Source organism: Sphingobium sp. AP50 (assembly GCF_900109095.1).
In the GTDB taxonomy this organism is placed as follows: domain Bacteria; phylum Pseudomonadota; class Alphaproteobacteria; order Sphingomonadales; family Sphingomonadaceae; genus Sphingobium.
Genome location: NZ_FNYZ01000010.1, coordinates 55,318 through 170,660, shown reverse-complemented (window position 1 = coordinate 170,660; position 115,343 = coordinate 55,318). Strand labels below are relative to the sequence as shown.

General features: G+C 62.2%; 95 protein-coding genes, 3 tRNA genes, 1 other RNA gene and 5 pseudogenes (1 of these 104 running past the window's edge). 51 read left to right on the top strand and 53 right to left on the bottom strand.

What is annotated here, in order from left to right:
• Positions 1 to 434: 434 nt before the first annotated feature.
• The 6 genes from BMY84_RS16980 to BMY84_RS16955 form a co-directional block, all read right to left on the bottom strand.
• Complete coding sequence (locus BMY84_RS16980; protein ID WP_218146977.1) at positions 435 to 1,238, bottom strand: SDR family NAD(P)-dependent oxidoreductase; 804 nt, start codon at positions 1,236 to 1,238, stop codon at positions 435 to 437.
• A gap of 108 nt (positions 1,239 to 1,346) precedes the next feature.
• Complete coding sequence (locus BMY84_RS16975; RefSeq protein WP_093085405.1) at positions 1,347 to 2,408, bottom strand: acyl-CoA dehydrogenase family protein; 1,062 nt, start codon at positions 2,406 to 2,408, stop codon at positions 1,347 to 1,349.
• Positions 2,409 to 2,480: 72 nt separating this feature from the next.
• The gene (locus BMY84_RS16970; protein ID WP_093085403.1) at positions 2,481 to 3,698 is read right to left on the bottom strand and encodes an acyl-CoA dehydrogenase family protein; all 1,218 of its coding nucleotides are present in this window, start codon (positions 3,696 to 3,698) and stop codon (positions 2,481 to 2,483) included.
• Between the two features lie 114 nt (positions 3,699 to 3,812).
• Complete coding sequence (locus BMY84_RS16965) at positions 3,813 to 4,637, bottom strand: TonB-dependent receptor domain-containing protein (RefSeq protein ID WP_177204058.1); 825 nt, start codon at positions 4,635 to 4,637, stop codon at positions 3,813 to 3,815.
• Positions 4,603 to 6,006, bottom strand: coding sequence for a TonB-dependent receptor (locus tag BMY84_RS16960; RefSeq protein WP_177204057.1), 1,404 nt, complete (start codon positions 6,004 to 6,006; stop codon positions 4,603 to 4,605). The genes BMY84_RS16965 and BMY84_RS16960 overlap by 35 nt, the downstream gene beginning before the upstream one ends.
• A 242-nt stretch (positions 6,007 to 6,248) precedes the next feature.
• Positions 6,249 to 7,856 (bottom strand): spinster family MFS transporter, encoded by a 1,608-nt coding sequence (locus BMY84_RS16955; RefSeq protein WP_177204056.1) that lies wholly within the window; start codon positions 7,854 to 7,856, stop codon positions 6,249 to 6,251.
• A gap of 231 nt (positions 7,857 to 8,087) precedes the next feature.
• On the opposite strand from BMY84_RS16955, the gene BMY84_RS16950 reads away from it, so the two are divergent.
• The 7 genes from BMY84_RS16950 (at position 8,088) to BMY84_RS16920 (ending at position 15,770) form a co-directional block, all read left to right on the top strand.
• Positions 8,088 to 8,894: an SDR family NAD(P)-dependent oxidoreductase gene (locus BMY84_RS16950; protein WP_093085399.1), complete on the top strand. Its 807-nt coding sequence runs from the start codon at positions 8,088 to 8,090 to the stop codon at positions 8,892 to 8,894.
• Positions 8,895 to 9,007: 113 nt separating this feature from the next.
• Positions 9,008 to 9,955: an NAD(P)-dependent alcohol dehydrogenase gene (locus BMY84_RS16945; protein ID WP_256215296.1), complete on the top strand. Its 948-nt coding sequence runs from the start codon at positions 9,008 to 9,010 to the stop codon at positions 9,953 to 9,955.
• A 245-nt stretch (positions 9,956 to 10,200) separates the two neighbouring features.
• The gene (locus BMY84_RS16940; protein ID WP_093085463.1) at positions 10,201 to 11,697 is read left to right on the top strand and encodes a flavin-containing monooxygenase; all 1,497 of its coding nucleotides are present in this window, start codon (positions 10,201 to 10,203) and stop codon (positions 11,695 to 11,697) included.
• Between the two features lie 66 nt (positions 11,698 to 11,763).
• Positions 11,764 to 13,194, top strand: coding sequence for an aldehyde dehydrogenase family protein (locus BMY84_RS16935; RefSeq protein ID WP_093085396.1), 1,431 nt, complete (start codon positions 11,764 to 11,766; stop codon positions 13,192 to 13,194).
• 76 nt (positions 13,195 to 13,270) lie between these two features.
• Positions 13,271 to 14,473, top strand: coding sequence for a 3-oxoadipyl-CoA thiolase (pcaF, locus tag BMY84_RS16930; protein WP_093085394.1), 1,203 nt, complete (start codon positions 13,271 to 13,273; stop codon positions 14,471 to 14,473).
• Positions 14,474 to 14,512: 39 nt separating this feature from the next.
• A complete protein-coding gene (locus BMY84_RS16925; protein WP_093085393.1) occupies positions 14,513 to 14,803 on the top strand; it encodes a putative quinol monooxygenase in 291 nt (96 codons plus the stop codon).
• A gap of 121 nt (positions 14,804 to 14,924) precedes the next feature.
• Positions 14,925 to 15,770 (top strand): enoyl-CoA hydratase/isomerase family protein, encoded by an 846-nt coding sequence (locus tag BMY84_RS16920; RefSeq protein WP_093085391.1) that lies wholly within the window; start codon positions 14,925 to 14,927, stop codon positions 15,768 to 15,770.
• Between the two features lie 176 nt (positions 15,771 to 15,946).
• Here the strand turns inward: BMY84_RS16920 and BMY84_RS16915 are convergent, their stop codons facing one another.
• From BMY84_RS16915 to BMY84_RS16895, 5 genes are all read right to left on the bottom strand, one after another.
• Positions 15,947 to 17,086 carry an NADH oxidase gene (locus BMY84_RS16915; protein ID WP_093085390.1) on the bottom strand — a complete coding sequence of 380 codons (1,140 nt, stop codon included), beginning with the start codon at positions 17,084 to 17,086 and terminating at the stop codon, positions 15,947 to 15,949.
• Positions 17,087 to 17,125: 39 nt separating this feature from the next.
• Entirely contained in the window at positions 17,126 to 17,914 is a 789-nt protein-coding gene (locus BMY84_RS16910) for an SDR family NAD(P)-dependent oxidoreductase (protein ID WP_093085388.1), read from the bottom strand.
• A 29-nt stretch (positions 17,915 to 17,943) separates the two neighbouring features.
• Positions 17,944 to 19,578: an MFS transporter gene (locus BMY84_RS16905; protein WP_093085387.1), complete on the bottom strand. Its 1,635-nt coding sequence runs from the start codon at positions 19,576 to 19,578 to the stop codon at positions 17,944 to 17,946.
• Positions 19,579 to 19,757: 179 nt separating this feature from the next.
• Complete coding sequence (locus tag BMY84_RS16900) at positions 19,758 to 20,996, bottom strand: acetyl-CoA C-acetyltransferase (RefSeq protein WP_093085385.1); 1,239 nt, start codon at positions 20,994 to 20,996, stop codon at positions 19,758 to 19,760.
• Positions 20,997 to 21,260: 264 nt separating this feature from the next.
• Positions 21,261 to 21,752 (bottom strand): SRPBCC family protein, encoded by a 492-nt coding sequence (locus BMY84_RS16895; RefSeq protein WP_093085383.1) that lies wholly within the window; start codon positions 21,750 to 21,752, stop codon positions 21,261 to 21,263.
• Between the two features lie 205 nt (positions 21,753 to 21,957).
• On the opposite strand from BMY84_RS16895, the gene BMY84_RS16890 reads away from it, so the two are divergent.
• Positions 21,958 to 22,335, top strand: a complete 378-nt coding sequence (locus BMY84_RS16890; RefSeq protein ID WP_093085382.1) for a VOC family protein — start codon at positions 21,958 to 21,960, stop codon at positions 22,333 to 22,335.
• An 87-nt stretch (positions 22,336 to 22,422) separates the two neighbouring features.
• Here the strand turns inward: BMY84_RS16890 and BMY84_RS16885 are convergent, their stop codons facing one another.
• Positions 22,423 to 22,833, bottom strand: a complete 411-nt coding sequence (locus tag BMY84_RS16885; protein ID WP_093085380.1) for a RidA family protein — start codon at positions 22,831 to 22,833, stop codon at positions 22,423 to 22,425.
• 126 nt (positions 22,834 to 22,959) lie between these two features.
• Complete coding sequence (locus BMY84_RS16880) at positions 22,960 to 24,252, bottom strand: tyrosine-type recombinase/integrase (RefSeq protein WP_093085379.1); 1,293 nt, start codon at positions 24,250 to 24,252, stop codon at positions 22,960 to 22,962.
• Positions 24,253 to 24,955: 703 nt separating this feature from the next.
• On the opposite strand from BMY84_RS16880, the gene BMY84_RS29230 reads away from it, so the two are divergent.
• Together BMY84_RS29230 and BMY84_RS16875 are read left to right on the top strand one after the other, a co-directional pair.
• Positions 24,956 to 25,318, top strand: a complete 363-nt coding sequence (locus BMY84_RS29230; RefSeq protein ID WP_143075076.1) for a hypothetical protein — start codon at positions 24,956 to 24,958, stop codon at positions 25,316 to 25,318.
• Positions 25,319 to 25,447: 129 nt separating this feature from the next.
• A pseudogene (locus BMY84_RS16875) lies at positions 25,448 to 26,272 on the top strand (IS3 family transposase); the annotation flags it as partial.
• Positions 26,273 to 26,306: 34 nt separating this feature from the next.
• Here BMY84_RS16875 and BMY84_RS16870 read toward each other — a convergent pair.
• A pseudogene (locus tag BMY84_RS16870) lies at positions 26,307 to 26,540 on the bottom strand (transposase); the annotation flags it as partial.
• Between the two features lie 73 nt (positions 26,541 to 26,613).
• Here BMY84_RS16870 and BMY84_RS16865 point away from each other — a divergent pair.
• The gene (locus tag BMY84_RS16865; RefSeq protein WP_093085376.1) at positions 26,614 to 27,477 is read left to right on the top strand and encodes a transposase; all 864 of its coding nucleotides are present in this window, start codon (positions 26,614 to 26,616) and stop codon (positions 27,475 to 27,477) included.
• A gap of 250 nt (positions 27,478 to 27,727) precedes the next feature.
• Here the strand turns inward: BMY84_RS16865 and BMY84_RS16855 are convergent, their stop codons facing one another.
• Both BMY84_RS16855 and thyA read right to left on the bottom strand, forming a co-directional pair.
• A complete protein-coding gene (locus tag BMY84_RS16855; protein ID WP_093085373.1) occupies positions 27,728 to 28,669 on the bottom strand; it encodes a thymidylate synthase in 942 nt (313 codons plus the stop codon).
• Positions 28,670 to 29,283: 614 nt separating this feature from the next.
• A pseudogene (gene thyA, locus BMY84_RS16850) lies at positions 29,284 to 29,940 on the bottom strand (thymidylate synthase); the annotation flags it as partial.
• A gap of 173 nt (positions 29,941 to 30,113) precedes the next feature.
• On the opposite strand from thyA, the gene BMY84_RS16845 reads away from it, so the two are divergent.
• The 11 genes from BMY84_RS16845 to BMY84_RS16795 all read left to right on the top strand — a co-directional run bounded on the left by BMY84_RS16845 (position 30,114) and on the right by BMY84_RS16795 (position 45,165).
• Positions 30,114 to 30,413, top strand: coding sequence for a JAB domain-containing protein (locus BMY84_RS16845; RefSeq protein WP_093085371.1), 300 nt, complete (start codon positions 30,114 to 30,116; stop codon positions 30,411 to 30,413).
• Positions 30,414 to 30,518: 105 nt separating this feature from the next.
• Positions 30,519 to 30,595 (top strand) — tRNA-Pro (locus tag BMY84_RS16840).
• 273 nt (positions 30,596 to 30,868) lie between these two features.
• The gene (locus BMY84_RS16835; RefSeq protein WP_093085370.1) at positions 30,869 to 32,503 is read left to right on the top strand and encodes a TldD/PmbA family protein; all 1,635 of its coding nucleotides are present in this window, start codon (positions 30,869 to 30,871) and stop codon (positions 32,501 to 32,503) included.
• A 93-nt stretch (positions 32,504 to 32,596) separates the two neighbouring features.
• Positions 32,597 to 33,931 carry a TldD/PmbA family protein gene (locus tag BMY84_RS16830; protein WP_093085368.1) on the top strand — a complete coding sequence of 445 codons (1,335 nt, stop codon included), beginning with the start codon at positions 32,597 to 32,599 and terminating at the stop codon, positions 33,929 to 33,931.
• A gap of 16 nt (positions 33,932 to 33,947) precedes the next feature.
• Positions 33,948 to 34,643, top strand: a complete 696-nt coding sequence (locus BMY84_RS16825; protein WP_093085367.1) for a DUF4159 domain-containing protein — start codon at positions 33,948 to 33,950, stop codon at positions 34,641 to 34,643.
• Between the two features lie 50 nt (positions 34,644 to 34,693).
• Positions 34,694 to 35,683 (top strand): AAA family ATPase, encoded by a 990-nt coding sequence (locus tag BMY84_RS16820; protein WP_093085365.1) that lies wholly within the window; start codon positions 34,694 to 34,696, stop codon positions 35,681 to 35,683.
• A gap of 11 nt (positions 35,684 to 35,694) precedes the next feature.
• Complete coding sequence (locus BMY84_RS16815; RefSeq protein ID WP_093085364.1) at positions 35,695 to 36,588, top strand: DUF58 domain-containing protein; 894 nt, start codon at positions 35,695 to 35,697, stop codon at positions 36,586 to 36,588.
• A complete protein-coding gene (locus tag BMY84_RS16810; RefSeq protein WP_093085362.1) occupies positions 36,585 to 37,727 on the top strand; it encodes a BatA domain-containing protein in 1,143 nt (380 codons plus the stop codon). The genes BMY84_RS16815 and BMY84_RS16810 overlap by 4 nt, the downstream gene beginning before the upstream one ends.
• On the top strand, positions 37,724 to 39,835 hold the full coding sequence (locus BMY84_RS16805) for a DUF4175 domain-containing protein (RefSeq protein ID WP_093085361.1): 2,112 nt from the start codon (positions 37,724 to 37,726) through the stop codon (positions 39,833 to 39,835). Before BMY84_RS16810 ends, BMY84_RS16805 begins: the two co-directional genes overlap by 4 nt.
• Positions 39,832 to 41,643 (top strand): hypothetical protein, encoded by a 1,812-nt coding sequence (locus BMY84_RS16800; RefSeq protein WP_093085359.1) that lies wholly within the window; start codon positions 39,832 to 39,834, stop codon positions 41,641 to 41,643. The genes BMY84_RS16805 and BMY84_RS16800 overlap by 4 nt, the downstream gene beginning before the upstream one ends.
• Positions 41,644 to 41,685: 42 nt before the next feature.
• Positions 41,686 to 45,165: a DUF3857 domain-containing protein gene (locus tag BMY84_RS16795; RefSeq protein WP_093085357.1), complete on the top strand. Its 3,480-nt coding sequence runs from the start codon at positions 41,686 to 41,688 to the stop codon at positions 45,163 to 45,165.
• 25 nt (positions 45,166 to 45,190) lie between these two features.
• Here BMY84_RS16795 and BMY84_RS16790 read toward each other — a convergent pair whose 3' ends face one another.
• A complete protein-coding gene (locus BMY84_RS16790) occupies positions 45,191 to 45,643 on the bottom strand; it encodes a hypothetical protein (RefSeq protein WP_093085356.1) in 453 nt (150 codons plus the stop codon).
• Between the two features lie 129 nt (positions 45,644 to 45,772).
• Here BMY84_RS16790 and BMY84_RS16785 point away from each other — a divergent pair, with 129 nt between their 5' ends.
• The 3 genes from BMY84_RS16785 to vapC all read left to right on the top strand — a co-directional run bounded on the left by BMY84_RS16785 (position 45,773) and on the right by vapC (position 47,456).
• Positions 45,773 to 46,444: a spermidine synthase gene (locus tag BMY84_RS16785; RefSeq protein WP_093085354.1), complete on the top strand. Its 672-nt coding sequence runs from the start codon at positions 45,773 to 45,775 to the stop codon at positions 46,442 to 46,444.
• A 386-nt stretch (positions 46,445 to 46,830) separates the two neighbouring features.
• On the top strand, positions 46,831 to 47,046 hold the full coding sequence (gene vapB, locus BMY84_RS16780; protein ID WP_371262428.1) for a type II toxin-antitoxin system VapB family antitoxin: 216 nt from the start codon (positions 46,831 to 46,833) through the stop codon (positions 47,044 to 47,046).
• Between the two features lie 11 nt (positions 47,047 to 47,057).
• Complete coding sequence (gene vapC, locus BMY84_RS16775; protein ID WP_305825970.1) at positions 47,058 to 47,456, top strand: type II toxin-antitoxin system tRNA(fMet)-specific endonuclease VapC; 399 nt, start codon at positions 47,058 to 47,060, stop codon at positions 47,454 to 47,456.
• A 229-nt stretch (positions 47,457 to 47,685) separates the two neighbouring features.
• Here the strand turns inward: vapC and BMY84_RS30840 are convergent, their stop codons facing one another.
• From BMY84_RS30840 to BMY84_RS16750, 5 genes are all read right to left on the bottom strand, one after another.
• Positions 47,686 to 48,051, bottom strand: coding sequence for an SMI1/KNR4 family protein (locus BMY84_RS30840; RefSeq protein WP_093085350.1), 366 nt, complete (start codon positions 48,049 to 48,051; stop codon positions 47,686 to 47,688).
• Between the two features lie 86 nt (positions 48,052 to 48,137).
• Entirely contained in the window at positions 48,138 to 51,323 is a 3,186-nt protein-coding gene (locus BMY84_RS16765) for an error-prone DNA polymerase (protein ID WP_093085348.1), read from the bottom strand.
• Entirely contained in the window at positions 51,320 to 52,783 is a 1,464-nt protein-coding gene (locus BMY84_RS16760) for a Y-family DNA polymerase (RefSeq protein WP_371262426.1), read from the bottom strand. Before BMY84_RS16760 ends, BMY84_RS16765 begins: the two co-directional genes overlap by 4 nt.
• Complete coding sequence (locus BMY84_RS16755) at positions 52,761 to 53,498, bottom strand: ImuA family protein (protein WP_093085345.1); 738 nt, start codon at positions 53,496 to 53,498, stop codon at positions 52,761 to 52,763. The genes BMY84_RS16760 and BMY84_RS16755 overlap by 23 nt, the downstream gene beginning before the upstream one ends.
• A gap of 266 nt (positions 53,499 to 53,764) precedes the next feature.
• On the bottom strand, positions 53,765 to 55,876 hold the full coding sequence (locus tag BMY84_RS16750; protein ID WP_093085461.1) for a malate synthase G: 2,112 nt from the start codon (positions 55,874 to 55,876) through the stop codon (positions 53,765 to 53,767).
• 96 nt (positions 55,877 to 55,972) lie between these two features.
• Here BMY84_RS16750 and BMY84_RS16745 point away from each other — a divergent pair, with 96 nt between their 5' ends.
• From BMY84_RS16745 to BMY84_RS16735, 3 genes are read left to right on the top strand one after another with little or no spacing between them, the layout of a single operon-like run.
• Positions 55,973 to 56,890: a LysR family transcriptional regulator gene (locus tag BMY84_RS16745; protein ID WP_093085344.1), complete on the top strand. Its 918-nt coding sequence runs from the start codon at positions 55,973 to 55,975 to the stop codon at positions 56,888 to 56,890.
• A gap of 27 nt (positions 56,891 to 56,917) precedes the next feature.
• Positions 56,918 to 59,185, top strand: a complete 2,268-nt coding sequence (locus BMY84_RS16740; RefSeq protein ID WP_093085342.1) for an NADP-dependent malic enzyme — start codon at positions 56,918 to 56,920, stop codon at positions 59,183 to 59,185.
• A 40-nt stretch (positions 59,186 to 59,225) separates the two neighbouring features.
• Positions 59,226 to 59,927: a L,D-transpeptidase family protein gene (locus BMY84_RS16735; protein WP_093085341.1), complete on the top strand. Its 702-nt coding sequence runs from the start codon at positions 59,226 to 59,228 to the stop codon at positions 59,925 to 59,927.
• A 6-nt stretch (positions 59,928 to 59,933) separates the two neighbouring features.
• Here the strand turns inward: BMY84_RS16735 and BMY84_RS16730 are convergent, their stop codons facing one another.
• Positions 59,934 to 60,821 carry an EamA family transporter gene (locus tag BMY84_RS16730; protein WP_093085460.1) on the bottom strand — a complete coding sequence of 296 codons (888 nt, stop codon included), beginning with the start codon at positions 60,819 to 60,821 and terminating at the stop codon, positions 59,934 to 59,936.
• A gap of 173 nt (positions 60,822 to 60,994) precedes the next feature.
• On the opposite strand from BMY84_RS16730, the gene BMY84_RS16725 reads away from it, so the two are divergent.
• The 3 genes and pseudogenes from BMY84_RS16725 (at position 60,995) to BMY84_RS16715 (ending at position 64,098) form a co-directional block, all read left to right on the top strand.
• Complete coding sequence (locus BMY84_RS16725; RefSeq protein WP_093085339.1) at positions 60,995 to 62,191, top strand: MFS transporter; 1,197 nt, start codon at positions 60,995 to 60,997, stop codon at positions 62,189 to 62,191.
• A 40-nt stretch (positions 62,192 to 62,231) separates the two neighbouring features.
• Positions 62,232 to 63,375, top strand: a pseudogene (locus BMY84_RS16720) (aspartyl/asparaginyl beta-hydroxylase domain-containing protein).
• Positions 63,376 to 63,471: 96 nt separating this feature from the next.
• The gene (locus BMY84_RS16715; RefSeq protein WP_093085338.1) at positions 63,472 to 64,098 is read left to right on the top strand and encodes a YitT family protein; all 627 of its coding nucleotides are present in this window, start codon (positions 63,472 to 63,474) and stop codon (positions 64,096 to 64,098) included.
• Here the strand turns inward: BMY84_RS16715 and BMY84_RS16710 are convergent.
• From BMY84_RS16710 to BMY84_RS16645, 14 genes are all read right to left on the bottom strand, one after another.
• Entirely contained in the window at positions 64,092 to 64,622 is a 531-nt protein-coding gene (locus BMY84_RS16710) for a hypothetical protein (RefSeq protein ID WP_093085336.1), read from the bottom strand. The genes BMY84_RS16715 and BMY84_RS16710 overlap by 7 nt on opposite strands.
• Positions 64,609 to 64,980: a phosphoribosyl-AMP cyclohydrolase gene (gene hisI / locus BMY84_RS16705; protein ID WP_093085458.1), complete on the bottom strand. Its 372-nt coding sequence runs from the start codon at positions 64,978 to 64,980 to the stop codon at positions 64,609 to 64,611. The genes BMY84_RS16710 and hisI overlap by 14 nt, the downstream gene beginning before the upstream one ends.
• 122 nt (positions 64,981 to 65,102) lie before the next feature.
• A tRNA-His gene (locus tag BMY84_RS16700) sits at positions 65,103 to 65,179 on the bottom strand.
• 74 nt (positions 65,180 to 65,253) lie between these two features.
• The gene (locus BMY84_RS16695) at positions 65,254 to 65,862 is read right to left on the bottom strand and encodes a nucleotidyltransferase family protein (RefSeq protein ID WP_093085335.1); all 609 of its coding nucleotides are present in this window, start codon (positions 65,860 to 65,862) and stop codon (positions 65,254 to 65,256) included.
• The gene (locus BMY84_RS16690; RefSeq protein WP_371262427.1) at positions 65,859 to 66,392 is read right to left on the bottom strand and encodes a septal ring lytic transglycosylase RlpA family protein; all 534 of its coding nucleotides are present in this window, start codon (positions 66,390 to 66,392) and stop codon (positions 65,859 to 65,861) included. Before BMY84_RS16690 ends, BMY84_RS16695 begins: the two co-directional genes overlap by 4 nt.
• A gap of 273 nt (positions 66,393 to 66,665) precedes the next feature.
• Positions 66,666 to 66,938, bottom strand: a complete 273-nt coding sequence (locus BMY84_RS16685) for an HU family DNA-binding protein (RefSeq protein WP_093015310.1) — start codon at positions 66,936 to 66,938, stop codon at positions 66,666 to 66,668.
• Positions 66,939 to 67,118: 180 nt separating this feature from the next.
• Positions 67,119 to 69,515: an endopeptidase La gene (gene lon, locus BMY84_RS16680; RefSeq protein WP_093085334.1), complete on the bottom strand. Its 2,397-nt coding sequence runs from the start codon at positions 69,513 to 69,515 to the stop codon at positions 67,119 to 67,121.
• A 114-nt stretch (positions 69,516 to 69,629) separates the two neighbouring features.
• Positions 69,630 to 69,953 carry a YbaB/EbfC family nucleoid-associated protein gene (locus tag BMY84_RS16675; RefSeq protein ID WP_093085332.1) on the bottom strand — a complete coding sequence of 108 codons (324 nt, stop codon included), beginning with the start codon at positions 69,951 to 69,953 and terminating at the stop codon, positions 69,630 to 69,632.
• A 3-nt stretch (positions 69,954 to 69,956) separates the two neighbouring features.
• On the bottom strand, positions 69,957 to 71,558 hold the full coding sequence (locus BMY84_RS16670) for a DNA polymerase III subunit gamma/tau (RefSeq protein WP_093085331.1): 1,602 nt from the start codon (positions 71,556 to 71,558) through the stop codon (positions 69,957 to 69,959).
• A 51-nt stretch (positions 71,559 to 71,609) separates the two neighbouring features.
• Positions 71,610 to 71,707: signal recognition particle sRNA small type (gene ffs / locus BMY84_RS16665), an RNA gene on the bottom strand.
• 86 nt (positions 71,708 to 71,793) lie between these two features.
• On the bottom strand, positions 71,794 to 72,759 hold the full coding sequence (gene blaSGM, locus BMY84_RS16660) for an SGM family class A beta-lactamase (RefSeq protein WP_093085330.1): 966 nt from the start codon (positions 72,757 to 72,759) through the stop codon (positions 71,794 to 71,796).
• An 8-nt stretch (positions 72,760 to 72,767) separates the two neighbouring features.
• Positions 72,768 to 73,103: a 2Fe-2S iron-sulfur cluster-binding protein gene (locus BMY84_RS16655; RefSeq protein ID WP_093085454.1), complete on the bottom strand. Its 336-nt coding sequence runs from the start codon at positions 73,101 to 73,103 to the stop codon at positions 72,768 to 72,770.
• 20 nt (positions 73,104 to 73,123) lie between these two features.
• A complete protein-coding gene (locus BMY84_RS16650; protein ID WP_093085455.1) occupies positions 73,124 to 74,212 on the bottom strand; it encodes a cysteine desulfurase family protein in 1,089 nt (362 codons plus the stop codon).
• Positions 74,209 to 75,249 (bottom strand): cysteine desulfurase family protein, encoded by a 1,041-nt coding sequence (locus BMY84_RS16645; protein ID WP_093085329.1) that lies wholly within the window; start codon positions 75,247 to 75,249, stop codon positions 74,209 to 74,211. The genes BMY84_RS16650 and BMY84_RS16645 overlap by 4 nt, the downstream gene beginning before the upstream one ends.
• A 142-nt stretch (positions 75,250 to 75,391) precedes the next feature.
• On the opposite strand from BMY84_RS16645, the gene BMY84_RS16640 reads away from it, so the two are divergent.
• Positions 75,392 to 76,048 carry an alpha/beta hydrolase gene (locus BMY84_RS16640; protein ID WP_093015291.1) on the top strand — a complete coding sequence of 219 codons (657 nt, stop codon included), beginning with the start codon at positions 75,392 to 75,394 and terminating at the stop codon, positions 76,046 to 76,048.
• Between the two features lie 334 nt (positions 76,049 to 76,382).
• Here the strand turns inward: BMY84_RS16640 and BMY84_RS16635 are convergent, their stop codons facing one another.
• From BMY84_RS16635 to BMY84_RS16620, 4 genes are all read right to left on the bottom strand, one after another.
• Positions 76,383 to 77,762: a sensor histidine kinase gene (locus BMY84_RS16635; protein ID WP_093085328.1), complete on the bottom strand. Its 1,380-nt coding sequence runs from the start codon at positions 77,760 to 77,762 to the stop codon at positions 76,383 to 76,385.
• Positions 77,759 to 78,844: a hypothetical protein gene (locus BMY84_RS16630; protein ID WP_093085452.1), complete on the bottom strand. Its 1,086-nt coding sequence runs from the start codon at positions 78,842 to 78,844 to the stop codon at positions 77,759 to 77,761. Before BMY84_RS16630 ends, BMY84_RS16635 begins: the two co-directional genes overlap by 4 nt.
• A gap of 89 nt (positions 78,845 to 78,933) precedes the next feature.
• Positions 78,934 to 80,100, bottom strand: a complete 1,167-nt coding sequence (locus tag BMY84_RS16625) for a hypothetical protein (RefSeq protein WP_093085327.1) — start codon at positions 80,098 to 80,100, stop codon at positions 78,934 to 78,936.
• A gap of 105 nt (positions 80,101 to 80,205) precedes the next feature.
• A complete protein-coding gene (locus tag BMY84_RS16620; RefSeq protein ID WP_093085325.1) occupies positions 80,206 to 80,508 on the bottom strand; it encodes an Hpt domain-containing protein in 303 nt (100 codons plus the stop codon).
• 80 nt (positions 80,509 to 80,588) lie between these two features.
• Here BMY84_RS16620 and BMY84_RS16615 point away from each other — a divergent pair, with 80 nt between their 5' ends.
• Complete coding sequence (locus BMY84_RS16615) at positions 80,589 to 83,267, top strand: hypothetical protein (protein WP_093085324.1); 2,679 nt, start codon at positions 80,589 to 80,591, stop codon at positions 83,265 to 83,267.
• Between the two features lie 95 nt (positions 83,268 to 83,362).
• Entirely contained in the window at positions 83,363 to 84,043 is a 681-nt protein-coding gene (lexA, locus tag BMY84_RS16610; protein ID WP_093015273.1) for a transcriptional repressor LexA, read from the top strand.
• Here the strand turns inward: lexA and BMY84_RS16605 are convergent.
• Positions 84,034 to 86,124, bottom strand: coding sequence for a ComEC/Rec2 family competence protein (locus tag BMY84_RS16605; protein WP_256215292.1), 2,091 nt, complete (start codon positions 86,122 to 86,124; stop codon positions 84,034 to 84,036). The genes lexA and BMY84_RS16605 overlap by 10 nt on opposite strands.
• Before the next feature lie 109 nt (positions 86,125 to 86,233).
• Between BMY84_RS16605 and gltX the strand changes: the two genes are divergently transcribed.
• The 5 genes from gltX (at position 86,234) to BMY84_RS16580 (ending at position 91,118) form a co-directional block, all read left to right on the top strand.
• Positions 86,234 to 87,655 carry a glutamate--tRNA ligase gene (gene gltX, locus BMY84_RS16600; protein ID WP_093085321.1) on the top strand — a complete coding sequence of 474 codons (1,422 nt, stop codon included), beginning with the start codon at positions 86,234 to 86,236 and terminating at the stop codon, positions 87,653 to 87,655.
• Positions 87,656 to 87,675: 20 nt separating this feature from the next.
• Positions 87,676 to 88,962 carry a citrate synthase gene (locus BMY84_RS16595; RefSeq protein ID WP_093085451.1) on the top strand — a complete coding sequence of 429 codons (1,287 nt, stop codon included), beginning with the start codon at positions 87,676 to 87,678 and terminating at the stop codon, positions 88,960 to 88,962.
• 145 nt (positions 88,963 to 89,107) lie between these two features.
• Positions 89,108 to 90,229 carry an HPP family protein gene (locus BMY84_RS16590; RefSeq protein ID WP_093085319.1) on the top strand — a complete coding sequence of 374 codons (1,122 nt, stop codon included), beginning with the start codon at positions 89,108 to 89,110 and terminating at the stop codon, positions 90,227 to 90,229.
• 56 nt (positions 90,230 to 90,285) lie between these two features.
• Positions 90,286 to 90,597: a helix-turn-helix domain-containing protein gene (locus tag BMY84_RS16585; protein ID WP_093085318.1), complete on the top strand. Its 312-nt coding sequence runs from the start codon at positions 90,286 to 90,288 to the stop codon at positions 90,595 to 90,597.
• The gene (locus BMY84_RS16580) at positions 90,594 to 91,118 is read left to right on the top strand and encodes a hypothetical protein (RefSeq protein ID WP_093085316.1); all 525 of its coding nucleotides are present in this window, start codon (positions 90,594 to 90,596) and stop codon (positions 91,116 to 91,118) included. The genes BMY84_RS16585 and BMY84_RS16580 overlap by 4 nt, the downstream gene beginning before the upstream one ends.
• Here BMY84_RS16580 and BMY84_RS16575 read toward each other — a convergent pair.
• Positions 91,072 to 91,263 carry a hypothetical protein gene (locus BMY84_RS16575; protein ID WP_093085449.1) on the bottom strand — a complete coding sequence of 64 codons (192 nt, stop codon included), beginning with the start codon at positions 91,261 to 91,263 and terminating at the stop codon, positions 91,072 to 91,074. The two genes, BMY84_RS16580 and BMY84_RS16575, sit on opposite strands and share 47 nt — an antisense overlap.
• A 103-nt stretch (positions 91,264 to 91,366) precedes the next feature.
• Between BMY84_RS16575 and rpiB the strand changes: the two genes are divergently transcribed.
• The 4 genes from rpiB to BMY84_RS16555 all read left to right on the top strand — a co-directional run bounded on the left by rpiB (position 91,367) and on the right by BMY84_RS16555 (position 94,911).
• Complete coding sequence (gene rpiB / locus BMY84_RS16570) at positions 91,367 to 91,804, top strand: ribose 5-phosphate isomerase B (RefSeq protein ID WP_093085315.1); 438 nt, start codon at positions 91,367 to 91,369, stop codon at positions 91,802 to 91,804.
• 24 nt (positions 91,805 to 91,828) lie between these two features.
• Positions 91,829 to 93,130, top strand: coding sequence for a serine hydroxymethyltransferase (gene glyA, locus BMY84_RS16565; protein WP_093085313.1), 1,302 nt, complete (start codon positions 91,829 to 91,831; stop codon positions 93,128 to 93,130).
• 144 nt (positions 93,131 to 93,274) lie between these two features.
• A complete protein-coding gene (nrdR, locus tag BMY84_RS16560) occupies positions 93,275 to 93,736 on the top strand; it encodes a transcriptional regulator NrdR (RefSeq protein WP_093015249.1) in 462 nt (153 codons plus the stop codon).
• A 116-nt stretch (positions 93,737 to 93,852) separates the two neighbouring features.
• Positions 93,853 to 94,911 (top strand): TrmH family RNA methyltransferase, encoded by a 1,059-nt coding sequence (locus BMY84_RS16555; protein WP_093085312.1) that lies wholly within the window; start codon positions 93,853 to 93,855, stop codon positions 94,909 to 94,911.
• Between the two features lie 86 nt (positions 94,912 to 94,997).
• Here the strand turns inward: BMY84_RS16555 and BMY84_RS30480 are convergent.
• Positions 94,998 to 95,394: pseudogene (locus tag BMY84_RS30480) on the bottom strand (IS481 family transposase); the annotation flags it as partial.
• A 1,420-nt stretch (positions 95,395 to 96,814) separates the two neighbouring features.
• Between BMY84_RS30480 and BMY84_RS16540 the strand changes: the two are divergent.
• From BMY84_RS16540 to BMY84_RS16520, 5 genes are all read left to right on the top strand, one after another.
• Positions 96,815 to 97,945, top strand: a complete 1,131-nt coding sequence (locus BMY84_RS16540) for a 2OG-Fe(II) oxygenase family protein (RefSeq protein ID WP_093085307.1) — start codon at positions 96,815 to 96,817, stop codon at positions 97,943 to 97,945.
• A 93-nt stretch (positions 97,946 to 98,038) separates the two neighbouring features.
• A complete protein-coding gene (dapB, locus tag BMY84_RS16535; RefSeq protein ID WP_093085306.1) occupies positions 98,039 to 98,803 on the top strand; it encodes a 4-hydroxy-tetrahydrodipicolinate reductase in 765 nt (254 codons plus the stop codon).
• Between the two features lies 1 nt (position 98,804).
• Positions 98,805 to 99,461, top strand: coding sequence for an endonuclease III (nth, locus tag BMY84_RS16530; protein WP_093085304.1), 657 nt, complete (start codon positions 98,805 to 98,807; stop codon positions 99,459 to 99,461).
• A gap of 101 nt (positions 99,462 to 99,562) precedes the next feature.
• Positions 99,563 to 99,970, top strand: coding sequence for a hypothetical protein (locus tag BMY84_RS16525; protein ID WP_093085303.1), 408 nt, complete (start codon positions 99,563 to 99,565; stop codon positions 99,968 to 99,970).
• 74 nt (positions 99,971 to 100,044) lie between these two features.
• A tRNA-Arg gene (locus BMY84_RS16520) sits at positions 100,045 to 100,121 on the top strand.
• A gap of 57 nt (positions 100,122 to 100,178) precedes the next feature.
• On the opposite strand, the gene BMY84_RS16515 is transcribed toward BMY84_RS16520, so the two are convergent.
• The 4 genes from BMY84_RS16515 to BMY84_RS16500 form a co-directional block, all read right to left on the bottom strand.
• Complete coding sequence (locus BMY84_RS16515) at positions 100,179 to 100,673, bottom strand: methylated-DNA--[protein]-cysteine S-methyltransferase (RefSeq protein ID WP_093085301.1); 495 nt, start codon at positions 100,671 to 100,673, stop codon at positions 100,179 to 100,181.
• Between the two features lie 89 nt (positions 100,674 to 100,762).
• Complete coding sequence (locus tag BMY84_RS16510) at positions 100,763 to 102,175, bottom strand: efflux transporter outer membrane subunit (protein WP_093085447.1); 1,413 nt, start codon at positions 102,173 to 102,175, stop codon at positions 100,763 to 100,765.
• A 5-nt stretch (positions 102,176 to 102,180) separates the two neighbouring features.
• The gene (locus BMY84_RS16505) at positions 102,181 to 105,354 is read right to left on the bottom strand and encodes an efflux RND transporter permease subunit (protein WP_093085300.1); all 3,174 of its coding nucleotides are present in this window, start codon (positions 105,352 to 105,354) and stop codon (positions 102,181 to 102,183) included.
• 3 nt (positions 105,355 to 105,357) lie between these two features.
• Positions 105,358 to 106,518: an efflux RND transporter periplasmic adaptor subunit gene (locus BMY84_RS16500; RefSeq protein ID WP_093085298.1), complete on the bottom strand. Its 1,161-nt coding sequence runs from the start codon at positions 106,516 to 106,518 to the stop codon at positions 105,358 to 105,360.
• 119 nt (positions 106,519 to 106,637) lie between these two features.
• On the opposite strand from BMY84_RS16500, the gene BMY84_RS16495 reads away from it, so the two are divergent.
• Positions 106,638 to 107,225 (top strand): TetR/AcrR family transcriptional regulator, encoded by a 588-nt coding sequence (locus tag BMY84_RS16495; protein ID WP_093020064.1) that lies wholly within the window; start codon positions 106,638 to 106,640, stop codon positions 107,223 to 107,225.
• A gap of 7 nt (positions 107,226 to 107,232) precedes the next feature.
• On the opposite strand, the gene BMY84_RS16490 is transcribed toward BMY84_RS16495, so the two are convergent.
• Both BMY84_RS16490 and BMY84_RS16485 read right to left on the bottom strand, forming a co-directional pair.
• Complete coding sequence (locus BMY84_RS16490) at positions 107,233 to 108,351, bottom strand: glycosyltransferase family 4 protein (protein ID WP_093085297.1); 1,119 nt, start codon at positions 108,349 to 108,351, stop codon at positions 107,233 to 107,235.
• Between the two features lie 21 nt (positions 108,352 to 108,372).
• The gene (locus BMY84_RS16485) at positions 108,373 to 109,476 is read right to left on the bottom strand and encodes a glycosyltransferase family 4 protein (RefSeq protein WP_218146975.1); all 1,104 of its coding nucleotides are present in this window, start codon (positions 109,474 to 109,476) and stop codon (positions 108,373 to 108,375) included.
• 245 nt (positions 109,477 to 109,721) lie between these two features.
• Between BMY84_RS16485 and BMY84_RS29805 the strand changes: the two genes are divergently transcribed.
• Positions 109,722 to 109,880, top strand: coding sequence for a hypothetical protein (locus tag BMY84_RS29805; protein WP_177204052.1), 159 nt, complete (start codon positions 109,722 to 109,724; stop codon positions 109,878 to 109,880).
• 57 nt (positions 109,881 to 109,937) lie between these two features.
• Here the strand turns inward: BMY84_RS29805 and BMY84_RS16480 are convergent, their stop codons facing one another.
• The 3 genes from BMY84_RS16480 to BMY84_RS16470 all read right to left on the bottom strand — a co-directional run bounded on the left by BMY84_RS16480 (position 109,938) and on the right by BMY84_RS16470 (position 115,071).
• Positions 109,938 to 112,826, bottom strand: coding sequence for a M16 family metallopeptidase (locus BMY84_RS16480; protein ID WP_093085295.1), 2,889 nt, complete (start codon positions 112,824 to 112,826; stop codon positions 109,938 to 109,940).
• Between the two features lie 101 nt (positions 112,827 to 112,927).
• Positions 112,928 to 114,313 carry a DEAD/DEAH box helicase gene (locus BMY84_RS16475; protein WP_093085294.1) on the bottom strand — a complete coding sequence of 462 codons (1,386 nt, stop codon included), beginning with the start codon at positions 114,311 to 114,313 and terminating at the stop codon, positions 112,928 to 112,930.
• A 287-nt stretch (positions 114,314 to 114,600) separates the two neighbouring features.
• On the bottom strand, positions 114,601 to 115,071 hold the full coding sequence (locus BMY84_RS16470; protein WP_093085292.1) for a pyridoxamine 5'-phosphate oxidase family protein: 471 nt from the start codon (positions 115,069 to 115,071) through the stop codon (positions 114,601 to 114,603).
• Positions 115,072 to 115,168: 97 nt separating this feature from the next.
• On the opposite strand from BMY84_RS16470, the gene BMY84_RS16465 reads away from it, so the two are divergent.
• Positions 115,169 to 115,343, top strand: partial view of a NifU family protein gene (locus BMY84_RS16465; protein WP_093085444.1) — the beginning only. The gene runs 401 nt beyond the window's last position; 175 of the gene's 576 nt are visible here — the first part of the coding sequence; the start codon lies at positions 115,169 to 115,171; the stop codon falls past the right edge of the window.

The window sequence follows — 115,343 nt, the reverse complement described above, 5'->3', positions numbered from 1 at the left end:
GGTCTGCTTCATGCGACTGGCCGCAGATGGCAGGTATCGCCTCTTTGGTCCTCATGCGCGCACCCAACGAGTCGCTCGGGTCTTTTACGCCCGCGGCAGCGAACCGACTTGCCATAGCGTGGGACTTCGATCGGGCTGCACAGCTATAACGGGTTTTGAATGTTTGCTAATCAGCCTACCCTACCGTTTCTGCCCCGTGCGACTGCGCAGACGGCGCCACAGGCGTCCACCACAACCAGAGGCACAGAGGCCCCACATTCTAGAGCGGTGATATTGCGTGCGGGATTCTGGCACCCGTCCCTGCTCGTGCGACAGATTCTGAATTATTTCTCATTGCGCACGAAATCTGATCTCATCCAGACCATATCCACGGCCCGGAGTAGCCGACTGCACCTTCGCAAGGACAATGTGAGCCTGCACTTCACGCGTCGAGTTCACGAAAAATTGTCGGACGCCAACGAGTTCTGCAATTTGCCGCGCAGGAACAGCAGCCCCCCCGCAGTGCTGCCTCCATCGATTGCTATTTCCGCCCCTGTGATGAAACTTGATTCATCGCTTGCCAGAAAAAGAACGAGTTTGGCGCAGTCGAGCGGCGTTCCGGATCGCTGCAACGGGATGCTGCGGCGAACGGCTTCAGTGAACCCTGATCTCTCGCCGTCGCGGAAGAAGCTTGTATCATCGATCTGCCCGGGATGTATCGAATTCACGCGCACATTCCATTCCGCAAATTCAGCTGAGGCGGTCTTGGTGAGACCGCGCAGCCCCCATTTACTTGCTGTGTAGGCGGCGTCGTAATGGGCTCCCAGTCCAGCGGTCGAAGACACATTGACAATCGATCCGCCGCCCGAATCGCGGATCAAAGGAGCCGCATGTTTCATGCCAAGCATGGCCCCGGTCAGATTGACCGCCAAAGTCGTGTCCCAGCGTGACACTTCCGAGCGAGCGATATTCTGACGGCTGAGCGTTCCAGCGTTGTTGACGAGCACATGCAGCCCGCCAAAGCGCGTACGGGCCAAAGCAATCACGCTTTCCCAATCTGGCTCATGAGAGACATTCTGCTCGGCAATGGCGACGCGCTCAGGGTGTCGTAGCGCCTTTGCAAGTTCCTCCAGTGCTGCGAGCCGCAGGTCGGTAAGGATCAAAGAAGCGCCTTCCGCTAGGAAGGCGTGCGCTTCGGCGATGCCTTGCCCACCCGACGCTCCTGTGATGAGAATGATCTTTCCGGCTAGGCGGCCCATAATAGTCTCCAAGCAATGTGTTTTGAAAGTCAGCCGCACGGAGACGGTAGGTCGACCTGACGCCGGCGGTTCTTCATTAAATTATACGATTGCGACTCACCTTACGGATCAATATCCGTTGAGCCGTCCAAATCGATCCCGATGGTAGCTGGCGTTGCCCCACATCGCTTCCAGGACCGCCGCGCGCTTCAGATAGAGTCCCACATCATATTCATCCGTCATTCCCACACCACCGAACAGTTGCAGCATTTCGCGTGTCACGCGCTTAAGCGTCTCTCCGGCGAGCGCCTTGGCGAGGCTCGTCGCAAGATCAAGGCCCGACCGCTCTTCATCGATGGCCTGAAGGGCGTCCTCCACAGCTGATCGGGTCAATTCAAGTTCGGTAAACATCTGCGCCATGCGGTGCTGTAACGCTTGGAAGCTGGAGAGAAGCTTGCCGAATTGCACGCGCTGCTTCAGATAGGCGAGGGTCTGCCCAAAAGCGCTCTCCGCCATTCCAAGCATTTCAGCTGCGGTCACGGCGGCAGAATAGTTCACCACCGTTGCGGTGAGTAGAGGGCCGCCGAGCAGCACTGCGGGCGCCTCCTCGAACCGCACCTGGACATGATCGCGTGAGTCGACGATCTCGCGGGCAGAACTGATAACCCCTTTCGCCTTTTCGACGAGGTACAGGCCATCTTCAGCCGAGACGATGAAGATGTCCGCTGCGCTCCCATCCGCTACAAAAGCTTTCACGCCTGTCAACTTGCCGTCGTGCACCGTCGTGCGAAAGCGCATGTTGTGTGTTGGGCCTTCGTCGATCGCCAAGGCAGCGATCGCTTCCGCGCCAGCCAGTCGTGGCAACCATGTCCTTTTCGCTTCCTCCGATTGCCCAAGCCTTATGGCGCTCCCTGCGACAGATGATGATCCGAGGGGGACCGCCACGAGGTTACGCCCCAATTGCTCAGTGACAATCCCTAGGGACGTATAACCAAAGTCTGTACCGCCAAACTCTTCGCCGATGACGATTCCAGTCCAGCCCATTTCCCCCATTGCGTGCCACTTCGCAAAGTCGAGCCCACCTGCCCGATGGTCGCGAAGGCTTCGAAAGGCTGAGACAGGACTCTCATTGTCCACCCACTCGCGCGCCATTTCGCGCAGCATCATCTGCTCTTCGCTTAGCACCGCCATTCGATCATTCCTCATATGAACACTTTGTTGGCGACAATGCCTGATATCCCGCAGAACGCTCTGCGGTCGGCATCACTGGTGATCCAACATTCCAAGAATTCGTTTTGCGATGACGTTATTTTGGACTTCAGTCGATCCGCCATAAATCGACACTGCTTTGCCTTTCAGCCAATGGTACGTCTGCTCCAGTTCCTCTTTCGAGAAGCCCGGACCAGCCACTCCAAGGCCGTTAAGGCCCATGATCTCGATATTCAGCTCTGCCCTTTCGAGTGTGATGCGCGCGCCAACATTTTTCGTGATGCTGCTCGCGGCGGAAGGACCAGCATTGACGTTCGCATTCAGCTTAATCCGCTCTAACGTGAGCGCAAATGCCGCCCGATCCATCTCGTGGCGAATAATCCGGCTTCGCAAATCGCTGTCGACAATGCGACCATCGGCGTCAACACCGAGATATCGTTTTGCGATCTCGGGCACGCTATCTCCGGCGTTGAGGTGGACCGTGGGACCGCTGTCGCCCGATATTGAACTGCGTTCATGCTGGAGAAGCCGAGTGCCGATTTCCCATCCCTGTCCCTCGATACCCACGAGATTGACTTTGGGAACGACCACGTCGGTGAAAAAGGTCTCGCAAAACGGCGAAATGCCGGAGATCAGCCTTATGGGTCTGGTTTCGATGCCCGGGGTAGTCATGTCGATGAGCAGAAAACTGATGCCGCCATGCTTTTGCGATCGATCGGTGCGCACCAACGCAAAACACCAATGTGCCCACTGCCCTGCGCTCGTCCACGTCTTCTGGCCGTTAACCAGATAATGATCGCCCCTGTCTTCGGCAAAGGTTTGCAAGCTTGCAAGGTCCGAACCAGCGGATGGCTCAGAGTAACCTTGGCACCATCGCACCTCACCGCGAACAATGCCCGGAATGTGCTGGTGCTTCTGAGCCTCGCTACCATATTGCAAAACTGTCGGTCCAAGCATGAGCACGCCCATGCCCCCAATCGGGTTCCACGCTCCAATGCGCCGCATCTCTTCACGCAGGACTTCCGCATCTTCGCTCGTGAGCCCCCCGCCGCCATACTCGCTGGGCCAAGTAGGTGTTCCCCACCCTTTAGATCCCATGGCCTCGCGCCAGCGCGTCTGAACGGGCGTCTCTTCCTCCGAGCCGTCGACTGCGGCAAGAAGATGCTCCTGGCCTTTCAGTTCTGCCGGAAAATTCTCGAACAGCCACCCGCGCACATACTCGCGAAAGCCATCGGATCCCACTGTGCCGCTCGTCTGCTCAATCGTTGCCACAGTTCACCTCATTTCTTTCACAGCGATGTCGACTGGACAACCACCCTGATCAAGCAGGAGAGGCGCGCTCCAGTCGCCTCCCCTAGCTCCAATGCACCGCGTTAGCGGCGAACGTCAGAACGCCAGAGACAGTCCCACCCCAAACTGGCGCGGTGGCGCGTAGCTGAAGGCCCGCATCGCTCCCAGGATCCCGGCATAGCCCGTGGAGCCCGCAATCACCGTCTTGTTAGTGACATTCCGCACAAACCCGTACAGGCGCCATGGCCCTTTGGCCTCAGGTTTAAGGGAAGCGAAAAGGTCGAGCGTTCCAATGGGCTTCTGCGAGTTCGCTATCGTATTGAACTCATCAAAGTAGACACGGTCACGCCACAGATATTGCGCGCTCAGCTCAGGCACAACGCCGCCAATCGCAGGACCTGTATAGGTCGCGCCAGCACTGATGCTCCACTTTGGCACGTTGGGCAGTTGATTGCCACGAAGGTCGGTTGGAACGCCCGAAAAGTCTGCTGTCGTCGGCGTATTGATGAACTCGCGAAATTTCGGGTCGAGATATCCAGCGTTAAAGGTCAATCGCAGCGGCTCCGCCGGACGCGCCTCGATCTCGATCTCGGCGCCATTAATCCTCGCCTTAGGAGCATTAGCCAGAGCAACGCTAACGCCCACAAGCTGAGATATTTGCAGATCCGTATAGTCGCTGCTGAACGCCGCCACATTCACGCGCAATTTGCGATCAAAGAACCATGCTTTTGCTCCAACTTCAGCAGTCGCAACCTTCTCTTTGCTAACGGGCGTCAACTGGCCTGAACCGAGATTGATAGCGCCGTCCTTCGCGGCGGTACCGTATTTAGCATAGATGAAAAGATCAGAGCTTAACTGGCCCTCGATACCGACGCGGTATGGGAGACTATTGGTCTTCGAACGAAGCGGGAAATTTGTCACATTGACACCAAAGGGAGGCACAATCGTGAATGCCCAACGAGTCCTTGACCGTCTTGCCGTACCGCAGCTGACCCGTCAGCGCCCACACGTCCGTCAGTGCGAAGCGCACGTCTCCATATGCTGCCACCGCTTCGGTCTTAAGCCTACCGCCAGTTAAGCTGGCCAAGAAAAGGCCTGGTATCGTAGTATCCGAATTGACGTCAACTGACTGATCCTGATCGACATAGATATATGTTGCGCCAAGAAGCCAGCGCAGCCGGCCGGCGTCAGAAGAAGCCAGATGTACATCCGCGAAGTAATCATCGCTCCGTGTTACACGAGAGAAGGTACAGCTCGTAGCGCGTGTGCCGTCACAATCATTCGTATAGCGCTGGGCGCTTCGGCGGTAATTGCCGGTGACTTCCAGCTTGTTTTCCCCGATCGGAACGTTGAGCGTGGCGTTCGCAACATAAACGCTGATGTCATTCTCGCCGATGTTCGCATAGGTTGAACGCGGGTCGCTCGACGGCCTCTCACCATAAAGCAGGAAGGCTGGGTAAAGGTCGCTGTAGATGGTTGGCTTCACACCGAGTGCGGCGCCATTGTCATGCTCGTCCGCATAGCTGAACAGCAACCGAAGAGAGCCGCCACCGGTAAAATTGGTCAGCGTCTGCACGCGAACGGCATGCGAGGTCAGATCGTCAAGATCGCCTGGCGCTCCCGCTTGGTCAGCAATAAGGTTTTTTGTATAACCATCGGAATGGCGAAGTTGATAGGAAATACGAAAGTCGGTATTTGCAAAGCCTAGGGGGCCGGAAAGGTAACCTTCGCTCTCCCTGCGATCATAGTTACCAAGAACAGCATCGAACCTCCCCTCAAAAGTATCGGTCGGTTTTGCCGATATGATGTTGATGGCACCGCCGACCGCGTTACGCCCATAAAGGCCGCCTTGCGGCCCGCGGAGCACCTCGACACGCTCGACATCGTACATCGAAGTATTGGACGTGCTGATATCGGAAACATAGGCGCCGTCCTGATAGGTGGCGACTCCGGGATCACCGCCCGCGAGGATAAATGTATTACCCACGCCGCGCACATATATTTGTGACGTATTGCTGGTTGAGTTGAAGTTCACGTTCGGGATCGATCTCTGCAGATCGTCCAAGCGCTGCTGGCCGCGCTCTCGCTGGATTTCCCCGCTCAGAACCGAGATGGCCTCCGCTGTCCGCTGGATGTTCGTCGATCTGCGTGTAGCCGTTACAACGATGTCCGGAACCCCCGCAGATTCGTCGCGTCCTTGCGCTCCAGTCTGCGCGCCGGCGCATGTTGAACCAAGCACCCCAGCGGCTACGGTTGCGAATAAAATCCAGCGATTGTTAATCTTGCTCATTACCGCCTCCCCTAAGTGGCTAAAGCCACGTTTGTTGACATTCATTGCTATGCAACCGCCATGCCAACAAAGCCTTGACCAGACCCAGCGGGTCTAAAGAGCTGCAAATAGGCACGTTCCTGTTCTTACGTCGGTGCGAGCCACGGTCGATGAGTGCTCTCGCGATACATGCCGTTCGTACGGAGGACATCAACATAGCATGTTGACCGCCCTGCAGACACATCATGACGCGGAGCGCGTGCTCAGCTCAGCGGCTCCCCTAGCGCCTTGGCCCTGTCTAACAGACCCGCTTCATCCTTCGCGACATGCCGTAATGCGGTAAGAACCACAAGAATTCCCACTATGGTAATTGCAAGGCCGGTTAGCATCGCGCGCCGAAGCGCCTCGCCACTTTCGATTCCCGACGCGCTCAAAGCGTCGCTGATATGGCCGATAAGATACGGTCCGAGGGCAACACCGATCATTGTATTGACCATGTAGGCGAAAGCCGAAACCGTCGCACGTCCGCGAGGAAGCATCAGGTCATTCACCATTGATATCCAAGGCCCGTAAGCCACGCTGGCGAAAAAGTGCGAGACGAACATCGTTGCATAGGCGAATGGCAGCGAGTTGCTATTGAGACTAAGGAATGCCGCCACCAGCGAGATCGCCATTCCGCCCAGCCATGTGACAAGCTTGCCCTGGGGGAAGTGCTGGCGCAGTTGATCTGCAACGATCCCACCGGCCAAGACGCCTGTGATTCCGAGGCCTGCATAAGCCCCGCCCATAACCGCTCCCGCCTGCCCAGCATCAACAGCATAGAAGCGTTGCAGAAAAGGAACGAACCAGAACATGAGTGCCGGAAGCATGAACACAGTAGCGCTACCGCCCAGGATCAAACGGATTAGGGAGGGAGTGCGGAAAATCAGACCAAAGACGACCGGATCGCGCATCGCCAGAGTCTGTGCCCAGGAGAAGACAGCATACACGCCAATGCCCATCGCCGCCCATTGAAGCAAATCATGGCTAACCAGTGCAAGAAGCGCCGCGCAGGAAGCGATGACCAACCCAGCGAGTGCGTTGAGTAGCACCGCCTTGCGACCGCCCTGTCGCCCGAGCATGGGCCAGTTGGCCAAGGGCGTCATACCAAGCAACATCGCACCGACTTCCCGGAATGGATGTGGGTTATCTTCAACGACGATGCCATCACGACCGCCGCGCACCGGTTCCCGCAAAGAGGATACGAGAAAGGCCAGAACAAAGCCTGGGAGGCCGACGGCTATGAATGCGACTTGCCAGCCCTTCAGACCCAAAGGCGCGAGCGCAGGTTCAGGGTAGAGATCGGCCCATCCCTTGAGAATGGCACCACCTAGAAACAGGCCTAGACCGGCGCCGATGGAAATGCCGCTCGAATAGATACCCAGAACCGTGGTCCTCACGCGGGGCGAGAAATAGTCGTATAGGAGCGAGAACGCTGCCGGAGATGCGCTTGCCTCCCCTACACCAACGCCGAAGCGGCATGCGGCCAGTGGCAAAAATCCGCGCGCGAGTCCTGATGCTGCCGTCATAATGGACCAGAAGCTCAATCCCAGAGTAATCAGCTTCTTGCGGTTCCAGCTATCTGCCAAGCGTCCGAACGCGATGCCGAATGTCGCGTAGAACATCGCAAAGGCTGTTCCATAAAGGAAACCGAGTTGCGCATCCGATATGCCCAGGTCGGCCTTGATGTCCTCCGCCAAAATGGCGAGGATCTGTCGATCGATGAAATTGAAGACGTAGACCAGGAGCAGGATAGCCAGGACATAATAGGCATACCATCCGTCGCGTTCAGCAGGCGCCGTCGGCTGCCTCACAATCTTGCGATCACTCACAGTCCAGCTCGCACAGGCTTCTGGAATGCTTGGTAGTGCTTTGGCATATCATCATTGGCGTTTCTTTCCCGATTCCTCTCCGGTGACCTTCTCGCGATCAACGCGCCAGATCATCCTGCTCCTCTGAGATTATGAGGAGCACGGATCTCGTAGCAAGCGTCATGCCAGAACGACCAAGACTGGCATCGTTGTTGCATCATGATCACGCACTAACCGGCGGAACCGCTGGCGATGAAGCAGGAGCAGGATTTGGAACACGAAAGACGGCTGTCCGGGAAAGTCGCCATCGTAACCGGGGGGGCATCAGGGATCGGTGCAGAGACCGCACGTCTATTTGCGCGGCATGGCGCTGCTGTTGTGCTTTGCGATCGGCAAGACAAGATGGGTCGTGAGGTCGCGGCTTCGATCATGGATAGCGGTGGCATCGCCGAATATCGAAGCCTGGAGGTGACACGAGAAGACGCGTGGACGGCGCTCGTTCAGGATGTCGAACAAGCCCATGATCGATTGGACATATTGTGCAATATAGCTGGCATCGCGCGCGGGATTGACCCGACAACCGGTGAAATGACGGCCATGAATTTGCCTGAGTTGCCGCTCGACGCCTGGACGCAGGTTATGCGAGTCAATGTCGATGGCGTATTTTTGGGTACGAGGAGCGTGCATGGGGCGATGGTCAGATCCGGTGGCGGCTCAATCATAAACATGTCCTCTATATGTGGGATCGTAGGCTCTTTCGGTAATCCGGCATACAACGCCTCCAAAGGCGCCGTCCGCCTGTTTTCTAAGGCAGCGGCTCTGCAATTTGCTGGTGATCGCATTCGGGTAAATTCAGTGCATCCAGGCTTCGTGGATACGCCGTTGGCCAAGACAGGTCATAATGGAGAGGTAGGCAAAAAGCGAATGGAGGCAACGCCGCTGCGCAGGTTCGGACACCCGTCGGACATAGCATATGGATGTCTCTATCTTGCGTCTGACGAAGCGAGCTGGGTAACCGGCAGCGAGCTCGTCATCGATGGAGGCATGACCGCCGCCTGAGCATTACCCGAGTAGAAGAGAAAGCATGGCATATGAGAGCAGTCCGTTTTGTCAAATCTGGTTGCCCCCCCGAGGTCATTGACGTCGCTAAACCGAGCCCGCGCCCAGGTGAAGTGCTGATCAAGATCGGGGGCGCGGGCGTTTGCCATTCCGATATTCATATTCTGGACAGTGGGCCTCTCAGCCTGCCTGCTTTTACCTTGGGGCACGAAAACGCCGGCTGGATCGCCGAATTGGGCGACGGGGTAAGCGGTTGGAAGGAAGGCGATCCGGTAGCTGTGTACGGACCTTGGGGCTGCGGAGGCTGTCATGCCTGTCAGAGCTCGGCGGAGAACCATTGCGCGCACCATGCGAGCCTGCCTAGTTTTGGCGGAGGACTTGGCTCTGACGGCGGCATGGCGGACTATATGATCGTCCCATCGCCCCGGCTGCTCGTTCCTCTCGGTGACCTTGATCCAGTCACGGCTGCCCCGTTGAGCGATGCCGCTTTGACGCCCTATCACGCGATAAAGAGAGCGCTGCCGTACCTGACCCCTGATGCGACAGCTGTGGTCATTGGCTTGGGGGGACTAGGCCATATGGCAGTGCAGATTCTTTCCGCGCTCTGCCCTGCTCAGGTGATCGCTTGCGATATTGCGGACGACAAGCTGAAAAATGCGAGAGGTAATGGTGCCGCCTACGCTGTCAACACGCGCGACTCCGAAGCAGCAAGAGCACATATTCGCGAAATCGTCGGAGGTCGTGGCGTGAACGTGGCGTTCGACTTCGTGGGGGTTCAGGCAACGATCGATCTCTGCACGCGCATCGTGGGTCGCGGCGGGCTGATCAGCATGGTCGGACAAGGTGGCGGAACCATAGCCCTGCCCGTCACCAAACCCTACGGCTACAGCATTGACCTGCCCTATTGGGGATCTCGTACCGAACTGATGGAAGTCATCGCTCTCGCACAAGCCGGCCACATCAAGGCTGAAGTAGAAGCTTTTCCCCTCGCGAGCGCCCTCGATGTATATCAACGTTTGCGCGAAGGACGCATTCATGGACGTGCGGTCCTCATCCCGTGAATGCCGCATCTGCCGTTGCCAAAGACAGTCGCATCCCAAGAGTGGCCGTCTGACATACAAGATTGAATCATTCACTCGGAAGCAATCCGGCTGAATCCCGCAGATCCGGATTTGTCTCTAATCCAGGCAGACTGGCATGTCGCTTGCTAAGGCAAGAAGGAGCATTTTCGAGATGACACAGGGGCTGCCTGAAAGCGCCCGGTCAAAAAGGTGGGAATGGAATGGAGAGCAGATTGGACGAGAGCATGACCGAGCATGTGGAGGTGCTCATCATCGGAGCTGGGATTTCCGGCATCGGGTCTGCCTACCATCTTCAAGCGCAGGCGGCTGGAAAGACCTACGCGATCCTGGAAGCCAAGGACAGCTTTGGAGGAACCTGGGAAACGCATAAATATCCGGGTGTCCGATCGGATTCGGACCTGCACACCTTTGGTTACGAGTTCAAACCATGGCTGGGTAGCCCAATCGCGTCAGGCCAAGCTATTCTTAATTATCTTGGCGAAGTGATCGAAGAAAATGGGATTGCCGAGCATATCCGGTTTGGCCACAGCGTGTCTGAATGCAGCTGGGATAGCGCAGACAATCTCTGGACGGTCAAGGCGATCCGCAAGGCCGATGGCGCAAGCATGACCTACACTTGCAACTTCCTTTGGATGTGCCAAGGCTACTACGATCACGAAAAGCCCTATCTACCGGATTGGCCAGGAACAGAGAACTTCAAGGGGCTTCTCGTTCACGCTCAAAAATGGGACCGCTCGATTGACTATGAGGGCAAAAAAGTTCTCGTCATCGGGTCAGGAGCGACAGCTGCCACGGTCATTCCCGAGTTCGCGAAGACAGCAGCGCATGTTACAATGCTACAGCGTTCGCCAACTTACTTCTTTTGCGGTGAGAATAGAAACGAACTTGCCGAACGTCTGCGTGAAATCGGTATCGATGCGCCGACGATCCATCGCATCGTGCGTGCACAAATCCTCCATGACCAAAATGTGATGACAAGCCGGTGCCAGACCGAGCCCGATATCGTCTTTGAAGAGCTTAAAGAGCGTGTCCGAACCTTCACGGGAAAGCAGGACTTCGAATTCGAGCCGCATTTTACGCCGCGGTATCGTGTATGGCAGCAGCGTCTCGCCTTTTGTCCCGATGGTGACATCTTCAAGGCCGCGGTCGCCGGTCAGCTGACCGTTGTCACTGATGAGATAGAGACCTTTACGGAAAGCGGCGTTCGCACCAAGGCGGGCGAACTGATCGAGGCAGATATCATAGTCGCAGCCACTGGCTTTAACCTCCTCATGATGGGCGGGATCCGGTTCACTGTCGATAAGCAAGCGGTCAACTGGAACGATACGGTAACCTATCGCGGCATGATGTTTACCGGAGTGCCCAATCTCGTGTGGGTAATGGGCTATTTCAGGGCAAGTTGGACTTTACGTGTCGATATGCTTGGTGACTTCGTATGCAAGCTACTGAACCATATGGATAGGATCGGGGCTCGACGGGTTGATGTGGTGCTCCGTGAGCAAGATCGAGACATGCCCCTGTTGCCTTGGATCGATCCGGACAATTTCAGCCCAAACTATCTCGTCCGGGGGCTCGGTCAGATGCCGCGCAGCGGCGACAAGCCGGAATGGCGGCACAACCAAGATTATTGGGTCGAGCGCGACGAAATCCCTCACATTGATTTAACCGGATCGGAGTTCGTCTACACAAGAAGCAGTCGAGCAGACCCTGAAAGCCGATGAACCTCGACGACTTACAGTCGATATATCGGCCGCAGCACAACATTGCCGGCCTTCTGGAGAAATACGATGCGGCACTATCGCAAATTTTATATCGGCGGATGCTGGGTAGAGCCTCAGTCCACCAATACTCTCGAAGTAATTAATCCCGCGACTGAAGTGAGTGCCGGGGTGATTAGTCTGGGTAACCAAGCCGACGTAGATGCAGCAGTCGCTGCCGCCCGCGCCGCGTTCCCCGCCTTTTCCTCAACAACGCGCAGGGAAAGGCTTGATCTCCTCAAAGCGATTGCTTCGGAATATCAGCGTCGGATCGGGGATGTGGCAGCAGCAATATCAGATGAATTGGGCGCTCCGGCGTGGCTCGCGAAGGGACCTCAGGCCGGGCTCGGGGCTGGACATATCGCGACAGGGATCAATATACTCGAGCACTTTGCCTTCGAAGAGCAGAAAGGGACCACCCTGATCGCCAAAGAACCGATTGGTGTGTGCGCTCTGATTACCCCTTGGAACTGGCCTATTAACCAGATTGCCTGCAAGGTAGTCCCGGCGCTGGCGGTTGGTTGCACCATGGTGCTCAAGCCCTCCGAAATTGCTCCGTTCTCAGCGCAAATCTGGACCGAGATTTTGGACGTAGCCGGAGTACCAGCAGGTGTCTTCAACCTCGTCAATGGCGACGGACCGACTGTTGGCGCAGCATTGTCACGTCATTCCGACGTCGACCTCATCAGCTTCACCGGTTCTACACGAGCAGGCATTGAAGTCGCGCGGGAGGCGGCAGCCACCGTAAAACGTGTCCATCAGGAACTCGGCGGGAAATCCCCCAACATCATCCTTCCCGACGCCAACCTCGAAGAGGCTGTTACCCGAGGTGTAAGGGCCGTCATGACCAACTCCGGTCAGACATGCACCGCTCCCACTCGGATGCTCGTCCCCGCCGTTCTGAACGACCGGGTCAAGGAAATCGCCAAGACTGCGGCTGAGGCGATATCGGTCGGTCCTCCTGATAATGACGTAACAATGGGCCCGGTGATCTCGCACGCCCAATGGTCCAAGATCCAGTCTCTCATAAAAACCGGGATCGACGAAGGAGCCACTCTTCTGTCAGGCGGTAGTGGGCGACCTGATAATTTTGAGACGGGCTATTATGTGAAGCCCACAGTCTTTGCGGACGTGCGGCCTGGCATGACGATCGCCCGCGAGGAGATTTTCGGACCAGTGCTGGCGATCATCCCCTACGAGGACGAAGCTGACGCTGTTCGGATCGCAAACGACACCCCCTACGGTCTGGCAGGCTATGTTCAGAGTGGGAGCATCGACAATGCGCGTCGCGTCATGCGGCAGATCCGAGCCGGCCAAATTCATATCAACGGATCGCCGCCCGACCTTTACGCTCCTTTTGGCGGCTATAAAATGTCTGGCAATGGTCGAGAATGGGGAGAGCTCGCATTTCACGAGTTCCTAGAGACCAAAGCAGTCATAGGCTTCGAACCCACGCCATAGGACGTGAGGCGCGCAACCGCGTAAGGACTCGGGGCGCGGTAATCAGCAACAGATTAGCTCGGCAAGGAAATTTGCTTTGATCAATGCATTTATCTGCGAGGGTCTTCGGACTCCCATCGGCCGATTTGGGGGAGTCTTGGCTCCCGTAAGAACTGACGACCTCGCGGCAGTGCCTATCAAGGCCTTGCTCGAGAAAAATCCGGAACTAGATCCCGACGCTATAGATGAGGTGGTCTTGGGATGTGCTAACCAGGCCGGAGAAGACAACCGCAATGTGGCGCGTATGGCTGCACTTCTGGCGGGGCTACCTACATCGGTCCCAGGATCTACCGTCAATCGGCTGTGCGCGAGTGGTGCCGACGCTGTCGGGTATGCGGCCCGTGCAATTATGTCCGGTCAGATTGACCTCGCGGTCGCCGGCGGTGTAGAATCCATGTCACGAGCGCCGTTCGTCATGGGAAAGGCAGAAACTGCCTGGTCTCGAGCGGCGAACATTGAGGATACTACGATCGGATGGCGTCTCATCAATCCAGCGATGAGGAAGGCTTATGGCGTCGACTCCATGCCGGAAACTGCTGAGAATGTTGCAGTTATGCATGGCGTCAGTCGCGATGAACAAGATGCGTTCGCCCTCAGGAGCCAGGAGCTCGCTGCCAAGGCACAACGGCAGGGCTATTTCTCGGGAGAGATAACGCCGGTAACGATCATCGGAAAGAGAGCCGAAACCGTAATCTGGGATGACGAACATCCAAGGGCTAACACCACACTTGCATCCCTCGCAGGCTTGCGCCCTGTGGTTCGGGAGGGGGGTACGGTAACCGCTGGGAATGCGTCTGGGGTGAACGATGGGTCAGCAGCGATGTTTATCGCATCTGAAAACGCCGTGAAACGGCACGGATTGACAGCGAAGGCCCGGTTCCTTGGTATGGCAACCGCTGGCGTTCAACCTAGAGTAATGGGCATCGGACCCGCGCCCGCAAGCGAGAAGCTGATGCAACGCCTGAATCTGAATATCGACGATTTCGATTTGATAGAGTTCAATGAGGCGTTCGCATCGCAGGTCATCGCGTCAGCACGAATGTTGGGCGTCGATCCGTTCAGCGAGAGGGTCAACCCTCATGGTGGCGCCATCGCGCTTGGGCATCCGCTTGGCATGTCAGGGGCACGGCTGGTCCTGACCGCTGCACGCACACTGGAGGAAACTGGCGGGACTCGCGCTCTGATCGCCATGTGCGTAGGCGTTGGCCAAGGCGTTGCCATTGCCATCGAGCGGGTCTGAAAAAAACGCGCAACTGACTTAAGAGAAGAAGTGGCTCACATGGCTGTCAAGATTGTTGCGATCCTCAACGCGAAGCCCGGAAGGGCTTCCGCGCTCTTAAGCCTGCTGGAGCCTTTGTTGGCTGCGAGCCGGGCTGAACCGGGCAATGTTCGTTGGGATGTCTGGCAAGACCAAGCTGATCCAAATCGATTCCTGCTCGACGAACTCTACGAAGACGATGCGGCGGTGGCAGCACATCGCGCTTCACCTCACTTTCTCGAATATCTTTCCAACATCAACGAGGTGGCGGACCGCACTGCGATGGTGCTGAGCCCTATCGCGACAGGCTGAGGCCGATGTTTCATACTCCAACGCCAAGCCGAGCCGGGCCTAGGGCGGTATGGGAAGCACTTACGGCGCAGGAGGGTCGAGATGACGCCTGCCGCTATTGGAAAGCGGAAGGCGCGCATTTATGACTTACAGAAGCTATGACTTCCTAGCCGTGGAACAAGTGGGGCGCGTGGTAATCGCGACCGTGAACAATCCACCGTTCAATCTCGTTACAGCCGCGCTGATGGAAGCCCTTATAGGACTCAGTGAAGAGCTGACGAGTGATCCCGAAGCATTGGTCTTCGTTCTCAAAAGCGCAAACCCAGACTTTTTTTTAGCTCATTTCGACATCGAGCGCATCCTCGAGCTGCCGAGCGACGGAGCAGCCAAGCGCCCCCAAGCAGGAGAGAGCGCCTACCATGCGATGTGCGAGCGCTTCCGGTCGATGAACAAGATCACCATCGCGCAAATCGAGGGCCGGGTTGGCGGCGTGGGCAGCGAGCTCGTCATGAACTTCGACATGCGCTTTGGCGTAATCGGCAAAACGCTGGTCAATCAGATGGAAGTCCCTCTTGGCATCCTTCCGGGGGGTACCGGGACGCAACGGATGCAGCACCTCATGGGAAGGGCTCGCACGCTTGAGGTCATTCTCGGCGGTAGGGACCTCGACGCTGAAACAGCCGAGCGTTGGGGCTATCTGAACCGCGCACTGGCGCCCGGTGAGATTGAGACATATGTCGCGATGCTTGCCCAGCGCATTGCATCTTTCCCGATCAACGCGGTCCGTTATGCCAAAGCTGCCGTCGATGCAGCTCGGCTCGGGGAGCAAGAGGGGCTTCTTGAAGAAGTGCTCCTTTTTCGGCAGTTGCTGCGAACACAGGAGGCCCGGGAAAACATGACTCGCTTCTTGAAAATTGGAGGACAGACGATGGCCGGCGAACTCGAGATCGATCGGATCAACGCCGAGCTCAACCGCGCTGTGAGGTAGAGGCTCAAGGACCCGCCGGCGGCGGCAGGGGCATTATTCCCCGGAAACATGGGTAGAGTCGATCCGGCATGCGACTCTGCCCACCTTTTCGTTCTTCAATATTTTAGAAAAGCCAGACTGCCGGAATGGCCGTCTGCCTGCAGGTTATAATGCCATCATGCCACTGGCTTTGCGCGTCAATCCTGGGGCGTTACGAGAAACTTCTCTCCGGTCGCCTTGCGGCTATAGGCGCGAATGATATCCGGGTTGAGTACATCGCGCAGCCCGAGGCGCGCGGTATAATGGCTGGCAAATGTTGTCGTGAGTTCGTTACGCACCCTTTCCAGCATGCGGGCTTCGCCGTCTTTTCCGAACCGCTGAAGCCTGTGAGTAAGGAGCCACCCCCCGATCGACCATGCAAAGCCTACCCAGCGATCCAGAACCGTTGGAGAGGGGTTGAGGAGGCCATATATATAGAGTTGTTTGAAAACCTCACTTCCATAGCGATTGTAGGTGCTCACATCTCGGGTTGCCGCTGCCTCCATGGCGGCTAGCACCTGGCTGGCCTGAGAACCGCCGCCGATAGGATCGAATGCCAGGGTGATCCCCGTCTCATAAAGAGCCTCGCGCAATTCGCTTTCATAATCCGGCGATAAGCTGTCAAGCACGTAACGCGCACCTTGATCGAGCAGAAGCCTGGCCTGCTCGGTTGACCGGACCACATTGATAAGGGGGATATCGTCCGCGATACAAAGTCTGTTGAGCATCTGGCCTAGGTTCGATGCTGCCGCAAGGTGAACAAGCCCACTGAAACCCTCGGTTCGCATTGTCTCGACAAATCCTAGGGCCGTAAGCGGGTTGATGAACATCGCGGCGCCGGAGCTAACGTCCAGATCATCGGGCAGCGCAACGCAGTCGAACATCCGCAGCTTACGGTATTGCGCGTACATCCCTCCACCTCGCATGCTAACCCGACGACCTAAGAAGTGGCGGGCATTGCGACCCGCCGCCACGACCAGACCGGCGCCTTCGGCACCGGGCGTAATCCCGATTCCTATCCTCGCGCTGAGCGCGCCCATCGATTCCGGTGAAACCTTGGCGAGAACGATAGGGCGGTCTTGGGACCCGGTTAAGTTCAGCGTGTCCAGATCCGCTGGAGCGGTAGCTGCTCCGAGCATGACGGCTAGATCGGAGGGGTTGATCGGACTAGCCTCGACCCGAACAATGACTTCGTCAGGTGCCGGGTCCGACACCGTGAGCTCGACCAGCTCGAGACGGAGTGTGCCAGATACATCAATGGTGGATTGGAGCTGAAATCCGTCAAATGTATCTGTCATGCTACCTCATCTTTCGTTCATCGTATGCGGGCTAAGGCGTCAGGCCTTAGCGGATGTGCCGCCATCAACCGCGAGGATGGCCCCATTTATGTAAGAGGCTGCTGATGATGCCAAAAAGACAGCCGCGCTCGCGATCTCTTCAGGCTGTGCAGCGCGTCCTAAGGGGCAATATGCAAAGCGGCTCTCCCCGCCGGTCGGAAACTGCTTATTCAGCACCGTTTCGACCATTTCAGTCTCGATAAGGCCAGGAGCCACACAGTTGGTGCGCAGACCGTTTGGACCGTACGTGACGGCGAGGGATTGCACCAGATTGTTGACCGCCGCTTTGGCAGCGCTGTAGGCGTGAGCGTTGGTGTGGCCGCCAAGACTTAATATACTGGAGATGAAGACAATATTGGCCCCCCTTTCCCGCCGTAGCAGCCTTGGAACAAGCGAGCGCGTAATCGCGGCGGGGCCGTTGAGATTTATTTCGATAACCTCCCGCCAAAGTTCGGCCGAGTGCGCCGTCAAAGCGGTCATGCTGCCCGGTCTGACCTGTTCGTAGGAATAGCCGACCGCCGCATTATTTATTAGCAAGTCGACGCCGCCGGCGCGGTCGCATGTTTGACCAACATGTTCGGCCACTGCTGGGTCAGTGATATCTCCCACGATGGTGTACATCTGCCGTCCAAATTGATGGACAACCGAGGAAATCTCGTCAAGTTTCCGCCCGGTACGGCCCACACCGACGATGGTGGCACCGCGCGCGGCAAGCTGACGGCATAGTGCAGCGCCAAGGCCGCCACCTGCCCCGGTTACAACGGCGATCCTCCCTTCGAAGTCCAGCATTTCTTTTCTCCTCTGGTCCAATCGCCCTGCTATGGGGTGCCTGATATCGTCTGCGGGAAGAGAATTTCCGCCTGAACCAGGTCTTCGGGTTGGCGATTATGCGGATCAACCTGAATGCGACGGTAGATTTTCGGAGGCCCGGAAGCCAAGTGTAGTCCCGCAATCGCGGCGATATTGGAAGCGTCAGCTTGCGTCCGCCTTTGATTGTGCCGAATATATTCAAGCCACGTCGCGACCTGATATCGTTCAATCCAAAGGTCTGGCTGGGTGATGTCTCTGAGCAGCGTCCAATTGCGAGCGCCGTCCCTGCGACGGATACGACGCCGCTCCTGCATTAGCGTTGTGAAAGCATTAGCGTCGGCGGGATTGATTTCGTAGTGGATCGTAACCACGATCGGACCGCTGTTTGCTTCGATCAAAGGGCCCGCGTCGGGCTCTTGCCACTTTCTCAACGGGTCAAGGTCGACGCCGTCTGCGTCGAAGAGCGGGTCTAACAGACCAGCGGCACCGCCGATCAACAACAATATGGCTGCTGCGATCACCGCATTGCTGACGTCCGTGAAGGAAGCCATCAAACCGAAGAGGCTGCTGCCGACTGCAATGCCCCCAAACGCTGCCATCTGATAAAGCGAGAGCGCCCGTGCAAGCACCCATCGCGGGGTTGCCAGCTGCATCGTGACATTGAGCGTGGAGAGAGCCAGCACCCAACCTCCTCCAGCCATAATCAGAGCGACCGAGGTCAGGATAGAATTGGTCGAGACAGCGATGAGAAATAATCCCAATGAACCAAGTCCCGCAGCTAAAGATATGATACGATTGGTCGAGTGTCGACAACGCAGAGGTGCACTGATTAGCGCCCCCGCGACAGCTCCGGCGCCGAAAGCTCCAAGAAGAAGACCGTATGTTGTTGCCGCGCCATTTAGCCCTTCTCTTACGATCACGGGCAGGAGCGACGGGATTGAACTCACGCAGACCGAGATCAACATAGCTCGTGCGATTATCTTGAGCAGATTAGGCGACATGAGCACATAGCGAACCCCACTTGCTATGGCGCTTGCTATCCGCTCGGGCGGTAGAGTTGCGGGCTCCGGCTTTGGCCGCCAGCGCAAAAGCGTGACGATGAGCAGCGGATAGCTTGCGCAATTTAGAAGAAACGCAGTCGTGGCTCCAGCGGTGGCAACGATCGCGCCCCCCAAAGCGGGCCCGGCACTCCGGGCGGCGTTGAATGCAGCGCTGTTCAGCGCTACCGCATTGGGAAGCAAAGCCTTCGGGACGATGCTGCTGACAGAGGCCTGCCAGGCGGGTGCGTTGAACGCATTGCCGCAGCCGATGAGGAAAGTGAATGCCAAAACGACATAGGGCGACGCGGCGGTGAAATACGTTAGTGCCGCCAAGCCGATCGAGACGAGCATCATAAAGGCCTGCGACCAAAGCATCAGACGCCGCCGATCCCAACTGTCGGCGGTTGCTCCAGCCAATAACGCAAACAGCATTATCGGCATCGTAGTCGACGTCTGCACAAGCGCAACCATCGATGGCGAAGACGTTAACTCCAGCATTAACCAGGATGCGCCGACCGACTGAACCATATAGCCAACGCCGGTAACAAGATTAGCCAACCAAAGGACCCGAAAAGTCGGCAAGCCAAGCGGAGACCGAGGCATGTCCGATTGTTCGACCTCTCTCCTTATATCGTCGACCACGGCAGCCGGACTTTGTCGCCCGGATCGACCGTGCGAAATGCTGGAAGAAAGCCCTGCAATCTGCTCATTTTATGTTAATCCCCTTTCGAGACAATGTCGCGGCGACGTGACACCCCGATCGGTCACGTCGCCTTCTCGCCTCAGACTCGTTCGATGATGATGGCCGGTCCCATTCCTCCAGCCGCGCACATCGTTACAAGACCCCGACGGAGATCGCGTCGCTCAAGCTCATCAAGCATAGTACCGATCAAAATGGCACCGGTGGCACCGATCGGATGGCCAAGAGCCATTGCGCCACCGTTAACGTTAACTTTGTCACGATCAAGTTTGAGATCCCGGATGAACTTTTCGGCGACTGCCGCGAAAGCTTCATTGATTTCAAACAGATCGATGTCATCGATAGACAGCCCCGCTTTTGCCAGGACCTTTCGCGCCGCAGGAACCGGTGCATTGAGCATCAAGGTGGGGCAATCCCCAATATTAGCGGTCGCGACGACCCGAGCGCGCGGTTTCAAGCCGTTCTTCTCGGCATAACTCTTTGACGCGAGAAGGACGGCCGCGGCGCCATCAACGACGCCGGACGAGTTGCCGGCATGATGGACATGTTTGATCCTCAAATCAGGATACACCTGACGGATCAGGCCTCCATAAGTCAGCCCTTCCTCATTGAGCGGCGCATCTGCCACGGCCTCGAACGCTGGCTTCAGGCCTGCTAGAGCCTCAAGCGTTGTTTGCGGTCGCGGATATTCCTCTCGATCAAGCGCGAGCGATCCGTCATCCTTATAAACTGGGACTAGGCTCTTTGCGAACCGGCCCTCATTGATGGCCACAGCAGCGCGCTGCTGACTGGTAAAGGCGAGTTCGTCGCAGGCCTCGCGGCTGATACCTTCCAATGTCGCGATGGCATCCGCACACAGGCCTTGATGCGATTGCGGGTGAAGGGCGCGCAAATGAAGGTTCTCCCGATCCATCATCGTCGGCTTGTTGGGATCGCGCGTCGAAGGGGTGAATGACATCATCTCCGTCCCACCGGCAATGACAAGATCCTCCATGCCGGCCTTGACCTGCGCGGCCGCCAGGCTGACGGCGGTGATGCCCGAGCCGCAATAACGATCGAGCGTGACGCCACTGGCCCTTACATCAAAGCCCGCGTCCAAAGCCGCCATGCGGCCCAGATCGCCCCCTTGCTTACCCACTTGGGTCGACGTCCCCCAGATAATGTCGTCCACCTCTGCGGTGTTCAAATCATTGCGCCGGGCAATTGCCTGCAATACGGCTGCCGCGAGACGCTGCGGATGGATATCGGCCAATGCGCCCTTTCCAACCTTGCCAACGCCGCGTGGCGTCCTGCAGGCATCGATGATATATGCTTCGCTCATTTAGATGTGACCTTCCCAGCAGGATTGGGGCGCTTGCGCGCCAGACTGAGTGAGGCTTCGCAACTCCTATGCCAGATACACGTCTACCCGGCCGACTAGCGCAATAGACGGATTACTGCGGGACGAAATGCATCCGTAACGGCGAGACTGGCTCTATCGACGACAATATGTGTACACCGAACATCCATTCTGAAGATTCGGCGTACTACACCGGGGCAGTCGGCTACCCTCAAACCTTGTGACGAGCGAGCTTCGCTCGCGCCTTCAGGCGCAATTCCGTTGCACCGCTTTCATCATAGCCTTGAGCGAGCCTTGGAGAAAAGCCGAGATGTCTCTGGAAAGAGTGCCAACATCGACACCAGCTTCCGGCAAGAACTCTACCGTGATCACGATTGCGGCTCGTTCGGCATCTGCTGCTTCCACTGCAACTGTCGCCTCATAATGAGCGGTTCCGGACCGGTTCACTGAATAGGTGTAAAAATAATCACCACGATGAACAAGACGTTCTTCATGTATCGCTCCTGCCCGAAGCGTGATGATGCGATATTTGCCATCCACCCGATCTTCGACCCTCTCCTCTACAACCTGCGTGGCCCAATTTGACAAGCGACCAAAGTCTCCGATAACTCTCCAGACCGCATCTACTGAAAATTCCATTTGTTGTGTAAATTGGATTTTCATCATTTTGATGTCTCGCATTTCATCGTTGATCAGAATACGGTGATCCGATAAATTCACGCCGTGATCAATGCTCATATAGATAGTTTCACTTTACCGGTCGCCAACTTCTTTAAATAATACTTTATACAAACCAATGATCATTTCATAAAAACTGAATGTCCATTGCAGAACCATCTGTGCGGGAACCTATTTCTAAAACAGGATTTTATTCCGGCAATGGAACTCCTTGGAGGGTCCCACGGTCGTAGAAAGCCCAACCATGGTGACAGGGACCCTCTCGATGATACATCATGTTTCCGTAGGAACGAACGATCTCGAACGTGCTCGGCGCTTTTATAATTCAGTTCTGGAGGGTGTAGGACTGGCATTTATGTCGGAGGACGAAGAAGGCATCGGTTGGGGGAGTGGGCAGATGAGCTTCAGCGTGCAAATACCAGTCAATGGTGAGCCAGCTACTGTGGGAAATGGCAGCCATATCTGCTTTGCGGTGGAGAGCCGCGTAGCTGTCGACCGATTCTATGATATGGCGCTTCAGCATGGTGGAAGTGCCGACGGAGCACCTGGCATTCGGGCGAAATACGATGCCAACTATTATGGCGCGTTCGTTCGCGATCCAGACGGCAACAAGATCGAGGCAGTGACATATTCTGCGGAATGAACTACCGATTGGCGAGGGCTGGCCCGGGCTTTTTTTACAAGCCGCCCGACCATTTCCCCTGCCTCGCGAGTAATTTTTGTCTTTCTGTTAGCGAGTTGCATGTGTCGGCTGTTTAATCGCGACGCATTTTACTTCCGCAAGTAAGCCGGGTATTGCGAGCTCAACCACGCCAACGCAGGTCCAAGCACAAGTGCCACGAGGGAAGTGGCGATCCTTAACCTGACGAAACAAGGGCATATGTGTCTGTAAGCCGACATGAAATGTCGTCATTTCCACGACATCGTCGAATGAGCAGCCCCCTTCCGCTAGCACGGTACGCAGGTTCTCCCAACATCTCTCGAATTGCTGTTCCGGATCCGCAATAACAGCGAGTTCATCATCGCGCCCTACCTGCCCTGCGCAGAATAGGAAATCACCAGCTTGGACGGCTGGCAGGTAACCCGCCCGTTCGACAATTTCTTGCATAACCGGTGGCACGATTGCGATCTTGCTGGTCATAAATTTCCTGAATTATACTGGGATTCCCCGAAATTGTCTTGCTGCGGTATGATACCGTTTTGCCTTTGAGTTGGCGATTGGCAACCATTTCAGTCCAGCACAGATTTAAATGTCGTTATCAATGGATCAAACAGGTCCAGATAATAGGGGAACGACCGCGCGGACAGCAAGATCATCCAGACCATCTACGATCCATCGCGAATAGTGTCGCTCGATCATCACCACGGATGTATCGTGCAGCGCTGCAACGAGCCGGATGGGGAGACCGAGTCGCAAACCGCGAACGATGGAACTGTGCCTAAGAGCATAAGGGATTGTCGCAGCTGGCAAGCCCGCCTTCTTCATCGCATCCTGCCAGTGCCGGCTCAGCTCCGAAGAAGTCTTCCATGCGCCGCGCTCATAGCGCTCCCACCTGACTGCCGTAATCTGCCGAACGTGCCAACGTTCTAATAGCGGCTCATTATATGACCTATCTGCGACGGCGGGACGCAGTAGGTCCACGATATCGGGGCCTACGGCAACCCGGATGTGTTGATTGTCCTTCTTCTTACCCTTGAAGGATTGCGGAATCATGAGCCGTCCACATTCCAGCAATGCGTCGCCTACGGTCATCCGTCGCAGCTGCGCGAATCGGGCGCCTGTCGCAGCCAGGACCGCAACCATTCGACCAAAATCCTGGTCCACCTCGAGCGCAGCCGCAACGATCTTGCGAATTTCGGCATCAGCCAGAATCTGATTCTCACGGCTCTTCGATTCAAGCACTGCAGGTGCATCGAGAGCAAGCCCGTATTTGATGGTTATAGGAAGGTCTGCAGGCAGCGCCTGCCGGTGCTCAGCCCATGCAGCGTTGAGGGCCGCCTTCACTTCGTTGAGCAGCCGTTGCGTACTGGTATATTTCTGTTTGGAAAGGCGCTTTTGCCACGCACGAAGGTCGGCCTCCGTTATGTCCCGTAGCGCCAGGCCAGACAATCGCTTGTCGGAAAGAACATGTCGTTGCAGCTTGTAATGGGCGTCAGACCGGACCGCCCTTCCCGCCTGAGCAGCCTTGCGCGCATCGCGCCGTTCGATATAGGCAGCGATGGCTGTCGCCACGGTGATGTTGGGGTCAAGCGCGCTTGGCAAGCCTTTCGTTTGCACCTCCATCCACTGCAATGCCTTCGCGAAAGCCTGCTTCCAGGTGAGGATATTAGTGTCGTTAGCGTCTAGGATATCGTCCGCCTCGCCCAGCGCAGCGGTCACATAGGCATTGGGTTTGTCAGTCCGCCGCAGTCGCACGACCCAGGAGGCTTTGCGCGCCCCCTTGTAATAGCCAAGATGGAACCCTTCGGAAATCAGCCGCCAATAAGGCACGGATTTTACCGACAGCCGTACGCGGACCGTGCGATCCTGGAGACGAACATCCGCAACGGCCCTCGACATGATGATATGATCCAGCCTCGACTTCTTATCTTTTTCATCTACCAGAATTCTGTCGGACCAGCAAGGACGGATACCTCTTAACTACTTGTTTTTATTGGTTTCCAAGGACGTCCACAGCCGTCTTTTCGCCGCCCTCTCACGGCTGAAACACGGGTAAGATTTGCGCGGCATCATCATTCTCGTAGCCTGCAACTCAGTTACTCGGGCCGACAATGCCTTGCCAATATATGACTGTTGACCGGGTGGAATTGCCGAAATGGCGGCCAAAGTTAACGAGGTGATAGTCGCACCCAATCAACCGTAGGTATTAGCAAGCGAAAATTGTGGGTCAGCGCGGCGCAGGCTCCCTGATCCATCTCAGTGACGGTTGCATGGAGAGAGATCTCGAAGCCTGCGTTTCGCCCGATTGCTAATATTGAACCTACAGGTAGATTTTCTAAAAGATCCTTGATTAAAATCCAATAATGTCCCAAGAAATACCAGATCGAACTCTGGAAATAACAATCAAACTTATTGTTTGAATGTTGTTTGCCTAGAAACGATTTTTCACTTTTTTTTATTTTTCAACTGGATGCGGCGTAAGTACGAACCCTGTCTCCCCGACCAACTTCCTGTAAGTTATTGATTTTACGCCTCAACCCTCGCGGGGTGGGATGATTGTAAGCACGGTTGTACCCCTCGCTGTACCCCTTGAGGCGGCGGAATGGGATTTCCGAAGGTGGCGCTGCGTGGCGGCACCTATTACTGGCGAAAAAAGATCACGGTTGCAGGCACATGCCTAACGCTGTCGTTACCGTTGCGTACCGGAAATTTTAATTCCGCCTGCTCTATTGCTCTCCGCTTGGGAACGGCAGTCGAGACATTACGCATGGCATATGGTCAGTCGTCGGGTATGGGGCCCGACAGGCTCAAGCGCGTCTTCAGCGACGCGATGCGCTGGCAATTGCAGCGGATATTTGAAGATCAAGCCGGAAGCCGTGCGCCCGCTGGCGAGCACGCCACCACAAACTCCATCCATGCTGAGGCGTGGAGCTTCCTCGCTCAAAACGGGCCAGACGCCAAATAGTCGCTCTGAATAGCCCCTAGATTTCTGGACGCCTTGGGTCCTAATTTTGAGGACAGGAGGCGACAATGGGGAATGCCAATTTCAGCGATGAGTTCAAGGCTCTCCTGAGCTTGTCGAAGGGCGGATGCGGTGGCTCAGATTACGGAGCGAGGTTATCGCGTAGCGGAGGTTTCCGAGCGGCTCGGGGGCAGCCAGCACTCGCTATATTCGTGGAAGAAGCAGTTTGGAAAAGTGGCGTCGGGCGATGTGCCGGAGCCTGGCGATCCAGCCCAGCGGTTTCTATGCCTGGCAGAAGAACCCGTTGAGCCATCGTGCACAGGAAGATGCCCGGCAGACTGAGTTGATCCGGCAGGCCTGGAAGAACAGTGGTAAGGTCTATGGCTATCGCAAGCTGCACGATGATCTGCTCGATCAGGGCGAGACCTGTTGTCCCAACCGCGTCGCCCGCCTGACCAGCCTGGCGGGCATCAAGGCGCAGGTCGGTTATAAGCGGCGTCCGGGCAGTTCAGGAGGAAGGCCTTCGGCCGTTGCTGCCAACACCCTGGATCGCCAGTTCGACGTGGTGCAGGCCGATCACGCTTGGGTGACGGACATCACCTATATCCGCACGATGGAAGGCTTCGCCTATCTGGCGGTCGTGCTCGACCTGTATTCCCGTCGTGTGGTGGGTTGGTCGATGCAAAGCCGTCAGACAACCGATGTGGTTTTGCAGGCCCTGCACATGGCGGTGTGGCGGCACAAGCCGAAGAACCGCGTGCTCATCCATTCGGACCAGGGCTTTCAGTTCACCAGTATCGACTGGGCTGCCTTATCAGGGCTCACAATCTGGAACACTCCATGAGCCGCCGGGGAAACTGCCACGATAATGCTGTCGCTGAGAGTTTCTTCTCATCGCTCAAGCGTGAGCGCATCCGGCGACGCACCTACAAAACGCGCGAAGAGGCCCGGCAGGACTGATCTGTCCCCACCGAGTGGACCGATTGGAGTGTTAGTGCATTAATCTCATCGCCGCGATATCCGAGCGGAGGTGGAGCGAAGCGGAACCGGAGGCCGGATATGGCGGTGTCGCCGTTTCCGGGGCCGGTGGTCGATAGCCCAAGCTGCTATGGGGCCGGACGCTGTTGTAATGCCGCGGCCATGCCTCGATCAGCACCCTGGCCTCGGTGAGGCTGTAGAAGATCTCGCCGTTGAGCAGTTCGTCGCGAAGCGACCCGTTGAAGCTGGACGCCTCGAAAAACGCTGGCCTTTGAGGGGTAGATTTGATTCACTTCGCCGAGGCTGTGGCGGAGGCAGGAATGGCAGGACAGCCGGGTTTCTTTGATCTTTCGGACCGATATGAGGCGCTGAGCGCGGCAGGCGATCCGCTAGAGCGGTTGTCGGCGGTGGTGGACTTCGAGCTATTCCGGGCACTGCTGGTGGCCGCGCTGCGACGTGGTCCTCGTAACAAGGGCAGACGACCGCCGTTCGATCCGGTGCTGATGTTCAAAATCCTGGTTCTACAGGCGTTGTATTCGCTGTCCGACGAGGCGACCGAGTTCCAGATCAAGGACCGGCTATCGTTCCAGCCTTTCCTGGGCGTGGGGCTGGAAGGCACCGTGCCGGATGTCACCACGGTCTGGCTGTTCCGCGAACGGCTTGTGAAGGCCAAGGCGATCGACCGGTTGTTCGCGCGCTTCGATGCCGCGCTCAAGGACCGGGGATATCTGGCCATTCCGATGTTCGGCTACAACAACCATATCGGAATTGACCAGACCCATGGACTGATCCGCACCTGGGATGCGAGCGCCGCCAAGGCCCATGATGGCGCGCGACTGCCCGATCTGATCAGCAAGGAGAACACCGCCTCGGGCGTTTGGGCCGATACCGCCTATCGATCGAAGAAGAACGAAGCATTCCTCGCCAGGGGCATGTTCACCAGCAATATCCACCAGAAGCGGTTGCCCAGGCGGGCGCTGCCCGAACGGATAGCGAGAGCCAATGCAAGGCGCCCAAAGGTCCGCGCTGCGGTCGAGCATGTCTTTGCCGGGCAAAAGCATCGCATGGGCCTCGTCGTCCGTACCATCGGCATCGCCCGCGCCAGGATCAAGATCGGCATGGCCAACCTGATCTATAATTTCCAGCGCCTCGTATGGCTTGAAAGCCGCGCTGCGCCTGCATGACACGAAAACCGGACCCAGTGATCGGCTCCGTCCAGAAAATCAGCGGATCGGTGCATCGGAATCGGCACGACCCGCCCGCTGGCGCCTCCTCCTGCGTCCATCAGGACATAATCCGACGGTTCTTCGAGGTGTCCAGCTTGGCATCGTCAGAAGACATAAGGCTCCCTGCCCTGAAGTTGCGTGGGCAACAGGCTGATAAATGCTCCGAGAGGATCACCCCGCAGGAGAAGGGTCCCGCGCTAGGAGAGGTTTAAACGGCGACGTCGGCCTTTATGGCCGGATGCGGATCGTAGCCCTCTACCTCGAAATCATCGATCGTATATCCGTCTATACTATCTGGTCGCCGAGAAAGGCGCATCTTCGGGAAAGGCCTGGGCTCACGGGTGAGTTGCTCTCGCGCCTGATCGAGATGATTGAAATAGAGATGCGCATCACCCGCCATCCAAACGAATTCGCCCGGCCGAAGGTCTGCCTGCTGGGCGAGCATGAGTTGAAGTGCAGTTGCGCCCACCCAGTTGAAGGGCAAACCTAACAAGGCGTCGACCGAGCGCTGAAACATCAGGCAATTCAAGCGCCCGTCAGAGGTGACGTGATACTGATAAACCATATGGCACGGGGGAAGTGCCATTTCACCGAGTTCGGCCACATTCCATGCGTGGAATAACATCCGACGGCTCGACGGGTTCGTTTTGAGCGTTTCGACCAACGTAGCAATCTGGTCATGCTCTTGCCCATCAGGACCAGCCCAACGCCTCCACTGCTTCCCGTAAACGGGCCCCAACTCGCCCCAGCGTGCAGCAAAATCATCATCCTCGACGATACGGCGCTCAAACGCTTCCTGATCGATGTTCTCGCCGGTTTCACGGCGGTAAGTGGCAAGCGGCCAATCACTCCAGATCCGCACGTTGTCACGCAGCAGATCCTGGATATTCGTACCCCCCTTCAGGAACCAGAGCATCTCTTTCGTCGAGGTCTTCCAGTAAACCCGCTTTGTTGTGATGATCGGCGCAGTTCCATCAGACAGGTCAAATCGAGCCATCGCCCCAAAGACGGAGCGCGTTCCCACTCCAGTCCGGTCGATACGTTCATCCCCGTTGTCCAGGATGTGCCGCATCAGGTCCAGATATTGGCCCTCCGGATGTCCGCTCTGACCTACCACCTCAATACCTCCGCTACCATAATGCGCATACATAAGGCTGCCCTCACGCAAACACGATATCAATGATCAATTCCAACCCAACGTCCGATTGCCTACGGTTAACCAAGGGAGGATGAGAAAAATAACCCAAACCTCGGCAATACAAACCTCATCCAATCAGACGTAATTTCCAAACCTTTCCCAATATAATGCGCAATAACATCGAATTTATTTCGATTATTATTTATATATCATTCCATTTACTCGACACATGATACTATGTTGATTGAATATTTTCAATGATAGAGAGCAATTTTGCTGAGGAGGCCACATCTGCTAGTGTTTGGCCCACCGAATGAGCTTATTGCTCTCGTGCAGAGCGCATGCATCGCCCCCACTTTTGTCGGCATCGCCGAATCATCGCAGGATGGTGATTGTCGCGCTCAATTGGACGTCACACGAGCAGACGGATTCGGGCACGTTTCGAATGGATACGTCCGATTGTTCGACGTCCAGGCTGCATAGTCCGAGACTTCGCTCGCCTCCCGGCATTCACTCACCGGGTGAAGCGCTTCCCTATGAGGCCATTGGCGCCAGCTAAAACCGGAACCAGTAATTCCGGCCATATCGGCCACTCACTCACCGCTTCAATGCACTACACCGGAAAAGTAGCTAAAGCCCAGACCCAGATCGCAACTGCGCTGGAACAACAGGCCGTTGAGCTTCCCGTTCGACACCTGAAACTGATAGGTCATGTGGCAGGGCGGCAGCGCCATTTGCGGCACTTCCGCGACATTCCAGCCCGTGAACAGCAGGCGGCGCGACCCCGGCGTGGTGCGAATCGCCTCGACCAGTTCGGCGATCTGGTTGCGGCCCTTTTCCGCCTTGCGATACAGGCCATCGCCGACTGGTTCATAGAGCGGCCAGTTCACCCATTGCGCGCCATAGACCGGACCCAGATTGCCCCAGCGCGCCGCGAAATCATCGTCGGCCACGATCCGCATCTCGAACGTGTCGCGATCCAGATCCTCCCCGGTCGCCCGGCGATAAGCGTCGAGCGGCCAGTCGGTCCAGATATGCACGCCCTGCCGCACCAGTTCGCGGATATTGGTGTCGCCGGTCAGGAACCACAGCATCTCGCGCGCCGCGACCTTCCAATAGACGCGCTTGGTCGTGAGCAGCGGCACTGCATCATCGGCCAGCGAAAAGCGCATGGTCGCACCCAATATGGAGCGGGTGCCAACGCCGGTACGGTCGACCCGCTCGTCGCCATGGCGCCAGATATGCCGCATCAGATCGAGATACTGGTCTTCATAATGGGGCATGATGTCGGTCAAGGCGCGATCCTGCGGTCGTGAGTCTGGTTACTCCGGCTGTAGCCCAGCGCGGCGGACACGCCAATCTTGGCGTCATTTCGGACCGATCCCTTCCGCCTTTGCGCCATAATGGCGCCTTCTGTCCCTCGCCGCCGGCCTGCCCGCTCCGCAAGATTTCTCCCATGAACAGGGACTTCAGGCTGATGCTGGCGATACTCGATGCGGACTGGCGCCCTTGCGGGCTGCTGCCCTTTCATCAGGAATGGGGCATAGTGATGCGGCATCTGCTGGAATCGGAACGCAACTGGATCGCGCTGCTGCAACGGCGCCGGCCGACCGCCTGCCCTTTGCCCGATTCCCGCGACATCGCCCTGACCCGCACCCTTGCCCGCAGCCTGCGGCCGCTCGACCTGCGACTGGCAGACCATGTGATCGAGGCCGGAAATGCGCGCTTCAGCTTCCGCACGGCAGGGCTTTTGTAATGACTGCAAAAAAATCGTCATTGCCCGCTTGCCAGCCCGGAAAGCCCCCTCTATAGGCCCACTCCTGCCTTACGGGGCCGCCCACAAAGCGGCTTCGGCATCGGTCGGGGAATAGCTCAGCCTGGTAGAGCACTGTCTTCGGGAGGCAGGGGCCGGAGGTTCGAATCCTCTTTCCCCGACCAACTTTCTTCACAGGAAGAAGCGAATTATCAGCGGGATGGCATAGCCATCGCCGCCGATTTTTTGCGTCTGCTCTCCGTCGAGCCGACGCAGTTTTTCGACAGATGACATTTGTCGAAAGTATACGGTCACTTCTTGTGCATCCGTAAAAGATGTTTGACCCCGCCTGTCCGGGTCGCAATGATCCCCGCCATCACACCGGTCCGGCCGCTGCGCCGTCACCCAATCACAATCCGACCCGCGCCATGCGGGCATAGTCAGGCAGGAGACTTACCTTGCATAGACGCGATTTTCTGGCCTTTGGGGCCATGGGCGTGGGTGGCTTCGTCCTCCCCTCCATGTTCGGCAGGGTCATCGCCGCCGAGGAACTGAACAGCGCCATCGACGTGGCGGTGAAGAAGAGCCTGGCCGACACCGCGATGAACGCCGCCAAGAGCGCGGGCGCATCCTATTGCGACGTGCGCGTCGGCCGCTACCTGCGCCAGTTCGTCATCACCCGCGAACGCAATGTCGAAAATATCGTCAACACCGAATCGAGCGGCGTCGGCATCCGCGTGATCGCCAATGGCGCCTGGGGCTTTGCCGCCACCAATGAAATGACTGCCGACGCCGTGGCCAAGGCCGCGCAGCAGGCCGTCGCCATCGCCAAGGCCAACGCCCCGACCCAGAGCGCACCGGTCCAGCTGGCCCCGACCAAGGGCGTGGGCGAAGTCAGCTGGAAGACGCCGATCGTCAAGAACGCCATGGACGTGCCGATCAAGGACAAGGTCGCGCTGCTGATGGACGTCAACGCCGCCGCCATGGATGCGGGCGCGGACTTCATCAATTCCATCCTGTTCCTGGTCAACGAGCAGAAATATTTCGCCAGCACCGACGGCAGCTATATCGATCAGGACGTGCACCGCATCTGGGCGCCGACCACGATCACGGCGGTCGACAAGACCAGCGGCAAGTTCCGCACCCGCGAGGGCCTGTCGGCACCGATGGGTCTGGGCTACGAATATCTGGACGGCGCCGCGTCAGGCAAGACCGTGCTGCCCAATGGCGTGGTCGTCTATGGCAACAGCTATGACATGAAGGAAGATGCGATCGCCGCCGCCAAACAGGCGCGCGCCAAGCTGAAGGCGCCTTCGGTCAAGCCGGGCAAATATGATCTGGTGCTCGACCCGTCGCACACTTGGCTCACCATCCATGAATCGGTCGGCCATCCGCTCGAACTGGACCGCGTGCTGGGCTATGAGGCGAACTATGCCGGCACCAGCTTCGCCACGATGGACAAGCTGGAAAGCCATTTCCAATATGGCAGCCCCAATGTGAACATCGTCGCCGACAAGACGCAGGTCGGCAGCCTGGGCGCGGTCGCCTATGACGATGAAGGCGTGAAGACCAAGAAGTGGGATCTGATCCGCGACGGCAAGCTGGTCGGCTATCAGGCGATCCGCGATCAGGCCCATATCGAGGGCAAGAAGGAATCGGACGGCTGTGCCTATTCCGACAGCTGGTCCAATGTGCAGTTCCAGCGCATGGCCAACGTCAGCCTTGAGCCGGGCAAGGCGAAGAAGAGCGTCGCGGAGATGATCGCGGGTGTCGAGGACGGCATCTACATCATCGGCGACGGCAGCTTCTCGATCGACCAGCAGCGCTACAACGCCCAGTTCGGCGGCCAGCTCTTCTACGAAATCAAGCAGGGCAAGATCACCCAGCAAATCGAGGATGTCGCCTACCAGATCCGCACCCCGGAATTCTGGAACGCCTGCACCGGCGTCTGCGACAGCAGCGATTATCGTCTGGGCGGCTCCTTCTTCGACGGCAAGGGCCAGCCGGCCCAGGTCTCCGCCGTGTCGCACGGGTCTTCGACCGCGCGCTTCAACGGCATCAACGTCATCAACACCGCGCGTTCGCTCGGCTGACGCTGCAATTTTGATTGGAGCCTGATTCACGCTCCCAGTGGAAACGCAAAGCGCTTCCACCGGAAACGATCAGACTCCTAGGGAGACAAGATAATGAGCATCCTCACCGAAGCGCAGTCCAAGGCGATCCTGACCAAGGTCGTCGCGCTCTCCAAGGCGGACGAATGCACCGCCCAACTCACCGGCAAGATTCAGGGCAATGTCCGTTTCGCCCGCAACGACGTGTCGACCGCCGGCCTGACCGACGATATCGAACTCGCCGTGCAGGTCGCCTTTGGCAAGAAGGTCGGCACCGCCACCATCAACCAGTTTGACGACGCCTCGCTGGAGCGGGTCGTGCGCCGGGCCGAAACGCTGGCGCAACTGGCCCCCGACAATCCGGAATTCATGCCCGCCGTCGACAAGCAAGCCTACAAGCCCAGCCCGACCTTCGCCCAGTCGACCGCCGACATCACGCCGGCCTATCGCGCGCAGGTCGCTAAGACCTCGATCGACGCCTGCAAATCGCAGAAGCTGATCGCGGCCGGCTATCTGGAGGATAATCAGAGCTTCACCGCGATCGCCAACAGCAAGGGCAATTTCGGTTATCAGCGCTCGACCATGCTGGATTATACCTGCACCGTCCGTACCGAGGATGGCCGGGGTTCCGGCTGGGTCGGCACCGATACGCAGGATGCGACTCGTTTCAAGGCGGATAGCGATATCCAGATCGCCATGCGCAAGGCATCGGCCTCGTCCGAGGCCAAGGCGCTGGAGCCGGGCAAATATACCGTGATTCTGGAACCCATGGCGGCCGCTGGCCTGATCGGCTTCATGTTCTACTTCTTCGGCGCGCGCGAGGCCGATGAAGGCCGCAGCTTCCTGTCGAAAAAGGGCGGCGGCAACAAGCTGGGCGAACAGGTGTTCGGCCCGCAAGTCAATTTCTACACCGATCCCTGGGATCCGGTTGCGCCGTGCGAACCGTGGGACGAGGACGGTCTTGCCCGCCAGCGCATGGACATGGTGAAGGACGGCAAGGTCGTGAACCTGAACTACAGCCGTTACTGGGCCAGCAAGCAGGGCAAGCCCGCCGCCGGGCAGATGGGCAATATCCTGATGACGGGCGGCGACAAGTCGACCGCCGATCTCGTCCGCTCGACCGAACGCGGCGTGCTCGTCACCCGCACCTGGTATATCCGCATGGTCGATCCGCAGACCGTGCTGCTGACCGGCCTGACCCGCGACGGCACCTTCTATATCGAGAACGGACAGATCAAATATCCGATCAAGAATTTCCGGTTCAACGAAAGCCCGGTCATCATGCTCAACAATGTGGAAGAGCTGGGCAAGCCGGTCCGCGTGCCGCCGGACGAAGTGTCGATGAACATCGTCGTGCCGCCGATGAAGCTGCGCGATTTCACCTTCACCTCGCTGTCGGACGCGGTGTGACGCTGATCGTCTCTGCATGACACGCAGCGAATTTCTTCGGTTGATGGCGGGTGGTCTGGCTGGCGCGATGCTGGCCCGGCCACTCTCCGCAGCCGGGGGCTATGATTTCTGGTTCACCCGCCTGCGCTATGACAGTGGCGACTGGGATGTGGACCAGCGCACGCCGTCCAACATCATCACCTCGCTGATCGATTACACCACGTTGCGCGTCGATCCGAAGGAGCATGTCATCGCCCTTTCGGACCCGAAGATGCTGACCGCGCCCTTCTGCTACATGGCGGGGCACAAGCTGGTGGAGTTCTCTCCGGCCGAACGACGAAATTTCGAACGCTATGTGCGCAATGGCGGCTTCGTCATGGTGGACGATTGCAACCATGACATAGACGGCCTGTTCGCCCGCTCCTTCGAAGCGCAGATGGCGAAGATTTTCGGCCCGAAGGCGCTCAAGGAGTTACCCAAGAGCCACGGCCTCTACCGCAGCTTCTTCAAATTTGACGGCCCGCCCAATACCGGCCTCGAACTCAACGGCTGGGGCGATGATCTCGTCCACGAATATCTTAAGGGCATAGAGGTGAACGGCCGGCTGGGCGTTCTCTACAGCAACAAGGATTATGGCTGCGAATGGGATTATGACTGGCGTAACAAGCGCTTCCTGGCCGAGGATAATACGAAATTCGCGGTCAATGTCGTGATGTACGCGCTGTCGGTGTGACGGCCCCGCCTCTCCCCCCTTCCCGCCTTTCGTCCAGCAAGGGACATGACATGACAGACCTCACCGAAGCCGACATCCAGACCCGCCTTGACGCTTTGACCGGGCTGCGCGCCGCGATCGGACAGGCGATCGTCGGGCAGGCCGATGTGGTGGAGCAATTGCTGATCGGCCTGCTGGCGGGTGGCCATTGCCTGCTGGAGGGCGTGCCGGGCCTGGGCAAGACGCTGCTCGTCCGCTCGCTCGGTGAAGCGCTGAAGCTCGATTTCCGCCGCGTTCAGTTCACGCCGGACCTGATGCCCAGCGATATTCTCGGCACCGAATTGCTGGAGGAAGATCATGGCACCGGCCATCGCAGCTTCCGTTTCCAGCAAGGCCCGGTCTTCACCAACCTGCTGCTGGCCGACGAACTCAATCGCACCCCGCCCAAGACGCAGGCCGCCCTGCTGGAAGCGATGCAGGAAAAGACGGTCAGCTATGCCGGCGTCACCCATGTCCTGCCCAAGCCCTTCTTCGTGCTGGCGACGCAAAACCCGCTGGAGCAGGCCGGCACTTACCCCCTGCCCGAAGCCCAGCTTGACCGCTTCCTCCTGCACATCCGGGTCGATTATCCGACCGAGGCGGAGGAACGCGCCATTCTGGCCCAGACCACCGGCTCCAAACCCACCGCTGTTCCCGCCGTGATGCAGGGGGAAGAAGTGCTGGCGTTGCAGACGCTCGTGCGCGACGTCCATTTCAGCGACGACCTGCTCGATTGGGTCACGCGCCTCATCCGCGCCAGCCGCCCCGGCGAAGGCATGGCGGAGGATATTCGCAAATATGTGAAATGGGGCGCGGGTCCGCGCGCCGGCCAGTCGCTGATTTTGGCGTCCAAGGCGCGCGCGCTGCTCCATGGCCGCCTTGCCGCCACGCGCGACGATATCGCCGCGCTCGCCGTACCGGTGATGCGCCATCGCCTGCTTCTGTCCTTCGCCGCCGAAGCGGAAGGGCGCAGCGCCGATGATGTCGTCGCGGCCCTCGTCCGCGCCGTTCCGCTCGCCTGATCCCTTCCGCCATGGTCGATCTTCTCCCTCCCGATGTGCGCAGCCGTCTGCGCGGCCTGCGCCTCGTCACGCGCCGGGCGGTGGGGTCGCATGGGATCGGCCTGCATCAGAGCCACAGCCGGGGCGCAGGGCTGGAGTTCGCCCAGTATCGCGCCTATGAACCGGGCGACGAACTGCGCCAGATCGACTGGAAGCTTTACGCCCGGTCGGACAAATTCTTCGTGCGGGAGGCGGAACGCGAAAGCCCGGTCGCAGTCTGGACAGTCATCGACGCCAGCGCCTCCATGGGCCAGTCAGACGCACCCCGCCTCGACTATAGCCGTCTCGACGCCGCCAAGGCGATCGCCGCCGCCATTGGCGAACTGGCGATGCAACAGGGCGACCGTTTCGGCTTCATGGCGCTGGGCGACGATGGCCTGATGCTGCTGCCCCCCGCCACCGGCCTGCGCCAGCGCGACCGGCTGCTGCTGGAATTGCTGACCGTCCGCCCAGCAACCGGCTTCGCGCCGGAAAGCCAGCTGGGTCCAGTCTGGGAGCGGATCGGCGCGCACGACCTCGTCCTCCTGCTGTCCGACTGTTTCGATGAAGGCGCGGTGGCGCTGGCGGAAAAACTCTCTGCGGCGGGCCGCGAGACGCTGGTGATCGAGATGCTGACCGTGGCCGAGCGGGATTTCCCCTTCGACGGCGGCTATCGTTTCCGCGACCCGGAAACCGGCGAGGAACTGCTGGCCGACGGCGCAGCCCTGCGCGCCGAATTTCTCGCCCGCTTTGCCGAAGCCCGCGCCGCGCTCCATGCCCGGCTGGATGCGATCGGCATTCGCCATGCCGTCCATTATCTCGATGAACCGGTGGACCTGCCTTTGCACCGCCTGTTCGCGGCGCAGGGCGCGGCCGAATATCAATGAGCATGGGCCTACTCTTCCCGGCGGCGCTGGCCGCGCTTGCGGCGTTGCTCCTGCCGCTCGTCATCCATATCGCGCGCAAGAGCGAGCAGTTGCCGACCGACTTCGCCGCGCTCCGCTGGCTACGGTCACGGCCCAAACCTCGGTCGCGCCTGCGCTTCGACGAATGGCCATTGCTGTTGCTGCGCCTTGTCCTGCTGGCGCTGGCAGCGCTGTGGCTGGCGCAGCCTGTGCTGTTCGGGGCGGGCGATGAACGCCCCTATGTCGCGGTGGTCCCCGGCGCGCAGGTCGATCAGGGCAGCTTCGCAGATGCCCGTATCCACTGGCTCGCGCCCGGTTTCCCGAAGATCGACACCGCACAGCCCACCGGCCAGTTGCCCATCGCCAGCCTGATCCGCCAGCTTGACGCTGAACTTCCGGCCAAGACGCCGCTCACCATCGTCACGCCGACCATCCTCGACGGTGCCGATGCCGATCGCCTCCGCCTGTCGCGCAAAGTGGCATGGCGGGTCAGCGGAGAAGCCAAGGCAGCACCCGACAAGGTAGCGCCGCCGCCCACCCTCGCCATCCGCTCCGATGCCGATCATCGCGCCGCTTTGCGCTATATCCGCGCCGCCGCGCTGGCATGGCAGCCCGCCAACCGAAACGGCGAAGTGGACAGTAGCACGCCGAACGCACCGTTGCCGGACAAGGGGCATATCCTCGTCTGGCTGTCGGGCGGCACCATGTTGGACAGCGCTGTCGACTGGGTGAAGCAGGGCGGCACGATGATCGTCGCCAGCGACACCCGGCTTCCCGCTGACCAGACCATGGTGCCGCTCTGGCGCGATGCGGACGGGCAGCTTCTGGCCGAAGCGACAGTGCTGGGTAAAGGCCGCCTCATCCGCTTCACCCGTCTGCTACAGCCCTCCCAAATGCCCGTCCTGCTGGATGCGGACTTCCCATCGCAGTTGCGCACTTTGCTGACACCGACCATCAGCCCGACCCGCGTTACCGCGACGGACTATACCCCGCTGACCGGCGGCCGCGCCTATGATCAGCCGCCGCAGCAATTGCGCCCCTGGCTCGCCATCCTGATCGCGCTATTGCTGCTGGCCGAACGCTGGCTGGCCACAAGGCGCCGCCGGAGCATCGCGCCATGAGTGCCGACGCCCTGTTCGGCCACTGGATCGCGCCCGCGCGCCGCCGTCGATTTGCTGATACGCTGACGCTCTCCCTGCCGCTGATCCTGGCGCTGGCCGTCATCGGCTGGCGATGGGGCGGTTTCGTCGCTGCCCTTCTCGTCACAACTGTCTCGCTCGCTGTCGCACTGGCCGTCGCGCGTCAGCGCATGGCCCGCTTCGACCGCCCCTGGCTGATCCGCACACTCGATGCGACGCGCCCCGAACTGGAGGATAGCAGCGCCCTCCTCTTCACCGATGAAGCGCCTGCCTCGCCGCTCCAGTCGCTCCAGCGTAGCCGCATCGCCGCCCGCCTCGATCAGGGCGCGCCGCAAGAGCTTGCGCCCGCATGGTCCAGCCGCCTGCTGCTCCTGTCCAGCCTCCTCGCGGTCGGACTGATCGCCGCCGCCCTGCTCTGGCCCCGCGCCGGCGAAGGGCCGCCCACCCTCGCCCCCAGCAGCGAAGGCCTGCCCGCCAAGCCCGGCATCCCCCGCCTCGTCGCGCAAAATCTGCGCATCATTCCGCCCGCCTATACCGGCCTGCCCGTGCGCGATTCCGCCTCGCTCGACGCCCGCGTGCCACAGGGATCGCACCTCGAATGGACGCTGCGTTTCGATCCGCAGGCCAGCACGCCCAAGCTGCTGATGCTGGGCAACCAGCCGATCGCGCTGCGCCCAGACGGCGCCAACTGGATCGCCAGCCGCGGCGCCGACGCTGCCTTCCTCTACCGCGTCGATCCCGCCGCCGGGCGCGGACCGACACCGCCGCTTCACCGCATCGACGCCATTGCCGACGCCCCGCCGCAGGTGAAGGCGCTGACCGACAGCCTGACGCTGGTGAAACCGGGCCAGCACAACTGGTCCCCTGCCTTCGCCGCCACCGACGATTATGGCGTCGCCGCCAGCGCCCGGCTGCGCGTCACGCTGGCGATCGGCGAGGGCGAGAATGTGACCTTTTCCGAACGCGAAATCCCGGTCAGCGGCAACGGCCCGGCCCGCGATCGCCGCTTCACCCCGCGCCTCGACTTCTCGACCTTCGGCTTTGCGGCAGGCGGCGATATGGTTGTGCAACTGATCGTCCGCGACAATCGCGCGCCCAATCCGCAGGAAGTGCGCGGCCCCAGCCTGATCCTGCGCTGGCCATCCCCCAAGGCGCCAGAAAGCAGCGGCCTGACCGGCATGGTCAACACCACCCTGCCCGCCTATTTCCGCAGCCAGCGCCAGATCATCATCGACATCGAGAAGCTGCTGAAGGAAAAGCGCAGCCTCGCTCCCGACCGTTATCTTGCCCGCTCCGCCTCCATTGGCGGCGATCAGCAGATATTGCGTGGCCGCTACAGCCAGTTTCTGGGCGGTGAGAATGAGGAGGCGCCAGACCTGCCCACCGCCGATGGCGCAGCGCATGGCGAGGGTGACGGCCATGACCACGGCCCGCCGGTATCTGCGCCCAATGTCTTTGGCGAAAAGGAAGATGTGCTGGCGGAATTCGGCCATCCGCATGACGAAAGCCCGGCCTCCAGCCTCGATCCCGAAACCCGCGCGATCCTGAAGCAGGCGGTCGATGAAATGTGGCAGTCCGAACGGGAACTCAAGACCGGCCATCCCGACGCGGCCCTGCCCTATGCCTATAAGGCGCTGCGTTTCATCAAGGAGGTGCAGCAGGCGACCCGCATCTTCCTGTCGCGAGTCGGACCGGAACTGCCGCCGATCGACGCCAGCCGCCGCATGACCGGCAAGCGCGAGGGGCTGGCCAGCCGCCAGCTGGAAATCGCCCCGGTCGAGCAGCAGGATGGCCCGGCAGCAGCCGTATGGCGCGCGCTGGGCGACGGGCCGGATGCGATCCGGGGCGCAATCAACCTTGCGCCACTGGATGGCTGGGTGCGGACCAATGCCACGCGTTTGCCCGATGCGCTGGCCCTGTCGGGCGCGATCGATGCGGTGCGGCAAGACCCCGTCTGCGCCGCCTGCCGCATCAAATTGCGCGCCCTGCTATGGGCGGCGATGGAGCGACCCTCCGGCCGCCTCGTCCGCCGCCGCCCGGCCGATGCCGTCGGCGCGCGCTATCTGGACAGGATCGGAGCGGCGCAATGACCCCGCAAATCATCGTCGCGCTTATCTTGGGCCTTGCCGTGCTGATCGGCGGCGTTCGCCTGCTGCTGTGGCATCGTGCATCTGGCGCGCAGGCTTCACCGCTGCGGACAAGCCTGCTCCTGCTGCTGCAACCAATTGCGGCCGGGCTGCTCTATATGGCTCTGTTCCCGCCGGGCACGGCGGACAGCGCATCCAGCCTGCGCACTACCACCGCCCATGCATCCCAGCTTGCCGCAGCAGGAGGATCGCCGCTGATCCTGCTGCCCGAAGCCCCCGCCATCGGCGGTGGCGAGGCCGTGCCAGATCTGGCCACAGCGCTGCGCCGTCATCCCGGCGTCACCAGCCTGACGATATTGGGCGATGGCCTTGGCCCGCGCGATATCGATGCCGCGCGCGGTCTGGCGGTGCATTTCGATCCGCCGCCGCTGCATCCCGGCATCCTGCATCTGGCCCCGCCACCAGCCGTGGCGCCGGGCGCGCGCTTCACTGTCGGTGTGACGCTGACGGGCCTGCCCAACGCAACGGCGGAACTGATCGATCCGGCCGGGCGTGTGACGGACAGCGGCGCGCCCGACAAGGGCGGTCATGTTCTCCTCGCGGGTACGGCAAGGGCGGCAGGCGCCACGGCCTTCACGCTGCGCGTGCGACGGGACAGGCGCCTCATCGAACAGGCTGATGTGCCGATCTGGGTGGCGGACAATAGCCGCCCGAAATTGCTGATCCTGGCCGGTGCGCCAGGTGCGGAGGTCAAATATCTGCGCCGCTGGGCGATCGACGCCGGCTATGACGTCACCACCCAAATGAGCGCAGGCGGTGGCATAACACTGGGCGATGCACCGGTCGCGCTGGATGCCGCCAGTCTGCGCCGCTTCGACGCCGCCATTGTCGATGACCGAAGCTGGGCCGGCTCGCGCGGTGCGCTGCTGGCGGCGGCACGGGGCGGCATGGGGCTGATATTGCGGCCGGGCGGCCCAATCGACGGCGCGACGCGATCGCAATGGCAGGCGCTTGGCTTCGGCCTCAGCGGTCCCGGCGGTGTCGCGCCATTGGTTCTGCCCAAGATCGATGCCGAAGCCGTTGCCCGCACGCGGCAGGGCATCGGCAGCGAGGAAGTCCCGGTCGATATCGCCACCACCGACGATTATTTGCCCGATGTCAGCCGGCTGGGCCTGACGCCCGGCGGCAATGACGCCGTGCCGCTGCTGCGCGATGCCGGTGGCGCGACGCTGGGCGCTTGGCGCGCGCTGGGTGCGGGCCGGGTTGCGCTGTTCACCGGCATCAACAGCTATGGCCTGACCCTGACGGGACGACGCGACCTTTATGGCGACTGGTGGAGCACCCTGCTCGATACCGTCGCGCGTCCCGCGCCCGGCAGCCGCGCCTTGACCGACACGGGCTGGGTCGGCCAGCGTATGACGCTATGCGGCCTGACCGGCGAAGCGCAGGTCGATGCCCAGGCGCGCATGCTGCCGGTCAACGGTTGTGGTGGCTATTGGCCCACGCAGGCCGGATGGCACATGCTGCGCAGCAAGGCTGCAGCGAGCGCCTTCTATGTGCAGCCTGCCGGCGCCTTGCCGACCATGCGCGCCGCGCGTGATCGACAGGCAATGGCGCTGCTCTCCGCCGGCGAAGCGAAACAGGCGAGCGCCGCTCTGCCCGGCCAGTCCGGCACGGCATGGCTCTGGTGGCTGGGCTGGCTGGCGGTCAGCGCGCTCCTTTGGTGGCTGGAGCGCTCACGCATCGGCCGACGCGCATTTTCTCCCGAAACGGCAACGCCTTCGCTTGCCACGGACGCATCGCAGTCATAGCTAGATGGTTCGGCCGAAAGGCCTGAAACGGGGGCTATTTCCATGCGTTTTCTGTCGGCGAGCGGCGCTTGCCTTTTTTTGCTGAGCGCGTCGTCGACGGCGCTGTCCATTGCAAGTCTTCCTGCTGTTGCCGCCGAAGCCCCCCAAGGCCCCATCGTCGCGCGCGAAACCAGCCCGGACTGGCTCGCCCCGCGCACCCTGCCCCAGCCCTCGGCCGACAGCATCACCCATGCGCAGGACGGCCAGGCCTATATTCTGACCGACTGGCAGGTGCGCGGCACTGATCAGGGCTATGACAGCTATTATCGCGTTGCGACCAAGGTGATCGATCGCAGCGGACTGGAGGATGCCGGCCAGCTTTCCACCAGCTATGACCCGGCGTTCGAGACGGTCGCGCTGCATTTCGTGCATATCATCCGCGATGGCAAGGTCATCGACCGGACGGCCGATGTCAGCTTCCGCGTGGTGGAGCGCGAGGATGATCTGGACGACGGCATCATCAGCGGCAGCCTGCGCGCCATCGCGACGCTGAAGGATGTGCGGGTCGGCGATATCGTCGATTATGGCATGACCCAGCATGTTCGCACAGCGCTCTGGCCCGGCCATTATTTCGCCAGCTTCTCCGATCGCTTTTCCGAACCGCTGACAGTCCGTGCAGTGCGCTTCGTCTGGCCCGCCAGCCAGCCGCTGCGGTTCCGCGCAACCAATAGCGACATTGCCTTCACGCAGCAGAAGCAGGGCGATATGGTGGCATGGGAATGGATCGGCCGTGACCGCCCCTATGGCCCCGGCGAGGATGACGTACCGGCCTGGTATCCGCAATATGGCCGGGTCGAACTGTCGACCATGGCCGATTGGGCCAGCGTCGCGCGCTGGGCCACGCCGCTTTATGCCGGGGACGAAAGCCTGACGCCCGATTTCGAGCAAAGGCTGGCCGATATCGGGAAGACATGGCCCAAAGCCGAAGACCGACTGACCGAGATCAGCCGCTATATTCAGGATAATATCCGCTATGTTGGCGAGGAACTGGGCGAAGGTTCCTATGTCCCGCGCCGTCCCAAGCTGGTGCTGGAACGCGGCTATGGCGACTGCAAGGACAAGAGCCTGCTGCTGGCGGTCGCGCTGAAGCGGTTGGGTATAGACGCCACGCCCGCACTGGTATCTACAAGGCCGGGCCGCGACCTGCCCGACCGGCTCGCCTCCCCCCTGATGTTCGATCATGTAATCGTGCGCGCGGTGATCGATGGGCAAGTGCTGTGGATCGACCCGACGGCGACCCATCGCGGCGGTCGGGGGCTGGGCATCACGCCGTCGAACCTTGGCTATGCGTTGCCGATCCGCGCCGACCAGCAGGCGCTGGAGAAGATGGAGGGCTATGCCGCCCGTATCGGCAAGATGGACGTGGTGGAACGGTTCGAGGTGGACGAAGCCGCACCGACGGCCATGACCTTGCATGTCGAGACGCGCTATAGCGGCGGCATGGCGGACTGGATGCGGGGGCGGATCGCCACCCAATCCGCCGCAAAAATGGCGCGGGGCAATCTGGAATTCTACCAGAAGCGCTTCCCCGGCCTGATGGAGAGCAAGCCGCTGGCGGTCGGTGACGATCGTGACGCCAATATCTTCACTCTGGGGGAGGATTACACCCTGTCCAAGGCGGAGTTCGACAAGAACAAGATCTTGTCCGATCTCAACACCAATGCCTATGCCGTCAGCGATCTTCTACCGGGCAAGCAGGCCGGGCCGCGAAAGCAACCGCTCGCACTGCCCGCCAATGTCAGCCGCGACCAGATGATCGAGGTGAAGGCAAAGGACCGCCGCCTCTGGGCGCCCGAAGACATCGACATGACCGCAGGCGGCGTGCATTTCTGGCGCAAGTCGGAACGGGATGGCTATGGCGTGCGCATCCGCTATCATCTGGATAGTGATGATAGTTACAGCGTGCCTGCCAGCGAAGCAGCGGCGGTCTATGCGATCAGCGACAAGATCGGCGACGAAAGCGGGCTTCGCTTCTTCATCGACAAGTCACCCCGCCTGTCGGAAACGACCGGCACCATCGATCAGGCGGAACTGGCCCCCTATCGCGCAGAGCTCGACAAGATCGTGGAACTGACGGCGGACAAGACCAGTCAGGCATCGCATATCGAGGCGCTGTCGCTGATCAACAAGCTTGCGGAAAAGCCGGCCCGCCCATCGGCGGTGGCCGGGCTGTTCGACGGGTTGAAGGGCCTGATCCTCGCCGGACTGAACCGCGCCGCCCCGGCCAGGACAGCGCTGCAATCCAGCATCGCGCAATATCAGGGCAATGCGGACATGATCCGGACGCTGATCGCCTTGCAACTGACGAATGATGATCCGGCAACGGTGCTGAAGACGATGCAGGTCGCGCAGGAAAAGCAGCCCGCGTTGATCCGGGCGTTCGATCTCGACTGGATGAAATATCTGTCGCGGCGCATCGCCGACATGCCCGCCGACAAGCGGCAGGATGCACGCGATGAACTGTGCATCATCCTGGTGGCCGCGGGATGGCAAATGGACCCGCGCACCGATGAAGGTCTCAGCGCTCTGGGCGGCGCAATCCGGGCCCAGTTGCGGCGCGGTAATCTGGCTGAGGCACGCCGGCTGATCGCGTTGCAGCCATCGCCGGACACGCTGACCGGGCTGGCAATGGACAAGCGCTATCAGGCGGTCTGGCCCGATCTGGAGAAGGGACAGGCCGACGGGTTCGCCAGCAGCATAGCACAGTCCGTAAGCATGGCGCGGACGGCGGCGGCCAAAGCGCCGGAGGATTTCGGTATGGTCACCGCCCTGATGCGGGCGCTGCGCACCGCCGGCAAATCGCAGGAGGCGATCAGCGTCGGCAAAAAACTGGCGAGCGAGCGCGAACGAATCGAAGCGACGGGCGAACCGGCCTTCTGGTTCGTGAACGAATATGCCTCCGCCCTGGCCGATGTCGGCCGACATGCCGATAGCATTGCCCAAATGGACGCGGTGCTGGCGCTGGGGATCGAACAATATCCCGCTCTGGTGTCGCAACTCATCAACCGGGCGGAGATGTTCAACCATGCCGACATGCCCGAACGCGCACTGGCAGCGATGACCGAGGCTGACGAGAAATATGCCGGCAAGGCCAGCCAATATGGCAAGATGTGGATGTGGGCGGGCAAGGCCTGCGCTTTGCGGACGCTCAATCGCCCCGATGACGCCAAGATGCTGGACGAAAAGCTGACGGCAACGCGGGACGACAATATATCGGCGGTGACCATGGCGGCGGCCTGTCGCGGCGACCAGACGATGATCGAAAAGCTGCTGGTCGAGCGGCTCGACAAGCCGGATGATCGGGCGTCGGCGCTGGGACTGTTCGTTCGATCCCGTCAGGCACCGACGCCGTCAACCTTCGACGCGCGGCTGCGCGGGGTGATGGACGCCGCCCGTGCCACACCGGCGGTGCAGGCCAAGCTGAAGGAGGTCGGTCGGGTGGTCGATTTCGCCGGCAGCAAGACCTATTGGGGCGACTATTGAGCCGTCCCGGTCAATCCAATCCCCATCAATCCGCCATGTAGAAGTCGCGCAGCGCCCGCGCATCATGCAGGGCGTTGTGCGGCACGCGACTGTTGGCCGCCGCGCTGAAACCCGCCGCGTTGATCAGTTCCAGCCGCAGACCGAAGTCCACGCCCGCCATCCGGCCAGGCCCCGTCACCAGCAGCGCGCAGAAATGGGCCAGATCCTCCGGCCAGTCGGCGATGATGACGGGATCGCTGTCCCCCTCCAGATAGGCGGCGACATGGTCGGCCGCATCGATCCGGTTCAGTTGCAGGTCAATGGCGGGCGGCACATGGCGCAAATAGGGGATGACATGCTTTCCGACCCACGGCTCGATCGCGTCAGGCAGCGGCAGGGAGACATAGAATTCCTCGTCCCCTTCATGCTCGGGAACCAGCGCCACGCTGATCAGCGTGCCGCCAAAGCCATTGAATTCGGTGTCGAGAAAATACCGCATGAAGGGGGAAACTGCCTGCCGTGATAGGATGAAAGGGAATTGCTGCTGCCTGTAGCATTTGCGCGACGGAAGCCAAGCTGCCATGCGCTCCCCGCGCGACAGGCTGTGCGCTGAATGGAAGGACGTGACATGATCCCCCGCGAATATCTGGATTCGGCACAGGTGCCGGGCGGCCAGGAACTGAAACTCTATCGGCGCGGCGCCGACCATATGATCGTGCTGGACCGCAACGAGTTGATGAGCAGCCGGATGAGCGGATCGGAAAAGCAACTCGCGCTGATGACGATCGAGCGATTGCGCGGGCGCAAGGCGCCGCATATCCTGATCGGCGGATATGGCATGGGTTTCACCCTGCGCGCGGCTTTGGGCGTGCTGGATAAGGCTGCGAAGGTGACGGTTGCCGAACTGGTGCCCAAGATCATCGAATGGGCGCGCGGGCCTATGGTAGACCTGATGGCCGGATGCCTGGACGATCCGCGCGTGCATCTGCTGATCGAGGATGTCGTGCCGGTGATCGAGGCCGGGCATGGAACATATGACGCGATCCTGCTGGACGTCGACAATGGGCCGGACGGGCTGACAGCGGCAGCGAACGACCGGCTCTATTCGAGAGCGGGGCTGCAAACGGCCAAGGCGGCGTTGAAGCCGGGCGGCATATTGGCGATATGGTCGGCGGGGTCAGACGATGTCTTCGCCAATCGCCTGCGCAATGCGGGCTTTCTGGTGGACGAGGTGGCGGTCAAGGCCCGCGACAATGGCAAGGGACCGCGCCATGTGATCTGGTTCGCGCTGAAGCGATAGTGCGGGACACGACGCGGCGCATTTCAACGCAAAATATTTCGACGCGACAGGCCGAAGTTCACAGTGTCGTCGAGCAAAATCGGCGAAATGCGACAAGCACGCACCCGATATGCGACGGGAAGGCGACGGGAAGGCGACGGGCCTGCGCCACCTGGGTTGCAGGCGCGCGACGGGAGCGCGACAGCTTTGCGCCCGGATCGCGACCGAGGGGGTGCGGGGTTCAGAGGCAGGCGGATTAGGTTCATCCACAAGGATAGATCAGAAGAAATCCTACATTGGAAGGATGTTGGAGGGATGCGGCCGGACGATCAGCATATCCCATTGACATATCCCATGCCACCCCTAGATTGGGATGATCCGGGAGATATGTCGTGCCACAAGCCTCTATATTTCAGAGCAACCGCAGCCAGGCGGTAAGATTGCCCAAGGCGGTCGCCCTTCCTGACGATGTGAAGCGGGTCGATGTAATTGCTCTGGGCCGCACCCGTATCATTACCCCGGCAGGCGAAGCCTGGGATAGCTGGTTCGACGGGGAAGGCGTGACCGCTGATTTCATGGCGGACCGTGAGCAGCCGGATCATCAGGAACGCGAAGCCTTCTGATGCTCAAATTCATGCTCGACACCAATATCTGCATCTTCACGATCAAGAACAGACCGCAAGGGGTGCGCGCGGCTTTCAAACGGCATCATGACCAGATGTGCATCAGTTCCGTCACCTTGATGGAGTTGATTTACGGTGCTGAAAAATCTGCCAATTCCGAGCGCAATCTCATGGTTGTGGAAGGCTTCGCCGCGCGGTTGGAGGTGCTTGACTATGGTCGGGAGGCCGCCGCCCATACAGGGCAGTTGCGTGCGGAACTGGCATGCGCGGGTACGCCGATCGGCCCCTATGACCAGATGATCGCTGGCCACGCCCGCTCATGCGGCATGATCCTCGTCACCAATAATCTGCGCGAATTCGACCGTGTACCCGGCCTGCGCATTGAGGATTGGGTCAATGAAGTCAGATGAGCCGACTGATTGTGGTGGGGAGGCGAGGCGCAGTTGGATGAGCGGGACTGGCGCGAGCGTGGTGCATCTTTGCGAGGTGGCATCCCCCTCACCCAGCTTCGACTAGGCAGCAAGCTGCCAAGTCTGCGCAGCCCTCTCCCTCAAGGGAGAGGGGTAGGAGGTGACCGCTTCCGCCCGAGGTCGGAAGTCGAGTGCTTCATTTTCCATCGCCTAAAGCTGACGTTAGGCTTTAACTCCAATCAACGGAGATTGGCAGGCATTTCCCAGTTTCATGATCCCAGACGAAAACCTGATCTCCGTCTCCTAATAGGATAATTCGATTGCCGCTGCCATTGGCTGCCAATGGAATACCTTCGAAAGGGAACGATGGCCAAGAGCGAGCAACATCCGTTTCCCTAACGATATGACTCGCCGTCCGTCCCATCGTCTTGCGATCTGACGGGTCCCAGACCGGATGAATTAGCCAGTGATCGTCAGCGGCAACGATCTCGCCTCCGTTCTCGCGGAGCAATCGCGCTCGTAACTCCATGGGGAATTTCCGCCTGAGTGCCTGTTCAGCTTCGTCTATTTGCGGCTCTGCCACAGGAAACGGCATTGCACCTCCAATGTCTGCTTACTGCCTGTCATGGCAGCATAACTGCCAGTCCGCAAACCACCCCAAAGCTGTCTTTCCTTCACTCCTCAATGAAAATCCCGTGATTTTGGTAATATCCGCACATCGCGCGGATGCCTGTGCGGGGATGGCCTCGCCAGCGACCCGCTCCCTTGCCCCTCGTTCAGTCGCGCCATCGCTTCACTCGCATCCGTCACGCGGTCGACGATCAAGTGGACGACATTTTCCTTGCTGCGCTGGACTTCGCCGTCGATCAGCATCAGCCGGGCGGCCATCACCGCGCGGCGTTGTTTTTCCATGTCGCGTGCCCATAGCAGCGCGTTGACGATGCCGCTTTCATCCTCGATCGTGATGAAGACCGCATTGCCCTTGCCCGGCCGCTGGCGGGTCAGCACCACGCCCGCCACCCGGACCTTCGCGCCATCCTTCGCTGCATTCACCGCCGCGCAGTCGATCGCCCCGGCGCGCGCGAAACGGGCGCGCAGGAATTGCATCGGATGGCCCTTCAGCGACAGGCGCTGGGTCACATAATCGATCGCCACTTCCTCCGCCAAAGGCATGACGGGCAGCGCGGCGTCGGCTTCCTTGCTCAGTTCGGGCAAGTCCTGGGCGGCGAAGAGCGGCAATTGCACGGGCGGCACCCGCCGCGCTTCCCATCCCGCCTCGCGCCGGTTCTGCCCGATCGATCGCAGCGCATCGGCATCGGCCAGCAGGTGCAACGCCCGCGCCGACATGCCCGCCCGGCGCGCCAGATCCTCCATGTCGCGGATCGGCGCATCGGCCCGCGCCGCCATCAGCGCCTTCGCCCATTCCTCGCGGAAACCGTCGACCTGCTTGAGGCCAAGGCGCAGGATGCGTTCGCCCTCCAGACTGCTATGCCAGTCGCTGGCCTGCACATCGATCGGCCGCACCTCCACCCCATGCTGTTGCGCGTCGCGCACCAGTTGCGCGGGGGCGTAGAAACCCATCGGCTGGCTGTTGAGCAGGGCGCAGGTGAAGACGGCGGGATAATGGCATTTCAGCCAGGAGGAGACATAGGCGAGCCAGCCGAACGCCTGTGCATGGCTTTCGGGGAAGCCATATTCGCCGAACCCCTTGATCTGTTCGAAACAGCGTTCGGCGAAATCGAGCGGATAGCCGCGCACTGTCATGCCGGTGATGAATTTTTCCTGCCAGTTGCCGATGTCGCCGCGATTGCGGAAGGTCGCCATGGAGCGGCGCAGGCCGTCCGCCTCGGCCGCCGTGAATTTGGCGGCGACGATCGCGAGGCGCATCGCCTGTTCCTGAAACAGCGGCACGCCTTTGGTCTTTTCCAGAACCTCCTTCAGTTCCAACGGATTGCCGGGCGGGCCGGGATAGTCCTCGGCCTCCTCCCCCGCGCGCCGCCGCAGATAGGGATGCACCATGCCGCCCTGGATCGGGCCGGGGCGCACGATCGCTACCTGAATGACGAGGTCGTACAACTCTTTCGGCTTCATCCGGGGCAGCATGGCGATCTGCGCCCGGCTTTCGACCTGGAAGGTGCCGATACTGTCGCCCGTCTGGAGCATGGCATAGGTCGCCGCGTCTTCCACCGGCACCCGGTCCAGCGTCAGGTCGCCAAGATCGTGCAGGCGCATCAGGTCGAAACTCTTGCGGATCGCGGTCAGCATGCCGAGCGCAAGCACATCGACCTTCATCAGTTTGAGCGTGTCGAGATCATCCTTGTCCCATTCGATGAAGGTGCGATCGGGCATGGCGGCATTGTGGATCGGCACCAGTTCGTCGAGCCGCCCATGGCTGAGCACGAAGCCGCCGACATGCTGCGAAAGGTGACGCGGATATTCCAGCAGCCGGCTCGCCATCTCGCGCAGCCGGGCCAGTTCGGGATTGGCGGGATCGAAGCCCGCTTCGCTCACCCGACTTTCGGGCACTTCCTCCCCGCCCCAGCTACCCCAGACGGTGCCGGAAAGGCGCGCGGTCACATCCTCGGTCAGGCCCAGCGCCTTGCCGACTTCGCGGATCGCGCTGCGCTGGCGGTACCGGATGACGGTCGCGGCGATGCCCGCCCGATCGCGGCCATAGCGGCGGTAGATATATTGCATCACCTCCTCGCGCCGCTCATGTTCGAAATCGACGTCGATATCGGGTGGTTCGTCGCGGTTTTCGGAGAGGAAGCGGGAGAAGAGCAGTTTCTGCTCAACCGGGTCGATCGGGGTGACGCCCAGCAGATAGCAGACCAGCGAATTGGCCGCCGATCCGCGCCCCTGACACAGGATCGGCGGGTCGAGGCTGCGGGCATAAGCGACGATGTCGTGGACAGTCAGGAAATAATAGGCGTAATTCTTGTCCCGGATCAGTCGAAATTCCTCGTCCAGCACCTCGCGATAGCGCGGCGACAGACCGTCAGGAAAGCGCGCCTGCGCCTTCTCCTGCACCAGATGCTCCAGCCAGTCCTGCGGTGCCCAGCCCTCCGGCACCGGTTCATGCGGATATTCATAGACAAGCTGGTCGAGGGTGAAAGTGATGCAGGCGAGCAGATCCTGCGTCGCGGCGATCGCTTCCGGGCAGGCGGCGAACAGGCGCGCCATTTCGGCGGGGTCTTTGAGATGCCGTTCGGCATTGATGGCGAGGCGGCGGCCGGCGGTCTGCACGCTCAGCCCTTCGCGGATGCAGGTCAGGATATCCTGCATCGGCCGGTCGTCCGCCTCTGCATAGAGCGCGTCATTGGTCGCGATCAGCGGCACGCCGCATTGTGCCGCCAATGCCTTGCGCCGCGCCAGCATCCGCGCGTCGCGCCCGGCCCGCCTCATGGTAGCGGCGAGCCAGAGATGCGGGGTCAGGCCGCGCAACTGGCCTAGCAAAACCGCGTCACCATCCATCGCGATCAGCGCCATCTCCTGCGCATGATCGATCAGGTCAGGCAGGCGCAGTTCGCAGGCCCCCTTGATCGCGCGGCGATTGCCCAATGTCAGCAACCGGGTCAGCCGCCCCCAGCCGAAGCGGGTCATAGGGTAAGCGACGATATCCGGCGTGCCATCGGCAAAGACCAGCCGCGCGCCGACGATCAGGCGCATCCCGCCGGTCAGGACACCCAGATCCTTCATCGCCTGATGCGCGCGCACCACGCCCGCAACACTGTTGCGATCGGCGATGCCAAGGCCGGTCATGCCCAGATGCGCCGCCTGCACCACCATGTCGCGCGGGTGCGACGCGCCGCGCAGGAAGCTGAAATTGGTCGCGGCGACGAGTTCGGCAAAGGGCGGCGCGCTCATGCGAACAGGCCGTGCAGATACCAGTGGATATCCGTTTCCTGCCCGAACAGGCCGTGGCGGAACATCCAGTAACGGCGACCATCGCCATCCTCGATCCGGTAATAGTCGCGCGTCCGCCCCGCGCTACCGGGCTGATGCCCCTCGCGCCGTCGCCACCATTCGGCCGCGATCCGCTCCGGCCCCTCGGCCAGTCGCACCTCATGCAGTACGCCGCGCCAGCGAAAGCGTTGCGGCGGCCCATCGGGCACACCGGCGATCACATCGACGCTTTGCGGCGGATCGAACAGCAATAGCGGCCTTGGCGGGCGCTCCTTGTCCACCAGCCAGTCGACGGTGGAGGCGCGCGCCGCCGGAACCAGATGTTGCGCCATTTCGGGCAGATGCCGGTCGCATGGTTCCAGCCGCCGCACCCGATCGGGACCAAGCCTGATACCCAGCCGGTCGATCAGGGCGATGACATCCGCCTCCCCCCGCGCCTGCGCCTCGCCCTCCAATGTCGGCTGGCGTTCGACCAGCGCCTCCGTCCAGGGCACCGCCAGATGCACGGAATCGAAGCCGAAACCGGGATCGAGCGGATCGGCCATCGTATCGATCCGCTCGCGCAGCAGGCGCAGCACGGCGGCAGGATCACGCACCGGCTGGCCCGTCTCGATCATCAGCCCCTGCCGCGCGCCATCACTGCGCACCAACTGGACGACGAAACGCCGCCCGCCCAGTCGCCGCGCCTCCATCTGCCGCGCGGCCTGCGCCAGCAGATGTTCGATCACGTCCATCACATCATCGGTGCGGCCGATCGGTTCGGGAAAACGGGCGTCGGCGCGGATCGGCGCCTGTGGGCGGCGCGGGGCGATCGGGCTGGGCGCTTCGCCCATGATTTGCCGCAGCCGGGTGACGGCCTGCTCGCCGAAACGCGCGGCGATCATCCCCATCGGCCGGCGCGCCAGATCGCCGATCGTGCGCAGCCCCGCCCGCCGCAGCGCCGCCAGCGCGCCCTCATCCAGATCGAGCGCCGCGACGGGGAGCATCGCAACCTCCGTGCCCTCGCTACCATGCCGCGCCAGGGCTCGCGCCGCCATGGCGTTGGGACCAAAGCCATGGCGGCTGGCAAAGCCCACCTGCCGCCGCGCCGCATCGGCCAGCGCATCTTCGCCGCCGAACAGATGGTCGCAGCCGCTGATATCCAGCACCAGTCCATCGGGCGGATCGAGCGCGACCATCGGCGTGAAGCGCCGCATCCCCTCCAGCAACCGGTCCAGTGCGCGCGCATCCGCATCCGGATCGGCGGGCACAGTCACCAGCGCCGGGCAGCGCGCCCGCGCATCGGCCAGCGTCATGCCCGCCGCCAGCCCCTGCGCCAGCGCCAGCCGATCGACCGCCGCCAGCCGCAACGCATTGCCGACCCGTGCCACTAATGCGAAGGCTTCAGGCGCGGAAGGCTCAGGCGACCTGTCGCCGGGCATCCCCATCTGCGCCCGTTCGCAGGCGAGAAAGGGGAACCACAGCGCCAGGCACCGTCTGGAGCCGGGCGGCATCCCGAAATCGTCCATCATCCTCGTCCCACATCAGCCGCCAGCGTCCTCCGGCGGGGCCGCCGCGATAGCGGAGCAGTTCGGCGTCGATCGTCGGCCAACCGGGCGCATCCGCCTCCCACGCTTCCGACGGCGCGCTGCGGATCGACCAGCGCGTCTGTGCGCCGCTCGACCGGGGTTCGGCGTCACCGCGCAGCAGCAGCACGCAGGCGCGCGAGGCCTCTGCCGCCAGCACCAGCCGACGACTGGCGGTCAGGTCATAATCGGCAAAGCGCCCCTCACTTTCCATCAACACCATTGCCACCCCGGCGCAGCGAGCCGCCTCCAGCCCGGCGCGCAGCATGTCCTTCTCGTTCCCCGCCTCGACGATCGTCAGTCGGTCTGGCCGAATGCCCAGCAGCGCCAGCCCATCCCCGGAAAAGACCATGGGCAGACGATGGCGACGCGGCGTGCGCAGCGCGAAGATCGCGCCATCCCGCGCCCTTTCCCCCGTGGCCAGCGCGAAGGCCAGCGCCGCCGCCCAGTCCGCGCCCTGCGCATGGATTTCATGCAATTGCCCCTGCGCCAGCGCCGGCATCGACGCTTGCGCCAGCGGCGTATCCCGTCCCGCCGGACGGCTGCCCCATGGGGAAATACTGCCTGCCATATCTCGATTCGCTCAATTTGTTCCCTTTATGTTCTTTAATCGAGCCTATGTCCACCGTCGCCACAGCAAAAGGGGCGGCTCGCTTGTCCCGGACCACCCCTTGAATGGAAGGAAAATTCACAGCAAATACATCAAGAATAAACCGTTCGCTTCGAGCCTGTCGAGAAGCGGCTGGAACTGCGCTTCCCGTTTCTCGACTTTGGCCTGTCCTGAGCGCCTGCTGCAAGCAGGCAGTCGAAGGGCTCGAAACGAACGGCGTTTTGCGCTTATGCGTCCTCCAGCGCCTCGGCCTTCTGTTCCGCACGGAAGGCGTGAAGCAAAGGCTCTGTATAACCGCTGGGCTGCTCGACCCCCTCGAACACCAGCGCGCGGGCGGCCTGATAGGCAAGGCTTTCGGCTTCGCGCCCGCTCATCGGCTGATAGAGCGGGTCGCCCGCATTTTGCGCGTCGACCTTGGCCGCCATCCGCTTCAGCGCGGCGTCGACCTGGCTTTCCGTGCAGACGCCGTGCAGCAGCCAGTTGGCCATATGCTGCGAGGAAATGCGCAGCGTCGCGCGGTCCTCCATCAGGCCGATATCGTGAATATCGGGCACCTTGGAACAGCCGACGCCCTGATCGACCCATCGGACGACATAGCCCAATATGCCCTGCGCATTATTATCCAGTTCCTGCGCGATCTCTTGCTCGGAGAAGTTGCGGCCGACCGCGACGGGAATGGTCAGCAATTTGTCCAGCGGCGCGATCCCCTCCGCCTTGCGCTCCGCCTGGCGGGCGAAGACATCGATGCGGTGATAATGGGTCGCGTGCAGCGTCGCGGCGGTCGGCGAGGGAACCCAGGCGGTGTTGGCGCCGCTCTTCGGGTGGCCCGACTTCTGCTCCAGCATGTCGGCCATCCGGTCCGGCGCGGCCCACATCCCCTTGCCGATCTGCGCCCGGCTGGACAGGCCACAAGCGAGGCCAATCTGGACGTTGCGGTCCTCATAGGCCGTGATCCAGTCGCTGCTCTTCATCTCGCCCTTGCGGATCATCGGACCGGCCTGCATCGACGTATGCATCTCATCGCCAGTACGGTCGAGGAAGCCGGTGTTGATGAAGACGATCCGTTCCCGAACCGCTTCAATGCAGGCGGCGAGATTGGCAGAGGTGCGGCGCTCCTCGTCCATGACGCCGACTTTCAGCGTATGGCGCGCCATGCCCAGCATATCTTCGATCGCGTCGAACAGGCGGTTGGTGAAACCGGCCTCTTCGGGACCGTGCATCTTGGGCTTGACGATATAGACGCTGCCCGCGCGACTGTTGCCGCCGTCCCGCTTCAGGTCGTGCAGCGCGATCAGGCTGGTGACGATGCCGTCAAGGATGCCTTCGGGGGCTTCTTCGCCATGGGGCAGGCGGATCGCCGGATTGGTCATCAGATGGCCGACATTGCGGACAAACAGCAGGCTGCGGCCCGGCAGGGTGAAAGCGCTGCCGTCCGGTGCGATGTAAGCGCGGTCTGGGTTGAGCGCGCGCGTCATCATCGCCCCGCCCTTTTCGAACGTCTCGGTCAGATCGCCCTGCATCAGCCCCAGCCAGTTGGCATAGGCGGCAACCTTGTCCTCCGCATCGACGGCGGCGACCGAATCCTCCAGATCGCAAATGGCGGTCAGCGCGGATTCCAGGATGACGTCGGCGATACCGGCCGGATCGGTCGCACCGATCGGGTGGGCGCGGTCAAAAACGACCTCGATATGCAGGCCGTTGTGACGGAACAGCTTGCCCTTCTCGCTCGTGCCGACAAACTGCGCCGGATCGGCCAGGATGATGTCGTCGCTTGCCAGATCCGCCCAACTGCCGTTCGCCAGCGGAATAGCGTCGTCCAGAAACGCCTTGGCCCATGCAATGACCTGCGCACCGCGTGCGGCGTCATAGCCCTTGCCCGAAGCCGCGCCGGGAATGGCGTCGGTGCCGTAAAGCGCGTCATAGAGGCTGCCCCAGCGCGCATTGGCGGCGTTCAGCAGGAAGCGGGCGTTGAGGATCGGAACGACCAGTTGCGGCCCGGCCATGCGGGCGACCTCGTCATCGACATTCTCGCTGCCAATGGCGAAGGGCGCAGGCTCAGCGACCAGATAGCCGATCTCGCGCAGATAGGCCTGATAGGCTTGCGGGTCATGCGGCTGCCCCCGGCGCTGCTCGTGCCAGCTGTCGATCTGCGCCTGCAACGTGTCGCGCTTGCGCAACAGGGCGGCATTTTCCGGCGCGAACCGCCCGAAAATATCGGCAACCCCTGCCCAGAAGGCTTCGGGCGCGATGCCGGTGCCGGGCAGCGCGCGGCTGTCGATGAAATCGGCCAGTTGCTCGGCGACCTGAAGGCCGGCCTTGTCGATCATGCGGTCGGTCATGCTATCCACTCCATTGGTTGCGCCCTTCATAGACTGTTACCATTATGCGGTGTAGACGCTATTATTCGAATACAGTCATTCTTCTGGTGAAATAATATGATGGACCCCGACCATGAACTGTTCGTGTGTATAGTGGACGAAGGCGGTCTGGCGGCCGCCGGGCGCAGGCTGCACATATCGCCCGCGATGATGTCGAAACGCCTCGCCCGACTGGAAGAAAGGTTGGGTGCAAAGCTGGTCCATCGCACCACCCGGCGACTGGCGCTGACCCCGGCAGGCGAAAGGCTCCATGCCGACCTGCGCGGCATATTGGCTGCACTGGATGAGGCGGAACGGCGCGTGTCGGGCGCTTCGGCCATGGCCAGCGGTTCGCTGCGCATCACCGCGCCGACATCTTTCGGGCGTATGCATCTGGCACCCTATCTGCAACGCTTCATCGACGCCCATCCGAAGGTGGAACTGACCGTCGACCTGTCGGATGTTTTCGCCGACCTGATCGAAAGCCGGGCCGATCTCGCCATTCGCATCACCGCCGATCCGGGGCCGGGCCTTACAGCGCAGCGGCTGGCGACCAATCGCCGCATCCTCTGCGCATCGCCCGCCTATCTGGCGCAGCATGGCACGCCCGACCGCATCACCGATCTGAAAGATCATCGCCTGCTCGCCGCCGAAGGACAAATGCCCTGGCGCTTGATCGGCCCCAAAGGCCCCGTCAGTGTCGAAGGGCGCAGCCATGTCCGCACCAACAGCAGCGAACTGGTGCGTGAACTGACGCTGGCGGGTGGAGGCATCGCACTGCGGTCACTATGGGACATTAGCGAAGCTTTGCTGCGCGGCGACGTGCAGCAAATTCTTCCCGCCTATGAAGGGTCCAGCAATGTCGGCCTGTTCGCGGTGCAGTTGCCGCAAGCCAATCCGCCCCGCGCCATCAGCGCCTTCATCGACTTTCTTGTTACAATTTATGTCCCGGTGCCACCTTGGGAAGCCTTGGGGGAACGCACTGTCTTGCCCTAGCGGAACCAAGGCTCTAAGGCCGCGGGCATGGACGACAACACCCGCCGCGCCGCCCTTGACTATCACCGCTATCCCCAGCCCGGTAAGCTCCGCATAGAGCCGACCAAGCGCATGGTGAACCAGCGCGACCTTGCGCTGGCCTATTCGCCGGGCGTGGCCGCGCCCTGCGTGGAGATCGCCGCCGATCCCGACAAGGCGATGGACTATACCGCGCGCGGCAATCTGGTCGCCGTCATCTCCAACGGCACCGCCGTTCTGGGCCTGGGCGCGATCGGCGCGCTGGCCTCCAAGCCGGTGATGGAGGGCAAGGCCGTCCTCTTCAAGAAATTCGCCGACATCGATGTGTTCGACATCGAAATCGACACGACCGACGCGGATGCCTTCGTGGATGCCGTCGCGCTGATGGAGCCGACTTTCGGCGGCATCAATCTGGAAGATATCAAGGCGCCCGAATGTTTCGAGATCGAGCGCCGCCTGAAAGAACGGATGAACATTCCGGTCTTTCATGACGATCAGCATGGCACCGCCATCGTCGTCGCCGCCGCCGTGCGCAATGCGCTGGTGTTGCAGGGCAAGACGCTGGCCGACGCGAAGCTGGTGACGTCGGGCGCGGGCGCCGCTGCACTTGCCTGCGTCGACCTGCTGGTGTCGATGGGCCTGCCGATCGAAAACGTCACGATGACCGACAAGGATGGCGTCATCCATTCGGGCCGCGAAGGCATGCTGCCCAATATGGCACGCTATGCCCGCAACACCAACGCGCGCACCCTGCCCGACGTCCTGCCAGGCGCCAATCTGTTCCTGGGCCTGTCGGCGCCGGGCGTGCTGAAGCCCGAATGGCTGCCGCTGATGGCGCCCAATCCGCTGATCTTCGCGCTCGCCAATCCGGAGCCGGAAATCCGCCCGGAGGCCGCCCGCGAAGTGCGCCCGGACGCGATTATCGCGACCGGCCGCTCGGACTATCCGAACCAGGTCAACAACGTCCTGTGCTTTCCCTATATCTTCCGCGGCGCGCTGGATGTCGGCGCGACGCAGATCAACGAAGCGATGAAGGTCGCCGCAGCCGACGCCATCGCTGCCCTCGCCCGCATGCCCGCGCATGACAGCGTGGCGCAGGCCTATGGCGGCCGCAAGCTGGTGTTCGGCGCCGACTATATCATTCCCACGCCCTTCGACCCGCGCCTGATCGGCGAGATCGCCGTCGCCGTCGCCAAGGCGGCGATGGACAGCGGCGTCGCGAAGAAGACGCTGAACCTCGAAGACTATAAACGCAGCCTGACCCGCCAGAGCACCCGGTCGGGCCAGTTGATGCTGCCCGTGTTCGAAGCCGCCCGTGGCAGCGCCTGCCGCATCGCCTATGGCGAGGGCGAGGATGACCGCGTGCTTCGCGCGATCAGCGATGCACTGGACGAAGGCATCGTCCGCCCGGTCATCGTCGGCCGCCGCCGCATCCTGCAACAGAAATTGCCGGAACTCGGCCTGCGCCTCAATCTCGACACCGATGTCGAACTGATCGATCCGGAAACCGATCATCTGGTCATGGGTGAACTGGTCGAGGCCTATCGCGCGGTCGCCGCGCGCAAGGGCGTGCCGGCCGACGAAATCCTGCGTCACGTCTATCGTCGCCCCACCATTACCGCCGCGATGCTGCTGCACACCGGCCGCGTCGATGCCGCGCTGGTCGGCGGCCGGTCCGAATATTGGGGCCAGGTCGAACATGTGCTGCGCATCATCGATCGCGCACCCGATCACAGTCGCGTCTATGCGCTATCGGGCCTGATCCTTGACGCGGGCGCGCTGTTCATCACCGACACCCATATGGTGCCCGATCCGACGCCGGAACAGATTGCGGAAATGACGCTGGCGGCCTCTGCCGAGTTGCAGCATTTCGGCCTAACCCCGCGCGTGGCGCTGTTGTCACACTCCAATTTCGGCGCATCGCACACCGACAGCGCGCGCAAGATGCGCAAGGCGCTCCATCTGGTCCGCGAAGCCGCGCCCGATCTGGCGGTGGATGGCGAAATGCATGCGGACGCAGCGCTCAGCCAGTCGCTGCGCGAGCGCCTGATCCCCGATTCGCGCTTCGAAGGCCCGGCCAACCTGCTCGTCATGCCGAACCTCGACGCGGCGAACATCACCCTGACGGCTCTGTCGGCCTCATCCAGTTCGCCGACGGTCGGCCCGATGCTGATGGGCCTGACCAAGCCGATCCATGTGCTGACGCCCGGCGTAACGTCGCGCGGCATCCTGAACCTGACGGCAATCGCGGCGGCGGAAGTGGCGCGGGAAGGCTGAGCTTAACCTTTCCCGTCTATCCTGCCACGCGAATGGAGGCATGAAGACGAAGATGGCGGGTTCTGGACCGAAGCTGGCGATCGGCGGCGTGCTGGCGGTGACGGCGCTGGTGGTCGGCGCGTCGATCGACTGGCGCGCGCTCGCCGGAAAGGCCAAGCCGCAAGCGCCCACAGCAGCGGCGAAGGCCGATGCAGCGCCGCCCCCTGCCTCGCCCAAGGCCCCAACCAAGCCTGCCGAACTGCGCAGCGATCAGGGCATGACCGTCGATCCCAATGCCCTTCGCGTAAAGCGCGTGCTGAAGATCGACGGCCCGTTCCGCCATGGCGATTATGCCTGGGACGAAAATGGCGCGCCCAAGACCGGGCGCGTCATCATTACCGTCGACCTGCGGGCGCAGACATTGTCGGTATTCCGCGACGGCTATGAGATTGGCGCGGCCGTCATCCTCTATGGCGCAACCGACAAGCCCAGCCCGAAAGGTGCCTTCCCCATCACCCAGAAGGTCGCTGACTATTATTCGCGCACCTATGACAATGCGCCCATGCCCTTTGCCCAGCGCCTGACCAGCGACGGCGTCTTCATCCATGGCAGCGACGTGCAATGGGGCCGCGGCACCCATGGCTGCATCGGCGTGCCCACGGCCTTTGCGCAAAAATTATTCGGCGTGACCAAGATCGGCGACCTTGTCGTCATTACCGAGGGCAAGATGCTGGATGTCAGCCAGGCGAAAGTGAACGGCTGACCCGCCTTATTGCGGTGCATCCTCGATCGCAGGCTTGTGCCCGGCGGTCAGCGCGCTGCCACCCGAAGCCGCCATGATGCACAGGATCGCGATCCACTGAAGAAGCGTGAGTTGCTCGCCCAGCAGCGCAAAGCCGATCACCGCCCCCACGGCCGGCGCGGAACTGACCATCAGGCCGAAAACCGGCGCCGGCAATCGCCGCATCGCCTCCATATCCAGCGAATAGGGCAAGGCGCTGGACAGGACGGCAATGGCAATCCCCAGCAACAGCACATGGGAACTGAACAGCGCGGGAGTCTGATGCGCTATACCCACGGGCAGGATCAGGATCGCCGCAATCAACATGCCCCAGGCAACCGCATCACCGCCCAGCGCGCCGGACACCCGCTTGCCGGTCAGGATATAGGTCGCCCAGCAGGCCGCTGCCGCCAGCGCAAAGCCAACGCCCCACGGATCGAGTGCCGCATCGCTGCGCAGCGGCAACAGCAGCAGCAATCCGGCGACCGCCGCAGCCAACCATAGAAAATCGCGCGGCCTGCGCGACCCGAACAGGACGACAGCCAGTGGCCCGATCACCTCGATCGCAATGGCAATGCCGATCGGGATGCGGGCGAACGCCTGATAGATCAGGATGTTCATCAGTCCCAGCACCGCCCCATAAGCCAGCAGCGGCCAGCGTACCCCTACCGGAATCGCCCGCCGCCAGGGTCGCCGGAACAGCAATAGCAGGATCGCACCCAGCCCCACCCGCAGGCTGGTGATGCCATAGGCGCCCACCACCGGGAACAGGGTCTTGGCTATGGCAGCCCCCAGCGTAACCGATGTCAGCGACGCCAACACTGCCGCAGCCCCGATGATGACGGCGCGCCCGTCCTGCCCGATTTTCCCAGTCATGCGGGCGCTATAGCCGATTATGCGGCAGGCGCGACCCATTGTCGCATGGCGGCGTTTGCAAGATATGCGATCGCAACTGCAAGAATCTCATACGAATGCGGGGTTGACCAACGCTGTCAGCAAGCCCATTTGCGGGACTTCCGTATATTTTGCATTGCAGCATGGAGCTTGCCATGGGCGCCCAGCCTCATAAAGCGCACCCCGCGCTCGTCCTGTTCGCCCTGGCCGTCGGCGCCTTCGCAATCGGCACCACCGAGTTCGCGTCGATGAGCCTGCTGCCCTTCTTCGCCCGCGATCTGGGCATCGACGTGCCCACTGCCGGCCATGCGATCAGCGCCTATGCGCTGGGCGTCGTCGCGGGCGCACCGGTGATCGCCGCCTTCGGTGCCCGATTGCCGCGCCGGACTCTGCTGATCGGCCTGATGGCTATGTTCGCCATCGCCAATGGCCTGTCCGCTCTGTCGCCCGGCTATCACTGGCTGCTGCTGTTCCGTTTCCTGTCGGGCTTACCGCACGGTGCCTATTTCGGTGTCGCCGCGCTGGTCGCCGCTAATCTGGTGCCGATCGAAAAGCGCGCGCTTGCGATCGCCAAGGTCATGTCCGGCCTGACCGTCGCGACGATCATCGGCGTGCCGGTGGCGAACTGGATGGGTCAGGTGCTGGGCTGGCGCTCGGGCTTCTTCGTCGTCGCCGCGCTGGCGATCGCCACGGTGACGCTGGTCGCCCTCTATGCCCCACGCGATGCCGGCGATCCCAAGGCCAGCCCGCTGCGGGAACTCACCGCGCTCAGCAAGGGGCAAGTATGGCTCACCCTGCTGACCGGCGCGATCGGTTTCGGCGGCATGTTCGCAGTCTACACCTATGTCGCATCGACCATGATCGACGTGACCCATGTGTCGGAAAGCTATGTGCCCCTGATCCTGATCATCTTCGGCGTCGGCCTGACGCTGGGCAATCTGGCGGCGGCGTGGCTGGCGGACCGGGCGCTCAACCGCACCGTCATCGGCGTGCTGCTATGGAGCGCCGCGTCGCTGGCGCTGTTCCCGCTGATGGCAGGCAATATCTGGACGCTCAGCCTGAACATCTTCCTGATCGGCATCGGCGGCGGCCTCGGCACGCCCTTGCAGGCGCGCCTCATGGATGTCGCGGGCGAAGCACAGACGCTCGCGGCGGCGCTGCACCACAGCGCCTTCAACATGGCCAACGCCCTTGGCCCCTGGCTGGGTGGCCTGTCGATCGCGGCTGGCTATGGCTTGGTGTCGACCGGCTGGATCGGTTGCGCGCTGGCGCTCGGCGGCCTTGTCATCTTCCTGATCGCCATCACGCTGGAACGCCGTCAGGCCAGCTTCGTGCCAGCAGCCGCCGAATAAGCCGCTTTCGTCCCGCCTTACCACCCGATAAAGCGGAGCGATGAACGATCAGGCAAGAGAGACGGCGTTGCGGGACGCCGCTTTGGCGGCGCTGCGCCGCGGCGATATCCGGGTGGCGCTGGCGGCGCTGGAAGAGATGACCGATGCGCCGGCAATGCTGCTGGCGCAGGCGCATAACCGCAATGGCGATCTGGATGGCGAAGCCGCCGCGCTGCGCCGCATGTTGATTGGATGGCGACATGCGCAACCTCCCCGCATTGCTCGCCATGGGGCAGAATGCGCTGCGTCGCGGGGATGAACGCGGATCGATCAGCTGGTATCGCGCGGCACTGGCGCAGGCGGCGGCAACCGGCGCGCCACCCCAGATCCAGCCCCTGCTTCAGCAGGCGCAGGCCAGCATCGCGCAATCCAGCCAAAAGTTCGAAGATCATCTGACCAGCGCGATCCGCGATCTGCCGCCGCTGCCCCGGATCGCGCAGGCGACCGACCTGCTGCTCGGGAAGACCAGCCTCTATCTGCAACAGCCCAGCATGTTCTATTTCCCCGGCCTGCCCCAGCGCGCCTTCTACGAACGTTCTGAATTCGACTGGGTCGCGCCGATCGAGGCGATGACCGACACCATCGTTGCCGAACTGATGGCGGTGCGCACGCAGGAGGCGGAATTCGCGCCCTATGTCCAGACATCCATGGATCGCCCCGCGCCAAACAACCCTCTGCGCGACGACCCAAGCTGGGGCGCCTTCTATTTCTGGCAGAATGGCGCCCCCGTAGCCGACAATTCCGCACGCTGCCCGGCGGTGACGGCGGCGCTTGCCCATGCGCCCATGCCGCTCATTACAGGCCGCTCGCCCAACGCCCTTTGGTCGCTATTGAAGCCCGGCACCCATATCCAGCCGCATCATGGCCTGCTCAAGACCCGGCTGATCTGTCACCTGCCGCTGCTAGTGCCGGACGATTGCGCGCTGCGCGTCGGCGCGGAAACCCGCGCCTGGCGCAAGGGCGAAATGCTGTTGTTCGACGACAGCATCGAGCATGAAGCCTGGAACCGCAGCAGCGAAACGCGGATCATCCTGCTGTTCGAAGTCTGGCGTCCGGAAATCGGCATGGAAGAGCGCGAAGCCCTGGCCAGCCTGTTCCAGGCGATCGACGCCTTCGGCCCCGCTCAGGTCGATGATGGCGGCTAAGCGGGGCTTTGCAAGCGCTCGCAACTTCGTTATGATCGGGCGCAACAATATAACAGGAGGATGACCGGGGCGCTCCCGCTTTACGGACTTCGCCCAATGCCCCCTGTGATCCCGTCTTCGACGCCGATGCCCCGTCCCCACAGCCTGGCCGAGGATGGCTATGCCATCGCCATCGGCTGTGCGTTCATCGCCATGGGTCTGGTGCTGCTGAAACAGGCCAATCTGGTGACGGGCGGCATGGCGGGGATCGCGCTGCTGCTCTCTTACTTCATCCACTGGCCCCCGGCCGCCCTGTTCCTGCTGATCAATCTGCCCTTCTTCCTCTTTGCCGGGCGGGCGATGGGGCTGGCCTTCGGCCTCAAGACGCTGTTCGCCAACGTCGCGATCATGGCCGTCGGCCTCGTCATGCCCGCCGCGATGCAGATCGCCCGGATCAGCCCGCTCTTCGCGGCCTTGTTTGGGGGATCGATCATCGGCTTCGGCATCCTCGCCATCGCCCGCCATGGCGCGGGCGTGGGCGGCGTGGGCGTGATCGCTTTGATCCTGCAAAAATCGCGCGGCTGGAATGCCGGGCGCACGCAGATGGGCTGCGACATATTGATCCTGCTCGCGTCGCTGCCGGCGCTCAGCTTCGAACGGTTCGGCCTGTCGGTCCTGTCAGCGGCGGCGATGAATGCCGTGCTGATGGTCAATCACCGCCCCGGCCGCTATATCGGTCATTGAGCCTCGCATAGCGGATCGCCGCTGCGGTCCCGCGCGCGCAGCGCCGTGGCGGCGTCACTGGCGATCCGGGGGAAGGATACGCCCTCCAGCGATCCCCGCCCTTCGCACAGGCCCGCGCAGGCCATGTCGACCACGCCCGGCAAGGCGACCTGATCGCCATCATATTGCGCCACGACGATGCAACGGTCGCCGCCCTTGAAGCTCAGGATCAGTTTGTCGCCCGCGCGGCGCGCGGTGCCATGCCCCCGGCAATTGGGCTCCTCGCCAAAGACGGCCTCCAGCCCGAAGCGGAATTGCCCATCCTTGCCGGGCATGACGCACAGCGCATCCCGACCCGCTTCATGGCTATGCTGATACAGGCCGACCGGCGAGATTCGCGCTGCATCGGCAATGGCGCCGCTGTCGATCGCGGCCCGTTCCAGACCGGACGTCGGCGCGCTATCCGAAGCAGCGGCATCGCTCCCGGTCGGCGCACGCTGGCACCCAGCCAGCAGAAAAAGGATTGCGAGGCTAGTCCGCCGCATCGACGCTGCTAAGGCCCTCCGCCCCGATCCGGCGGAAGAAACAGGAGCGCGCGCCAGTGTGGCAGGTCGGGCCGGCAGGCACGGCTTTCACCCAGACGGCGTCCTGATCGCAATCGATGCGCAGGTCGCGCACTTCCAGCATATGGCCGGACGTCTCGCCCTTCTTCCACAGCGACTGTCGGCTCCGCGACCAGAAATGGGCAAGCCCCGTGTCCACCGTCAGGCGCAGCGCCTGTGCGTTCATATGCGCGACCATCAGCACATCGCCGCTGGCATGATCCGTCACGACGGCGGTGATCAGACCATCCCGGTCATATTTCGGATTGAGGGTCAGCCCCTTGTCGCGCGCATCATCCATGCGCGCGCTATAGAACATAGCGCAGGATGGTGGGAACCGCTTTTTCCGGATCGGCAAAGTGAAAAGTCCGCCGCCTTGCAGCGGCGCCTTCCCCTTCTAGCTTTCGGAATAATAAGGGGAAATGGGGCGATCGACGGGATCCGAACCCGCGACCTCTGGTACCACAAACCAGCGCTCTAACCAACTGAGCTACGATCGCCACAGGGGCCGTTGCCCCGAGAGAAGGGCCACATATGCGGCCGATCCGCGCCCGTCAAGCGGACAATGACGACTTTATTGCGATGCTCCATTTTCTCCGGGGTAATGAACGGCCTTCCGCCACGGCAGGATCGTCAGATCGGGCCAATATTGCGCCCATCGCCGTGCCTTCGCCTCATAATAAGGCTTGTCGATCAGCGTCGCATTGGCCCGCACCACTGGCTGCATCAGATCGTCCAGTCCAAAGGGTGCGGACAGCACATCCGGCCGGATCGCGACGGCCGACACGGTGGTCGGAAAGGTTGTGGTCGCATGGATCGCCGATCGATAGGGCGGAATGACCTTCCCGAAATGGTCAGGGTACCAGAGATGCACCCGCGCCTCATTCTTCACGTCCAACCGCACCGGCAGGTCGGCATAGAGCGCCTGCAATCTCTCCGCATTCGCCTGCTCGCCCGCCTCCGAAAGGTCGCTAGCGTCGAAATAGATGATGTCGGCATCGGCAATACCGTGGATCGGCGGAAAGCCGAATCGCGCATTCCAGCGCGCCTGCGCCAGCAAGCTGCCGGACAGCCAGGCATCGGGCAGTCGCACGCTGCCCCAACGGAACAGGATGGTGGAAACGACGGGATGGCCGGCGGCAAGGTGGCGAACATCTTCTTCCGTCGCCGTCGCCCCGCTCATTGGCCGGAAGCCCGCAACTGCGCGCGCAGATTGGCGAGCGCGTCCGCCGACAGGCTGGGCCGAACACGCGCGGGCTTGCCCTTGCGCAGGCTGGCCCGGTCCTTTTCCGGCGGATCGACGATGCGGACCCGTACCGGCGCATGGCCCTGCGCGCGGATGCCCAGTTCCTCGGCCGCACCGCGCGACAGGTCGATGATCCGGCCGCGCCCCGCAAAGGGACCACGATCATTGATCCGGACCAGGATCGTCCGCCCCGTCTCCAGCGCCGTCACCTCGACATAGCTGGGCAAAGGCAAGCTGACATGCGCGGCGGTGATCCATTTGGCGCGAAACCGCTCGCCATTGGCCGTCCGATTCCCCGATTCCGATCCATACCAACTGGCATAGCCCAGCATATCATAGGCCGGATCGGCGGCGGGCGTGTATGTCACGCCCCGCACCTTGTAAGGCGGCCCGATCTTGACCGGCATGTCCCGCACCGGACGGTAATTGCCGCCGCCACAGGCCGACAGCGCGACGATGGCCATCATCGCCCATCCCGCCCGCATCCTGCCCCCAGCCTTGTTCATGACACTTCCATCCCAGATCACCGGACGCGCGAAATATGCGCGGCAATCCGGCTTTAACGCAAAAAGAAAGGGACGAAGGGCGTTGGCGCCTTTCGTCCCTTTCCACCTTAGACATGCCTGTGCGGTTCCTGGCTTTGCACCGTGGCCGCACTACTCTCCTGAAAAACTTTCCGACCGCGACGCCGGCAGAAGGTCAAAACGGTGGGCGCCCGCTTGCCGCAGGCGCCCCGCCCGTCAGTTGACCGAATCCTTCAGGCCCTTGCCGGCCTTGAACTTCGGCTGCGCCGAAGCCTTGATCGTCATGGTTTCGCCCGTGCGCGGGTTACGGCCGGTCGAGGCCTTGCGCTGGGAAACCGAGAAAGTGCCAAAACCGACGAGGCGCACTTCGTCGCCCTTCTTCAGCGACGCGGTGATGGCGTCGAACACGCCTTCCACAGCCTTCGTCGCGTCATTCTTGCTAAGGCCGCTGCTTTCAGCGACCGCGCTGATCAGATCCTGCTTATTCATGCCTTGGGAACCCCCTTGTGCTGTTAGTTCGTTAGGAATCGCGGCGTAGGGCGGGCAATAAGGCCCGGTTTTCCGGGCCTGTCAAAGGGAAAGCGACGAAGTTCCCTGCTTCGATCAAAAATTTGCGGCCTGTCGTGTCTGTCGATCGAAAGCCCGGAATTCGCCGCTATTCCCCTCGACTTAATGCCGCAGTGCGGGATCGCCATCCCGTCCGCCCGCTGCCGGCGGCTGGGCGGCCAGATCATCCTCTTCGGTCCAGGCGATTGCCTCGGGCTTCGTCACCAGCGCGCGGGCCAGCACTTCATCCACATGAGACACCGGAACGATCTCCAGCCCTTCGCGGATATTGGCCGGAATTTCCGCTAGGTCTTTCTCATTTTCCTGCGGGATCAGCACCGTCTTGATGCCACCGCGCAGCGCCGCAAGCAGCTTCTCCTTCAGGCCGCCGATCGGCAGCACGCGACCGCGCAAAGTAACCTCGCCGGTCATCGCCACATCCTTGTGCACGGGGATACCGGTCAGCGTCGACACGATCGTCGTGACCATGCCGATACCTGCGGAAGGACCATCCTTGGGCACCGCCCCTTCGGGCAGATGGATATGGATGTCCTTGCGGTTGAACAGGCTCGGCTTGATGCCATAGCCCGGCGAACGCGCCCGCACATAGGAAAAGGCGGCCTGCACCGATTCGTTCATCACTTCGCCGAGCTTACCGGTCGTCTTGATGGCGCCCTTGCCGGGCACAGTCACGGCCTCGATCGTCAGCAGTTCGCCACCAACTTCGGTCCAGGCCAGGCCGGTCACGGCGCCGATCTGGTTTTCCTCTTCCCCCATATCATGGCGGAATTTCCGCACGCCGGCATAGTCGGCCAGATTGTCGGGCGTGATGACGACCTTGTCATACTCGCCTTCCAAAATCTTGCGCAGCGCCTTGCGCGCCAGACGCGCCATCTCACGCTCCAGCGTGCGAACGCCGGCTTCGCGCGTATAATAACGGATGAGGTCGCGGATCGCCGGCACAGTCACTTCGACCTCGCCGTCCTTCAGTCCGTGCGCATCGATCTGCTTGGGCAGCAAATGCCGCTCCGCAATCTCCACCTTCTCATCCTCGGTATAGCCCTCCAGCCGGATGATCTCCATGCGGTCGAGCAGAGGCTGCGGCAAATTCAGCGAGTTGGCGGTCGTCACGAACATCACGTCTGAAAGATCGACGTCGATCTCCAGATAATGGTCCTGGAACTTGCTGTTCTGTTCGGGGTCCAGCACTTCCAGCAGCGCCGACGCCGGATCACCCCGGAAATCCTGACCCAGCTTGTCGATTTCGTCGAGCAGGAAGAGCGGGTTCATGGTGCCCGCCTTCTTCAGGTTCGACACGACCTTGCCCGGCAGCGAGCCGATATAGGTGCGGCGATGGCCACGAATTTCGGCCTCGTCACGCACGCCGCCCAGCGACTGGCGCACGAATTCGCGGCCCGTCGCCTTGGCGATCGAGCGGCCCAGCGACGTCTTGCCCACGCCCGGCGGTCCGACGAGGCACAGGATCGGCCCCTTCAGCTTGTTGGTGCGCGCCTGCACGGCCAGATATTCGATGATCCGGTCCTTGACCTTCTCCAGCGCGAAATGATCCTCATCCAGGATGGCCTGCGCCTTCTTGAGGTCGGTCTTGACCTTGCCCTTCTTGCCCCACGGAAGGCCCAGCAGCACGTCCAGATAGTTGCGCACCACGGTCGCTTCGGCCGACATGGGCTGCATGGCCTTCAGCTTCTTCAACTCGGCTGTCGCCTTGGTCCGGGCTTCCTTGCTCAGCTTGGTCTTGGCGATCTTCTCGGTCAGTTCGGCGAGTTCATCGCCTTCCTCACCTTCGCCATTGCCCAGCTCGCGCTGGATCGCCTTCAGCTGCTCGTTCAGATAATATTCGCGCTGGGTCTTCTCCATCTGCCGCTTCACGCGGCCACGGATCTTCTTCTCGACCTGGAGCACGCCCAGTTCGCCTTCCATGAAGGCAAAGACCATTTCGAGCCGCTTGACCGGATCGGCCTCGACCAGCAGCGATTGCTTGTCGGAAACCTTGACGTTGATGTTCGCCGACACGGCATCGGCGAGGCGCCCGGCGTCCTCGATCTCGCGCAACTGCACCGGCGTTTCGGCCGGCAGCTTCTTGTTGAGCTTGGCGTAATTTTCGAACTGCTCGGCAACCGACCGCATCAGCGCAGCGGCTTCCGGACCTTCGGCTGCGATATCCTCGACCGGGTCGACATGGGCGACCAGATGCGTCTCGGTCGCTTCCATACGATCAAGCTGCGCCCGATGCTTGCCCTCGACCAGCACGCGCACGGTGCCGTCGGGCAGCTTCAGCAATTGCAGGACGATCGCGACGACGCCGGTGTCGTACAGCGAATCCCGACCCGGATCATCCTCTGCCGGATCGAGCTGCGAGACGAGGAAGATTTCCTTATTGCCTTCCATCGCCGCTTCGAGCGCAGCGACGCTCTTGTCGCGACCGACGAACAGCGGGACGATCATCTGCGGGAAGACGACGATGTCGCGCAGCGGCAGAAGGGGATATTGCGTAGTCATTCACTCTCCGGGGCCGGATGCGGCCCGTCATGCGGTTCATCGCCTTTATGGGGATGACCGCCGCAGCAATCAATCACGCCTTGTCATAAGGCGGCAATGATGAACATGCTATGATCAGAAAGGCAGCTTGAAACCCGGGGGCAAAGGCAGGCCAGCGGTCATCTTGCCCATTTCGGCATTGCTGACCTCGTCCGCCTTCTTGCGCGCATCATTGAATGCGGCGACGATCAGGTCTTCCAGCATCTGCTTTTCCGACGCGGCCAGCAGGCTTTCGTCGATATCCACGCCAACGATCCGGCCCTTGGCCGACGCCTTCACCTTCACCAGACCGCCGCCGGCCGCGCCTTCGACCTCCAGCTTGTCCAGATTGTCCTGCGCCCGTTGCAATTCTTCCTGAACACGGCTCGCCATGCCCAGGATTTCATTCAGATCCTTCATATCTCAAGCACTCCATTGTTCGAGCTTGTCATCCAGCTCGGCATCGGGGAAGGCCGCCATCGCCGCCTTGACCACCGGGGTTTCCATAATCTGTGCGCGGGCATCCGCCGCCTGGCGTTCCTGCCGCTGTTGCAAGGTCATATCGCCGCCGCTCTGCTCCAGCCTGACCAGCCACCGGCTACCCGGCGTGGCCGCATTCAAAGCCTGTTCCAGATCGCGTTTGAAATCGCCATGTGTCCAAATATGGGTCAATCTTATCGCGATTTCGGGCGGATTGAGCGACACCAGAGCGGCGCAATCATGCAGATGATTGGCCAGCGCCGGCTTTTGCTTGTCGACCAGCGCGATCAGGCCGTTCATGTCGGTCGGCAATGCAGCGGGCCGTTCCGTCGCTGAACCGGGCGCCGCGCCTGCCGGAACGATGGCTGATCCACCTTCCCGCAACAACCGCGCCAGTTCGCCCGGATCGGGCATGGTCGCAGCATGCATCACGCGCAGCAGCGCCATTTCGCAGCTTTCGATCGGCAGGACTGCGCTCGCGACCTCGTCATGCCCCTTCAGCAGCAATTGCCACAGCCGATGCAGCGGCGCGAAGCCCAGTTGCGCGGCCCAGGCCGCAATCGCCTCGCGCTCCTCCGCCGACTGGCCGGGGCTGGCCATATCGCGCCCGGCCTTCACCAGCGTCACCGCATGGGTCAGTTCCATCAGGCCGCGCATCAGCGCCAGCGGCTCGACGCCCAGGGCATATTGATCGCGCACCGCGTTCAGCAGGACGGCGGTATCGCCCTCCAGTAACAGGCCGAGCAAACGCCGCACCGATCCCCGGTCGGACAGGCCCAGCATCTCGCGCACCTGGCTCGCCGTAACGAGCAGCGCGCCCTCGCCCATTTCGGCATGGGCGATGGCCTGATCCAGGATCGACAGGCCATCACGCGCCGACCCTTCGGCCGCCTGCGCAATCAGTGCCAGCGCATCCTCTTCGGCGGTGACGCCTTCCTTCTCGCAGATATTCGCGAAATGCGTCGCCAGCAGGTCGGCCGGAATGCGCCGCAGGTCGAACCGCTGACAACGCGACAGCACCGTCACCGGCACCTTGTTCACCTCGGTCGTGGCGAACAGGAATTTCACATGGGCCGGCGGCTCCTCCAGCGTCTTCAACAGCGCGTTGAAGGCGTTTTTGGAGAGCATATGGACTTCGTCGATGATGTAGATCTTGTAGCGCGCCGATACGGCGGCATAGCGCACCGCCTCGATAATCTCGCGCACATCGTCCACGCCGGTATGGCTGGCCGCATCCATCTCGACCACGTCGATATGCCGCCCCTCGGCAATGGCGACACAGGGTTCGCACACGCCGCACGGGTCGATCGTCGGGCCACCCTGCCCGTCCGGGCCGATGCAGTTCAGCGCCTTGGCGATCAGCCGCGCGGTCGACGTCTTCCCCACCCCGCGCACGCCGGTCATCAGGAAAGCATGGGCCAGCCGGCCGCGCTTGATCGCGTTGCCCAGCGTCTGGACCATCGCGTCCTGGCCGATCAGTTCACGAAAACTGCGCGATCGATATTTGCGCGCAAGAACGCGATAGGGCTGCGGGGAATCGGACATGACCCTGTCCTAGCCGCTCATGCGGCCATTGTCGAAGCTGGATGAAGGATGAAAAGTAGGAGCCGGAACGACCCGTGACGAAATCACTGTGGCTGCTTCCGTCAGGACCTGACCCGGTTCGCGACGATCACGTCCGCCCGACTCCCGGCGCGGCATATGCAGAAGTGCTAACCGCTTGGCAAGGGGGTCTATACACTCCGTGCTCCCGCGAAAACAGGAGCACGGCATTCCAGATTTACTGAAGCCCGCTCTTCTGCGCCTTCGCGACGAAGGATAGCGCCGCCTGCGCCGTTTCCGCGATCGCGGCCTCGGCCTTCTTGGCGTCGACCGTCGGCCGGTCGAGATAGACAGCCAATATATATTCGTCCCCCGTTGGCGACTTCACCAGCGCCACGTCATTATAGGCGGTGCCACAGGTGCCGGTCTTGCTGCCCGACGTCCAGCCCGTCGGCAGGCCCGCCTTGATGCGATTGTCGCCGGTGCTGCTGGCATTGAACCAGGCGCGCAGCTTGTCGGCGCTTTCCGGCTTCATGTCGTTGAAGAACAGGCGCCCCATCAACCCCGCCATCGCCGCCGGCGTGGTGGTGTCGCGCGGGTCGCCCTCCGCATTTTCATTCAGCGTCGGCTCATTGCGATCCAGCCGCGTCACGCTGTCGCCATGCGCCCGCATGAAGGCCGTCAGACCCTCGGGCCCGCCCAGCATCGGCAGCAGCAGGTTGGCGGCGCTATTGTCGCTCACCTCGACCGCCGCCTGCGCCAGTTCGCCCATGCTCATCCGGCCGCGTTTCTTGTTCTTCTTCACCACCGGCGCGTAATCGAGGATATCATCCTTGCCGAAGGGGATTTCCCCGCTCAGCCCGAACTTGCCGGCATCCGCGCCGGTCAGCACGGCGGCCGCCATCGGCGCCTTGAAGGTCGAACACATGGCGAACCGCTCGTCCCGGTTGAACCCCAGCAGCAATGCGCCACTCTTGTCGACCAGCGCCACGCCCAGCCGGCCGCCCGTCTCTTCCTCGATCGTCTTGGGATTGCGCACCTCCGTCAACGCCGATTGCGGCACCAGATAGCGAGGTGCGCTCGGCATCAGCGAATCCAGCCGTCCGGTCGGCACCGGCTCCTTGGCAGGCGCTTTCTTCTTGTCGGCGGCAAGGGAAGGAGCGGCCAACAGCGCCAATGCGGCCAAGGCGGTCAAAGTCTTCATGGGTGCGGTCACATGCCCTGCATATTATAGGATTCACTGGGAATACGGACGGTCAGATTGTCGAGCTTCCCGTCCAACATGATCTGACAGGCCAGCCGGCTGGTGCGGGTGGCGGCGGCGGCAAGGTCCAGCATATCCTCCTCATCCTCGCTTGCGCGGGGCAGAAGGGCAAAATCCGCCGCATCCACGATCACATGGCAGGTGGAACAGGCCATCTGTCCTTCGCATGTCCCCTCCAGCGGCTGGCCGGCGGCTTGTGCGACGTCCAGCAGGACCGATCCTGCCGGGGCGTCGACCTCCTGCCGCCGCTCTCCGTCAGCGCTGATGAAGGTGACCCTGATCATGTGATGCATGCGCTCCCTTGTCACGGCGCTGCTTGTGCTGCTGCCGCCTCATTCAATGCTTCTGCTGCCCTCTCCACATCATCCCGGCTCGTGTAACGGCCAAAGCCGATCCGCACCGAACCGCGCGCCTGACCATCCGTCAGCCACAGCGCGCGCAGCACATGGCTAGGCCTGCCGGACCCGCTTGCGCAAGCACTTCCCAATGAAAAAGCGACAGTGCGGCAATGGGACAACAGCCGGGCGCCATCGATCCCGTCGCGCCGCAGGTTGAGATTGCCGGGATAGCGGTGGCTATCCGATCCGTTCAGTGTCCAGCCGGCAAACAGGTCGCGCGCCAGTAGCGCCAGTTCTTCGACATGGACGCGATCCGCCTCCGCCTTCTCCCGCATCAGCCGCGCGGCGACACCGAAACCGGCGCACAGAGCGGGCGAGAGCGTACCGGACCGCAGCCCGCCTTCCTGCCCGCCACCATGGATCAGCGGCACCGGCTTCACGCCATCTCGCAACCATAGGGCACCGATCCCCTTGGGTCCGTGGACCTTGTGCGCGCTGATTGCCACCATGTCGCAATTGTCGGGGATGGCGACACGGCCATAGCCCTGCACCGCATCGCACAGGAACAGCGCCCCCGCCCGATGCGCCAGATCGGCCAGCACCTCCGCCGGCTGGATCACGCCGATCTCATTATTGACCAGCATCGCGACAACGAGCGAGACACCCGGAACGATCGCCGCGCGTGCCGCCTCCATATCGACCAGACCATCGGTCCCGACCGGCAGAACGGTCACATCCCGCCCGGTCCGCCCCAGCACCTCGACCGTATCCAGCACCGCCGCATGTTCGGTCGCGATCGTGACGATGCCACCGGCGGGCGCACCCTGAATAGCGATGTTCAGCGCCTCTGTAGCGCCGGACGTGAACAGCAATTTCCCGCCGGGCGGCAGCAGTCTTGCCACCTCGTCGCGCGCCACCTCCACCTGCGCGGCGGCGGCGCGGCCCAGCCGGTGCGCGCTATGCGGGTTGGCAAATTGGTCGCGCAGCAAGGGCACCATCGCCTCGAACGCTTCGGGCGCCAGCGGCGTGGTCGCCTGATAATCCAGATAGATCATGATCTTGCCCTGTGCGCCATCGCGGTCCACACGGCCAGGAAACTGTCCACTTCGCTGTCACCAGTTTGCGGGCCAAAGCTGACGCGCACCACTTCAGACGCGGCCGCATCCTCCCACCCCATCGCCCCCAGCACATGGCTGGTCTTGAGCGATCCGGATGAACAGGCGCTGCCCGCCGACACCGATATCCCCTTGAGGTCGAACTGGATCAGTTGCGCACGCGCCGACAGGCCAGGCATGCGATAGCTGGCAATGGCCGGGATGCGCGGCGCATCGCGCGCGACGATGATGCCGCCCGCCGCCTCGATCCCCGCATCCAGCCGGGCGCGCAAATCCGCCGCGCGGGGCAACCAGTCTTCCCGCGCCTCCAGCGCAGCCACCATCGCCAATATGGCGGGCAGATTTTCCGTCCCCGCGCGATAGCCCTGCTCCTGCCCGCCGCTCGGCTCGATCAGGGCCAGATCACGGATCAGCAGCGCGCCGATGCCCGGCGGCCCACCGAATTTATGCGCGCTGATCGCGATCATGTCCGCATCCGGCAGTACCAGCTTGCCCGCACTCTGGGCGCAATCGGCGAACAGAATGGCCCCGTCACGATCGATCCGGTCGAGCGGCTGGATCACGCCGGTTTCATTGTTGACGTGCTGGATAGCGATGATCGTTCCGACAGGTTCGAGACGAACGGCGCTTTGCACGATGCCATCCCCATCCACCGCCAACAGCTCAGCCCCCTTGGCCACGCGCAGCACGGCGTCATGCTCAACCGGCGACGTCATGATCCGCCCCGCCTTGGCCCGCAACAGGCCGATGGCGATCGCCTCGCTCGCGCCGGAGGTAAAGATGACATGCCCATCCCATCCCAGCGCCGCAGCGATCCGCTTGCGCGCATCCTCCAGCGTGGCGCGGGCGGCCCGGCCGTCGGCGTGAGGGCTGGACGGGTTGGCCCAGTTGGAAAGCGCCGCCACCATCGCCGCCTGCGCCTGCGGCAGCATCGGGGTGGTCGCGGCATGATCGAGATAAAGGCGTTTGGCGGCCAAGCGAGCGTTACTCATTGATTGCGGAAATGGCGGCGGCATCTATATAGGCGGTTTGCCGCGCCGCGCCAGCGATAGCCTTGGCGTGCGCACCGATCCTATCCCTGCTGCCCCATAAAGGCGGCCCAGAACCATAACAGGTGCCATGCCCGACGTCATTTTCACCGGACCCGAAGGTCGCCTCGAAGGCCGCTTCAGCCCCCCGCCCCGCCCGCGCGCGCCGGTCGCCATGATCCTGCACCCGCATCCGCAGGGCGGCGGCACGATGAACGACCGCATCACCCAGGCGATGTACAAGACCTTCGTGAAGCGCGGCTTTGCCGTGTTGCGCTTCAACTTCCGGGGCGTCGGCCGCAGCCAGGGCACGTTCGACAATGGCATCGGCGAACTCTCCGATGCGGCAGCGGCGCTCGACTGGGTGCAGAGCTTTCACCCCGAAGCGCAGACCACCTGGATTGCCGGCTTCTCCTTCGGCGCGTGGATCGGCATGCAATTGCTGATGCGCCGCCCGGAAATCCGTGGCTTCATCTCGGTCGCGCCGCCCGCGAACATGTATGACTTCTCCTTCCTCGCCCCCTGCCCCTCGTCGGGCATCATCGTGCAGGGCACGTCGGACGAAGTGGTGACCGCCAGCGCCGTCCAGAAGCTGGTGGACAAGCTGCGCACGCAGAAGGGCATCACCATCCATCATGACGAGATCAAGGGCGCGAACCATTTCTTCGAGCATGAACTCGACCAGTTGATGAAGTCGGTCGATAATTATCTCGACATGCGCCTGTCGCCGGATTCGCCGATCCGCTGACCTCCGGCCATGGCTGATAAAGAAAGGGCTGCCTGAAAAGGCGGCCCTTTTTGTTTTAACCCGAAACCCCGAGCCTTAAATAGAACCGTTCGTGCTGAGTAGGGGCTGAGCTTGTCGAAGTTGAACAGGTCGGATCATCCCCCGGACGATCCTGAACCATCCGGGGGATGGTTCACCTGTTCAAGTATCGAAGCACCGATCCTTCGATACGCCATTTCGACTTCGCTCAATGCCTGCCAAGGTCCAAAGCAGTCACGTGCCTGCTTTGGACCTTGGCAGGCAGTCGAAGGGGCTACTCAGGACGAACGGAATAGGGCGGAGTTCCCCTCTCGCCTTAACCCGAAACCGGCAAGGACAGGATGAACCGCGCGCCCTCGCCCGGCGCGCCGCCGATGACGATATCGCCGCCCATCGCCCGCGCCAGCCGGCGGGAGATATAAAGGCCAAGGCCGCTGCCACCGGCATCGTCCCGACCCAATCGCTCGAACTTCTCGAATATGCGCTCGCGATCGGCCGGGGCAACGCCCGTCCCCTGATCGATCACCGCGATACGCGCCTGCCCGCTCTCCCATTCGGTGGCGACGCGCACCTCCGTATCCTCGGGCGAATAGCGCACCGCATTGCCGATCAGATTGACCAATATCTGGAGCACCCGCCGAAATTCCCCGGTGGCCAGCAGCGTCGCATCGCCCGATGGCGGTACGATCTTTATCCGCCGGTCCAGCGCCTTGACCGCCAGCAATCCGGCCGCGCGCCGACCCAGATCGGCCAGATCCACCTCTTCGGCGATCACGCTGAAATCCGGCCGGTCGATTGCCTGCAAATCCGCCAGATCATCGACCAGCGCCATCAGATGCCGCCCCGCCACCGCGATATCGCTGGCATAACCGGCATAATCCGGGCGCAACGGCCCTTCCAGTTGGGCGCTGATCGTATCGGCATTGGCGATGATCCGCCCCAGCGGCTGGCGCAGCGACCGGTCCAGCCGCCGCCCGAATTCGGCGGGATAGAGGGCCAGCGGCTGATCCTCGACCATCGGCGCCACGACCGCCTGCACCAGCGGGAAGGCTGTGCCGCGATAGCCCTTGAGCTGTCCCGACAGATCGAAAGTCGGATAGGCCGACAGCCGGAACCGGCTGCCCGCATCCTTCGCCAGCACCGCCTGCTGATCGCGAAAGGCGCGGCGCTGGGCAAAGCCACGTAGCATCGCCATGTCACCATCCGCATCGGGCTGAAGCTGGAAATAGCTGGAAAAGCGACTGCCCGGCACCGGCGGATCGGCGGGCAGCGCTCCGGCCTCTCCCATCCCCTCCAGCACCATTTCGAATCGCAACTGCGTATCGATCTGCCAGTTCCACCCTTCGGCCAGTGCCGCGATATCCGCGTCGCGCTGCCCATTGTCGACCGGATCGGCAACCGTGGGCCGCTCGCGCCAGTCCACCACGGACAGGCTGACCCCGCCTTCTTCCGGCTTGGCGCGCACCCACATGTCGATATCGCCCCGCTCGCAGGCGGCGACCACCGGGCGCGACAGCGTGATCCCCAGCCGCCCCGCCAGCCGCGCGATCGTCGCCAGTTGCGGCACCGCGATCGGCACGCCCAGATCGGCCCCAGCCTCCCGCTGCAACGCCAGCAAAGGCGGATCAGCGCTCAGCAACCGGCCGTCGGCGGCCAGCATGGCGCGAACAACAACCGGATGGGACGGTATCGTCATGCGGCGGAGACCGCCCGCAAATGATCCAGCTTCGCGCGGAAGGTCGCGGGCGTGCGCAGTGCCTGCATCGCCGCCTCGACCTGCGGATCGCTCATGGCCTGATAGCGGTCCGCCTCCGCCACGATGACAATATCGGTCAGGGCCGGACGCACCGGCCGCAAAGCCATCATTAGATGGCGATAATCGCCATCCGATCCGCCCAGTGCGCGACACAGCAGCGCCAAGTCGCTCAGCGGGCCGAGTAGCAGCATGTCCGTTACCTGCACGCTGTCCATCCGCAACCGCCGCGCCGCCAGCGCCACGAACAGCAGGAAGCGCCGTTGCTCCAGCGCCTTGCCCGGCAGGTCCGGCGCATCAGCGGCCTCACCCATCTGGCGCACCAGCCGGTCCGCCTGCGCGATCGGCCCCGCGCCTTCGTCATGATCGGCCAGCAATTTCCAGACGGCCCGCTCGAACGCCGCCGGCACAGCATCGCCGCCATCAGCCATGATGCGCTGCGCCGCCGTCGCCAGACAGGCCGCCACCGTCCACACCAGTTCGGCAAAATGTTCGGCCGGCAGGTCCGGCCGCATCGGCTGCACCTCGCCTCCCGGCATCAGCCAGCGCCCCTCGGCCAGCGCCAGCGCCGACACCGCATCGCCCAATTCGGGATGATCGCTGGTCGGCAATGGCCCGTCCGCTTCCTCCGCCTGTTCGATATCTGCCTGCCCGAACGGCCGCAGCATCAGCGTCACGCCCGCACGCATTTGCATATGGGCCAGCAGTCCGGGGGCCAGCAGGCTGGGCTGCGCCCGCACCATCGGCCAGGCCAGCGGATCGGCGCACCGGTCCAGCGCGGCGCTAACACCCGGCGCATGATCCATCGACAGACGCAGCGCCATTTCGACCGCCGCGATACAGCCGCCCAGATGCCGCCGCGTTTCCGCGATCAACGCATCATGCCGCACGGGCGCGTCGGCCGGAAAGAAAAAGGCAAGGTCGATTGCATGCGTCACCGGCACGGCGGACATGCCCGCCATGACACGCGCCATCGGCCAGCTGCCCGCCATGGCCGTGCCGGTATGGGACGAATAGGCGCTCATGCCGGGCACCATAGCTACACGTCGTTAAAATGCACTAAACCCTGCGGGGGGAAAATCCCGCCCTGAAACAAATAGTCAGGGGCCGATAGTCAGTCCGGCCGACGCAACAAAATCGCCCCGACCGATGCGATCACAGCGACCATCGCGACATCATATCCGGTCGCCAGCGCGCCGAGCAGACCACCCAGCAGCAACAGGATCAGCGCCGTCCCCGGCGTCACGATCATCCACACCCGCGCCGCGCCCGTCCGGCGCCAGCGATCCGCCAGCAGGATCATCGCCAGCAACAGCGCCAGATAGGTCGCGATCGCATTGCCACCGGCCAGCGCGATCCCGACCAGCGCAAAGCCCGGCGTGACAAAGGCGGTCCAGCCCGTAGGCGGCGTGCGCAGCGACAATTCGTCCAGCCGGTCGGCCGTCTCCGCCAGCAGCAGCGCCAGCAGCAACAGGCAGAAGCCGGTCGCCGTCCACAAAAGTTCGATCGGCACCAGCGCGATCGCGCCCAGCGCCATGGCCGCGATCCGTACCTGCGCGGCGGGCACCTGCGTCCGCATCAAGGGCGGGCTGATCCGCCGCGCCAGCCGTGCCAGCGCATAATGTTCGATGCCGCCGCGCGCCCGCGCCGCCGAAGCGCCCGCAGCCGTGACTGCCTGTGCCACCAGATCGGCCTGCTGCTGCGTTTCGACCAGCGCGACCCGCCCTTCCAGCAAATCATCCTGCGACACGGTGATGCGACGCGCGCCGCCCTGCACCGCCGCCCGGACCAAAGTCAGCGCCAGATCCCAGTCGCCGATCATGTCCAGCGTGCCGAACAACAGGTCGGGGCTGATCCGCGCCAGTCCTGCCCAGCGCTGCCCGGCATCGATCCGCTCCAGCGGCGCACTGGCCCGGCTGTCATCCGCAACCAGCAGCGCATTGCCATCGATCCCGCCGATATTCGCGAAATGCGCCTGCGCCACGACCGCGCCATCGGCGACCAGCAGCACGTCGCTGTCACGCGGCGCATCGCGCACCATCGACACCATGTCGCGCACCAGCGCGACCGCGATGCCGTCCGCGCTCAACCGGTCGACTGCTTGCGACACCGCCGGGGTAATCACGCTGACCAGAATCAGAATGCGATCGGCGCCGGCCTGCACGGCCTGACGCGCCTGATATTCGACCAGTGTCTGGCCGGCGAAATGCAGGCTGGCCCGCAGCCCCGCGGGCGAATCGGCGGTTGGCCTGCTGGCGCTGAGAATTGCGGCGAAACTCATATCGTTACGCTTGTGGACCCGATTATTGTGTGGGCGACCTTGTCGCAAGGCCGAAGCCTTCGCGCAAGCAAAGCCGCGCACCGGGTTGAAATCAATGAACGGCAATCAATCCTGACGCAGGCCGTCCAACACCGCTTCCAGTCGCCGAATGACCCGTGGGTCGCCCGGCGCCGCCTGCGCGGCCTCGTCAGCCAAAGCCATCAGCGCGGTCAGGCCGAAACTGGCGGCCAGCCCCTTCAGCCGCCATGCGGCCAGTTCCCAATTGGCGTCGCAACGGGCCCGCTTCAGCAGATCGACCTGACGGTCGGCGCTTTCCATGAAGGCCACGCGCAGATCGGCGATGAGTGCGCGATCTTCGCCGACGGCTGCGGCAAGGGCAGCGTGAAGAGCGCCAGAATCATAGGACATGGCGACAGATGCTATCGGGCGTGCGTTAAGTTTTGGTAACAGGGCATTTCCGCCGCCGGAAAAGCTGCTAGGATGCGGTTATGACAGGGGGCAACAGCACAATCGTCGAGTTTTGGCGAGACGACCTTAACGCGACCGGCACACAGTCGCAGGCGGACGATATTTTGCTTTTAAAACAGGCCGTTCTGGAAATAGACGAGAGTGACGAAACGGCCGGGGACGGCGCGGAAAAGACAGTGAAGCGGGTGCGCATCGCGCTTTCGCTGCTCGCCGCTTTGTGGCTGGGCTTTGCCGGTTGGGCGATCATCGTCTCTGGCGATCTGGCCGCCGCCCCCTCTGCCTGGGCCAATGCCGTCGCCACGCTGGCGGTGCCGTTGATCCTGCTCGCCCTGTCCTATCTGCTGCTGGTACGGAACAGCCGCACCGAGTCGCGCCGTTATCTCGACACCGCCCGCGCCCTGCGGACGGAAGCGGACCTGCTGGAATTGCGCCTTGGCCGGATCACCAGCCAGCTCGAATCCGCGCGTCAGACGATGCAGGATCAGGCCGAACTGCTCGACAGCTATGGTGCCGCCGCCAGCAGCAATATGGAAGCCTCTGCCGAACTGATCGCCGGCCGCGCCCATATCACCGCCGAGCGCGCCGAAAGCGCGGAGCGCGCGGGACAGGCGCTGGTGCAGCGCATGGACATGCTGATCGCCTCCATCCCCGAACTGGAGGACCGCACCGGCCGCATGTCGGCGCGAATCATGGATGATGGCCATGCGCTGGCGGAGCGAATCGACATGCTGGAGGCGCGCCTTCACGCGCTGACCGAAGTCTCCGACGAAGCCCGTGCCCGCACGCTGGCCGCGACCAAGAGCCTGTCGAGCCAGTTGACCCAGTTGCAGGAATCGACCCGCGCCGCGACGGAGGAAGTCACTGGCATGGCCGATATCGCCTCCGGCCGGATCGACGCCACCGCGCAAAGCGCCCGCGAAGCGATGGACCGCAGCCGTCAGGATCTGGAGGAGCATGCCGAAGCCCTGAACGCCGCGATCGACGCAGCGCAGGCCGGTGTCGCCAGCACCAGCGATCAGGCCCGCGCCACGCTGGCGGAAGATCTGGACACCATCAACACCACCATGCGCGCGCGCATCGACACTGTGCTGCACACCGTGCGCGGCGCCTTCGCCACCACCGACGAAGGCCTGTCGCGGCGCGCCGAAGCGCTCGAAACCCTGGTCGCCGCTGCGCAGCAAGGCATCGGATCGACCAGTGAAGAAGCGCTGTCCACCCTCTCCCGCGACATGGCCGCGATCGATGACGATCTGCGCCGTCGTCTGGATAGCGCGCTGGAGCGGGCACAGGAAAATCTGGCCGTCACTGACAGCGGCCTCACCCGCCAGACGGAGGCACTGGACACGCTGATCGCCCGCTCGCGCTCCAGTCTGGATGCGATCGGCGGGGAGACGGTCACCAGCCTCAGCGACATGATCGCCGATATCGAAAGCCGGCTGCATCATCTCGATACGATGATGGAGGGGCAGCGCAGCCTGATGTCGGGCCTGCACGCCGGTCTGCATGACACTATCGCCTCGACCGAAGGCCGCTTCGCCGCGCTAGAGGATAATGCACTGGCCCGTGGCGAGCGCCTAACCGCCGCACTGGCCCGCCTGACCGAAGAGACGCAGCGGATCGACGGTGCGCTGGCATCGGGCGGCATGACCGCCGAAAAGCTGATCGGCGCCGCCGAAACCCTGCTGGTGGCGCTCGATTCGAGCGTGCGTGAACTGGACGAAACCTATCCCGGCGCGCTGGAACGCTTCGACGCCCGCGTCGAACAGAGCCGCGCTTTGCTGGGCAGCGCCACGCCGGAGATCGAGCGGCTGGAGGCCATTTCGCAAGCGCTGGTGGGCCGTACCGAGGAAGCGGAATCGCTGCTGCGCGGTCAGGGCAGCCGCCTCACCGAATGGCTGGAAAGCACCCAGAGCGGGCTGCATGCCAATCGCGAACTGGTCGACCGCCTGCGCACCGCGCTGGAAGCGGCGGATCAGGATGCCCGGCGTATTACCGAAGGCGCCGGACCGCTGCTGGTCACCGCCCTGCTACGGGTCAAGGACACGGCCGATCAGGCCGCCGAACGCGCGCGTCAGGCGCTGGGCCGCGCCATTCCCGACGCAGCACAGCAATTGGCGCAGGCCAGCGACGAAGCGCTGGAAAATGTCATCGGTGACAGGGTGACGGCGCAGATCGAACAGGTTGCCCGCGTTGCGGAGGAAGCGGTTCAGGCCGCACATCAGGCCTCCGAACGGCTCACCCGCCAGTTGCTGACCATCGCCGACACCAGCGCCAGCGTGGAACAGCGCATCCTCGATGCGGAACAGGCCGCCGAACATCGCGATCGCGACCATTTTGCCCGCCGGTCCGCCCTGCTAATCGAATCGCTCAACAGCACCGCGATCGACGTCGCCAAGATCCTGTCGAACGACGTCACCGATTCCGCCTGGTCCGCCTATCTGAAGGGCGATCGCGGCGTCTTCACGCGCCGTGCGGTCAAGCTGCTGGATGCCGGCGAATCCCGCGAAATCGCGCTGCACTATGATAATGACGCCGACTTCCGCGATCATGTGAACCGCTACATCCACGATTTCGAAGCGATGTTGCGGATCATCCTGTCCGCACGCGACGGCAATGCGTTGGGCGTGGCGGTCCTTTCGTCCGACATGGGCAAACTCTATGTCGCGCTGGCGCAGGCGATCGAACGGCTGCGGCAATAGCGGCGAATCCACGCCGGCGCTGATGTCGGCAGCGCTTGACTAATCTCCATGTGTTTCCTATGCGTTCCTCATACGTTCCACGGAGGACCGCAGCGATGTTGACGCCAAAGCAGCAGGAATTGCTGAGCTTCATTCAGACCCGGCTGGAGGAGGGCGGCGTGTCGCCTTCCTTCGAGGAGATGAAGGACGCGCTCGACCTGCGCTCCAAGTCCGGCATCCACCGGCTGATCAATGCACTGGAGGAGCGCGGCTTCATCCGCCGCCTGCCCAATCGCGCCCGCGCGCTGGAAGTGCTGAAACTTCCGGACGCCATGCACCGCGATGTCGCACCGGTCATCCCGGCCCGTCCTCGCGCTGCGCCGTCCGCCCCCGCGCTGCCGATCGCGGCCAATGACGTGATCGAAATCCCGCTGCATGGCCGCATCGCCGCCGGTGTCCCTATCGAGGCGATGGAGGGCCAGACCATGTTGTCCGTCCCCGCCGCCCTGCTCGGTTCGGGCGATCATTATGCGCTGGAAGTGTCCGGCGATTCGATGGTCGAGGCCGGCATTCTCGATGGCGACTTCGCCCTGATCCAGCGCACCGAAACCGCGCGCGAGGGCCAGATCGTCGTCGCCCTGATCGACGAAGCGGAGGCGACGCTCAAATATTTCCGGCGCGAAGGCAGCCGGGTGCGGCTCGATCCGGCCAATCCGGCCTATGAACCGCAAGTCTATGACGCGCGGCAGGTCCGCATTCAGGGCAAGCTCGCCGGATTGCTCCGCCGCTATAATTGAGGCCTTCGCGGCCGGGCACGCGATATCCACGGATGCGCGTCACCGGGCCGGAAGACGGTGCGAACCTCACCCGTTCCAAGGGTAATCGACAGGCCGCCGGTGCGCATCAGCAACCGGCGGTCGATTTTCATCCGGCGCGGACGGCACCAGCGCGGCAGGCCCCGGTCGCTGACGACGATATCGGCCATGGCGCAATCCCGCGCAAAGCTGCGCCGCTCGATCAGCATGTCGCTTCGGGTGAAAAGCAGGCGCCAGCTTCGCCCTTTCCCATCCTTCAACCGGACAGCGCACAGGTCGGTCGAACATCGCGCACCCGGCAGCGTCGCGATCGCCGCCAGTGCCCCGTCATAGCCCGCGCTTTCCGACAGCACATCGCGCACATAATCCCCCGCCCGGTCGCGCAAAATCGCCATGCCATCGGGCGTGCGCACGGCAACATGCCGCCCGTCGCCCGTGACCAACAGATCGGGCGGTGAAGCCGCGAAGGTCACGCCCACCCCGATCAGCACCGGCGCCAGCCCCAGCCATCGCCACCGCGTCCGCCAGAGCAGGCACCAGAGCAACCCCACCACCGTCATCCCGAACAGCGTCATGCCCATGGTCGGCGCCAGCAGCGTCGCCATCGGGCTGGCCGCCACGCCATGGGCCAGCGCCAGCAACAGGTTCAGCGCCTGCTGCGTCATCCACCAGAAGGCCGCGCCCAGTCCCACCACATCCAGCAGCAACGCCATCGCCTCCAGCGGCATGACGACAAAGGTCGTCAGCGGAATGGCGATCAGATTGGCAAAGGCCCCCAGCATCCCCGCCTTGTGGAAATGAAACAGCGCGATCGGCATCAGCACCAGTTCAACGGCAATGCCGGTCGCCAGTGTAACCGCCAATGCCCGCCCGGCACGGCGCACCACGCCTTCATCCCGCGCCGCGGCAAAGGCGCGAAACCGCCCATGTTCCGCCAGCGCCACCAGCGCCGTCACCGCCGCAAAGCTCATCTGAAAGCTCGGCCCCGCCAGCGCTTCGGGCCAGAAGATCAGCACCAGCAACGCGCCACTCGCAACCAGCCGCAACGTGATCGCATCCCGCCCCATCGCCAGCCCGCCCAGCACCAGCAGCGCGGCGACACAGGATCGCAAGGTCGGCACCTCCGCGCCGGTCAGCCAAGTGTATCCGATCCCCGCCAGCGCGCCGCCAGCCGCCGCGATCAACATCAATGGCCAGTGCAGCGCCGCCCGCTGGCTCAGCGCCATCACCCGCATCAGCAGGAAAATCACCGCACCGATCAACGCTGTCACATGCAGGCCGCTGATCGACAACAGATGCGCCAGCCCGCTGCGCCGCATCGCCTCGGCATCCGCTTCTGGGATGGCGCCCTGATCCCCGGTCGCCAGAGCGACCGCAATCCCTTCGGCCGGACCGTCCACGCGCTCCAATATATGGCCGAACAATTGCGCCCGCAGCGGCGGCGATGCGGTGGAAGCACGCACCACCTCCACCGGTTTCAACGCCTTCCCCGTTGCGCCAATCCCCTGAAAATAGGCACGCGCGGCAAAATCATAGCCGCCCGGCACGCTGGGCGGCGCAGGCGGCATCAACCGCACCCGAAACCGGATCAGCGCCCCTTCGCCCAGTCCCGTCGGCACATCCCCATCGCCGATGTTCACCCGCACCACCGCTGGCAGGTGCGGCGCATCCATCGGTCGCAGCATCACGCGCACCATCGCCTGCGCGGGCACCGGTCGCACCGACAGCACCTGCCCCGTCATCTGGACGAAGGTCGCACGTGCCAGCGGCGGCTGCCCCCACAAGGCCGCCTTCCCCCACACCAGCAGGCACCCGATGCAAGCCAATATTGCACCCGCGACAATCATCCGCCGCAGCCGTCCGCCCGACGGCAACATCGCGCCCATGCACGCCAGCGCCAGCATCCCGCAGCAAAAGGCCAGCCAAGCCATGGGGTCTGGCAGGATGAACCAGGCGGATATCCCCGCGCCCAGTCCGATCGGTGCCCACAGGCCGATCTGCTCCCGCTCCCTTTCCAGCCAGCTTTCAATCGCTTCCAGCCCGCTTCGGGACAGCGCAGCCATCCTCCCGCCAAGGGAGGTTTGTCGTGGCTCAAAAGCCATGCTAGGGGGCGTCGCATCCATGGGTCAGCTAAGGCGAATGTCAAAGAATATGACGGCAAGTGCAACGGGAATGAACAAGCAGGTGGTGACCCGTTTCGCCCCATCGCCGACCGGCTTTCTGCATATCGGCGGCGCCCGGACTGCGCTCTTCAACTGGCTCTATGCGCGCCACCATGGCGGCAAGTTCCTGCTCCGTGTCGAGGATACCGATCGCGCCCGCTCCACCGAGGAAGCCGTGGCCGCAATCTTCGACGGTCTGGAATGGCTGGGCCTGGGCGGTGACGAACCGGCCGTCTTCCAGTTCGAGCGCACACCGCGCCATGCGGAAGTCGCCAACCAGCTGCTCGAAGCCGGCCACGCCTATCGCTGCTACGCCACGCCGGAAGAACTGGCGGAACTGCGCGAGCAACAGCGCGCCGCCAAGCAGCCGATGCGCTATGACGGCCGCTGGCGCGACCGTTCGCCCGCCGAAGCGCCCGAAGGCGCGCCCTTCGTCATCCGGATCAAGGCGCCGCGCGACGGCGAAACCGTGATCGAGGATCAGGTGCAGGGCCGCGTGGTCGTGCAGAATGCAGAGTTGGACGACATGATCCTGCTCCGCTCGGACGGCACGCCCACCTATATGCTGGCCGTGGTGGTCGACGATCATGACATGGGCGTCACCCATGTCATTCGCGGCGATGATCATCTGAACAACGCCTTCCGCCAACTCAGCATCATTAAGGCGATGGGATGGCAAGAGCCGACCTATGCGCATATCCCGCTGATCCACGGATCGGATGGCGCGAAACTGTCCAAGCGTCATGGCGCGCTGGGTGTCGACGCTTATCGCGACGATATGGGCATGCTGCCTGAAGCAGTGCTCAACTATCTGCTGCGGCTGGGCTGGGGCCATGGCGACGAGGAATTCATCCCCATCGCCCGCGCGATCGAACTGTTCGATATCAGTGGCGTCGGCCGCTCGCCCTCGCGCTTCGACATCAAGAAGCTGGAAAATCTGAACGGCCATCATCTGCGCGAAGCAGACGACTCGCGCCTGGCCGCACTGGTTGCGCCGCGTGTCGCCGACCGGCTTGGAAAGGTTTTACCTGAAAACGGGTTGGGCATTTTGACCCAAGCCATGGCTTCGCTGAAGCCGAGGGCAAAAACCCTTAACGAAATTGCCGAAGGCGCCGAATTTCTGTTCAAAACTTGCCCGTTGGATTTTGACGAAAAGGCGTCCGCTCTGCTAGAGGATTCCGCGCGCGCGCTGCTGGTCAAGACAGCCGACGCTCTCCATCCCGTCCAGTCCTGGACGGTCGAAGCGATCGAAGACGCAATACGCCGCGTGGCGGAGGATGCCGGCCTGGGACTGGGCAAGGTGGCGCAACCGCTCCGTGCGGCGCTCACCGGTCGCACGACTTCGCCAGGTATTTTTGATGTCCTCTTCCTTCTGGGGAAAGAGGAAAGCTTGGAACGACTGGCCGATGCAGGGCACGCAACGGCCGGTTGATGGCATACAAGGAGAAAAACATGTCGGATAACAAAGTCAGTTTGACCGTTGGGGGAGAGAGTAAGGACTATGCCATCATGGATGGCACCGTCGGTCCGCAGGTCATCGACGTTCGTAAGCTCTACGCCAATACCGGCATGTTCACCTATGATCCTGGCTTCACCTCGACCGCCAGCTGTGAATCCGGCCTGACCTATATCGATGGCGACGCCGGCGTGCTGCTGCACCGCGGCTATCCGATCGGTCAGCTGGCCGAACAGTCCAGCTTCATGGAAGTCTGCTACCTGCTGCTGAACGGCGAATTGCCGTCGAAGAGCGAGCTGGCGGACTTCACCAACACCATCACGCGCCACACGATGGTCCATGAACAGCTGACCGCTTTCTTCCGCGGTTTCCGTCGTGACGCGCATCCGATGGCGATCCTGGTCGGTGTCGTCGGCGCCCTGTCGGCCTTCTATCATGACTCGACCGACATCAACGATCCGGAACAGCGTCGCATCGCCAGCCACCGCCTGATCGCCAAGATGCCGACGATCGCCGCGATGGCGCATAAATATTCGGTGGGTCAGCCCTTCGTCTATCCGCGCAACGACCTGTCCTACACCGCCAACTTCCTGCGCATGACCTTCTCGGTCCCGGCGGAAGAATATATCCCCGATCCGGTGATCGTGGATGCGATGGACAAGATCTTCATCCTGCACGCCGACCATGAACAGAATGCCTCGACCTCGACCGTGCGTCTTGCCGGTTCGTCGGGCGCCAATCCGTTCGCCTGCATCGCGGCCGGCATCGCCTGCCTGTGGGGCCCGGCGCATGGCGGCGCGAACGAAGCCGCGCTCAACATGCTGCGCGAAATCGGCACCGTCGATCGTATTCCGGAATATATCGCCCGCGCCAAGAACAAGGACGATCCGTTCCGCCTGATGGGCTTTGGCCACCGCGTCTACAAGAATTACGATCCCCGCGCGACCGTGATGCAGAAGACCGCGAAGGACGTGCTGGAGAAGCTGGGCGTCAATGACCCGATCTTCGACGTCGCCAAGGAACTGGAGCAGATCGCCCTCAACGATCCGTATTTCGTTGAAAAGAAGCTCTACCCGAATGTGGACTTCTATTCGGGCGTGATCCTGTCGGCCATCGGCTTCCCGACCGAAATGTTCACCGTGCTCTTCGCCCTTGCCCGCACCGTCGGCTGGGTCGCGCAGTGGAACGAAATGATTTCGGACCCAGCGCAGAAGATCGGCCGCCCGCGTCAGCTCTACACCGGCCCGACCGAGCGCGACTACGTCCCGGTCGACGCGCGCTAAGCGACGGCATCACGGATAGTGAAGAAGCGGCGCCCCTCACCGGGCGCCGTTTTTTGTTGCCGATACGGATCGGCAAAGCTGCCCTTAGCCAGCCAGAAATTTTTCCCGCTTGGTCATCCTGCCAAGGCAGCCTAGCAGCCCCGGAATGTCCGAGGCCCCCAAAGACGACGTCCGCCTGATCTGGAGCCGCTATTATAGCGCGTTCATTCCCGCGCCCGCCGGCCCTGGCTTGCTCGACCGGCTGAAGGCCGCAAGCGGCGCCATTGGCGGCATCGCCATCACCGGCCTGCTCTGTGGCCTGATGCTGGGCAATGGGCTGGCGCATCCGTTGCTGGTCGCGCCGATGGGGGCATCTGCGGTACTGCTCTTCGCCGTCCCGGCAAGTCCGCTCGCCCAGCCATGGCCTGTCCTGGGTGGCAATGTCATTTCCGCGCTGGTCGGCATTTTCGTGGCCAAGGCTGTGCCCGATCCCACCATTGCCGCCGCGCTGGCGGTGGGCGCAGCCATAGCCATCATGTCGCTGTTACGTTGCCTCCACCCGCCCGGCGGCGCCGTCGCCTTGTCCGCAGCGCTGGGCGCAAAGACTGTGGCGAGCAGCTATATGTTCGCCCTGGTCCCCGTCGGCGTAAATACATTGCTGCTGCTCGTCGTCGCTATCCTCTTCCATCGGGTCACCGGACAGAATTACCCCCATGTCACGCCCAAATCCGTAACGCCCCATGATACGGCCGATCCGCCGCCGCTGCTCCGCGCCGGCCCCAGCCATCAGGACATTACCGATGCGCTCCATGATTTTGGCGACACGTTGGATGTGGACGAACGCGACCTGCATGCCCTGCTCGCCGATGTGGAGTTGCGCGCCGCCGCCAGAATGAAGGGCGCGATCCGCTGCGGCGACATCATGTCACGCGACGTCATCCACGTCGCCGCACATGCCCCCATCCCGCAGGTCCGCGATCTGATGCAGGATCGTGGGCTGCTGTCCCTGCCGGTCCTCAGTGATTCCGGTCGGATAGAGGGCGTCATAGGGGCGCTCGATCTCGCCCGGCCCGGCGCGCAAGCGGCCGACATCGCCCACCGTCCGCTGCTCGTCCATGGCGATACCCCGGTCGCCCGGCTGATCGCGCCGCTCAGCAGCGGTCCCCGACGCGAGGCGATCGTGATCGACGCCGATCACAGGCTGCAAGGCCTGATCACCCAGACCGATCTGCTCGCGCTGCTCCTGCTGCATTCGCCCGATCAGATCGGCGACACATCATCGCGCTGACGCACCACGATTTTTTTGGGATTGCACCTGTCACGCCGCATGACAGGATCATGCCCATGCAGGATGACATGATGGACCTCTCGCGGCTCAACGACAGCGAACGCGAGATATTACGGCTCCTGGCGCAGGGGCATACCGCCAAGAGCGCGGCGGACCTGACTGGCCGGTCCGTCGGATCGGTCAATGAGAGGTTGCGCGACGCCCGGCGCAAGACCGGCGCCAGCAGCAGCCGCGCCCTGTCCCGCGCCTTCGTGGCCCGGGAAAATCGGGACGATTTATCGGGGTCGCCCCCGCCGACCCTGCCACGTCAGACCTGCCCGAAGCGGTCGGACCATCCCGGTCCGCGCTGTTTCGAGGAGTTGCCATGACCATCGCTGCCGCCATCGCCCTGACCGCAGGCGCCTATCTATTCCAGAGCGCGCCCTCTGCGCCGCAATCGCCCGCGCACGAACAGGTCGCCAGCCCCGCAAAGGACGACCCTTTGCTCGCCGGCTCCTTTTTTGGCCCCATGCCTTCGGAACGCTATGCCATGGTGCGTGCGGAAAAGCGGGATGCGCCATGGGCGGACAAGACGGAAAAAGCGCTGATCGCCCGCTACGCCATTTTGCTCGGCAAATATGGCGTCCATCAGCCGGTCCGCGCCCTCTGCGGTAGCAAGAGCTGCGAAATCGCCATGAAACTCGATCTGCCGGTGGATCAGATGGCAAAGCTGACGGAGGCCTTGCAAAGCAAGCAACTGGCGGATTCGCTGGCCAAAATCGGGCTCACGGGAGCAACAGCCAGTTTTGGCGGACCGGACAAGAGCTACGTCCATTCCTCCTACTGGCTGCGCAGCTCTTCGGTCACCGTCGCTCCAGCACAGGCAGGTCAGGCCCCGGAATCGCGGTGATCGCGACATTGGCGAACATCACCAGCCCGGCAAAGATCATCAGGCCGCCGCGCTTGCGGTCACCCTTCTTTGCAATCGCGTAAATCCCGCCCCCGGTCAGCAGCACGCCCGCCAGCATCAAAATGGATAAAATCGTTCCAGCCATGCCGCTTGCCATAGGGATCAAGCTGGATGGTGGCAATTGCCGCCCTCTCCCCCTATGAGGCGCGCAGAAACGAATCACCCTGTCGGTGAAGGGACGCTAGCCCATGAAAATCGCCATCGCTTCCGATCATGCCGCTGTCGATCTGAAGGCGGAACTTGCACAATGGCTGCGCGATGAAGGCCATGAGGTCGATGACCTTGGCCCGGCGACTGCCGATCGCGTCGATTATCCCGATTTTGGTTACAAACTCGCGACGGCCGTTGCATCGGGCGCCGCCCAACGGGGCATCGCGCTCTGCGGCTCCGGCATCGGCATCTCGATCGCGGTCAACCGGAATCCCGCCTGCCGCTGCGCGCTGGTGGGCGAACCGCTGTCGGCCGCCCTGTCGCGCGAACATAATGACGCCAACGTCCTCGCCATGGGCGCACGCCTGACCGGCATCGACATGGCAAAGGCCTGCGTCACCGCTTTCCTTAGCACGCAATTCGGCGGTGGCCGCCATGCCGGCCGCGTCGAAAAGCTCTCCCAACCCGCAATCTGACCCGCGCTCTGAAAGGAAGTTTCGATGAGCACTGACACCCTCGCCCCCGCCATCCGCCAGGACGGCTTCTTCAGCGAATCGCTGGCCAGCGCGGACCCGGAAATCTTCGGCGCGATCGGCAAGGAACTGAAGCGCCAGCAGGACAAGATCGAACTGATCGCGTCCGAAAACATCGTGTCGCAGGCCGTGCTGGAAGCCGCCGGATCGATCTTCACCAACAAATATGCCGAAGGCTATCCGGGCAAGCGCTATTATGGCGGCTGCGAATATGCCGACGTCGTGGAAACCCTCGCCATCGAACGCGCCAAGCAGCTGTTCGGCGCCAACTTCGCCAACGTCCAGCCCAATAGCGGCAGCCAGATGAACCAGGCCGTGTTCCTGGCGCTGCTCCAGCCGGGCGATACCTTCATGGGCCTCGACCTGTCGTCGGGCGGCCACCTGACCCACGGTTCGCCGGTCAACATGTCGGGCAAATGGTTCAACCCGGTCGCTTACGGCGTCCGCCCCGACGATCATCTGATCGACATGGACGAAGTCGCCCGCATTGCCCGCGAGTGCAAGCCCAAGCTGATTATCTGCGGCGGCACCGCCTATTCGCGCGTCTGGGATTTCCCGCGCTTCCGCGAAATCGCCGACGAGGTGGGCGCCTATCTGCTGGCCGACATGTCGCACTTCTCCGGCCTCGTCGCCGGCGGCGCGCATCCCTCGCCGGTGCCCTATGCCCATGTCACCACCACCACGACCCACAAGTCGCTGCGCGGTCCGCGTTCGGGCATCATCCTGTCGAATGACGAGGCGATCGCCAAGAAGCTGAACAGCGCGATCTTCCCCGGCCTTCAGGGCGGCCCGCTGATGCACATCATCGCGGCCAAGGCGGTGGCGTTCAAGGAAGCGCTGACCCCGGAGTTCAAGGCCTACGCCCATCAGATCGTCGCCAACGCCCGCGCGCTGGCCGAAACGCTGGCGGATGCCGGCCTGTCGATCGTGTCGGGCGGCACCGACAATCACCTGCTGCTGGTCGACCTGCGCCCCAAGAACACCACCGGCAAGGCCGCAGAAAAGGCGCTCGATCGCGCCTATATCACCTGCAACAAGAATAACGTCCCGTTCGACACGGCCAGCCCGTTCGTTACTTCGGGCGTGCGCCTGGGTACGCCCGCCGGAACCACCCGCGGCTTCCGTGAGGAAGAATTCCGCGAAATCGGCCGCCTGATCGCCGAAGTCGTGGAAGGCCTGAAGCGCAATGGCGACGAAGGCGACGGCCAGGTCGAACAGCATGTCCGCGAAAAGGTGCTGGGCCTGACGGGTCGTTTCCCAATCTACTGAGGCAAGTCTTGCTTTTAACCGTTCGCCCTGAGTAGGGGCTGAGCTTGTCGAAGACCCGTATCGAAGGGTCTTGCAGAACCTGTCCTTCGATACGCCATTTCGACAAGCTCAATGGCTACTCAGGACGAACGGAGTTGTGAGTTCATGCGCTGCCCCTTCTGCTCCCATGAAGACAGCCAGGTGAAGGACAGCCGGCCGACGGAAGATGGCAATGCCATCCGCCGTCGCCGCCAGTGCGAAGCGTGCGGCGCGCGCTTCACCACCTTCGAGCGCATCCAGCTCCGCGACATCTGGGTCGTGAAGAGCGAAGGCCGCAAGGAAGCGTTCGAGCGCGACAAGCTGGCCCGCTCCATCGGCATCGCCTGCCGCAAGCGACCGATCGATCCCAGCCGCATCGAAAAGCTGATCTCCGGCATCCAGCGCCAGCTCGAAACCAGCGGCGACGGCGAAGTCCCCGCCCGCGCGATCGGCGAAATGGTAATGCAGGGCCTCAAGCGCCTCGACAGCGTCGCCTATATCCGCTTCGCCAGCGTCTATAAGGACTTCACCGACGCCAAGGATTTCGAGGAATTTGCCGGAACGGTGAAGGAAGTCGGGCGGGAGTGATGGGCTAAATAGCTCTTCCCCGTTCGGCCTGAGCGAAGTCGAAGCCCTCTTCCTTCCGCCGTTCGTCCTGAGTAGCCATTGAGCGAAGCCGAAATGGCGTATCGAAGGACCCTGCGATGACGTTCCACGCCTATATGCTGCAATGTGCTGACGGCAGCTATTATGTGGGCCACAGCGACAATCTGGAGCAGCGCATCGCACAGCATCAGTCCGGCGCAATCGCCGGATATACACAGAGCCGCTTGCCCGTATCGCTGGTGTGGAGCCAGGATTTCGGATCAAGGGATGAGGCTCTTTCCGCCGAGCAGCAAATAAAAGGCTGGTCACGAAAAAAGAAGGAAGCGTTGATCGCCGGCGATTGGGACGCAATCAGGCAAGCGGCGCGCAAGTCCTTCGATACGGGGCTTCGACAGGCTCAGCCCCTACTCAGGACGAACGGTGTTGAAATGAAAGACAATAATCCCCTCCCCCCCGTCATCGTTCTGGTCCGCCCACAACTGGGCGAGAATATCGGGAAGGCCGCTCGGGCCATGCTGAATTTCGGGCTGACCGAAATGCGGCTCGTCACGCCGCGCGATGGCTGGCCCAATCCGGATGCCGGCCCGGCAGCGGCCGGCGCGGACTTCATCCTCGACAAGGCGGAAGTGTTCGAAACGCTGGCCGATGCGGTTGCGGACTGCGCTCATGTCTACGCCACTACCGTCCGCAAACGCGGCGTGACCAAGCCCGTCGTCACGCCGGAAGAGGCCGCACGCGAAATCCACACGGCACAGGGCCGCAGCGCCTATGTCTTCGGCCCGGAACGCTCGGGTCTGGAAACCGAAGATGTCGCAGTCGCGCGCAAGATCCTGACCGTTCCCATCAACCCGGAATTCGGATCGCTCAATCTGGCGCAGGCCGTCATCCTGTGCGCCTATGAATGGTCGAAAAATGCCGATCTGGCCCAACCGACCGTCACTGACCTTGGCGAACCCGCCCCGCAGGTGGAACTGGAGGGGATGATCGATCAGCTCAACACGCTGTTGGAGAAGGTCGGCTATTTCTTCCCGCCTGATCGCGCGCCGGCCACCAAGCTGACGCTGCGCAACCTGCTGACCAAGCCGGGCTGGAACCATCTGGAGGTCCGCACGCTACGCGGCGTGCTGTCCCACCTCAACCGCCCACGCGAACGGTAATCATCCCCGCCCGTTCGCCTTGAGGCTGTCGAAGCCCTGCCCTGTTTTTTTCAAGAAGTACAGTCCTTCGACAAGTTCAGGAGGGCCTTGGTCAGCCGATACTCTATACCATTCTTCTGGGTGTCACGACCAAAGATGCCTGGGAAGATCAGGCCAGAGCCGCGCTCGAACTGGGCGAACTGCGCATCATCGTCAGTCAGTAAGGCGTGGATTTTGTACGGCGCGGTGCGGATCGGCGACTTGGGGAAATCGGCAAACTCCATCTTGGTAGCCGTACGATAACGCGGGCGAAGGCCTGATTTGAAGTCCGATCGACGGCGACATAGCGGAAAGCTTTGCCGCCTACAGGAGGCAGTTCGACGATATCTATATGGAAAAAACGAACTCGCGGGCTTTGAACTTCTTGGGCTTCTCCCGGTCCGCTTTGCGCAGGCAACTCCCCCCGCATCGCTGCAGACAGCGATGTAGCGACGATCGCGTCAGATGAAGGTAGATCCGCGCAAATCCATTGATGCGACCGACCAGCGCCGCCGTGTTGGAAGGCGACTCGCGAAGCCCGACTTCGCCATTTATCAATATACCGACGCCTGATCGTCGACGGGCCGAAGGGTCAATCTCGAACGGCAGGCCGAACATATCGACCTGATCTGCGGCAGTCGCCTGATTGATGTTCGTGTCAGGGGCAAGGCCAGCACTCAGGCTTTCAAATACCGCCGACTGGCCCTGATGCTGCGCAGGGCGGTATCGACTCTGGCTACGACTGCCGGGGGCGGATTGTCGCCAGCGCACGACGTAACTCCCGTCCGGCTGCACCATAATGTCTGATGGCTGCAACGGCGCGACCATGTTCAAGCCTGATGCGTGTGATGTTGGGCTGATCTTCGATCAGCCTTGGCCGTATTTTCTCGGCCTTGCTGGCCTGCCCGAGGTCGTTGAGGAGAACCGCACACGCAAAAGCTATTTCCAGGCGTTCTCGATCCTGCTCCGCCATGTTGTCGAGGAGACGCAGGGATCGGCGAGCAGGCCAGCCGCAGATATTTGTTCGGCTATTGCGAGAACGCCTTGCCAGCCAGTCTGTCGTGCAGCCAACACGCCTTCAGGCTCAGCAGCCTGGGCCATCGAGCCTGATACGACAATCGCAAAAATGCAAGGGACGCGAACGAAAATCTTACTGCCCCGCTACAAACACGCCGCTTGCCTGCTCGCCCCCCCGACTGACGGAGAAGGTACCGCCGGTTTCCGTCGCTGCCGGGCCAAAGAAGCCGCCATTGAACGCGCCCTAAAAGCCGCCCGTTCCAACCAGCGAGCCTGCACAGCTTGCATCGGCGCGACTTATGCTCGCCGTGCCCGAACGCGCATCCATGGCGACCGTCACCCCGGTTTCTCGGTCCGTGCCGGTGGCAGTCAGAGTTCCAGTTACGCTGTCGTCGGCAAAATCGGCTTTGAGAGCGCTGGTGCCCGACAGACGATAGCTTGTTCGCTGCGGTCCACAATCCATCCAGCGTGCCGCTGTAGCGGGCTGTTCCACTGGCCGGCAACTGGCTCGCTGTCGTGCGTAAACCACAGACGAACATGGCCCAGCGTTCGAGGTCATTATTGCCTGCCTGGCCGATATCCCGTTCCCACAGGCCATAGCTCAGATAGGAGAGGCTGGTGCCACTATTGGCGCTTCCAATCCGGCGCAACAGCAACGTCGTATCGTCGCCATTGGATGCGTCGTCCCTTCAACCTTAGGAGTTAGAGCCTGCGGCAAGCATGGGGCGGTTCAGCGGCTCATATGCTGGGCAAAGATAAAGTAACGAGCGTCGAGCGATCGATGCTTGACGCGATATGCAAGCCAAGAAAGAATGACGTGCAATAGCATGGCTTGAAAATGGGTCGCACATTTCGGAGCTTATCCTCGATGCTGACACCCGGCGATCCCGTTCCTGCCTTTCATGTTCGCAGCCTTTCCAACCCGCGCTATGCCTTTGGCAGCGCGGCGGGCCGCTATATCGCCGTCACCTTTCTGGCGAGTTCGGCCGCGCCCGGCGCCGCATCCTTCTTTCGGCAGATACATGACGCTGTCGGGCCGTTCGACGATGAATTTGCCTGCGCCTTCATCGTCACCAACGATCCGCGCGATCAGCAATCGCCCCTGTTTCAGGAGCGCTATCCGGGGCTGCGCATCTTTCTGGATCTGGACCGGAAGATGGCCGAATTGTTCGGATGTGCCGGGAAAGGCGCGGACGGATCGCCATCGATCAGCCTGACGACATGGATACTCGATCCGGGCATGCGCGTGATCCAGACCATCCCCATCACCGACATGGCCACCCATCATGCGCAAATTTTCGCGGCCATGGAAAAGCTGACGCCCGTGAGCGCCAACAGGGATAGCTGGGCGCCGGTGCTGGCGGTGCCCCATATCTTCGAACCGGCGCTGTGCCGCGATCTGATGGCCTATGCCGACAGTCAGGGGCTGGAGGAAAGCGGCTATATGAACACCGATCCCGTCACCGGCGGCACGGTGCTGAAGGTCGATCATCGCCATAAAAGGCGCACCGATTGCGGGATTGAGGACCGGGCGTTGCGCGATGCGGTGCAGGCCCGCATCCACCGCAGACTGGTGCCGCAGGTGCAGCGGGCCTTCCAGTTCACGGCCACGCGGATAGAGCGGCATATCATCTGTTGCTATGATGCCGGGACGGGCGGCTATTTCCGGCCGCATACCGACAATAGTACGCTAGGCACGGCGCACCGCCGCTTTGCCGTTTCTATAGGCCTGAATGCCGAGGACTATGAGGGCGGCGACCTGCGCTTCCCTGAATTTGGTCCGCGCACCTATCGACCGACGACCGGCGGGGCGATCGTCTTTTCCTGTTCGCTGCTGCATGAAGCGCTGCCGGTGACGAAAGGTCGTCGGTTCGCGGTGCTGCCCTTCCTCTATGATGAGGCGGCGGCCAAGGTGCGGCTGGATAATGCGCGGCACCTGAGCGACCCGAACTTGCGTGACAGCGTGCTGCAATCGATCGGCGCGCTGGTGGACGAATAGTCGAAGCCGGTCTGATCGCCCTTTCGCCAAGGGATGACAAAGGCTGTGCGCTCTGGCATCGGCCGGTCATCACAGCAGGATGACGGGACGGACATGACAAGCATCGGCATTTTCGGCGCGGCGGGCCGCATGGGACGGGCGATCGCCCAGGTGGCGGCCGAAGCGGGCCTGCCGATTGCGGGTGGCTCCGATCATAATGGCGGCGGCGAAATCGCGCCCGGCATCGCGATCGGCAGCGATCCGCTGGCCTTGGCCGAAGCGAGCGACGTGCTGATCGACTTTTCCGTGCCCGGCGCCCTTTCGGCGCATCTGGATGCCTGTATCGCGGCGCGCAAGCCGATCCTGATCGGCACCACCGGGCTGGAAGCGGTGCATCATGCCCTGATCGACGAGGCGGCGCGGGTGATCCCGGTGCTTCAGACGGGCAATACCTCGCTGGGCGTCAACCTGCTCGCGGCGCTGGTGGAGAAGGCAGCAGCGGGTCTGGGCGACGATTGGGACATTGAGATCGTCGAGATGCACCATCGGCACAAGGTGGATGCGCCATCGGGCACCGCCCTGCTGCTGGGCGAAGCGGCTGCGCGCGGGCGTGGGATCGCGCTGGCTGAGCATAGCGAGCGCGGGCGCGACGGCATCACCGGCGCACGGGCGAAGGGCGCGATCGGCTTTGCCGCGCTGCGTGGCGGGTCGGTTCCAGGGGATCATCAGGTGATCTTCGCGGCGGAAGGCGAACGGATCGAGATCGGTCATCGCGCGGAGAACCGCGTCATCTTCGCGCGCGGCGCGGTGAAGGGTGCGCGCTGGCTGGCCGGGCAGCCGGCCGGGCGTTACGATATGAAGGGCGTATTGGGCCTGTAAAATGAACAAGGCCCAGATCTTCGATTTTTTCAGTCGGCTGGCGGAGGCCAATCCTGCGCCGGAGACGGAACTGGAATATGGCAATCCCTACCAATTGCTGGTCGCGGTGACGCTGTCCGCGCAGGCGACGGACGTCGGCGTGAACAAGGCGACCCGCGCGCTGTTCCGTGAGGTGACGACGCCGCAGCAGATGGTCGATCTGGGCGAGGAAGGGCTGAAACAGCACATCAAGACGATCGGGCTGTTCAATACCAAGGCGAAGAATGTCATCGGCCTCTCCGAGATACTGGTCCGCGACTTCGGCGGGGAAGTGCCGCAGGATCGCGACACGCTGACCACCCTGCCCGGCGTCGGGCGCAAGACCGCCAATGTCGTGGTCAACACTGCCTTCGGGCAGGAAACATTCGCGGTCGACACCCATATCTTCCGCGTCGGTAACCGCACCGGACTGGCGCCGGGCAAGACGGTGCTGGCGGTCGAGGAGAAGCTGGAGAAGCGCGTCCCCGCCCCATTCCGCCGCGACGCGCATCACTGGCTGATCCTGCATGGCCGCTATGTGTGCAAGGCGCGCAAACCCGAATGCTGGCGCTGCATCGTGCCCGACCTGTGCCGGTTCAAGCCGAAGACACCAGCCCCCTCGGCATCCAAAGCCGCCTGAACGGGCAGATCCGTTTTCGTGCGGTTAAGCTGATCAGAGCTATCAAAAGACGGAAGCCCCCGATGCGTGCCGTCGATTCGGTACGATATGAGGAGAGAGACATGATCGTTCGCCGTCCTATTCGTTCTGTGCTGGCCGTCCGTTTCGCGCTGGGCCTTGGTCTGGCCTGCCTTGCCTTCCCCGCCATCGCCAAGGACAAGCCTGCCGATCCCTATGTCGCCGTGGGCAAGCCGGTGGACTGCATCCAGATCCGCTCCATTCAATCGACCAATGTCCGCGACGACAGCACGATCGATTTTGTGATGAACGGCAAGAAGCTGTATCGCAACACCCTGCCCAACAGTTGTCCCAGCCTGGGCTTCGAAAAGCGCTTTTCCTATCGCACCAGCCTGTCGCAGCTTTGCTCGGTCGATATCATCACCGTGCTGTGGAACGCGGGCCCCGGACTGCAACCGGGCGCGAGCTGCGGACTGGGTAAATTCCAGCCGATGGAAAAACCCGCCAAATAAGATTGGCCGCAAGCCAATTTGACGCTGGCGCGGGGCAAAGGACTTTGCTAACCGCGCTTCCTGACCAGCGTCATGCACCCATAGCTCAGCTGGATAGAGCGTTGCCCTCCGAAGGCAAAGGCCAGTGGTTCGAATCCACTTGGGTGCACCATTTTTCAATGACTTAAGTTCAATTCCCGTTTCCTTACAATCGCACCGGATGGCGCTGCTATAGCAGCCGCCCACGGCTTTGTTCGAAATCGAGCAGCCAGCGTTTCACCTCCACACCGCCAGCGAAGCCGGTGAGCGCGCCATTGGTGCCGACGACGCGATGGCAGGGCGCGATGATCGAGATGGGGTTGCGGCCATTGGCGGCGCCGACGGCCCGGCTGGCGGTGGGGTGTCCGATAAGGCGGGCAATATCGCCATAGCTGCGCGTTTCGCCGAAGGGGATGGTGCAAAGCGCCGCCCAGACTTTTTGCTGAAAATCGGTGCCGCGAAAATCGAGCGGAACGGTGAAATCTTGCAGCGTGCCTGCAAAATAAGCGGTCAGTTGCTGCGCCGTCTGCGCCAGCATCGGATGATCGGGGCGTTCTTCACGCGAACTCAAGCGAACGCGAGCGGGATCGTCCTCTTCCCACAATATCGCCACCAGCCCCTTCTCACTGGCAACCAGCGTCAGGGCGCCGACGGGCGACGGGAAAAGGACTTCGACGAGGGACATGGAAAAATCTCCGCTACTCACCCTTTGGCGAATAGCGGAGATTTTCGGCCAAGGCTTCCCCCGGCTTGCTTTCAAAGTCTGTGGACGCCCTATTTCAGGCCGCCACCCATCGCCCGATAGAGTTCGACCATGTTGGTCGCGCGGGTCAGGCGCGTGGCGACCAGGCTCTGTTCGGCGCTATAGAGCGACCGCTGCGAATCCAGCGTCGTCAGGAAGCTGTCCACACCCGCGCGGAAGCGAGCTTCCGACAGCGTGTAGGCGACTTGCGCCGAATCCCGCTGCGACGTCTGCGCCTCAAGCTGCTGCGTCATCGTGCCGCGACGGGCCAGCGCATCGGCGACTTCGCGGAAACCGGTCTGCACACTCTTTTCATAGGTAGCGAGCATCGCGTCATAGGTTGCCCTGGCATAGCGCAGATTGCCCTTGTTCCGGCCGAAGTCGAAAATGGGCAGGGTCGCGCTGGGCGCCACCGACCATGTGTCGCTGCCCGATTTGAACAGGCCGGACAGGCCAAGGCTGACCGTTCCCAGCGCCGCCGTCAGCGAAATGGTCGGGAAGAAAGCCGCCCGCGCCGCACCGATATTGGCATTGGCGCCACGCAGATTATGCTCTGCCGAAGCGATGTCCGGACGACGCAGCAAGATGTCGGACGAGATATTCGCCGGTAGATTGTCGAGCGTTGCGTCCTTCTGGTCCAGCGCATTGGGCAGGTCGGCGGCGGGGACGGTCGTCCCGGCCAGCAGGTTGAGCGCATTCTGATCCTGCGCAACCAGCGTCGTGGCCGCCGCGATATCCGAACGCGCGCCATCATAGCTGGTCTGCGCCTGACGCACTTCCAGTTCGGAAGCGACACCCTTGGCAAAGCGCGCCTTGTTCAGTTCCAGAGTCTTGCCGAAAGCCTGTTCCAGATCGCGCGCGATGCGGAGCCGTTCCTGATCCGCTGCCATGGTGAGCCAGGCATTGGCGGTTTCGGCGATAAGCGCGGTCTGCGCCGCGTTGCGGGTTTCGACGCTGGCGAAATATTGCTCCTGCGCCGCCTTGGTCAGGTTGCGGACCCGGCCGAACAGGTCGATTTCCCACGAGGAAATGCCAAGCTGTGCCTGATAGACATCGGTGTTGAGCCTTTGGCTCTGGCCGAACTGGACGAGCGGCTGTTCCGAATAGGTCGCCGTGCCGGTGCCTGCCACGGTCGGCAGCAGGTCAGCGCGCTGCACCTTATATTGCGCCCGCGCCTGTTCGACATTGGCGAGCGCAATCCGCAGGTCGCGATTATTGGCGAGCGCGGTTTCGATCACCCGCGCCAGACGGGCGTCGGTGAAGAAATCGCGCCAGGCGGTGTCGGCAGGGACGATCGCCCCTGCCCCGTCATTGGCAGCATAAGCATCACCCTGCGGCGTGCCGGCCGGAACCGGCAGGTCCGGCCGCACATATTTGGGCGCCATATCGCAGGCGGCCAGCGCCAGCGAGAGAGTGATGGCGCCCAGCGCTTTCATGTTGCGCATGGTCTTCAAGCCTCCTGCGGCGCGTGCGGCGTTGCCGTATCGTTGGCCGCTTCATGGTTCTTATGTTCGCGGAACAGCCGCTTTACGACGGTGAAGAAGACGGGGACGAAGAAGACCGCCAGCACCGTGGCCGACAACATGCCGCCCACGACCGCCCAGCCGATCGCATTCTGACCGCCCGCCCCTGCGCCCTTCGACAGGGCCAGCGGCAACACGCCGAAGATGAAGGCGAAGCTGGTCATCAGGATCGGCCGCAGACGCAGCTTGCCCGCTTCCAGTGCCGCCTGTGCCGGGGCCATGCCTTCGCGCATCTTTTCCTCGGCGAATTCGACGATCAGGATCGCATTCTTCGCCGACACGCCGATCGTGGTGATCAGGCCGACCTGAAGATAGATGTCGTTGCTGAGGCCCGCGAGCCGCGCAGCGATCACCGCACCCAATACGCCCAGAGGCACCACCAGCATGACCGCGATCGGGACCGACCAGCTTTCATACAAAGCCGCAAGGCAGAGGAAGACGATCAGCATCGAAAGAGCATAGACATAGGGCGCCTGTCCGCCGGACGTCTTTTCCTCATAGGAAATGCCGTTCCAGCTATAGCCGACCCCGGCCGGCAGCTTGGCGGCAAACTCCTCCATCACCTGCATCGCCGTGCCGCTCGACACGCCCGGCGCAGGCGCACCCTGAATATTCATCGACGGGACGCCGTTGAAGCGCTCCAGACGGGCCGGACCCTGTATCCACTCGGTCGTGGAGAAGGCTGACAGAGGCGCCATGGTGCCGGTGCTGCCACGCACATGGAAGGCGTTGATCGCGTCAGGCGACATGCGGAACGGAGCATCCGCCTGTACATAGACTCGCTTCACGCGATCACGATCGATGAAGTCGTTGATGTAAGACCCACCCAGATTGGTGCTGATCGTATCATTGACGTCCGACTGAGCGATGCCCAATGCGCCGGCCGCCGACTGATCGACGTTCAGCTTCAATTGCGGCGTGTCTTCAAGGCCGTTGGGACGGACCTGCGCCAGACGCTTGTCTGCCATCGCCATGCCGAGCAGCTGGTTGCGCGCCGCCAGCAGCTTTTCATGACCCAGATTGGCCTGATCGAGCAACTGGAAGTCGAAGCCGGACGCATTGCCCAGTTCCTGCACCGCTGGCGGCACGAAGGCGAAGGCCATGCCCGCCTTGATCTTCTGGAACGCCATATTGGCGCGCAGCGCGATCGCGGGGACGCGATTATCCGTACCCTTGCGATGCTCCCAGTCTTTCATGCGGACGAAGACGATACCGACATTCTGACCCTGTCCGACGAAGCCGAAGCCCGCGACCGTGAACACGGCGGAGACATTCTGCTTTTCATCGACCAGATAATGATCGCGCATCTTGGCCAGCGTGCGCTCGGTTTCCTCCATCGTTGTTCCGGCCGGCAGAGACACCTGGTTGATGATCATGCCCTGATCTTCATCCGGCAGGAAGCCGCTGGGCAAACGCAGGAAGATGAAGGCCATGCCGACCACGATCAGGCCGTAGACCAGCATGGTGCGGCCCCAGCGATGCTCGACCTTCTCCACGCCCTTGCCATAGCGCACCACGCCCTTGTCGAAGGTCCGGTTGAACCAGTCGAAAAAGCGGCCGAAGACCGAACCGATCGGTCCGTTCCAGCTATGGCCATGCGATGCCGGCTTCAGGATCGTGGCACAAAGCGCCGGGGTCAGCACCAGTGCAACCAGCACCGACAGGATCATCGAGGAGACGATCGTGATCGAGAACTGGCGGAAGATGACGCCGGTCGACCCGCCGAAGAAGGCCATCGGCAGGAACACCGCCGACAGGACGAGGCCGATACCGATCAGCGCCCCGCTGATTTCGTCCATCGACTTGCGCGCGGCTTCCTTAGGACTGAGCCCTTCATCCTGGATCAGACGTTCGACATTTTCCACGACGACGATCGCGTCGTCGACCAGCAGGCCGATGGCCAGCACCATACCGAACAAAGTGAGCGTGTTGATGGTGAAGCCCGCGGCACTCAGGATCGCGAGCGCCCCCAGCAACACCACAGGAACAGCGATGGTCGGGATCAGCGTCGCGCGCCAGTTCTGAAGGAACAGGAACATGACGACGAAGACCAACAGCACCGCTTCGAACAGGGTATGGATGACCTGTTCGACCGACAGCTTCACGAAGGTCGAGTTATCGACCGGGAAGTCATATTTCACCCAGCTAGGGAAATTCTTCGACAACTGGTCGACGCGGCTCTTCACTGCCTCCACCGTGTCGAGCGCATTGGCGCCCGGTGCCAGCTTCACGCCAAAGCCTGATGCCGGATGGCCGTTGAACTTCACGCCAAAGCCATAGGTTTCCGCGCCGAGTTCGACCCGGGCGACGTCGGACATCAGCACCACCGAACCGTCGCTGTTGCTACGCAGGCGGATGTTGCGGAATTCCTCCGGCGTGCGCAGGCGCGACTGGGCGGTGACGGTCGCATTGAGCGCCTGCCCCTTGATCGAGGGCGAACCACCGATCTGGCCAGCGGAAACCTGCGCATTTTGCGCTGTGATGGCCGACTTCACATCGCCGGTGGTGACGCCCAGATTGGCCATCTTATAAGGGTCGAGCCAGATGCGCATCGCATATTGCGAACCGAACAACTGGGTATCGCCCACGCCGGTCACGCGGCTCAGCGGGTCCTGAAGGCTCGACGCGATGAAATCGCTGGCATCTTCCTGATCATGAATGCCGTCATCCGAATAGACGGCCATGATGAGGAGGAAGCTGGACGTCGACTTGCCGACGCGCAAACCCTGCTGCTGCACTTCCTGCGGCAGCAGCGGGGTCGCCTGCGACAGCTTGTTCTGCACCTGCACCTGCGCGATGTCAGGGTCCGTCCCCTGTTCGAACGTCAGGGTGATGTTGAGATTGCCCGACCCGTCGCTGGTGGACGAGAAATAGCGCAGATTATCGATGCCCTTGAGCTGTTGCTCGATGATCTGTGTGGTGGTGCTTTCCAGCGTCTGGGCGTTGGCGCCCGGATAGCTGGTCTGGATCGTCACCGCCGGCGGGGCGATTTCCGGGAACTGCGCGACCGGCAGCGACCGGATCGCGAGCAGGCCCGCCAGCATGATGACGATGGCGATGACCCATGCGAAGATGGGCCTGTCGATAAAATAGCGGGCCATGGCTTAGTTCGCCCCGCCCTGAGCAGCAGCTGCGGTTGCAGTCACCTGCTGCGGCGCGCCGGGCGTAACGACGGTGCCGGGGCGTAGGTTCAGCAGACCTTCCACGATCAGCTTGTCGCCTGCCTTCAGCCCCTTGGTCACGATCCACTTGTCGCCGACGGCGCGGTCGACCTCGACCTGACGCATTTCGGCCTTGTTATCCTTGCCCAGCACCATTGCCGTGGCACGACCACGCGCGTCACGCGTAATGCCCTGCTGCGGAGCGAGGATCGCCTGGCTCCGCTGGCCTTCCACCATCTTCGCACGGACATACATGCCCGGAAGCAGCAATCCGTCGGGATTGGGGAAGGTCGCACGCAGGGTCACGGCGCCGGAGGTCGAGTCGACCGTGACTTCGGCGAACTGCAACCGGCCCTCGATCGGATATTCGCTGCCATTGGGCAGGATCAGGCGGATACGCACGCCGTTCGCGTCGCTGACACCGCCAGCCTTGATCGCCTGCTTGAGGTCGATGATCTGGGCCGCCGACTGAGTCACGTCGACATAGACGGTGTCGGTACGCTGGATGGTGGTGAGCGGATCGGTCTGGCCGCTCTGGACCAGGGCACCCGGCGTGAAGAGCGAGCGGCTGATACGACCGGAAATCGGCGCGCGGATACGGGTGAAGTTCTGGTTCACCTGCGCGGCCTGCACCGATCCCTGACTGGCGGCGACATCGGCGCGCGCCTGCTGGGCGGCAGCATCTGCGTCATCATATTCCTGCTTGCTGACCGCATTGATCGCAGCCAGATCCTTGTAGCGCTGCGCCTGCAAACCGGTGGAGCGGATGGCCGCCTTCGCCTTTGCCAACGAACCCTGGGCCTGCGCCAGCGCGGCGCGATAGGGCGCGTCATCGATTTCGTAGAGCATCTGCCCGGCCTGAACGAAACCGCCCTCCTGGAACAGGCGGCGGCGGATGATGCCGCTGATCTGCGGGCGAACTTCCGCCGTTTCGAAGGCCGAGATGCGGCCCGGCAGTTCGTTGAGCAGCGGCGCCGATTCGACCTTCAGCGTCACGACACCCACGGCGGGCGGCTGGGGCGCGGGCGGCTGACCGCCCCCGCACGCGCTCAGCGTCAGCGCCGACGCGCACGCCAGCAGCCCGATGATTGTCCCCTTTTGCATCGTCTGAATTCCGTTTCGAAGTGGATCATGATTTCGGAATGAACGTTCATTCCGCTTGCCGGGCAGGTATGATCATGGCAGAGCGAATTCAAGAGGCAAAAAACGCCAGAGGGTATAAAATGGTTGCGGTGCAGCATGAAAAAAATGGAAAGACGCGGATATTGGAGGCCGCACGCACGCTTTTCGACAGCCATGGTTTTCACCAGACCTCTATGGCAGAACTTGCCACAGCTGCTCAAGTGTCCGTTGGACAGATATATCGCCTGTTCAAGGGCAAGGAAGATATCATCGAAGCGCTCGTCCATGACGATGCCGACCAATGGTGCAGCGAGATGGCGAATATCCGCGTCCGGCTGGATATGGGCGAACTGACGATCGAGCAGACATTCGAACAATTGCTGCTGCACACGATCGACGAAAAGGACGAGGCGCTCGCGTTCGACATATTGGCCGAGAGCTTTCGAAACCCCGCCGTGGCCGACACGATCGCGGCCATGTGCGAACGGTTCCGATCCTTCATCCGTTACTTCGCCTGTGCTGCCAACGACCAACTGTCCGGCGATGCGCTGGACGCTGCCGAGGAAATGATATTGGGCTGCCTGTTCGGGCTGGGCCATCGCAGCATTTCCCGCCCGAAACTGGCGCCAGCGGACACGGCGCGCCGCACCGGGCACATGATTCTTACTGCCCTGCGCGGCGTGACCTGAAGGCGGCCTATAGCCGCCCGTAGAGTTGCGCCGTTTCCTGCACGCATCGCGCCCAGCTATAGCCAGCCGCTACGGCAAGACCGGCCTCTGCCGCCGATTGCCGCCAGCCATCATCCAGCAGGCCGCGTTCCAGATCGCGGACGAAGCGATCGACATCGTCCGGATCGGTCAGCATGGCCGCACCGGCGGTGACTTCGGGCAGGCAGGAAATATCGGCGACGATGGTCGGCACGCCACTGGCCATCGCCTCGATCGGCGGCAGGCCGAAGCCTTCATAGACCGACGGATAGACGAACAGCCTGGCCCCGGCATAAAGGGCGGGCAGCGCCGCTTCCTCGACATAACGGATATAGCGCAGCCAGCCTTCCCGCTCCGCATCGGCCATGTCGCGCAATATCGCGTCGCTCAGCCAGCCCGATGATCCCGCCAGCACGATCGGACAGCGGTTTCGCAGGGCCAGCGGGAGCAGACGCCAGGCCTTCAGCAGTTCGCTAATCCGCTTGCGCGGCTCTATAGTCGACACGCACAAGGCATAACCACCCGGTGTCAGGCCCATCCCTGCCAGAACGGGCGAAAGCTGTTCTGGCGCACGGGGATGAAAGGTCGGCCCTACCCCCTGATGAATGGCCGTCACCTTGTCAGGCGCGAAGCCGGTGAAGGCGATCACTTCCTGCCGCACCGTTTCCGACACGGTGATGATATGCGCGGTACGGCCAAGGGTAGCGGCGAATTCCTGATCGAACTGCGCGCGCCGCTCCGCCGGATGGGTTTCGGGATAGCGGAAGACGGACAGGTCATGGATGGTGATAATCCCATGCTCGGCAAATTCGGGCAGGAAGAAATTGGGACCGTGGCAGACGGAGAAACGCGCATGAATGCGATCCCGCAGGCGACGCGGTTTCTTGCTGACCTTGCGCATCCAGAGTTCATAGGCCGACTTCTTGCGGCGCGGGCCATCGATCAGCAGCTTCATCGGATCGGCAATCCAGTGGTCGTTCCGGACATAGCGGACCGACTTTATGCCCGGCTCCACCGGTAGGCGCTGCGCCAGTTCCCAGACATAGCGGCCAACGCCAGTCAGTTGTGGACTGAGCGCCTCGACCGACAGGATGACGCGCTTCTTCATGCCGGCCCCTTGCCATATTGTTCAGCCATGGAGCCGCCCGTAAAGCGCCACCGTATTCCGAACGCAAGCGTCCCAGTCATATTTCGCCGCGACCGCCAGTCCGGCCGCGCGGGCCTGCGCGCGCCATGCATCATCCTCCAGCGCCTGCGCGATGCGGCGGGCGAAGCCGTCGACATCGTCCGGTTCGACCAGCATCGCCGCCCCGCCGGTGACTTCGGGCAGGCAGGAGGCGTTGGCGACCAGCACAGGCACGCCGCTGGCCATCGCCTCCACCGGCGGCAGTCCGAAGCCTTCATAGACGGACGGATAAAGGAACAGGCCAGCGCCAGCATAGAGGATCGGCAGGTCTTCGTCCGGCACGAAACCCAGATAGCGGACCCAGCCCCGCGCCTGCCCCTGCTCCATCAGTGCGCGAATATCCTCGCTCAGCCAGCCCCGCCCGCCCGTCACCATCAGCGGCCTGCGATGGCGCAAGGCGGGCGGCAGCAACGACCAGGCCTGCAACAATTGCGCGATCCGCTTGCGCGGCTCGACTGTCGACACGCACAGGGCATAGCCATTAGGCGTCAGGCCATAACCCGCCAGCACGGGCACGACTTCTGCTGCATCGCGAGGATGGAAGGCAGCGTCGACTCCAAGTGGGATCGCCGTCACCTGCCCGGCATCGAGCGAAAAAGCGTCGATCACTTCCCGGCGCACAGTATCGCTGTCGGTGATGACATGGCCCGCTATCGCCAGCGACTGGCTGAAGCGCCGCTCGAAATGGGCGATGCGATCGGCCGGATGGGTTTCGGGGTAGCGCAGGACGGACAGGTCATGCACCGTGACCACGCCGCCTTCCGCCCAGTCGGGCAGGAAATAATTGGGCCCGTGAAAAAGATGCGTGCGCCAGAAGCGTTGCTGGGACAGATCGCGCCACCAGCGCGGGCGCCAGTCACGCGGCAGGATGCGATCCGGGTTGAGCAAAGCGGCAGGATCGGCAATCCAGTGCCCGCTGCGCCAGAAGCGCAGGTCTTCGATCGCGGACAGGGACGCCATCCGTGACGCCAGCGCCCAATTATATCTGCCGATGCCGGACAGATGCGGTTCCAGCGCTTCCACGGACAGGATGATCCGCAGGCTCATCGCGCAATTTCCCTTACGGACGCGGAAGGCATGTCAGTCTTCAACGGGGCAATCTCTCTTCGCAAAATACGCAACATGCCCCTTCGGGAAGTCATGGATAGAAGAATGAAATACACAAAAAGGCAAATTTACTTTCCATCGCACCTCCCCCACGACCCGCCGCATCATCCGCCCGATCATGTTGCAATGCCGCAACTTATGACGCCCTCTGTCATTAATCAGAACAGATGATCGGGAGGCAAGACATGATAACCGACGGACGTTTCGACCAGAGCTACTTCTTCGAACGACTCGAACGAAACCGGGAACTTGCGGAACAGAGCCAAAATCCGGTAATTCGCGACCTTCATCTTGAATATGTTCGACTTTACCAGCAATTGATCCGCGAAGAACAACCCGCCTGATTGCAGTGCAGCGCGAGGCAGCCGATCACGGCTGCCCGCACGCTGCCGCCCGTCGCGTCACTTGGCCGCGACTCCTTCCGGCAGGACTATGGCCGACCAGCTTTTTGCCGGAACCAGATATTTGGCGGCAAGCGCCTGAAGCTGTTCTGGCGTGACCGACAGCATATCCGGCGACATGGATTTCATCGCTTCGACATAGCGCGGGTCGTGGGTCGCGCCTTCCATCTGGTTCATCCAGAAAGCGTTGCCGGTACTGGCCCGCATCAGAAGCTGTTGCATGGGCGCCACCGCACGCTGCAATTCATCGGCGCTGACCGGGGTTTTCACCAGATCGGCCGCCGTATCCTTCACCACGCTGTAGAAATAATTGATCCGGTCGGGCCGCACCTGGCTGGTGACGAGGATATAGCCGCCGCTGTCATAGGAGAAGGGCCAGTTATTCTGGACGCTCGGCGAATAGGCAGCCCCTTCGGTCGAACGCAGCTTGTCGAACAGGCGATCGTTGAAAATCTGGGTCAGGATTTCAAGCTGACGCCCTTCCTTCTGAAGCGCAAAGCCGCCCGAAGTTGGCCAGGCCATGACGGCCGCCGCCTGCTCCTTCTCCCCCTTGTGTCGCAGCACGACCGGCGTTTCGACATGGGCGGGGAAACGCATGGCGCGATTGGCGGCCGGCACCGGCACATCGGGCCGCGGCGGCAGCGCGCCGAAGGTGGACGCCACCGTCGCGATGGCATCCTCCGCCTTCACCTGCCCGAAAATCTGAATTTCGATCGGGCCGGACGCCAGGATCGGTTCCCATGTGGCGCGGAAGGCCTGTGGCGTCAGCGCATCGATTTCTGCCCGCGATGGAGTGCGGAAACGCACATCCTTGTCATGCAACAGCCAGTTGAGATCGCGACCCAGCACAGCATCGGGCGATCGCGACATAGCGTCATAGGCCACCCCTGCCCCGGTCTTTACCCGCGCGATCGGCGCCGGGTCCCAGCCGGGCTGCGCCAGCTTGGCCGCGAACAGACGCAACTGGTCCTTATAGTCGGCCGGTCGCGTGACGACCTGCATTTCGAAGGCATCATCGTCGATGTTGAAGCCCATGCCCATGCGACGACCATTGGTCAGGTCATCCAGTTCCCGCTGGCCCAGCTTGCCGATGCCGCTGGCCACCAGCGCATAGTCGGCCGCCCAGCCCGGCACAGGCTTCGTCGGCGAAAAGGCCTGCTGCCCATGGCCGAAGCGGACGTTGATCCGCACCTTTTCCGTTTCGATATCATTGGCGAACAGAGTCAGCTTGACCCCGTTGGCGAAGGTGATTTCCTCCATGCCCTGAAGGCCGATCGGCTTGCGCGACACGACGGTTCCGGGCGTCCCGAACTTCGGCAGGTCGTCCATGGTCACGGCCTTGTCCGCCAGTCGGGCGTTGGTGGCGGCCTTGACCGGCGCGGCGACGGCAGCCGCCAGCTTCGCGTCCAGCCCCGGCTGCACCTGGCCCGTCACCATCAGCGCGCGGAACACTCCGGCCGAAAAGAGCCGGCGGGTGGAATCCAGGATTTTGTCCGGCGTCATCGTCGGCTTGCCCGCGCGGAAGATATCGACCGCCGCCTGTGGACTGACGGTGGTTTCGCGAATGTCGACGGCGCTGACCAGATCGCTCGCCTGTTTCGATCCGGCTTCGGTGTCGGCATTTTCGACGCCGATAGAAAGCGCGGTATCCATCTGCGCATATTCGCGGTCGATTTCGGCCTGGCTGGGCGGCGTCGCCTTTGCGTCCTCGATGATGGCGCGCACATCGGCAAGCGCCTTTTCCCAATTCTCGCCAGTCGGCACAATGGTCAGGAAGGTGCCGTCGACGGACCGGCTGACATCTTCCTGATCGACACCGGCCTGAAGGAAGCTGCCGCCCGCGCGCGCCGCCTGCTCCAGCCGCCGGCTGACGATCTGCAACGCCAGCATGTCGGTCAGCTTGTCCTGATTATAGACGATGGTGTCGGCATGCGGCGTCCAGGGGCGCAGCCATGCCATGGTCAGCCCCAGCGGCACGCCGGGCTCCACCACCACGCGGGTCGCAGGCTGTTTCGGATCGGGCGCGCCAAAATCAGGGAGCGGCGCCCCCTTGCCCGGCACGGTCCAGCTCCCGAAATTATCCTTGATAAGCTGCTCCGCCTGCGCAGGATCGATATCGCCGGCGATGGCGATCACGGCATTTTCCGGGCGATACCAGCGCTGATGGAAGGCTTCGATCTTCGCGGCCGTCGCGGCGTTGAGCGTGGCCACCGTGCCGATCGGCGCATGATCGGCCAGCGGTTGACCCGCGAAGAAATGCAGTCGGCTGGCGTCGGATAAGCGCATCTGCGGGCCGTCGCTTTCGCGCCGTTCGGCCAGCACGACCGCCCGTTCCGCCGCCACGGCGCTGTCTACGATATTGGGATCGGTCATCATGCCGGACAATATCTTCATACTCTCGCCCAGGCTCGCCGGTGTCGCCTGCGGCAGATCGAGCGCATAGGTGGTGCCGGTCGGTGTGGTCTGCGCATTGCTATCGCTGCCGAAAGTCACGCCCAGCCGCTGCCAGATACGCTTGGATTCGCCATCGGGCACATGGCGCGATCCGCGCATCGAAAGATGTTCGATATAATGGGCGTAACCCAGTTCGTCTGGCTGCTCCATCAGCGAACCGGCGTCGATCCGCAACCGCACCGACACCTGCCCCGGCGGCACGCCATTGCGCCGGACCGCATAGCGCAGTCCGTTGGAGAGCGTGCCGAAGCGCCATGCAGCGTCGATCGGCACGTCGCTATTTTCGTAGAGCCAGGGTCGGATCTGCGCTTGCGTCGCGCCCTGCGTCGCAGCAGGTGCGGCGGCAGGATCGGTTCGCGCCGCGAGCGGCGATCCCGACAGGATCAGGGCGATGATGGAGAGCGAAGCAGCCGGACGGCGGAGGGAAAAATGCATAGGCAGGAGAACCTAACGGCATTTTTCTGAATGGCCACTGACAAAGAGGGCAGCCATAAATTCAAAAGGCCGCCGCATATCCTGCAGCGGCCTTTTTATCATTATGAGCGCGGTGCGCCGGTGCGCTGGACCGCGCCCTTGTGCGCGCCCACGCCGCCGCTCTTGCGGCGACGGTTGAAGGGCCGCTTCTCGCCGCCTTCCGAATCCGCACGATGCGCCCGGTCGGGTGCGCCGCGCTGCTGCTTCTGGCCATCCTGATAGCGGCGCTGCCCTTCGGCGCGCTTAGCCTGCTGCTGCGGGCTCTGGCTCGGCCCCTTCTTGGGCGCGGCAGGCTTGGGCAGGTTGCGCACCGCTTCCAGGAAATTCTCCGGCAGCGGCTCGATCTCCAGCTTGACGCGCGTCGCCTTCTCGATGGCCTTCAGATAGGGCCGCTCGTCATCCGCCACGAAGCTGATCGCGATGCCATCAGCACCAGCGCGCGCGGTGCGGCCGATGCGGTGAACATATTGTTCGGCCACATTGGGGATTTCGAAGTTGATGACATGGCTGACGCCCGACACGTCGATGCCGCGTGCGGCGATGTCGGTCGCTACCAGCAACTTCACCTTGCCCTGACGGAAGGCCTGGAGCGCGGTCGTGCGCTGGCCCTGGCTCTTGTTGCCGTGGATGGCGAAGGCGTCGATGCCCGCACCCTCCAGAAAGCGCACGACGCGATCCGCGCCATGCTTGGTGCGGGTGAAGATGAGCGCGCGGTCGATATCCTCATTCTTGAGGACGATGTGCAGCAGCGCCTGCTTTTCCGCCTGATTGACGAAGGTCATCCGCTGGCGCACGCGCTCTGCCGTGGTGGACTGCGGGGCGACGCTGACCTTGACCGGGTTGTTCAGGAACTGGGCGGCGAGCGCCTCGATCTCCTTGGGCATGGTAGCCGAGAAGAACAGGTTCTGACGGCCGGTGGGCAGCATCTTGGCGACGCGGCGCAGCGGGTGGATGAAACCCATGTCCATCATCTGGTCCGCCTCGTCGAGGACGAAGATTTCCGTGTCCTTGATGGTGAAGGCGCGCTGGTCGATCAGGTCGAGCAGGCGACCGGGCGTGGCGACGACGATGTCGACACCAGCGGACAAGGCGCGGATCTGCTTGCCGATCGGCACGCCACCGAAGACGGTTTCCACCGAGAGGCGCATGAAGCGGCCATAATCGCGGAAGCTCTGCGCGATCTGCGCGGCGAGTTCGCGGGTGGGCGACAGCACCAGCATCCGGCAGCCCTTGATCGGGGTCGGCTTGGGATTGCGGGCGAAATAGTCGAGGCTGGGCAGCGCAAAGGCTGCGGTCTTGCCCGTGCCGGTCTGGGCGATGCCGCACAGATCCTTGCCTTCCAGCAGGACGGGGATCGCCTTTTGCTGGATCGGGGTGGGATTGGCATATTTCTTGGCGGCGAGCGCCTTCAGAATCGGCTCAGAAAGGCCGAGGTCGGTAAATTCCATGGATATTGCTCACAAGTCGGCCGGGCGCCGACTGTCTGCAAGACGCAGAGAGGGCGCAAGGCGGGTTACGAAACGACCCGCGTGAAAAGGGAAGCCTCAAGCTTGGCGCAGACTGTCATTGGCCGGTCCTTGCACCCTTCGGAGGAGAGGACGATCACGCTGCCAATCGCTGGGGGTCACAGGGACCATCTGCTGCGCTGCGGCGCCTATGGCCGAAACACAGGCAAAAAGCAAGCGGCCCCACTTTTCAGTCGGGCCGCCTCATCATTTATCTCATTCGATCGGGATCAGAGCGCTACTTCGGCATGCTTGTCCTTCAGTTCACCGCGCACATCACCACCGAACAACATCTTGAATACGCCACCGATCGACAGATCGGAACGCCAGATTTCCGCCTTGCCCAAGTCAAAACGCAGCATCAGCAAATTAGGATCAGCCCGTCCGCCCGGATACCAGGCCTCTACCTGCTTCGACCAGTAGCGATCGATCACCGCCGGGTCGGCTTCGGGCACAAGTACGCCTTCGATACAGGCGAACAGATAATGATCCTTCGCCGAAAATTGCGCCATGGCCGGCCCGCCCGGCGCCAGTCGATTATCCTTCGAGGTGTAGAACCAGAAGCAATGATTGGCCTTGGGATCGAGTTGCGCCGTCATCGGCAGGCTATGGCCGCCAGCACCCTGCAAACCCACCATCAGAAAAGGGCTGCTGGACAGTTCGACCCAGAAGCGATCGCGAATTTTATCTTGGTCAGTCATGGTCCAGTCTCCTTGCAGCTTTCCCTGTCAATCGATGGCGTCAGATGAAGTTCCCGAAACGCTTGATCTTGGCCGCGCCAGTCGCCACATGGGCGCCATGCTGATCGAGACCGAACTGACGCCCAACCCGGCGACCATCAAATTCCTGCCCGGCCGTGAGGTCATGGGTTCGGGAACGCGCGATTTCGCAACGCCCGAGGAAGCCGAAGCATCCCCGTTGGCCGATGCGCTATTCGGCCTGGGCGACGTGACCGGCGTCTTCTTCGGCAGCC

Bases quoted from the DNA above. Each gene is read 5' to 3' on its own strand.
- BMY84_RS16885 (WP_093085380.1), bottom strand. From the start codon at position 22,833: ATGACCAGCAAGATCGCAATCGTGCCACCGGTTATGCAAGAAATTGTC.
- BMY84_RS16845 (WP_093085371.1), top strand. From the start codon at position 30,114: ATGAACAGGGACTTCAGGCTGATGCTGGCGATACTCGATGCGGACTGG.
- BMY84_RS16695 (WP_093085335.1), bottom strand. From the start codon at position 65,862: ATGAGCGGGGCGACGGCGACGGAAGAAGATGTTCGCCACCTTGCCGCC.
- hisI (WP_093085458.1), bottom strand. From the start codon at position 64,980: ATGGATGATGCGCGCGACAAGGGGCTGACCCTCAATCCGAAATATGAC.
- BMY84_RS16470 (WP_093085292.1), bottom strand. From the start codon at position 115,071: ATGACTGACCAAGATAAAATTCGCGATCGCTTCTGGGTCGAACTGTCC.
- BMY84_RS16805 (WP_093085361.1), top strand. From the start codon at position 37,724: ATGAGTGCCGACGCCCTGTTCGGCCACTGGATCGCGCCCGCGCGCCGC.
- BMY84_RS16785 (WP_093085354.1), top strand. From the start codon at position 45,773: ATGATCCCCCGCGAATATCTGGATTCGGCACAGGTGCCGGGCGGCCAG.
- lexA (WP_093015273.1), top strand. From the start codon at position 83,363: ATGTTGACGCCAAAGCAGCAGGAATTGCTGAGCTTCATTCAGACCCGG.
- BMY84_RS16830 (WP_093085368.1), top strand. From the start codon at position 32,597: ATGAGCATCCTCACCGAAGCGCAGTCCAAGGCGATCCTGACCAAGGTC.
- BMY84_RS16515 (WP_093085301.1), bottom strand. From the start codon at position 100,673: ATGTCCCTCGTCGAAGTCCTTTTCCCGTCGCCCGTCGGCGCCCTGACG.
- BMY84_RS16810 (WP_093085362.1), top strand. From the start codon at position 36,585: ATGAGCATGGGCCTACTCTTCCCGGCGGCGCTGGCCGCGCTTGCGGCG.
- BMY84_RS16510 (WP_093085447.1), bottom strand. From the start codon at position 102,175: ATGCGCAACATGAAAGCGCTGGGCGCCATCACTCTCTCGCTGGCGCTG.
- BMY84_RS16670 (WP_093085331.1), bottom strand. From the start codon at position 71,558: ATGTCCGATTCCCCGCAGCCCTATCGCGTTCTTGCGCGCAAATATCGA.
- BMY84_RS16905 (WP_093085387.1), bottom strand. From the start codon at position 19,578: ATGCCTCGGTCTCCGCTTGGCTTGCCGACTTTTCGGGTCCTTTGGTTG.
- BMY84_RS16800 (WP_093085359.1), top strand. From the start codon at position 39,832: ATGACCCCGCAAATCATCGTCGCGCTTATCTTGGGCCTTGCCGTGCTG.
- lon (WP_093085334.1), bottom strand. From the start codon at position 69,515: ATGACTACGCAATATCCCCTTCTGCCGCTGCGCGACATCGTCGTCTTC.
- BMY84_RS16615 (WP_093085324.1), top strand. From the start codon at position 80,589: ATGACAGGGGGCAACAGCACAATCGTCGAGTTTTGGCGAGACGACCTT.
- BMY84_RS16910 (WP_093085388.1), bottom strand. From the start codon at position 17,914: ATGCTGGACTTCGAAGGGAGGATCGCCGTTGTAACCGGGGCAGGTGGC.
- BMY84_RS16790 (WP_093085356.1), bottom strand. From the start codon at position 45,643: ATGCGGTATTTTCTCGACACCGAATTCAATGGCTTTGGCGGCACGCTG.
- BMY84_RS16595 (WP_093085451.1), top strand. From the start codon at position 87,676: ATGTCGGATAACAAAGTCAGTTTGACCGTTGGGGGAGAGAGTAAGGAC.
- BMY84_RS16890 (WP_093085382.1), top strand. From the start codon at position 21,958: ATGATACATCATGTTTCCGTAGGAACGAACGATCTCGAACGTGCTCGG.
- BMY84_RS16725 (WP_093085339.1), top strand. From the start codon at position 60,995: ATGGGCGCCCAGCCTCATAAAGCGCACCCCGCGCTCGTCCTGTTCGCC.
- BMY84_RS16820 (WP_093085365.1), top strand. From the start codon at position 34,694: ATGACAGACCTCACCGAAGCCGACATCCAGACCCGCCTTGACGCTTTG.
- BMY84_RS16485 (WP_218146975.1), bottom strand. From the start codon at position 109,476: ATGAGCCTGCGGATCATCCTGTCCGTGGAAGCGCTGGAACCGCATCTG.
- BMY84_RS16950 (WP_093085399.1), top strand. From the start codon at position 8,088: ATGAAGCAGGAGCAGGATTTGGAACACGAAAGACGGCTGTCCGGGAAA.
- BMY84_RS16760 (WP_371262426.1), bottom strand. From the start codon at position 52,783: ATGCCCGGCGACAGGTCGCCTGAGCCTTCCGCGCCTGAAGCCTTCGCA.
- BMY84_RS16895 (WP_093085383.1), bottom strand. From the start codon at position 21,752: ATGAGCATTGATCACGGCGTGAATTTATCGGATCACCGTATTCTGATC.
- BMY84_RS16585 (WP_093085318.1), top strand. From the start codon at position 90,286: ATGCAGGATGACATGATGGACCTCTCGCGGCTCAACGACAGCGAACGC.
- BMY84_RS16740 (WP_093085342.1), top strand. From the start codon at position 56,918: ATGGACGACAACACCCGCCGCGCCGCCCTTGACTATCACCGCTATCCC.
- BMY84_RS16730 (WP_093085460.1), bottom strand. From the start codon at position 60,821: ATGACTGGGAAAATCGGGCAGGACGGGCGCGCCGTCATCATCGGGGCT.
- BMY84_RS16475 (WP_093085294.1), bottom strand. From the start codon at position 114,313: ATGGAATTTACCGACCTCGGCCTTTCTGAGCCGATTCTGAAGGCGCTC.
- glyA (WP_093085313.1), top strand. From the start codon at position 91,829: ATGAGCACTGACACCCTCGCCCCCGCCATCCGCCAGGACGGCTTCTTC.
- BMY84_RS16480 (WP_093085295.1), bottom strand. From the start codon at position 112,826: ATGCATTTTTCCCTCCGCCGTCCGGCTGCTTCGCTCTCCATCATCGCC.
- BMY84_RS16940 (WP_093085463.1), top strand. From the start codon at position 10,201: ATGACCGAGCATGTGGAGGTGCTCATCATCGGAGCTGGGATTTCCGGC.
- BMY84_RS16675 (WP_093085332.1), bottom strand. From the start codon at position 69,953: ATGAAGGATCTGAATGAAATCCTGGGCATGGCGAGCCGTGTTCAGGAA.
- BMY84_RS16710 (WP_093085336.1), bottom strand. From the start codon at position 64,622: ATGCGGCGGACTAGCCTCGCAATCCTTTTTCTGCTGGCTGGGTGCCAG.
- BMY84_RS16640 (WP_093015291.1), top strand. From the start codon at position 75,392: ATGCCCGACGTCATTTTCACCGGACCCGAAGGTCGCCTCGAAGGCCGC.
- BMY84_RS16630 (WP_093085452.1), bottom strand. From the start codon at position 78,844: ATGAGCGCCTATTCGTCCCATACCGGCACGGCCATGGCGGGCAGCTGG.
- BMY84_RS16920 (WP_093085391.1), top strand. From the start codon at position 14,925: ATGACTTACAGAAGCTATGACTTCCTAGCCGTGGAACAAGTGGGGCGC.
- BMY84_RS16690 (WP_371262427.1), bottom strand. From the start codon at position 66,392: ATGATGGCCATCGTCGCGCTGTCGGCCTGTGGCGGCGGCAATTACCGT.
- BMY84_RS16960 (WP_177204057.1), bottom strand. From the start codon at position 6,006: ATGAGCAAGATTAACAATCGCTGGATTTTATTCGCAACCGTAGCCGCT.
- BMY84_RS16750 (WP_093085461.1), bottom strand. From the start codon at position 55,876: ATGACCGACCGCATGATCGACAAGGCCGGCCTTCAGGTCGCCGAGCAA.
- BMY84_RS29805 (WP_177204052.1), top strand. From the start codon at position 109,722: ATGATAACCGACGGACGTTTCGACCAGAGCTACTTCTTCGAACGACTC.
- BMY84_RS16755 (WP_093085345.1), bottom strand. From the start codon at position 53,498: ATGGCAGGCAGTATTTCCCCATGGGGCAGCCGTCCGGCGGGACGGGAT.
- BMY84_RS16620 (WP_093085325.1), bottom strand. From the start codon at position 80,508: ATGTCCTATGATTCTGGCGCTCTTCACGCTGCCCTTGCCGCAGCCGTC.
- BMY84_RS16635 (WP_093085328.1), bottom strand. From the start codon at position 77,762: ATGACGATACCGTCCCATCCGGTTGTTGTTCGCGCCATGCTGGCCGCC.
- rpiB (WP_093085315.1), top strand. From the start codon at position 91,367: ATGAAAATCGCCATCGCTTCCGATCATGCCGCTGTCGATCTGAAGGCG.
- BMY84_RS16685 (WP_093015310.1), bottom strand. From the start codon at position 66,938: ATGAATAAGCAGGATCTGATCAGCGCGGTCGCTGAAAGCAGCGGCCTT.
- BMY84_RS16590 (WP_093085319.1), top strand. From the start codon at position 89,108: ATGTCCGAGGCCCCCAAAGACGACGTCCGCCTGATCTGGAGCCGCTAT.
- BMY84_RS16815 (WP_093085364.1), top strand. From the start codon at position 35,695: ATGGTCGATCTTCTCCCTCCCGATGTGCGCAGCCGTCTGCGCGGCCTG.
- nrdR (WP_093015249.1), top strand. From the start codon at position 93,275: ATGCGCTGCCCCTTCTGCTCCCATGAAGACAGCCAGGTGAAGGACAGC.
- BMY84_RS16580 (WP_093085316.1), top strand. From the start codon at position 90,594: ATGACCATCGCTGCCGCCATCGCCCTGACCGCAGGCGCCTATCTATTC.
- BMY84_RS16825 (WP_093085367.1), top strand. From the start codon at position 33,948: ATGACACGCAGCGAATTTCTTCGGTTGATGGCGGGTGGTCTGGCTGGC.
- BMY84_RS16650 (WP_093085455.1), bottom strand. From the start codon at position 74,212: ATGATCTATCTGGATTATCAGGCGACCACGCCGCTGGCGCCCGAAGCG.
- blaSGM (WP_093085330.1), bottom strand. From the start codon at position 72,759: ATGAAGACTTTGACCGCCTTGGCCGCATTGGCGCTGTTGGCCGCTCCT.
- BMY84_RS16765 (WP_093085348.1), bottom strand. From the start codon at position 51,323: ATGAGCGCGCCGCCCTTTGCCGAACTCGTCGCCGCGACCAATTTCAGC.
- BMY84_RS16935 (WP_093085396.1), top strand. From the start codon at position 11,764: ATGCGGCACTATCGCAAATTTTATATCGGCGGATGCTGGGTAGAGCCT.
- BMY84_RS16735 (WP_093085341.1), top strand. From the start codon at position 59,226: ATGAAGACGAAGATGGCGGGTTCTGGACCGAAGCTGGCGATCGGCGGC.
- BMY84_RS16555 (WP_093085312.1), top strand. From the start codon at position 93,853: ATGACGTTCCACGCCTATATGCTGCAATGTGCTGACGGCAGCTATTAT.
- BMY84_RS16490 (WP_093085297.1), bottom strand. From the start codon at position 108,351: ATGAAGAAGCGCGTCATCCTGTCGGTCGAGGCGCTCAGTCCACAACTG.
- BMY84_RS16500 (WP_093085298.1), bottom strand. From the start codon at position 106,518: ATGCAAAAGGGGACAATCATCGGGCTGCTGGCGTGCGCGTCGGCGCTG.
- gltX (WP_093085321.1), top strand. From the start codon at position 86,234: ATGAACAAGCAGGTGGTGACCCGTTTCGCCCCATCGCCGACCGGCTTT.
- BMY84_RS16925 (WP_093085393.1), top strand. From the start codon at position 14,513: ATGGCTGTCAAGATTGTTGCGATCCTCAACGCGAAGCCCGGAAGGGCT.
- BMY84_RS16715 (WP_093085338.1), top strand. From the start codon at position 63,472: ATGCCCCCTGTGATCCCGTCTTCGACGCCGATGCCCCGTCCCCACAGC.
- BMY84_RS16975 (WP_093085405.1), bottom strand. From the start codon at position 2,408: ATGGCGGTGCTAAGCGAAGAGCAGATGATGCTGCGCGAAATGGCGCGC.
- vapC (WP_305825970.1), top strand. From the start codon at position 47,058: ATGCTCGACACCAATATCTGCATCTTCACGATCAAGAACAGACCGCAA.
- BMY84_RS16655 (WP_093085454.1), bottom strand. From the start codon at position 73,103: ATGATCAGGGTCACCTTCATCAGCGCTGACGGAGAGCGGCGGCAGGAG.
- BMY84_RS16865 (WP_093085376.1), top strand. From the start codon at position 26,614: ATGGCAGGACAGCCGGGTTTCTTTGATCTTTCGGACCGATATGAGGCG.
- BMY84_RS16915 (WP_093085390.1), bottom strand. From the start codon at position 17,086: ATGACAGATACATTTGACGGATTTCAGCTCCAATCCACCATTGATGTA.
- BMY84_RS16880 (WP_093085379.1), bottom strand. From the start codon at position 24,252: ATGTCGAGGGCCGTTGCGGATGTTCGTCTCCAGGATCGCACGGTCCGC.
- BMY84_RS16855 (WP_093085373.1), bottom strand. From the start codon at position 28,669: ATGTATGCGCATTATGGTAGCGGAGGTATTGAGGTGGTAGGTCAGAGC.
- BMY84_RS30840 (WP_093085350.1), bottom strand. From the start codon at position 48,051: ATGCCGTTTCCTGTGGCAGAGCCGCAAATAGACGAAGCTGAACAGGCA.
- BMY84_RS16525 (WP_093085303.1), top strand. From the start codon at position 99,563: ATGATCGTTCGCCGTCCTATTCGTTCTGTGCTGGCCGTCCGTTTCGCG.
- BMY84_RS16495 (WP_093020064.1), top strand. From the start codon at position 106,638: ATGGTTGCGGTGCAGCATGAAAAAAATGGAAAGACGCGGATATTGGAG.
- BMY84_RS16625 (WP_093085327.1), bottom strand. From the start codon at position 80,100: ATGAGTTTCGCCGCAATTCTCAGCGCCAGCAGGCCAACCGCCGATTCG.
- BMY84_RS16540 (WP_093085307.1), top strand. From the start codon at position 96,815: ATGCTGACACCCGGCGATCCCGTTCCTGCCTTTCATGTTCGCAGCCTT.
- BMY84_RS16745 (WP_093085344.1), top strand. From the start codon at position 55,973: ATGATGGACCCCGACCATGAACTGTTCGTGTGTATAGTGGACGAAGGC.
- BMY84_RS16575 (WP_093085449.1), bottom strand. From the start codon at position 91,263: ATGGCTGGAACGATTTTATCCATTTTGATGCTGGCGGGCGTGCTGCTG.
- BMY84_RS29230 (WP_143075076.1), top strand. From the start codon at position 24,956: ATGGGATTTCCGAAGGTGGCGCTGCGTGGCGGCACCTATTACTGGCGA.
- BMY84_RS16795 (WP_093085357.1), top strand. From the start codon at position 41,686: ATGCGTTTTCTGTCGGCGAGCGGCGCTTGCCTTTTTTTGCTGAGCGCG.
- BMY84_RS16605 (WP_256215292.1), bottom strand. From the start codon at position 86,124: ATGGCTGCGCTGTCCCGAAGCGGGCTGGAAGCGATTGAAAGCTGGCTG.
- dapB (WP_093085306.1), top strand. From the start codon at position 98,039: ATGACAAGCATCGGCATTTTCGGCGCGGCGGGCCGCATGGGACGGGCG.
- nth (WP_093085304.1), top strand. From the start codon at position 98,805: ATGAACAAGGCCCAGATCTTCGATTTTTTCAGTCGGCTGGCGGAGGCC.
- BMY84_RS16980 (WP_218146977.1), bottom strand. From the start codon at position 1,238: ATGGGCCGCCTAGCCGGAAAGATCATTCTCATCACAGGAGCGTCGGGT.
- BMY84_RS16505 (WP_093085300.1), bottom strand. From the start codon at position 105,354: ATGGCCCGCTATTTTATCGACAGGCCCATCTTCGCATGGGTCATCGCC.
- BMY84_RS16900 (WP_093085385.1), bottom strand. From the start codon at position 20,996: ATGAGCGAAGCATATATCATCGATGCCTGCAGGACGCCACGCGGCGTT.